The organism is Bradyrhizobium paxllaeri (assembly GCF_001693515.2).
GTDB classification, from domain to species: domain Bacteria; phylum Pseudomonadota; class Alphaproteobacteria; order Rhizobiales; family Xanthobacteraceae; genus Bradyrhizobium; species Bradyrhizobium paxllaeri.
The window spans coordinates 1,647,079-1,757,267 of record NZ_CP042968.1 but is presented as its reverse complement, the minus strand read 5'-3'; the positions used below and the strand labels follow the sequence as shown (position 1 = coordinate 1,757,267).

Below are 110,189 nucleotides of genomic sequence, written 5' to 3'. Positions count from 1 at the left end.
CCGCGGGCGCCCTTGACCAGCGCGATGAAGATGGCGTGGATCTCGCGCTGGAGCGCCTTCAGACGCGCCACATCATCGGGGTCTTCGGGCAGGAACGGATCCAGCATCGCCTTGTGCTCGCCAGCCGTGTACAGCCGCCGCTCGACACCAATTCGCTTGATCAGATCCTGAAAGCCGAAACTGCCGCCGACCACTCCGATCGAGCCGAGGATCGAGGACGGATCGCAAAAAATCTCGTCGCCCGCACAGGCGATCATGTAGCCGCCGGACGCCGCGACATCCTCGACGAACACCAGCACCGGCAGCTTCTTTTCCGCGGAAAGCTGCCTGATCCGCAAATAGATCTGGCGCGATTGCACCGGCGAGCCGCCGGGTGAATTGATCACCAGCGCCACCGCCTTGGCGTGGCGGGTGGCGAAGGCGCGCTCCAGCGTCTTGGCGATGCCGGCCAACGTCAGCCCCGGCCTGAGCGGCGTCACCGCACCGATGACACCCGACAGGCGCACGACGGGGACGACCGCGGCGTCGCGCCGGAATCTTGCCGGAATGAATTGTTTCATCCGGTCAATGAGGTTCGGCAATCCTGTGCGATCACTTATTTGTTCACTCATGCCGTTACCTCGAATTAACCATTTTTTATCGCACCAGTGTCATTGCAAAGACGAAACGCCGTTTTCGGCCGGAACGCCTTTTGCCCTGCAGATGTTAGGGCTGCAATGGCGCAGCGGAGACTGACATGAAAATCTACCTGCTGATAATGCTCATCGGCAGCCTTCTGGCCGCGATCCACTTTACATCGTCGCCCAAACAACAGTCAGAGACGCTTCCGCAATAGCGTCCTGCACGGCGAATTTGGGAGACGCGGACCGCCTACGGGCTCGCGAGCGGCAAGGTTCCCTTTCCAGCCAAAATCTCCTGCGCCATGGGGTTGGGCACACCTGCCGCGTCATTGAGCATCAGGGCCGGATGGATTTGCGTCGGCGCCCGCCCGCCCTTCATGGCCCTGACGAGAATCCGGTTGGCCGGCCCCCGCGCGTCGCCGTGAACCGGCAGAAGCTGCAAACTCCCGAAACCGTGATCGAGCGCCGAGAGCACCTCAGCCAGTCCATCGGCGCGCCAGATCAGCGTCAGCATTCCCCTGGACTTGAGAATGCGCCGCGCCGCGTGCACCCATTTTGGAAGCGTCGTTGCGGTCGCCATGTGCGCGATGCCGCGCGCGGTGTCCGGCGAGACGCGATGCCGCGCCGGATCGTTGAAGGGCGGATTCATCAGCACGGCATCAACACTGTCGGGGCCTATCCCGGCCGCGGCAAAGGCCGTGGCATCGGCTTCGACATCGAGCACGATCACGTCGGCTTGAATCGCATTCGCTTCCGCATTGGCGCGCGCTAGGTCCGCCAACGCCGGATCGATCTCGACCAGGACCAGATCGATGCCCGCGACGCGGCTCGCCACCGCCAGCCCCGCGGCCCCGATGCCGGCGCCTAAATCGGCGATGCGGTCGCCCGAACGGGCTGCGGTCGCCGCCGCCAGCAGCACCGCATCGTGGCCGGCGCGATGTCCCGATTTCAGTTGCATCAAACGCAATTGCCCGCCGAGAAACGCGTCCTCGGTGAGTTCGAGGACAGGATCACTCATCGGGGCGCAATTCGTGGGCCAGGCCCGCTTCCGACAGCAACTGGCGGGCCGCGCGGTTATCGTCCTCGTGAACCAGGATACGGCGCGGCAGGATGCCGAGCGATCCCTCGATCACGCTCATGTTCTGGTCCAGCACCAGATGATGGATATTGGCGCCGTCGAGCAGCGCGCCTACAGCGGAAACCAGCACGATATCGTTGGTCCTGACCAATTCCCGCAACGGATGTGCTCCTTTTTTGCCCCGGTGCGGCGGTGGCACCGGGCCTGTCAACCGCTTCGTGCCCTTGCCGCCATCACCGGCACTTTCTATTGTAGAACAAGGATAGTGCGAATTGGCCAAAATTGGAGACCCGCGTGGCGGTTATTGTACCCTTCGAGAGCCCGAACGCTTCGATAGACGCGCTGGTCGGGCTCGTCGCCGCCGACATGGAGCGGGTCAATGCTACGATCCTGTCGCGGACGGGGTCGGAAGTCACCATGATCCCGGAGGTCGCCAATCACCTGATCTCCTCCGGCGGCAAGCGCCTCCGCCCGATGCTGACGCTGGCGATGGCCCAGCTCTCCAACTATTCCGGCGATGGCCACATCAAGCTCGCTGCCGCGGTCGAATTCATGCACACCGCGACGCTGCTGCATGACGACGTCGTCGACGAAAGCGAGCTGCGCCGCGGCAAGCTGTCGGCGCGGATGCTGTGGGGCAATGAGGCGAGCGTGCTGGTCGGCGACTTCCTGCTCGGTCAGGCCTTCCGCATGATGGTCGAGGTCGGCTCGCTGCGCGCGCTGGACATTCTCTCTTCCGCCGCCGCCACCATCGCCGAAGGCGAAGTGATGCAGCTTGCGGCAGCCAAGAACACCGCGACCACCGAGGACGAATACCTCGCCGTGATCAGGGGCAAAACGGCCGAACTGTTCGCCGCCGCCTGCGAGGTCGGTCCCGTCATCGCCAACCGGCCGAAGGCCGAACAGACCGCGTGCCGCTCGGTCGGCATGAATCTCGGTATCGCCTTCCAGCTCGTCGACGACGTGCTGGATTATGGCGGCAAGGCCGCAAAACTCGGCAAGAACATCGGCGACGATTTCCGCGAAGGCAAGATCACGCTGCCGGTGGTGCTGGCGTTCCGCCGCGGCAGTGACAGCGAGCGCAAGTTCTGGATCAAGGCATTGGAGCGCGGCGAGATCAGCGACAGCGACCTCGATCACGCCATCGGGTTGATGACCAAGCACCGCGCGCTGGAAGACACGATCAGCCGCGCCCAGCACTACGGCGCGATGGCGGTGGATGCCCTGGCGCTTTTCCCGGCCTCACCGATGAAGACCGCGCTGGAGCAGGTGGTGGCGTTCTGTCTGGCGCGGTCGCATTGATTACCGACCTCGTCATACCCCGCGAAAGCGGGGTATCCAGTACGCTGCGGCTTCTCGGTGATGCCTCTGGAATACTGGATCACCCGCCTTCGCGGGTGATGACAACAATCCCATCGGGGACAATCGATAGGTTTCGCTTCGCTCTACCCATATCCTACAAGAGTGACCACATTTGAACGGCACCAATTTCACCTTGTTCCTGCTGGCGGCCCTCGTCATTGCCGCCGTCCCCGGCCCCGGAATCTTTTACGTCGCGGCACGCACGCTATCGGGCGGCAAGCGAGCCGGCATCGCCTCGACCTTCGGCACGGCGCTCGGCGGGCTGGTGCATGTGATCGCGGGCGGGCTTGGCGTCTCGGCGATCATCCTTGCCAGCGCTGAACTCTTCACCGCGCTGAAATTCGCCGGCGCCGTCTATCTCGTGTGGCTCGGCATCAGGACATTTCGCGAAGCCGGGAAATGGTTGCCGGAGCAGATCAGTGCCGTCGGCACACAACGAGTGTTTCGGGAAGGCGTGCTGGTCGAAGCCTTGAATCCGAAGACCGCCGCGTTCTTCCTCGCCTTCATTCCGCAATTTCTCGACCCGGCCGGCAGCTATCCGGCGCTGCAGTTCATGGCGCTGGGACTGATCTCGGTCGCGCTGAATACGCTGGTCGATGTCGTCGTCGTGATGATGGCCACGACCGCGCGCGATAGTCTCACGCGCAGGCCGAACTTGCTTCAACGATTGCGGCAGGGATCGGGGCTGTTCATCGCCGGCCTCGGGATTTCGCTGGCGCTGGCGCGGCGGCCCGCGAGTTAACTCAGCGTCCCCGCGTGCACCCACCATCCCGGGTGATCGCGGCGGATCTTTTCCGCCGCGCGGCCGGCTTCGGCGGTGTTCTCGTAGATCGCAAAGCAGGTGGCGCCGGATCCGGACATCCGCGCCAGCCAGGCGCCGTTGGTGGCGTTGAGTGCTGCGATGACTTCGCCGATCACGGGCTGCACGCGCATGGCGGGCGTCTCCAGATCGTTGGAGTTGGCGGCGAGCGCTTCGACCCATTCCTCCAGCGACGCCTTGTCGTCGGGCCAGCGATCCCGCAGCAGCACGTCGGTGACGCCAACCAGCAGTTCGCCGTTGCGCAGGCCCAGCGCGTTGAACACGTCGCGGGTTGCGACGGGAACGCCGGGATTGACCATCACGCAGGGCATTTTCGGCAGGCTGAGCGGCTGCAGCGCTTCGCCGACGCCGGTCATGACGCAGCCACGCGAGTTGACGCAGACCGGCACGTCGGCGCCGGTCAGTTGCGCGACCTCGATGATGCGGGGATCGTCGAGCGAAAGCCCGTTCAACTGCGCAAGCAGCCGCAGCGCCGCTGCGGCATCGGCCGAACCGCCGCCGATGCCGGCCGCCACCGGCAGGACCTTGTCGAGCGTAAAGCTGCCCGCCTTCATGCCAGGCACGCGTTCCGCCAACAAACGCGCGGCCTTGATCACCAGATTGTCCGAGGTATCGCCGCAGGCCTGCGCCAGCGGTCCGGACATCTTCAAATCCAGATCGGAGCCCGGCGACAGCGTCAGCCGATCGGCGCAGTCTGCGAACGCCACCACGCTTTCGAGATCGTGATAGCCGTCGGCGCGGCGGCCGTTCACCCGCAAGGTCAGGTTGACCTTGGCGCGTCCTTCATCACTCAATAGCGGCATTGCCGAACAGCCCCCAAACTCTTCCGTCAGCCGCCCTTGCCGTCTTCCTTCTTCTTGTCGGCAGAAGCCGCAGAGGAAGTGTCTTCGGGCAGGCCATTGGCAATCTTGGCTTCGATCTTCGGCAGTTCTTCCGCCTCGGGCTTGAGGTCGCGGGCATGGGCCCACTGGAATTTCGCTTCCAGCGTCCGACCGACACGCCAATAGGCATCGCCGAGATGGTCGTTGATGGTCGGATCCTCGGGCTTGAGATCGATCGCACGCTCGAGATGCTTCACCGCGTCTTCGAAATTGCCGATCCGGTAAAACGCCCAGCCCAGCGAATCCACGATGTAGCCGTCATCCGGGCGCTGATCGACGGCGCGGCGGATCATCTTCATGCCTTCGTCGAGGTTGATGCCCTGGTCGATCCAGGAATAGCCGAGATAGTTCAGGACATGCGGCTGCTCGGGCTGCAGCTCGAGCGCCTTGCGCATGTCGGCTTCGGCCTTGCTCCACTGCTTGGAACGCTCCTCGCAGATGCCGCGGTAATAGTAGGTGACCCAGGTGTTCTTGTCGGTCACGCCGGGCTGTGCGTCGATCGCCAGCGTATAGGTGTTGGCGCAATCGTTGAACTTCTTGCGGCCGCGCTCGATGTTGCCGAGCGCCATGATCGCCTCGATGTCCTTCGGAGCCTCTGCGGTGACACCCTTCAGGATCTTGATCGCCTCGTCGCTGCGGTCGGCGGCGTCGAGATTGGTGGCGAGCTGGATCTGCGCGTTGCGCTTGAGCGGCGAAGTGGCCGGCATGCGCTCGTAGACCTTGATCGCCATCTTCGGCTTCTTGACCGATTCATAGAGATCGGCGAGCGACAGCAGCGCCAGCGGATGATTGGGCTGCAGGTAGAGCGCGAGCTGCAGATAGACCAGCGCCAGATCCTCGCCGCCGCGGCGGGTCAGCGTGGCGCCGATGCCGTAAAGCGCCTCGGCCGCGCCGGCTTGCGCCGAATCCACCAGCGGCGACATCTTCTTGCCGGCCCGGGTCTCGCGCAGGCCTTCCTGCACCAGCGGGTGCCGCGGCAATTTCTTGTCGAAGGCTTCGTAGATGCCGGCCGCCGCCGCGCCATCCTTGTTGCGCGACAGCCAGCGCGCATAGGCGTCGGAAACGCGCAGCATCGAATCGTCGAGCTTGTAGGCGCGCTCGAACCGCGTGCCGGCATCCTTGTCCTTGCCCGAGATCTCCATGATCATGCCGGTGTGGAGATCCTTGAAGATTGGATACCATTCGGGGCCGGTCAGCTTGTCGATATTGGCAACCGCGGCCTTGGCGTCGCCGGCGCCGTAGCTCGCCCATCCCGACAGCAGCGTCGCCACGAGATCCGTGATCGGTCCGCGGATCGACTGGTTGATGTTGAGCTGCGCGGCCGGATATTTCTTCTGCTTGAGATCGCGGACGCCGACCACGAGCCGCGCAACGCGGTTGGCCTTGTCCATCGTCAGGATGCGATCGGCCAGCTTGACCGCTTCGTCGATGTCGCCATCGGCGAGCGAGGAGATGAAGGCGCGATCCAGGAGCTCGTTGTTCTTCGGATCGGTGCGCAGCGCGGAGCGATAGAATGCCGCAGCCGAGGCCGCGTCACGCTCGACGCTGGCATGCCGCGCGGCGAGATAGCTGCCCGCCGTGGTCAGCGATTTCAGATCGGCCTTGGTGGGGAATTGCGCAGCGCTATCGGCCGGATGTTCGGGCGTCTGCGCCGAGACCGCAGCCGGTGCGGCCAGTGCGGCGAAAGTAATTGCGGCGATGGTCCAACGATTCATACGGGTGGAAAGCATCACGGTTCGCCTAGCTCCAGGATGTATGGCGGGATCGTTACGATCGGTCTCTAATGCAAACCCAAGCGGCGGCATCTCGGGCAGCGACAATGCCGCGTTTGGCCCTCAACCGCAAGGATACGGGCTGGCGAATCGGTTGGCAGATGAGGCCCTTAGGGCTCCGATTTGCCCAGCCCAACCCGGAAACGCTCTTACTGTGGCGGTATCGTGGCTGGAGGCGGTATCACCCTCCTCCATCTCACGCAATCGTGGTTGATACGGCCGCTCTACATGCCCTGGTAATTGGGCCCGCCGCCGCCTTCCGGCGGAACCCAGGTGATATTGCCGTTCGGGTCCTTCACGTCGCAGGTTTTGCAGTGGACGCAGTTCTGGGCGTTGATCTGGAAGCGCGGACCAGCGCCCTCCTCGACCCATTCATAGACGCCGGCCGGGCAATAGCGGTTCGACGGACCAGCGAAGACGTCGTGCTCGGACGTCTTCTGCAGGTTCATGTCGGCGACCTTGAGGTGAACCGGCTGGTCCTCTTCATGATTGGTGTTGGAGAGAAACACCGAGGACAGTTTGTCGAAGGTCAGCTTGCCGTCCGGCTTCGGATAGGCGATCGGGGTGTGCGCCCTCGCCGCATCCAGCGTCTTGCGGTCCGGCTTGGCGTGCGACTGCGTTCCGAACAGCGAGAAGCCCAGCGTGTTGCACCACATGTCGAAGCCGCCGAGCGCCACGCCGATGATGGTGCCGAACTTCGACCATAGCGGCTTGACGTTGCGGACCTTGTGCAGGTCTCGGCCGACGGCAGAATCGCGCCAGGCGTTTTCGTAACTGACCAGTTCGTCATTGGCGCGGCCCGCGCCGAGCGCTTGCGCGACATGTTCGGCCGCGAGCATGCCGCTGCCCATCGCATTGTGCACGCCCTTGATGCGCGGCACGTTGACGAAGCCTGCCGCGCAGCCGATCAGCGCGCCGCCCGGGAAACTCAGGCGCGGCACCGACTGATAGCCGCCCTCGGTAATGGCGCGCGCGCCATAGGAGATGCGCTTGCCGCCTTCGAACACGGTACGGATGGCGGGATGCGTCTTGAAGCGCTGGAATTCGTCGAACGGCGACAGATACGGATCGTCGTAATTGAGATGCACGACGAAACCGACCGCGACCTTGTTGTCGTCGTAATGGTAGAGGAACGAGCCGCCGCCGGTCTTGTTGTTCAGCGGCCAGCCGAACGAATGCTGGATCAGCCCCTTCTGGTGCTTGGCGGGATCGATCTCCCAGACTTCCTTGAGCCCGATGCCGAATTTCGACGGCTCGCTCTTGGCGTCGAGCGAGTATTTCGCGATCAACTGCTTGCTCAGGCTACCGCGCGCGCCTTCGGCGAACAGCGTGTATTTGCCGAGCAGCTCCATGCCACGCGTGAAGGAGTCCTTCGGCTTGCCATCCCTGCCGATGCCCATGTCGCCGGTCGCGATGCCGCGCACCGCGCCGTTGTCGTCATAAAGCACCTCGGCGGCCGCAAAGCCCGGATAGATTTCGACGCCGAGCGCCTCCGCCTTCGGCCCCAGCCAGCGGCAGACATCGCCGAGCGAACCGATATAGCAGTGATGGTTGTCCATCAGCGGCGGCATCGCGAAGTTCGGCAGCCGGATCGCGCTTGACGCCGTCGTCCAGTAGAAGCGATCGTCCTTGACCTGCGTCTTCAGCGGACACTCCGCATCCTCACGCCAATCGGGGATCAGTTTGTCGAGGGAAACCGGATCGATCACCGCGCCCGACAGGATATGCGCACCGACCTCGGAACCCTTTTCAACCACCACGATGCTGAGGTCCGCATTGAGCTGCTTCAGCCGGATCGCCGCGGCGAGGCCGGACGGCCCGGCGCCGACGATCACGACGTCGAATTCCATGGATTCGCGGGGAGGAAGTTCTTCTGCACTCATGATCTGGTCTCAGCCCAATTGAGAACGGCTCTAAAGCGTCCTTGTTTACGATTTTTGGTAGGAGGACAACCATGGAAATGCAATGTGAGGCGGTTTCGCATCCGTCCAATTGATCCTAGATTGGCATAATGGATTTCATCCCCGAACCCGCGCCTAATCTCAGGCAATTGCTGGCCTTTTATCTGGAGGCCGGGGTCGATTGCACGCTGGCGGAGGAGCCGGTCGACCGCCTTGCCGAACCGGACGCGCCCGCCCCCGCGCTCGTGGCGCGCGAGAGTGCGCCACCTCCTCCGGTCCGGGAAATGCCGGTGGCGGTATCAGCAGTTCCGCGCAGCGAAATCGCGCCCGCGCCGGAAGTTGCGATCGCGTCCGCCCGCGAAGCGGCGCGAAGCGCACCGACACTGGAAGAACTGCGTGCGCTCCTGGAAAAATTCGAGGGCTGCGCGCTGCGGAACACCGCGACACGGCTGGTGTTCGCCGACGGCAATCCCAAGGCGCGCATCATGTTCGTCGGCGAAGCGCCCGGACGCGACGAGGACATCGAGGGCCTGCCTTTCGTCGGTCGTTCCGGCAAGTTGCTCGACCGGATGATCGCGGCAATCGGCCTCGACCGCAGCAAGGCCTACATCGCCAACGTGATCCCCTGGCGGCCGCCCGGCAACCGGACGCCGACGCCGCAGGAAACGCAGATCTGCCTGCCCTTCATCCAGCGGCAGATCGAGCTGGTGAACCCCGACGTGCTGGTGACGCTCGGCAACCCGTCGACGCAGACGCTGCTGTCGACCCGTGAAGGCATCATGAGAACCCGCGGGAAATGGTTCGACTACGACACCGGCAGCCGCACCATCCGCGCCATGGCGACATTCCACCCGGCCTATCTGCTGCGTTCGCCGTCCTACAAGCGGATGTCGTGGCAGGATTTGCGCGCGATCGCGAAAGCGCTGGCGGCTTCGTAGGGTTTTACTGCGCCTTCGGCCGCACGATCGCCCAGCCGACCCGCAACAACGGCTGGCGGCCGTTCACCATCCATTCGAAGACGCGCGGCACTTCCGGCACCAGGCCGGGAAAGCGTTGCGCGATATCGGGCGGCGGCGTGCCTGAGGTATCGGAAGCGCGCCAGACCACAACGCCGCCGGTCTCGCTGAATTTCGCGACCGACATCCACGGGGTTCGTTCCGGCGTGGAATCGAGCAACAGATGCGGACGTCCGCGGTTCATGGCGATGATTCCAGCCAGCTGCGGATCGCCGGCCACCGCGCGCAGGCGCTGGTTGGTTCGGCGCTCGAAGTTGTCGCCGAAGAAACTCGCGATTGCTTTGGCCGGCAGCGCGGTCGGCACTTCATTGTCCCCGGTCCAGGGCAGGAACAGGCTCGTCGCAACGACCGCCACGGCAGGCGCAACAACGGCCGCCGCCCACACCGTTCGGAGCAGGCGCTGGCGCCGCAGATGAAGCAGGTCGCCGGTCGCCACGATCACGGCCAGCCCCGACATCAGCAGGGCCACGCCGGCCCCGCCCACTACGTGATCGAGGTTGAAGATCCCCGCAATCAGGCTTCCGAGCAGCGCGGGCGCCAATGCGAAGAAATAGACGAAGTCGCGCGCCAGCGGATCGACCGGCGGCCGAAAGATGATCGGCGCTTCCTCGGCGTGACGGGCGAACCAGCCGGAGTTGAGGATCACGAGCAGCACGATGGCGGACATCGCGAGCACCAGGCCGACGAGCAGCCAGCCCCATTGCATCGCGCGCGCGCCAAGGTCGGAGAATGCCGGCCATGGCGGCATCGCGAGCGCATCGGCACGGAGCAGCCAGATCAGATACGGCAAGACCAGCACGGCGATCACGAGCAGCGCATAGAGCGGATCGAGCGACATCAGCACGCGCCGCCTTCGCTCCGTGGCCACTGCAAATCCGGCGAGCAGCAGCAACAATCCGAGCGCGGCCGGCGTCGTCAGCAGCAATAGCCCGGCCTCGATCGACCAGGCGAACCAGGCGTTGCGGCGGTTCTGGCCGATCAATTGCCAGGAATGCAGCAGCAGCAGCGCCCATAGCGGACGCGCCAGCACCATGGGTCCGAATTCGACGCCGGGCGAACTGAAGGCCACCACCGTCATCGACAAGAGAACCGCGAGCACCGCCTGCTGCCCACCGACAATCGCGCGCGCCAGTTGATAGTAGATCCAGAACGTGGCGACAGCGCAGGCCTGCGCCAGGAGATAGACGCCGAACATGCTGTTGCCGGCGGCGCGGAAGGCGATATCAGCGAGCCAGAACGCCAGCGGCGGGCCGAGCGAGGTTCCGACCTGATATTCCCGGCCGAAGGCCAGCACGGTCGCGAGGTCGCCGGGCGGGCTGCGATAGAGCAGCATCGGCAGGAACAGCCAAAGTCCGGCCTGGACCAGCACCACGAGCAAGACCACCAGCCGCGGGCGGGCGCGGATCAGTTCGACAACGAGCGAGGTGAAGCGCATGAAACGTCCGAATGCCCGGGCCTGGCGGCCCTGTCCCCAAGCTTGTCCCCTAAGCACGTTTGATAGAGCGCACGAGCCGTCGAGGCAACCGATCTCAGATCGTGACGGAGATATCGGAAGCGATCTCCCCATCCGCCGTGAAAAGATCGGGCTCGACTTCGACCGTCTCCGGAAAATGCTTCTGCCGCGCGGCAATCACGGGCGCAAAAAACCGGCGGTGGTGGATGCTCGGGCCGAGCCGGTCCAGCGCCTCGCGATGTTCCGGCACGGCGTAGCCCTTGTGGGTCTCGAAACCGTAGCCCGGGCAATCCAGCGCCAGGGCGCTCATCAGGCGGTCGCGCGTGACCTTGGCGATGATCGAGGCGGCCGCAATCGACATGACGATGCCGTCGCCGCCGATCACGGCGTCACAGTCGCAGGGCGCATCAATCTTGTCACGGCCGTCGACGAACACATGCTTCGGCAGTTCCGGCAGCGCGCGCACGGAGCGCGCCAGCGCCCAGAGCGAGGCGCGCAATATATTGTCGCGATCGATCCGCGCCGGCGATGCAAAGGCAACTGCAAAGGACGAGGTCGCGCAGATCTCCTCGAACAGTTCCTCGCGACGCTCGGCCGTCAGCCGCTTGGAATCGTCGATGCCTTTGGGAATCCGCTTGGGATCGAGGATGACGGCGGCTGCCACCACCGGACCCGCCAGCGGACCGCGCCCGGCCTCGTCGCAGCCGGCAACCGGCCAGACGCCGCGCTTGATCAGCGCCCGCTCGCGGCGAAAGCTCGGCGGCGCGACGGCGATGACGCCCTTGGGCAGTCCGGCCTGTTCCATGCCGGCTTTCTTACCTGATTTCCTGTCGGTTTTCTTGGCGGACTTGTTTCGAATCATGGCCGGGATCGTGCGCATGCGCGCGACCGCGCGCAACCGGGAACCCGGCACTATTCCCGTTATTCAGCGTGACGCTGCCGCCACTCCCCGGCCTCAATCACATAAACGTCCCGGCTCCCGCGCTTGGGGCGCGGCGTCGTCAAAATGACGTGCGGCTGCTCTTCCGATGCTGGCATGGTCTTCCGGTCCATCAAGCCGCAATAGAGCAACTCGCTGACAGAGAGAAGTGGCACCGCCATAACACCACGGGTTCTAATCCGGCAGGCGAACCCGCCGGTCGTCGCCGACCTCGATGCCGGGCGCGACCACCACTTCCCACGCGTGGTTATCGGGATCGCCGAAATAGCAGGAGTAACCGCCGTAATCGGTCTTGCGCGCGGGCTTGAGCAGCGACGCGCCGCAGGAGATGGCGAAATCGAGCACCGTGTCGACCTCCTCGACCGAGCTGCAATTCCAGGCGAGCGTCACGCCGCGAAAGGTTTTCGGCCGCGGTTGGTCTGGCAGCGTGGCGTCGCTCGCGAGTTGATCCCACGGGTAGAGCGCGATCATGGTGCCGCCGGTGTCGAAGAAAGCGACGGCGTCGCCGGTTGCCTTCATTTTGCGGGCAAAGCCAAGCGCTTCGTAAAAGGCGATGCTGGCGCTGATATCGCTGACGCCGAGCGTGATGACGGTGAACCTGGGGATTGGCTTGCCAGTACGCATGTTATTTCCTTCCGTCATTGCGATGAGCCTAAGCTACGGCGGATAAGTCGCTCGCTCTCAATGACGACAACGCCTCAGAACAAACTCAGTTGCTGCCCGCTGCGCTTCGGCTTGACGAAATGATCGGTCGTCAGCTTCGAACGCCGCTTGTTGAGACCGAGCTTCTCGCAGGCGATTTCGAAGCGGCGGCCGATCATCCAGGCCATCGGGCCGGTGCCCTTCATCCGCGTTCCCCATTGCGAGTCGTAATCGCGTCCGCCGCGCATGTCGCGGATCAGGGTGAAGACGTGGCGGTAGCGATCGGGATAGTTCGCCATCAGCCATTCGCGAAAGAGGTCGCGCACCTCCAGCGGCAGCCGCAGCAGCACGTAGCTCGCTTCCTTGACGCCGGCATGGGCCGCGGCATCGAGGATGCGCTCGATCTCGGAATCGTTCAGCGCGGGGATGACGGGCGCGACCATCACGGTTGAGGGGATCCCGGCCTCCGATAATTGCCGCAGCGCCTCCAGCCGTTTCGGCGGCGTCGAGGCGCGCGGCTCCATGGTGCGCGCGAGCTTGGGATCGAGCGTGGTCACTGATATCGCGACCTTCGCGAGATTGCGCTTCGCCATCCGCTGCAGAATGTCGATATCGCGCGTCACCAGCGCCGATTTGGTGACGATGCCGACGGGATGGCCGGCTCGGTCAAGCACTTCGAGAATGCCGCGCATGATTTTGTGTTCGCGCTCGATCGGCTGATACGGATCGGTGTTGGTGCCGATCGCGATCATGCGCGGCTCGTAGCCCGATGCGGCGAGCTCCTTCTCGAGCAGTTCCGGCGCGTCGGGCTTGGCGAGCAGCTTGGATTCGAAATCGAGTCCGGGCGACAGGCCGAGAAAGGCATGGGTCGGCCGCGCGAAGCAGTAGACGCAGCCATGCTCACAGCCGCGATAGGGATTGATCGAGCGGTCGAAGCCGATGTCGGGCGAGTCGTTGCGGGTGATGACCTTGCGCGAGGTGTCCAGCGACACCGTCGTCTTGAACGGCGGCAGATCGTCAAGGCTCTGCCAGCCATCGTCGAAGGCGACCCGCGCCTCGGCCTCGAACCGGCCGCTCTGGTTGGACTGCGCGCCGCGCCCACGCCGTCGCTGCTTTTCGATGTTGACCGCAAGCTCGGGAAAAGGTGTCGCACCCGCCGGTTCGGAGGGCGCCGTGACCGGCGGGTGCTTGAGGGCATGAGAGGATGCTCGGCTCATGGGGAGAACATAGCACGAGGAAAGAACAAATCAAGAACATGATCGCCAACAATTCACGGCGATGCCCAATTTGCCGGAGAGGACACCGGCGCGGCATGCCTTAAAAAACCGCACGCAAACGGCTGTTTTGCTTGTGACAAGGTGATAACAGTGCAGCGTTTTTCACCGCTTGAGCCAGCGAAGCCTCATCATGTTGAGCGTGATCGTTCCGACCGAAGGAATAGAACAGCCGGCCGTCGCAACGCTGGCCGCGCTGGTGCCGGGCGCCGCGGCCGGTGTGATTGCCGAGGTGCTGCTGGTCGACAGGGGCGCCAATGGCGTGATCGAGCGGGTGGCCGACGTTGCCGGCTGCGGCTTTCTGAAGTTCGAGGGAACACGCGCCGCGGCACTGGCCGCCGGCGCACGGGCAGCGCGCTCGCCCTGGCTGATGTTCCTGCATGCCGGCGCGGTGCTCGACAGCGGCTGGATCGACGAGACCACGCAGTTCATCCAGGCCGTATCGAGCAGCGGCCGGCCGCGCGCCGGGGTGTTTCGCTATGCCCGCTCGCCCTATTCCGACACGCGGCTGCGCGACGGCTTCAAATTCGTCGCCCGCATGATCGCCGGGCCATCGGCGGAACAGGGGCTCCTGATCGCCCGCGATCATTACGAGCGGCTTGGCGGCTACCGGCCCGATTCCCGCCGCTCCGAGACGCGGCTGTTGCGCCAGCTCGGCCGCTCGGCGCGTACCCAGTTGCGCAGCCGGATCATGGTCGTCGCCTGAAGCGGTACACCGCAGGGCACAGACGCAAAATATCAAAAACAACCCCATGCAAAGTAGGGGCGGCACGAGCCGGCGTGCCCCACGAGAATATACTTGCCAAAGGCAACTATATATTTGACAATGGCAAGTATCGAGGTGTTGCCATGTCCGAACTGGATTCCGAACAAGAAGTCGCGGCGGTTCGCGCCTTCAATCGCTTCTACACCCGCAAGCTCGGCGTGCTGGACCAACAGCTCCTGAAGAGCCCCTATTCGCTGAGCGAGGCGCGGGTGCTGTACGAACTCGCCCACCGCGAAGACACCTCTGCCAAGGAGATCGGAAGCGAGCTGGGCCTCGATGCCGGCTATCTCAGCCGCATCGTGCAGAAATTCGATGAAGCCGGACTGATTACCAGCAAGCCGCTGCCGTCCGATCGCCGGCAATACCGCCTCACTTTGACGGCCAAGGGGCGTCAGACATTCGCAAAACTCGAGCGCAGCATGCGGGACGAAGTTGGGGCGATGCTGGCCACGTTGCCGCACGACGGCAAGGCGCGCTTGATCGGTGCGATGGCCGAGATCGAACGGCTGCTCGGTGATTCCCGCGGGTCTTCTTCGCCCGCAGTGTTGCGCGAACCGCGTCCCGGCGACATGGGATGGGTGGTGCAGAGCCACGGCGCGTTCTACGCCCGCGAATACGGCTTCGACTCCTCTTTCGAGGGACTGGTCGCGGAGATCGCGGCAAAATTCCTCGCTTCGTTCGACGCATCGCGCGAACGCTGCTGGATCGCCGATATCGACGGGACGCAAGTCGGCTCGATCTTTCTGGTGCGTCACACCGACGACGTCGCCAAGCTGCGACTGCTGCTGGTCGAGCCGGCCGGGCGTGGCCAGAGGCTGGGCCATCGGCTGGTCGGCGAATGCATCGCATTCGCCAGGGCCTGCGGCTATCGCAAGATCACGCTGTGGACGCAGAGCAACCTGGTCGCCGCCCGCAAGATCTATCAGGAAGCCGGATTCAAGCTGGTCGCCACCGAGCCGCATCGCAGTTTCGGGCAAAGCCTGATAGGCGAAACCTGGGAAATGGAACTGTGAGGCCGGGGCGTCGCGATACTGCGCGGCGCGTGACGCCTGATATCCTCGACTTTCATATCAAGCGTGCGCATCACTTGCGCATTGAGGCCTGGCGCAACATGTGGCGCGGGCTGTGGACGCTGCTGGTCAGGCTGAAGCGCCTTGTGCTTTAGGTCGCCGCAGGTGCTCGTCCAGCCGCGGCATGATCTCGACAAAATTACAGGGGCGCGTGCGGTAATCAAGCTGGGCGGCGAGGATGCCGTCCCACGCGTCGCGGCAGGCGCCCGGCGATCCCGGCAGACAGAAGATGAAGGTGGCACCCGCTACGCCCGCGGTGGCGCGGCTCTGCACCGTCGAGGTGCCGATCTTGGCGTGGCTCAGCATGTGGAAGGCGATGGAAAAACCATCCATCCGCTTTTCGAACAGCGGCTCGATCGCCTCCGGCGTCACGTCGCGGCCGGTGAAGCCGGTGCCGCCGGTGGTGATGATCGCATCGACGCCTTCGTCGGCGATCCACCGCTTGACGATGACGCGGATCGCATCGACGTCGTCGACGATGATTTCGCGCGCGGCGAGGTGATGGCCCGCCGCCGTCAGCCGGTCCGCCAGCGTGGCGCCGGATTTGTCGTCGGCCAGCGAGCGCGTGTCAGAGACCGTCAGCACCGCGATGTTGAGCGGCACGAATTGTTTTGTTTCGTCGATCGACATGACTGCTTCTTCCCCTCATGCCCGGGCAAAAGCGCGAAGCGCGTCTTCGCGCAGACGTCCCGGGCATCCACGTCTTTCAACTATCCGGAAGCAAGACGTGGATGGCCGGGACAAGCCCGGCCATGACGAATTACTTCCGCTCGAGCTACAACGCGCCCTGAGCAAACGTGTTGCAGGCCTGCACCGTGCCCTGCTGGTAGCCGGTCATGAACCATTGCTTGCGCTGCGCCGCGGAGCCGTGGGTAAAGCTGTCGGGCACCACCCTGCCCGTCGACTGCCGCTGCAGCGTGTCGTCGCCGATCGCGGTTGCCGTCCTCAACGCCGCGTCGATATCGCCGGGCTCGATGAAGCCGGGACGCTTCTTCTCCTCGCGGTTGACCCAGACGCCCGACAGGCAATCCGCCTGCAACTCGACCTTGACCTGCAGCGCGTTGGCTTCCGCCTTGCTGCCGGCTTGCTGCTGCAGTCGCTGCACGCGCGGCAGGATGCCGAGCAGGTTCTGAATGTGATGTCCCGCCTCATGCGCGATGATGTAGGCGGTCGTGAATTTGCAGGCACTGCCTGAGCAACCGCGGAAGCGCGTCTCGACTTCGCGGAAGAAAGAGGTGTCGAGGAAAATCTGCTTGTCCGGCGGGCAATAGAACGGTCCCATCGCCGACTGCGCCATGCCGCAGCGCCCGCCATTGGTGACGTTGCGAAACAGCACGATGCGCGGTCCCGTATAATTCTGTCCGCTGGTCTGGAAGATCTCGCTCCAGCGATCGTCGATCTCGCCGAGGATGCCGGCGATCATGCTGCCGACTTCATCCTTCGGCGCGCCGGTCTTGGCCGGGCCCGACCTGCGATCGGTCTGGTAGGTCGGCGCCTGCTGGCCGCCGGTGAGAATTTCAGCGCCGCCGATCAGAAGGCGCGGATCGATGCCGAAGGCATAGCCGACGAGGCCGAGAATGATGATGGTGCCGATGCCGAGCCCACCACCGCCCATCGGCAGGCCAAAGCCGCCACCACCACCACCCATTCCGCCGCCGCCCTCGTCACGACGGTCGTCGATACTATCGCTGCGGCGGAAGTCATCGTAACGCATGGCGCTGTTTCCTCATCCCCGGGGCTGCTCAAATACCAACGCGGCAGTCACGTAAAATTTCCATTTCATTAATCAATAACCTGCCCGGCAAAAATTGCCTAGTGCGCGAGCGACGCAATCTCTGCTGGCATTCTTGCCGATGATATCTCTGCGCATTCTCCGATCACCGCATCCGCAATTAAGTCGATTTTTACTTTGCCGGGTCAATGTATCGCCAGTCGGTTGTTTAGTCCCGCGTCGCCGACAGCGTCGCCTGAGTCAGAGTAATTGAGTCATGGTAGTGTCGCGTCGCGGGGCGTCTGCAAGGGCGCCCCGCACTAAATTTGAGTCTGAGTCCAGCGCTCGTATCGTCGTCGGCGATTGCGTCGCCGAGATGTCGAAGCTGCCGGCCGGTTCGGTCGATCTGGTATTCGCAGACCCTCCATATAATCTGCAGCTCAAGGGCGATCTCAAGCGCCCCGACGAATCCCATGTCGATGCCGTCAACAACGACTGGGACAAGTTTTCATCCTTTGGCGCCTATGACGATTTCACCCGCGCCTGGCTGCTCGCCTGCCGCCGGGTCATGAAACCGTCGGCGACATTGTGGGTGATCGGATCCTATCACAACATTTTCCGTGTCGGCGCGATCATGCAGGACCTCGGCTTCTGGGTTCTCAATGATATTGTGTGGCGCAAGACCAATCCGATGCCGAATTTCCGCGGCCGCCGCTTCACCAATGCGCATGAAACCATGATCTGGGCGGCGCGCGACGAGAAGGCCAAAGGTTACACATTCAATTATGAAGCCCTGAAGGCCGCCAACGAGGACGTGCAGGCGCGTTCAGACTGGCTGATTCCGCTCTGCACCGGCGAAGAGCGCCTCAAGGGCGCCGACGGCAAGAAGGTTCACCCGACCCAGAAGCCGGAAGGGCTGCTGGCGCGCGTGCTGCTGTCGTCGTCAAAGCCCGGCGATCTCGTGATCGACCCCTTCAACGGCACCGGAACCACCGGCGCCGTGGCAAAACGCCTCGGCCGCCGCTACATCGGCTTCGAGCGCGACAGGACCTATGCGGCTGCGGCGGAAGCGCGCATCGCAGCGGTCGAGCCGCTGCCCGAGGCAACGCTGGCGCCGTTCATGACCGCCCGCGACGCGCCGCGCGTGGCGTTCTCCGAACTGATCGAGCGCGGCATGATTCCGCCCGGCACCAAGCTGGTCGACTCCAAGAAGCGTCATGGCGCCCTCGTCCGCGCCGACGGCGCCATCATGCTCGGCGACAAGGTCGGCTCGATCCACCGCATCGGTGCTGTGGCGCAGGGCTCCGGCGCCTGCAACGGCTGGACCTTCTGGCACGTCGAGACCAAGAACGGCCTCAGGCTGATCGACGAGCTGCGCGCCGAAATTCGCTCGGAAATGGCGGCGGGTTAAGAGGCGGCTTGCCTCATCACGGGACGTCCGGCTTTGCGGGCTTCTGGCCGCCGCAACGCACTCTAGCGTGCGTATGCGGCATGGCAGCCGTGCCGGGCGCGCGGGTTGTCGTGCGGCCTTTCGCCCATAATTCAGGGAATACTTGCAACATTCATTATCCCGTATGAGACTAGTGCCATGCGCACCCGAGGCTCCGAGTCCTTCATTGTGCTGCCGCTGCTGCCGATTTTCCTGATCGGCGTATTTCCGATGCTATTGCTGAGTTTGCTGGGGCCGGCCGGGCTGATCATCCTCGGCATCCTGGTCGCCTGCGCAGGGCTTACCGACATTCTCGACGCCAGCGGCACCTTCAGCGAGCAGATCATCGTCCATGGCTATGCGAAAGGATCGGAGCGGGCGGGACAGCGCACGGCGCTGCGCACGGAAATGCGCTTCGCGTCGATTATGATCGCTGCCGGTGCGGGCCTGGCGGTCGCCGGCATCGGCGGTCTGGCGCTGTCGTAAGCGCTGGCGGCGCGCGCCGGTCACGAACTCGTCGCTTGCGCATTCAATAAAAATTTGAGCATGGACGTGGGCCCGGCGGCAATGCCGCCGCGTGCCGCGACAAGATTCCTTGCAAGAAGCAATGGGGAGAAATTCCAAAATGCTCAAATTCTACTTCAACGGATCGCCCAACCCGACCAAGGTCGCCCTCTTCCTCGAGGAAGCCGGCCTCGCCTACCAGCCGGTTGCGGTCGACACCCGCAAGGGCGAGCAGTTCAAGCCGGAATATCTCGCCATCAATCCGAACGCCAAGGTGCCCGCGATCGACGACGACGGCGTTATCGTGTTCGACAGCAACGCCATCCTGCTCTACCTCGCCGAAAAGACCGGCAAGTTTCTTCCCGCGAACACGCCGCAAAATCGTGCCGAATTGCTGTCCTGGCTGATGTTCGCCGCCACCGGCGTCGGCCCGTATTCCGGCCAGGCCGTCCACTTCAAGCACTTCGCGCCGGAGAAGATCGACTACGCCCATAACCGCTACCAGTTCGAGGCGCAGCGGCATTTCGGCATTCTCAACGACCATCTGGCCAAACGCCGCTACATGGTCGGCGACACCTACACCATCGTCGACATGGACGTGTGGGGCTGGGCGCGCATGATCCCCCTGGTTCTCGGCGAAGAGGCGGTCGCGAAGTATCCGAACGTCAAGCGGCTGGTCGACGAGATTTCGGCGCGTCCGGCGGCGGCCAAGGCGATCGTCCTGAAGGATAATTTTAAGTTCAAGGCCGAGATGGACGACGAGGCCCGCGGCAACATGTTCAAGCATCTCAAGATCAGGGCCGCCTGATCGGACCTAACTAAGCAAAACGGCGCCCTCGCGGGCGCCGTTTTAGTTTATGCGTAGGGTGGGCAAAGCGGAGCGTGCCCACCATCACGAGTGCCCATGAAAAATGGTGGGCACGTCGCTAACGCTCCTTTGCCCACCCTACGAACCTCACCGCGCCAACACTGCTCAACGCCTCAACCCGCCGCCGCCAGCTTCAATTCAGCAGGGAACGGCCCGAGCACGCGCTCGACCAGCGCGGAGTCGCAATATTCCTTGATCTCCTTGATCTTGCCGTTCTCGATGCGCCAGACCATGCAGTATTGGTTGTCGTAGCGCTCTCCGCTCTTGGCCAAATTGTCGCCGCGCGCTTCGACGACGACATAGTCGCCCTCCGCGATGAAGTTGAACGCCAGCGAGCGCGGGCGGCCGGAGGCGAGGAGCGAGCGCAAATGGCCCATCAGGCCATTGTTGATCGCCTCGCGCCCCTTGAATTCACCAGACCATGAATACTGGCCGGTGACGATCCAGGTGACGTCCTCTGCTATGTTGTCGAGAAAGGTCGTTCCGCTCCGGTTGGCGGAATCGGCATAGACCTGCTGTACCAGTTTCTTGTTCGCTGGTGCGCTCATGGCGGCTTGTCCTTCTGCTAAGCACTCTGTTGATCAAACTTTGGGAAACGGTCGGCCCACTGCGGGTTCGAGCGGCAACCGCAGCGCGTTCGCGACATAGCCGACCGTTCGGTAGTAGCCGGCCATCACCAGCAGCTCGAGAATGGCCTCATCGTCGAACACGGGACGCAGCGCGCTCCATAAGTCGTCGCCGATGTCGCAACGTTCATGCAATTCATCGGCAAGCCGGATCAGAAGGGCGTCGGTCGCATCCCAGCACGCGCTCGCGGCGTTGCCATGCACGGTGGCGCTGACCTGCGCCTCGGTCAGCCGCGCCTCCTCGGCAAAGTAGTGCAGGCGCATGCCCCATTCATATTCGCAGCCGCACCGCGCCGTGACCCGCAGCAGGAAGACCTCGCGCTGCCTTAGGCTGACATGCGAATCCCTGAGATAGGCAGGCGCACCGTTGATGAAACGTTCGAGCAGCGCCGGATGGCGCGCCAGCGTCGTGAACAGCCGGAACGGCGGCATCCAGGATCGCGGCAGACGGTCGAAGATTGCCTGCACGCGCGCGTCATAGGGTTCGGTGGCAGGCTTCAGGCGATCGGTCATGCAAGTCCGGCTTCGTTGTTTGCTGGACGTAATCTCGCGCAAATGCCGTCATTCTTCCAATCGATAGAGAATATGATATATATTCACGATATGAATTTGCATTCGCTTGACCTCAATTTGCTGGTCGCGCTCGACGCGCTGCTGAAGGAAACCAGCGTCAGCCGCGCCGCGATGCGGATCGGGCTGTCGCAGCCGGCAGCGAGCCACGCGCTGCAGAGGCTGCGCGACCTGATCGGCGATCCCCTGCTGGTGCGTACCGGCGCGCGCATGGAATTGACGCCGCGGGCACAAGCCCTGCGCGCGCCGCTGGCGCAGGCGCTCGATCAGGTGCGCTCGCTGTTCGTCGCCGATGAATTCGACGCCGCGAGAAGCGAACGTCAGTTTCGCCTGATGATGCCGGACCTGGCGGTCGAACTGCTGATGCCGCCGCTGATGGAGAAGATTACGAAAGCCGCGCCGAACGTCCGGATCGACGTGGTGCCGTGGCGGGGGCCGGCGATCTTCACCGCGGAGTTTGCCCGCACCATCGATCTCGTGATCTCGATCGGCAACGCCTTCACCGGCTTTCACCGGCAGCCGCTTTACACCGACAGTGATGCGCTGGCTGTCCGCCGCAGCCACCCCGCCGGCACGCGGCTGAAGCGGATCGAAACCTTTCTCGACGCCCGCCATGTCGCGGTGGTGATCCGCGGCCAGAGCGAGGACCTGATCGACATGTGGCTGCGCCCGAAGGGCATCGAGCGCCGGATCGCGCTGGTCGTGCCGGGCTATCTTGAGGCGCTGCATGTTGCCGCGCGCACCGATCTCGTCGCCTTCGTGCCACGGCGCCTGATCGGCGCGCTGTCGAAGCAATTGTCGCTCGCAACCGTCGCACCGCCGCTCGATCCCGGGATCGACGAGCAGTACATGTTCTACCCGACCCGGGCGCAGATGGATCCCGGCTCGATCTGGCTGCGCAACATCATGCTCGGCATCGGCCGCGAGATGGAACGCGGGAAAAAGGCGGCGTAGGGTGGGCAAAGGAGCGCAGCGACGTGCCCACCATCTATCCGCCAACTCGTCGTGAATGGTGGGCACGCTATCGCTTTGCCCACCCTACAAATTCAGGCCTTCTCCTCCGCCAGCACCGTGGCTACCGCCGGCCGCTCCTCCATCCGCTTGCGATGCGCGACGACCTTCGGCAGCCTGGATAGATCAACGCCGTCGCCCTCCAGCCAGCCGGCGATGGTGTAGAGATAGGGATCGCAGATCGTGTACTGCTCGCCCATCACCCACGGCCCTTTGAGCATATCGCGCTCGATCAGCGTAAAGCATGCCGTCATCGTCTCCGGCACCTTGCGCTTGAAGTCGGCGAACGACGTCTCCTCGGTCGCCCAGCGCGCCCCGCGCATCTTGTGGGCGTGTGCGACATGCACGGTGGAACAGAGATAGTTGTTGATCGACTGCACCTGCGCGAAGGCAAAGGGATCCTGCGGCACGAGCTTCGCGTTCGGAAAGCTGTGCGCAATGAACGCAAGGATCGCCGGCGTCTCGGTCAGTACCCCACTATCCGTCACCAGCGCGGGGACGCGGCCTTTGGGGTTGATCTTGAGATAATCCGGGCTGTTCTGCTGGTTGTTCTTGAAGTTCAGCCGTTCGGCGCTGTAGGGCGCGCCGACCTCCTCAAGCGCGATGTGCGAAGCCAGCGCGCAGGTGCCGGGGGCGTAGTAGAGCTTGAACATGGCGGTCCTCATGGGGAAAGCCGGACGTTACCGGCATACCCCTGAGCCGTCCACCCCCGGCGGGTGGAGTAGTCTTTGGCGGTTCAACTCGCCCGCGGCTGAAGCTTCCCCTCGATGTAGACGCTGACGATCGTATCGTCGGCGGGATAATGCTCGGGCGCCACCGCCGTGAGCTGGGCCTGGATGCATTTCCACGCGCCGTTCTCGAACAGATAGGTGTCGGTATAGGTGGTCATGCCGGTCACCTCGCTGCCATCGCGGCGGCGGGTGTACTTGTTGGTGGAACGCACCAGCGCGACATCGCCGACCACGGTGATCAGTTCGTCACGGACGTCCCAGTAGACGATGACCTCTGGATCAAAGGCGGTGGCCCAGTATTTCAGGTAGGTCGCGCGATCCCAGCGCTGGCCGGTGGGCCAGATATTGATGAAGCTGGGATGCAGAATGGCGTCGTGCGCGGGCACGTCGCTGGTCACGAAATTGTGGATGAAGCGGGCATTTAACGCCCGCAGCTCATTCATTGTCTCGGCCGATTGATGATCACGTAAGGCAGGCTGCATCTTCATCTCCCAGGGCTTGGTGAAAGCGCCAACTGGCGCGCCTTTTCGGCGGTCGCGTCATCAGCCGGAAAGAAGCACTCGATCTTGATCTGCTGCAGCGCCGCATCCGTCGGCATCGCCAGCGTCGTAAAGGTGGAAAAGAACGCCAGGCGGTAGTCGCCCTTCGCAAGCTGCATCGTCATGACCGGCGACGTGGCCTGCGAATGGCGCGGCTGCCGCCATTCGGCCGACAGCCCGGGATAGACCATGATCTCATCGAGCAGTTGCGCCGCGGCGCGGCTGCCTTGCGCGACGTCGCGATGCAGGATCTGGATCAACTGCCGGGCGAACTCGTCCCAGTTCAGCATGAACTGCCGCAGTCCCCTTGGATGAAAGACGACGTGCATGGCATTGTCGGCAAGCCCGTTTTCCATCTCGTATGAATCGCGAAACGGCTTGAGCAGGCGTGCCGAACCCTGGTTGCGCATCCGAACGTCCCAGTGTCCGTCGATCACGATCCCCGGATAGGGCTCCTGCTGCCGCAGGATGAAATCCAGCGCCTGCCGCACCGGCTGCAAATTCTCGGCCGCCAGCCCCTTGTCGCCATAGGGCGGCACAAAACCCGCCGCGACATGCAGGGCATTGCGCTCCTCGAGCGGCAGGTCGAGCGCGCTGCCGAGCAACTGCACCATCTCGCGGCTCGGCTGCGAGCGGCCGGTCTCCAGAAAGCACAGATGCCGGGCCGACACGTTGGCATCCGCCGCCAGTTCGATCTGGGTCAGCCGGCGAACGCTGCGCCAATGTTTCAACAGGCGGCTGAAATGTCCGGCCGGGATCTCGTGCGCGTTCGTCTCTGGGGCAGCCATGCCGGCAATCTAGACCATCGCATCAGAACGGCAATTACCTCGGATGTAAGTGACGAGCCCCGCAATTGCCTGCAGAGTGAGCCCCTTGGAGACCGAAGTTCGAGGGGAGCATTGATGGACAAGAACGCAATCGCGACAACCGTCACGCAATACATGGCGGCGTGGAACGAGCCTGATGATACGGCCCGGCGTGCCCTGCTCGCGCAATGCTGGAGCGAGGCCGGCGTCTATCTCGATCCGAACGTCTCGCTGGCCGGGCGCGACGCATTGGCGACGAAGATCGGCGAGGTGATGGCCAGCCGGCCCGGCGCGCGGCTCGAGTTCATGAGCGGTGTCGATATTCATCACAACGTGGTCCGCTTCCTCTGGCGGCTGGTGCGCGCGGACGGAACCTGCGGCGACACGTCGATCGACTTCGGCGAGATCGGTCCCGACGGCCGGCTGGTCAGGATCGTCGGATTCTTCGGCGCGGCCCCGCCGCTTCCGTAAAGCACCGGGCCGTGCGGGGGCCTTCGCAGTTGCCCCCTGCCCTCCCTCATGCCATGACGCCCGGGAAGCAACAGGGGCGTACCATGACGGTTCTCATCGCGGGTGGCGGCATCGGCGGGCTGACGCTGGCGCTCAGCCTGCACCAGATCGGTGTACCGGCAAAAGTATTCGAGAGCGTGCCCGAATTGCGGCCGCTCGGCGTCGGCATCAACGTGCTGCCGCATGCGGTGCGTGAATTGATCGAGCTCGGCCTGCACGACAAGCTCGATGCGGCTGCCGTGCGTACCAAGGAGCTCGCCTATTTCTCCAAGCACGGCAAGCCGATCTGGAGCGAGCCGCGCGGCATCGAGGCCGGTTACAAATGGCCGCAATTCTCGATCCATCGCGGCACGCTGCAGCAGGTTTTGCTCGACGCAGCGATCGAGCGGCTGGGAAGAGAGAACATCCTGACCAGCCATCACCTCTCCGGCTGGACCGAAACGGAGAACGGCGTCCGCGCCGAGTTCATCGACAAGGCGACCGGCAAATCGAAAGGCAGCCACGACGGCGTGCTGCTGATCGCAGCCGACGGCATTCATTCGGCGGTTCGCGAAAGACTTTATCCCAACGAAGGTCCGCCGATCTGGAACGGGCGCATCCTGTGGCGCGGCATCACCGACAGCGATGCCTTCCTGTCCGGTCGCACCATGATCATGGCCGGCCACGAGATCCTGAAATTCGTCTGCTATCCGATTTCGAAGCAGGCGGATGGCGCCGGCAAGTTCAGGATCAACTGGGTCGCTGAACGGCACATGCCGCCGACCTATCAATGGCGGCGCGAGGACTATAACCGGACGGCAAAACTCGAAGAGTTTTTGCCCTGGTTCAAGGACTGGAAGTTCGATTGGCTCGATGTGCCCGGCCTGATCGAGAACTGCCCGCACGCCTACGAATATCCGCTGGTCGATCGCGATCCGGTCTCGCAATGGACGTTCGGCCGCGTCACGCTGATGGGCGATGCCGCACATCCGATGTACCCGATCGGCTCCAACGGTGCGTCGCAGGCCATTCTGGACGCCCGCGTCATCACCCGCGAGATCCTGGCGCACGGTCCGACCAATGCCGCGCTGGTCGCCTATGAAGCCGAGCGCCGCCCGGCGACATCAGACCTCGTGATGCTCAACCGCCGCAACGGTCCCGAGCAGGTGATGCAGATGGTCGAGGAGCGCGCGCCCAACGGCTACAATGTCGTCACCGACGTGCTGTCGTTGCAGGAGCTGGAAGACATCGCCGCCAACTACAAGCGGGTCGCCGGTTTCCAGGTCGAGGGCCTCAACGCCAAGCCGCCGATCGTGCAGCTCACGCAGGAAGCGCCGCGGGCTGCAGGCTAGTCGACGCAATCGCCTTCGCCGTTTCGACCAGTCGCGCGCTGGTCGTGGCGGTGGCGAGCAGCGTGCCATCCTCGGCCATCAGCCGCCCTTCCACAAAGGCCACGGTCTTGCCGAGCTGGGTGACATTGGCCTCGCCAGTGATCGGCCCCGGCCTCGCCGGCGCCAGAAAGTTCACCGTCATGGTGATGGTCGCCGTGTAGAGTTTTCCCTCGGTCATGACGAACACCGCCGGCCCCATGGTGTCGTCGAGCATCGCCGAGAGAATGCCGCCCTGCACGAAGCCGGCCGGGTTGCAGAAATCCCGCTTGCCGTCGAAGCCGATGCGGATCCAGCCGTCCTTCGGCCGCGCGTCCAGCAGGCGCCAGCCGAGCAGCTTTGAGGACGGCGGGGGTTTTAGATTATCGAGAGCAGTCGCAACCATGGGAACCTCCGTGAGGCTCCCTGTTAGCGCAGGCCTGCTGCCAGCATGGTGTCAGCAGCACTCTAGCTATCCAGCCCGTGCGCGATCGCCTTGCGCATCACGTTGGGTAGTGCCTCGTCGGCCAGGGTTGCGATCGGCACCCAGCGCATGCCGGCAGGCGCCCGCGTGCGCGCGGCGACATCCGCGGTGTAGATCACAAGCTCGAGCGGGAAATGCGTGAACACGTGGGTGACGACGCCAACCTTGCGGTGCCAGCGCGTCACGCCTTTCAGCTCGGGTGCCTGTTTGAGCGCCGCCTTGTCGTCCTGCCCGGCCAGCCAGTCCGAGCCCGGCACTTCGGTCATGCCGCCGAGCAAGCCTTTTTCTGCCCGCGTGCGCACGAGGAGTTCGTCGCCGCGCGTGACGATGAAGGCGGCCCCGCGGCGCAGCGTCCCCGCCTTCTTCGGCGCCTTGCGCGGAAAACTCTCCTGATCGCCGCGCAAGCGGGCGGCGCAGTCCCCGTTCAGCGGACACAGCGCACAGGCCGGCTTCTTCGGCGTGCAGATCGACGAGCCGAGGTCCATCAGCGCCTGCGCGCTGTCGCCGGCGCGGGAAGAGCCGAGCAGCGTTGCCGCCAATTCCTGGATGCGGGGCTTGGCCTGCGGCAGCGGCTCCTCCACCGCATAAAGCCGCGACACCACGCGCTCGATATTGCCGTCGACCGGCATGGTCCGGATGTCGAAGGCGATCGCCGCGATCGCCCTTGCCGTGTAAGGCCCGATCCCCGGCAATGTGCGCAGGCCTTCCTCGCTACCCGGAAACACCCCGCCATGGTCGCGCAACACCGCGACAGCACAGGCATGCAGGTTGCGGGCGCGTGAATAATAGCCGAGCCCGGCCCACATCCGCAGCACGTCGTCCTGCGAGGCACGGCCGAGCGCGGCGACATCCGGCCAGCGCGCCAGAAATTTCTCGAAATACGGGCCGACCGTCTTCACGCCGGTCTGCTGCAGCATGATCTCCGACAGCCACACCCGGTACGGATCAGCCCGCTCGCCGGCCGCCGCCCGCCACGGCAGCCGGCGGCGATGACGATCATACCAGTCGAGCAGCAGCGCGGGGCGGGAGGCGCTGCTTTCTGTGGCGTTCTGTTTCTTGCTGGCGGCGAGTGAGGGCACGCCTCACCTTAAAATCGGATTCGAGCCATGACCAGAGTTTACAAACTATAACGCGACGCGTTATAGTCGCGCATGATTCAAAACTTCGCCGATCCGGAAGCAGAGTTGATCTGGTCCGGCCGGCGAAGCCGAAAACTTCCGGCCGATATTCAGAACGTCGCACTGAGGAAGCTTCGTCTATTGAATCAGGCCCGGGTACTCGCCGATCTCCGTGTTCCGCCTGGCAATCGACTTGAATCCTTGAGGGCAGACCGGCAGGGCCAGCACTCGATCCGGATCAACGACCAGTGGCGGATATGCTTTGTCTGGCATGAGGGAGGACCGACGCATGTCGAAATCGTCGACTACCACGACTAGGAGCGGGTTGCTCCAAAACCCGCATCCCGGCGAGATCCTGCTGGAAGAATTCCTCAAGCCGATGGGACTCAGCCAGAACGGACTGGCGCGTGCGGTTCACGTGGCGCCGCGCCGGATCAACGAGATCGTATTGGGCAAGCGGGATATTACTGCCGACACCGACCTGCGCCTCGCGCGTTATTTCGGTTTGTCGGAGGGATTTTTCCTCGGCTTGCAGATGGATTACGACCTGATGCAGCGGCGGCGTGAGATTGACCGCGATCTGAAGGCGATTCGTCCGCGTGCGGCGTGACCGCGGCAGTTGGCTCGGATAGAGTCGCCTCCATGTCCAGACCCGGCCCGTTCTCGGCAAAACCCCTCTCCGTCCTGCTCAGCGACGTCTTTTCCGACGCCTACGCAAAACAGGGGTTTGCCGCGCGCGAGCTGGTGACGCGCTGGGCCGACATTGCGGGAGCCGAAATCGCCGCCCATTCCGAACCCTTGAAGATGCAATGGCCGCGGCCGGTGGAGGGGCAGCCGCAGGAACCGGCGACGCTGGTATTGCGGGTGGAGGGGCCGATGGCGCTGGAGATCCAGCATTCGTCCGACGTGATCCTGCAGCGGGTCAACCGCTTCTTCGGCTGGAGCGCGGTCGGCCGGCTGGCATTGCGGCAGGCGCCGCTGTCGCGCCGAAGCCGCTCCGCCCCGCGGCGCGCGCCGGACCCGAAATCGGTGGCGAAAGTCGCCGAAACGCTGTCGGCGGTCGAGGACGAGGAACTGCGCGCCGCGCTGGCGCGGCTTGGCGCCGCGATCAAGCGAAATTGAGCCTTTTGCACGGCACGGCCGGCGCAAGGCGCCATTGCCACAACCGGCGTTTCAAGCTAGCGAAGGCTTCTTTTTCGGAACTTCTTTCGGGCGTGAACGCGCCATTCGGGAGCAGACTTTGATGATCACGCGCCGCGCCTTCACCGCCGCTCTCTCGCTGACCGGGCTTGGCCTGATCGCCGGCTTCTCGCCGCTGCAGCTGATCACGGACGCGATGGCGCAAAGCCCCGCCGACGTGGCGAAACCGGTGTCGCTGCCCGACATGGCGCTCGGCCCGGCGAACGCCACGGTCACCATCACCGAGTTTGCCTCGATGACCTGCCCGCATTGCGCGGCCTTCACCGAAAAGGTGTTTCCGAAGATCAAGTCGGAATTCATCGACTCAGGCAAGATCCGGTTCGTGTTCCGCGAATTCCCGCTCGACATCAAGGCGGCTGCCGGATCGATGCTGGCGCGTTGCATCGCCAAGGACGACGCGGCAAAATATTTTGCCGTCATCGACCTCCTGTTCAAGCAGCAGAACGATTGGGTGGTGAAGAACACCACGGAGACGCTGACCCGGATCGGCAAGCAGGCCGGCCTCACCCAGGCGCAGGTCGAGGATTGCCTGAAGGATCAGGCGCTGCTCGACAAGATCGCGGCCGACCAGAAATATGCCGCCGAGGTATTGAAGGTGCAGTCGACGCCGACCTTCTTCATCAATGGCGAGATGCTCAAGGGCGAGCAGAGCTTCGAAGAGTTCGCAAAGCGCATCAACGCGATGCTGAAGAGCTGATTCGCGCCAGGCCTGATTCGTCCGGGCCGATAAGTCCAGTAAAAGGCGCCACACAACCGCCTCAAATCCCTTGGGAAAAGCCCCGCCGGGGCGTTGCCCTGCAGCCCCGGCCTCGCCATTGTCGCAGGCCATAAGGGCCGCCACAGGCTGTTCGTCCACACACCGACATTGCCTTCATGGTATTGTCACGGCAGGGAGATTCGCGCCCGGCCAACAGAGATTTGTGTTCATGAAACTCACGCGCCTCCGCCTCCACGGTTTCAAGTCGTTCGTCGAACCCACTGATTTCATGATCGAACCCGGCCTCACCGGGGTGGTCGGGCCGAACGGCTGCGGCAAATCCAATCTGGTCGAGGCGCTGCGCTGGGCGATGGGCGAGACCTCGCACAAGTCGTTGCGCGCCGCCGACATGGATGCGGTGATCTTCGCCGGTTCCGGCAACCGTCCGGCGCGGAACCACGCCGAAGTCACCATGACGATCGACAATGCCGATCGCACCGCGCCGGCCGCGGTCAATGACAGCCAGGTTCTCGAAATCTCCCGCCGCATCGAGCGCGAGGCGGGCTCAGTCTATCGCATCAACGGCCGTGACGTGCGCGCGCGCGACGTGCAGATCCTCTTTGCTGATGCCGCCACCGGCGCGCGTTCGCCGGCGCTGGTCCACCAGGGCAAGATCGGCGAAATCATTCAGGCGAAACCCGAGCAGCGCCGCCGCGTGCTGGAAGATGCCGCCGGCGTCGCCGGCCTGCACGCCCGCCGACATGAAGCCGAACTGCGGCTGAAGGCGGCCGAAACCAATCTCACCCGCGTCGAGGACGTGATCGGTCAGCTCACCGGCCAGATGGACGGACTGAAGAAGCAGGCGCGTCAGGCGATCCGGTTCCGCGAAGTCGCCGCCAAGGTGCGCAAGGCGGAAGCGACGCTGTTCCACCTGCGCTGGCTGGAAGCCAATGCCGACGTCGCCGAAGCCGCGCATACCCACGACATCAACGTGCGCGAGATGGCCGAGCGCACCCGCGAGCAGGCCGAGGCCGCGCGCATCCAGGCGATCCGCGCTTCCGAACTGCCGGCGCTGCGCGAGGGCGAAGCCCGCGCCGCGGCGGGGCTGCAGCGCCTCACCAATGCGCGCGAACTGCTCGACCGCGAGGAAGAGCGCGCCAAGGAACGCGTCTCCGAACTCGACCGGCGGCTGAACCAGTTCATTGCCGACATCGCGCGCGAGCAGCAGCAGACCTCGGACGCCGAGATCGCCTTGCAGCGCCTCGACACCGAGGACGCGGAGATCAAGGAAGAGATCAAGTCGCGCGTCGAAAAGCGCTCCGGCGTTGATGAACGTGTTTCTGAAGCGGAAGCGACACTGGCCGCCGCCGAGAGCATGTTCGGCGAACTGACCACTGCGCTCGCCGACCTCACCGCCAAGCGCAACCAGCTCGAGGCCGGCGTGCGCACCCACCGCGACCGGCTGGCGCGGCTCGATCAGGAGATCGCCACCGTCCAGGCCGACGAGGAAAAACTCGCGCAGGAAACCGGCAATCTCGGCGACATCGACGCGCTCGCCGCCGCGATGGAAACCGCGCAGGAAACGCTGGCCGCCTCTGAAGCCGCAGCTCAAGCCAGCGAGGCCGGCCATGTCGCCGCGCGGCAGAAGCTCGAAGCTTCGCGCGCCCCGCTCACCGACGCGGAAAAGCGCGTGCAGCGGCTGGAAACCGAAGCGCGCACGATTTCCAAGCTCGTCAATGTCGAGACCAAGAATCTGTGGCCGCCGATCATCGACGGCGTCACGGTCGCCAAAGGTTACGAGAAGGCGCTTGGCGCCGTGCTCGGCGACGACCTCGACGCGCCCGTCGATCCCTCCGCGCCGATGCGTTGGACCAATGCCGGCGCGAGCTTTGACGATCCCGCGCTGCCCGCTGGCGTCGAAGCCCTCGCCTCGCATGTCGAGGCGCCGGCCGAACTGGCGCGCCGTCTGGCGCAGATCGGCGTCGTGGCGAAGGAGCGCGGCGCGGAGTTCGTCTCGCAATTGAAGACCGGCCAGCGACTGGTGTCGCTGGAAGGCGACGTCTGGCGCTGGGACGGTTTTGTCGCCGCCGCGCATGCGCCGACCGGCGCCGCACGGCGTCTCGCCGAACGCGCCCGCCTGGTCGATATCGAACACGAGTTGGAACAGGCCCGTATTGACGCCACCGCCAAGCGGCAGGCGCTGGAAGACGCCGAGGCCGAACTGAAGGCGGCATCATCAGCCGAGTCCGCTGGACGCGAAGCCTGGCGCGCCGCGCAGCGCGAGGCCGACGCCGCGCGCGAACGCCATGCTGCGACCGAGCGCGAGATCAACCGCCACGCCGCGCGCAAATCCGCGCTGACCGAAGCCCATACTCGCCTTGCCGCCGACCGCAGCGAAGCGGAGGCCGCGCATGAGAGTGCGACCGCCGCGCTGACCGACCTGCCGCCGACGGATGAGGCGGAAGAAAAACTCAGCACCGTTCGCACCGACATCGAGGGGCATCGCCGCTTCGCCGCGCAGGTGCGTGCCGAGGCGCAGGCGCTCGCACGCGAAGCCGAGCTCGCCGACCGCCGCGTGCAGGCCATCGTCGCCGAACGCACCGAATGGCAGAACCGCAAGCAGAGTTCGGCCTCGCAGGTCGCAACCGTCGAGGCGCGCATCACCGAAGTGACCGCCGAGCGCGCCGAGCTTGACAACGCGCCTGCTGTGTTCGCCGAGAAGCGCCGTTCGCTGATCAACGAGATCGAGTCCGCCGAAAGCGCCCGCCGCGTCGCCGCCGACGCTCTTGCCGCCGCCGAAAGCGTGATGGCGCAAACCGACCGCGAAGCCAAGGCTTCGCTCGAAGCGCTCTCGAGCGCCCGCGAAGCTTGCGGCCGCGCCGAGGAGCGCATGGAAGGCACCAAGCGCCGGCTTGCCGACATCGAGCGCGAAATCCACGACATGCTCGAAGTCGAACCGCACGCGGTTGCGGGGCTCGCCGAGATCGAGCCGGGTGCGGAACTGCCGCCGCTCGGCGAGATCGAGGAAAACCTCGAAAAGTTGCGCCGCGACCGCGAGCGTCTTGGCGCCGTCAATTTGCGCGCCGAGGAAGAACTGAAAGAGGTCGAGACCCAGCATACGGCGCTCACCACCGAGCGTGACGATCTGGTCGAAGCCATCAAGCGGCTGCGCCAGGGCATCCAGAGCCTCAACAAGGAAGCCCGCGAGCGGCTGCTCGTCTCGTTCGAGACCGTCAACGCGCACTTCAAGCGGCTGTTCGTCGAATTGTTCGGTGGCGGCGAAGCGGCGCTTCATCTGATCGAAAGCGACGATCCGCTGGAGGCCGGCCTCGAAATCATTGCCAAACCGCCCGGCAAGAAGCCGCAGACGCTGTCACTGCTCTCCGGCGGCGAGCAGGCGCTGACGGCGCTGGCGCTGATCTTCGCGGTGTTCCTCACCAACCCGTCGCCGATCTGCGTGCTGGACGAAGTCGACGCGCCGCTCGACGACCACAACGTCGAGCGGTTCTGCAACCTGCTGCACGAGATGACCTCGTCGACGGAAACCCGCTTCATCATCATCACGCACAACCCGATCACGATGGCGCGGATGAACCGGCTGTTCGGCGTCACCATGGCCGAACGCGGCGTCTCACAACTGGTCTCGGTCGGCCTCGACGACGCCGTGAAGATTCTCGATCAGCACGTGGCGTGATACTTGGTCATTCCGGGGCTATGCGAAGCATAGAACTATGGGGCGCCTCTTGCGCCCCTGAGAATCTCGAGATTCCGGGTTCGGTCCTGCGGACCGCCCCGGAATGACGGCAGGCCATGACCTCACCCGACCTCCCCGCTGAACTGAAAGCCGCGCTCGACGGCAAGCTGCGCGGTTTTTCGCGCAGTGACGCCGCGGGCCGTGCGGCCGCGATCTCGAAAACCTACCGCGACGGTGGCGGCTCCGGCACCATCCGCTCGGAAACGGACGCGCTCGCCTACGCGCTGGCGCGGATGCCTGCGACCTATGCCGCGGTGACGGCGAGCCTCAACGCGCTCGTCGAGATCAGGCCGGACTTCGCCCCCAACAGCTTGCTCGATATCGGCGCGGGGCCGGGTACGGCGACCTGGGCGGCGGCCGAAGCATTCCCGTCTTTGCAACGTTTTACTCTGCTCGACTCCAACGACGCGTTACGCACGCTGGCGCTCGACCTCGTCGCCGACGGCTTTCGCCTGCGTGACGCAAGCTACCAGCGCGGCGAAGCCCGCGCTGCGCTGGCGAATGCGGATACGGCCGACCTCGTCGTGGCGAGTTACATGATCGGCGAGATCGGTGACGCCGAGCAGCGCGCGCTCGCTGAGCTGATGTGGGCCAAGACCCGCGACACGCTGCTCGTGATCGAACCCGGCACGCCCGCCGGCTATGCCCGGATCATCGCGCTGCGCGCGCAGCTGATCGCGCTGGGCGCCCATGCCGCCGCTCCTTGCCCGCATGACGGGCCATGCCCGCTGCAGCCACCCGACTGGTGCCATTTCACCCAGCGCCTGCAGCGCTCGCGCGCGCACAAGCAGGTCAAGGGCGCGGAGCTGCCGTTCGAGGACGAGAAGTTCAGCTATGTCGCGCTGACGCGCGCGCCCGTTGCTCGGCGCCCGTCCCGGGTGTTGGCGCAACCGGTCGTCAGCAAGGTCGAAGTGACTGCCAAACTCTGCACCCCCGCAGGTCTCTCCCTGACAAAGGTGCCCCGCCGCGCCAAGGCGGATTACGCCAGTGCGCGCCGCTGGCGCTGGGGCGACGTGGTGAAGTGAGTTCGTCATTCCGGGATGGTCCGTAAGGACCAGACCTCAGATGCGCAATTGCGCATCGGGGAATCTCGAGATTCCGGGTCGATGCTTCGCATCGCCCGGAATGACGGCGGAGTGCCCTTGAACTTATCTCGCCCCACTTCCGACTAAAGCCAAGCCCCAAGTCTCCTTCCACCTCGCGGGCGGGCTGCCGCACGCCCCGGTTTTCGTCTAGATTCGCTGTCTTTCGTCCCACAGGAGTTGTCCCTCATGTCGACCGGCTGGATCGTTCTCGGCGTCATCGTCATCATCGTGCTGTTTGCGTTCGGCGCGTATAACCGCCTGGTCGCGCTCAGCCAGCGCGTCAGCCAGGCCTTTGCCGACATCGACGTGCAGCTCAAGCAGCGCCACGACCTGATCCCCAACCTGGTCGAAACCGTAAAGGGCTACGCCCAGCATGAGCGCGGCACGCTCGACGACGTCATCAAGGCGCGCAATTCGGCGATGTCGGCGCAGGGGCCAGCGCAGGTGTCGGCTGCGGAAAACCAGCTCAGCGGCGCGCTCGGCCGCCTGATCGCGCTGTCGGAGGCCTATCCGGACCTCAAGGCCAACGCCAATTTCCAGCAGCTCGCCGGCGAACTGTCAGACCTCGAAAACAAGATCGCGGCGAGCCGCCGCTTCTTCAACAACGCGGTCCAGGAATACAACACCGGCATCCAGCAGCTTCCCGCCGCGCTGTTCGCCGGCATGTTCGGCTTCACCCGCAAGGAATTCTTCGACCTCGGCGCCAGCCGCGCCGAAGTCGAGACGGTGCCGAGCGTGAAGTTCTGAACAGATGAGAGCTCACTACCGCCGTCATTCCGGGGCACGCCAAAGGCGTGAACTATGGTGCGCGATTGCGCACCTGAGAATCTCGAGATTCCGGGTTCGCCGCTTCGCGCCGCCCCGGAATGACTGCGTCTAGCGAAAGCCCCATCATGGCCGCGTATGGTCTCTACACGCATATCGCATCGAACAAGTTTCGTTCGATGCTGCTGCTCGCCGGCCTGTTCCTGCTGATCTATGTGCTGGTGTTTGCCGGCGCGCTGGTTGCGGAGGTGGTGCTCAACAGCGGCGCGTCGCTGAACTATTATCTGACACGCGCCTCGCGCGACCTGATCGCGGCCTTTCCCTACGCCACGATCCTCGCTGCCGTGTGGATCGTGATCGCCTATTTCTTCCACCAGAACATGATCGACGCCGTGACCGGCGGCGAGAGCGTGACGCGGCAGCAACAGCCGCGGCTCTATAATCTGCTGGAAAATCTCTGCATCTCGCGCGGCATCCCGATGCCGAAGCTGAAGGTGATGGAGAGCCCGGCGCTGAACGCCTTCGCCAGCGGCCTCAACCGGCGGCAATATTCCATCACGGTGACGTCGGGGCTCCTCAAGGCGCTCAACGACCAGGAGATCGAGGCCGTGCTCGGCCACGAGCTCACCCACATTCGCAACGGCGACGTGCAGTTGATGGTGGTCGCGGTGATCATCGCCGGCGTGGTGGGCTTTTTCGGCGAATTGTTCTTTCGCATGTTCACCAACCTGTCGTGGAACTCGAGCGGCAGCGGCTGGTCGTCGTCACGTTCATCGTCCTCCTCGTCCGACCGCGACAGCAAGGGCGGCGGCGGCGCTATCATGGCGATCATTATCGCTGTCGTGCTGATCCTGCTGGCGTGGCTGTTGTCGCAGGTCGTCAAGCTCGCGCTGTCGCGCTCGCGCGAACTCCTGGCCGATGCCGGCTCGGTCGAGCTGACCAAGAATCCGGACGCCATGATCACGGCGCTGCGCAAGATCGAGAACCGCGGCGAGCTCGAAGGCGCGACCTCCGCCGTCATGGAGCTATGCGTCGACAATCCGCGCGAAGGTTTTGCCGACCTGTTCGCGACCCATCCCTCGGTCGATGCCCGCGTCAAGGCGCTGGTGCAGTTTGCCGGCGGCCGTGATCCCGGCCCGCTGGCCCTGCCGTCCGGAACGGCGGACGAAGCCGATGAGATCAAAGAATCAGCCAGCGAGCAGCCCCCGCCGCCGGTTCCCCGTGGCCCCTGGAGCGACGCTGGCGAGCCTGCCGGCGTTCCGGGCGCCCGTTCCGGCCCTTCGGAGGGCCCCTGGGGCCCGCACCGGTAGGCGGTCGCCCCCCTCGCCACCGCCGGATTAACGAATTCGGTATGAATAATGGCGATGGCCGTCCAAGAGATTGAATTATCCCTTGTTTCTGCCATGTTCGCGCCCAAAGCAGGGATTGGGGCCTCCCGGTCGCTCCCGCGGTCGGAACTGCTGTTCAAGGGAATTTCATGGGAAAGCCAGTCGTGATTGTGGTGGGCGCGGACAAGGGCGGGGTCGGCAAGACGACCGTGTCGCGGACGCTCCTGGATTACTTCAGCGCCAATAACGTGCCGACCCGGGCATTCGACACCGAATCACCGCGAGGCACCCTGAAGCGCTTCCACCCCGATATCACCGAGATCGTCGACATGACGACGACCGCGGATCAGATGAAGATCTTCGATACGCTGAGTGCCGGGCCTTCCGTCACCGTGATCGACGTCCGCGCCGGACTGCTGTCCCCGGCGCTGGCCTCGCTGCGGGACATCGGCTTCCTCGATGCGGCGAAGGCGGGTCAGATCACCTTTGCCGTGTTCCATATACTGGGACCCTCGATCGCCTCGCTGGACGAAATCGCCGAGACCGCCAACTTCATGCAGGGCGCCAAATATTTCCTGGTGAAGAATTTCATCAACGACACCCAGTTCTTCCAATGGGATCAGTCGACCTACAACTCCTATTTCCACCGCATCAAGGACGCCACCGACCTCACGATTCCGAAGCTCAATGAAATGGCCTATGAGCAGGTCGAGGTTTCCTCGGTGCCGTTCCTCAAATTCGTCGCCAACAAGGGCAAGGACGATGAGGCCGCGAACTATTCGTTCGTGCTGCGCGGCTATGTCCGGCACTGGCTCGCCAACGTCTGGAGCGAGTTCGACCGCATCAAGCTGACCGATCTCGTCGGCGCCAAGTCGAGCACGCGCGGCGGCGAAAAATAGTGGCGCAGCCGCCGCGGCGGGGCTGGATTAGCCGAGAAATTCCTTTGATATAGCAGGTGATGAGCGCCACACCTGTCTACATCATCTGCTCGCCCCGGCCACTCGTCGGCAAGACGCTGCTCGCGCGTCTGCTGAGCGAGTTCCTGCTTTTGAAGAACGGTTCGGTGTGCTCCTTCGACATCAACCTGAAGGAACCATCGCTCCTCGAATATCTGCCGCGCCTCACCGAGACGGCCGATATCATGGACACCTATGGCAAGATGCAGCTGATGGACCGCCTGATCGTCAACGACGATATCGCCAAGGTCGTCGACCTCGGCTTTCATGCGTTCGACGAGTTCTTCAAGATGATCCACGAGATCGGTTTCCTGAAGGAGGCCGCGCGGCGGGGCGTGGCGCCGACCATCCTGTTCATGGCCGATACCGACCGCGTTTCCGCGCGCAGCTATCCGATGTTGCGGGACCAGATCCCGCTGAAAGCGCTGATTACGATCGACAACGAGTATGTGGTCCGCGGCGAACTGCCCGAGGCGATGGGCTTCGGGCGGGTGCTGCGAATATCGGCGCTGCCCTCGTTCCTGAAGACCTATGTCGACCGGGTGACCTTTTCCTTCACCGACTACCTGCGCAACGAGCGGGACACCTCAACCGAGCTGCATCAGTGGATCCGCCGGAACTACACCAGTTTTCGCGAGCTGGAGTTCAGCCTGCTCACGCAATGGCCGTGACGCCGCTTCGCATAATTTTACCCGGATAATATTGACGACGGGGACCCGGTCTGTTAGAGGCACTTCAGACCCTGACCATTCCCGCGAGGTCCCGTGACATCAGCCAGAAAGGCCGCCATCGCCGCCTACAAGGAGCGGAAGACCTTCGCCGGGATATTCCTGATCCGCTGCAAGGCGACCGCCGAGACATGGGTCGGCCAGACGCCCAATCTCGAAAAAATCCAGAACCGGATCTGGTTTTCGCTGCGCCAGGGCAGCCACCCCTGCCGCGGCCTGCAGACGGCATGGACCGCGCATGGGGCGGACAGCTTCACGTTCGAGGAGTGCGAGCGGCTGGAAGAGGATGAGACGCCCTATGTCCGCGACGGGCTTTTGAAGGAGCGCGCGCTGCATTGGCGCACCCAATTCGGCGCAGAGGCGGTTTGATCGTGCAGGATGGGTAGAGCGCAGCGTTGACCGACACGAAGGGGGCAATTGACTGCGGCCGGTTACGATCAGCAAAAGTGGCGCCAATCGAGCGGCCACATTCACCGACACACCAACACCGGCGTCTTTGTGTACGTCAGCACCTTGTTCGTCACACTGCCGAGCACCATTGCGGATAGTCCGCCGCGTCCATGCGATGCCATGACGATGAGATCGCAGCCTCGGTCCGTGGCCGTTGCAATGATGGCTTCATAGGCCACGCCGTGCACCTGGATCGTATCACAGGGCACGCCGGCCTGCTTGGCCGCATTGGCCACGCGATCCAGCACGCTCGCGCCATGTTTCTTGATTTCCTCGGCATATCTGGCGAAGGCTACTGCTGCCCCGGTTTCCGCTGACAACCAGCTGGGGACCCGTTGTTCGACGATAACGACCGTTACCTTGGCCCCTGCGAATTTCGCCAGCGCCAATCCGTGCGTCACTGCTCGCTCGGCCAACTCCGACCCGTCTGTTGGAATAAGAATGTGCTGGTACATGCTCCACCTCTTGTGCAGGTGCTTGAAGCAGAAACCCTTACGCGGCCCTGTCGAGAGCTGGTGACCGCGCAGGATGCTCGACGCTCCCAGCCAGCGTGGCCCGCGTCTGCCGCCTGTTATTGACTTAGGTCAATAGCGATCATCAAATGCCAAGCACCGCCAAGAAAATGTGTGTGCTTTGGATAGCGACGAAGCTCATCAAGCGTGGAGCGCTGTTGCGGAGCTATGCTGCAGAACCCGCATGCAGCACAGCAAGCGATAATCAGCGGGAGGAAGAACCGAACAGCATTACTGCACAAGCCGGGCGCGCAGTCGTGCAAACTCGGCATCGCTGATCGACCCTGCCTGTTTCAGCCGACCGAGCTTTTCGATTTCATCTGCGATGCTGAAACCAACTACGCTCCTGAGTTCGTCGCGCGCCTGCTGAGCTCGTTGCAGGTTACGCTCCGCCATGCCTCTTCCGTGCAAGATCAAGTATGCGAGCATGAAAATGAATGGAAATATGATCCATCCTATCACCCATATTGCCTTGACCCAGCCGGAGACGTCATGGCGTCGGAACAAATCGGAAGCAACAGTAATGATCAGCCAGAACCATACGACGAAGAAGAATATCGTGAGGACGTCCAGCAGGAAATTTCGATAAGTGAAGCCCTCCTGAAAGAAGAACATCACGCCCCTCCTTTTGCCACTGAGCGCTATAGTTCCCTGAACTAGAACACGATCCCGCCTACACGTTTTGATTTAGATCAACGCATGTCGGCTGAGGATCAAAAGCGGCAAGGTTCCGAGCGAGCGAACGTTTCCGGGACGCGCCGCAGAGCAGACGCGCTGTGACCAGACCGATCGCACGGACGCCACGCATTCCGGGCCTGCGCCAAGAGGCGCATCCCGGAATGACGAAGTAAAAAACTCAATGCCCCTCGAACGCCATCAGCGTGCGTACCGGCACTTCCATCGCGCGCAGCTTGGCGGCGCCGCCCAAATCCGGCAGGTCGATGATGAAGCAGGCGGCGACCACGTTGGCACCGATCTGGCGCAGCAGTTTCACCGCGCCTTCCGCGGTGCCGCCGGTGGCGATGAGATCATCGACCAGGATGACGCGCTCGCCGGGCTGGATCGCGTCGACATGCATTTCCATCTCGTCGATGCCGTATTCCAGCGAATAGGCGATCCGCACGGTCGTATGCGGCAGCTTGCCTTTTTTGCGGATCGGCACGAAGCCGGCGGAGACCTGATGCGCGACCGCGCCGCCGAGGATGAATCCCCTCGCCTCGATGCCGGCGACCTTGTCGATCTTCAATCCCGCCCAGGGCTGCACCAGTTCGTCGACCGCGCGGCGGAACGCGCGCGCATCCGCCAGCAGCGTGGTGATGTCACGAAACAGGATGCCCTTCTTCGGGTAATCCGGAATGGTGCGGACGGTGGCCTTGATGTCGTGATCGAATGTCATCGGTATCTCTTTCATATGTCATTCCGGGGCGATGCGAAGCATCGAACCCGGAATCTCGAGATTCCGGGTCTGGTGCTAACGCACCATCCCGGAATGACGTGCATAAAGTATTCCATTCAATTCGCCCCCACATTCAGCCGGAACGCATTTTCCACGATGCGCAGCCCCACCTCGCCGCCGAGCGACATCAGCGATTCCGGATGAAACTGCACGCCGCCGACCGGAAGGGTCTTGTGTTCGATTGCCATCGCAACCCCATCCTCGGTGGTCGCGGTGACTTCGAGCATATCAGGCACGCTGTCGCGCTCGACATACAGCGAATGATAGCGGCCGATCACGATCTCGTTCGGCAGGTTCTGCATCAAGCGCCCGCCGCGCACCTGGATCCGCGAGGGCCGACCGTGTGCGGGCTGGGTGAGCTGGCCGAGCTGGCCGCCAAAGTATTCGCCGATTGCCTGCACGCCGAGGCAGACGCCGAAGATCGGCAGTTTGCGGTCGAGCGCCGTGCCGATGGTTTTCGAGATTCCGAAGTCTTCCGGCCGGCCCGGGCCCGGAGAGAGCACCAGCAGATCCCAGTTCTTCTTCAGCATCTCCTGGGCGTGCACATGGCGGACCACGGTGACGTTGGCGCCGACCTGCCGGAAATAATCCGCCAGCATATGCACAAAGCTGTCGTCGTGATCGATCAGGAGCACCTTGCGGCCTGAACCTGTTGCGTCGGGCGCAAACGTCGAGAGCGGCTTTGGCGCATCGCCGCGCAGCGCCTGGAACAGCGCGGCGGCCTTGACCTGGCATTCGCGATCTTCCGCGGCGGGATCCGAATCGAAAAGACAGGTGGCGCCGACGCGTACTTCGGCAAGTCCATCCTTCATGCGGATGGTGCGGATGGTGAGCCCGGTATTGATGCTGCCGTCGAAGTTCACCGCGCCGATCGCGCCGGCATACCAGCGTCGCGACGAACGTTCATTGTCCTCGACGAACTGCATCGCCCACAATTTCGGCGCGCCGGTTACCGTGACGGCCCAGGCGTGGGTGAGGAAGGCGTCGAGCGCGTCGAAGCCCGGCCGCAGCATGCCCTCGACGTGATCGACGGTATGGAACAGTTTCGAATAGGTCTCGATCTGCCGCCGCGCCAGCACCTTGATGGTGCCGGGCACGCAGACCCGCGCCTTGTCGTTACGGTCGACGTCGGTGCACATATTGAGCTCGAACTCGTCCTTTTCCGAGTTCAGCAATTGCCGGATCTGCTCGGCATCGCCGATCGCATCGACGCCGCGCGCGATCGTGCCCGAGATCGGGCAAGTCTCGACCCGGCGACCGTCGGAGCGCACGAACATTTCCGGCGAGGCCGACACCAGAAATTCGCCGTCGCCGAGATTCATCAGCGCGCCATAGGGCGACGGGTTGATGCGGCAGAGCCGCTGGAATACTTCCGCCGGCGAACGCTCGCAGGGCTCGGCGAAGAGCTGCCCCGGCACCGCCTCGAACAGATCACCGCGCGCGAATGCCGCCCGCGCGACCTCCACCGTCGCCTGATATTCGCCGGGCGCGTGATCGGCAAAGCCCTGCCGCGGTGTCTTGGTGTAGACGCTCTCGGCGGTGTCGCGCGGCAGGCCTTGCGTGGATTTTCCTTTCCAGGAGAAATCATAGCTCAGCACCACGCCGCGGCCGGTGGCGCGGTCGTAGGCGAGCAGGCGATCCGGCACGTAGAGCACGATATCGCGCTGGTCGGCTTCGCGGGCGCGCTTCTGTACGAGGTCCTCGATCTGGAACACGAGATCGTAGGCGAAGGCGCCGTACAGGCCGAGCAGCGGGTCATCATTGGCCGACAGGGCGGCGATGAGATCGCGGACCAGCGACATCACGCTGGCGCGGCGGGTGCGCTGGTCTTCCTCGACCGGCGCGGCGCCGCGGATGATGTGACCGGCCAACCGCGTCGGGCTTTTTTCCGAGATCACCACGCAGGGCTCGCGCAGCACGTCGCCGAGGAAAGCGATCAGCACCTCGCCGCGCGCATTCAGCGCGGACAGCGAAAAATTCGCGCCGACGGTTTCCAGCACCAGCGGCGGATCGGCGAAGCCGAGGTCGAAGCTCTCGTAGCGGCCCGGCACCGTGGTGCCCGAGGACAGCACGACGCCGCGGCGGCGGTCGAGCAGTTCGATCAGATCGTCGAGGCGCTTGGCATTGCCGGTGAACTGCTCGACGACGCGCGAAATCGCCAGGCCGCCGCTGGTCCGGTATTCGCTGTGCTCGGGCAGGGAGAAGGCCGTCCTGTTCATGTGATCCTCTTACGAAACTTCGCCAGGGAGCGCCACACAGGACAAACGAAGGGCAAATAGACAAACCATCGGTCGCACTGCGATGGCGACCTTCGACGATTGAAAAAATGAAATCGCACCGGCCACCTCTTTAGGAGGTGCGCCACCAGAGACGGGAGGGGGTAACGACGGTGCTCATGGGAACCTAATCACCATCCGGCGGGGGCGATGTCAAGGGAGGAACGGGTCGGGCTACCCGCCCCCGGGGTCCATCTTTGGGTGTCGGATGGCGTCGAACTTGCGTAGGATTTGAGCAAAGCAGCGGCGCATTCGATGCGCAAAGATTGCAGATGACGGAGGCAAGCGATGGCATTGCTGGGTCTGGGATATGCCGGCTTCGGATCAGCGGACCTCGAGGACTGGCGGCAGTTCGGGACCGGCCTCGTCGGCCTGCAGGCGGTCGAACGCGGCAATTCGTTGCTCGCGTTCCGGATGGACGACCGCAAGCAGCGCATCGTCATCGACCGCGCGATGGGCGAAGGCACGCGCTTTTTCGGCTGGGAGGTCGCAGACGCTGCGGCGCTGGACGCGCTGGCGGCGCGGCTGGAAAAGGCCGGCGTGCATGTTGTGGCCGAACCGCAGACGCTGGCCGATGCGCGCCGCGTCCGCCGCCTGATTTCGTTCCACGATCCCGCCGGCAACCGGCTGGAGGCATTTTACGGCGCCGAAATCGACGACACGCCGTTCGTGCCGGGCCGTTCGATTTCGGGCTTCCGCACCGGTCCGCTCGGCCTCGGGCACGCCGTGCTGACGGTCGAGAATATCGAGCCCGTCATGGCGTTCTATGTCGGCGTGCTCGGCTTCGGCCTCTCCGACTACATCTCAAAGCCGTTCCGGGCCTACTTCTTCCACGTCAATGCGCGGCACCACAGCCTCGCGCTGATCGAGACCGGCAGGAACGGCATGCATCATCTGATGGTGGAGCTGTTCTCGCTCGACGATGTCGGCCAGTGCTACGACATCGCGCAGACGCAGGAAGGCCGCGTCGACGTCACGCTCGGCCGCCACACCAACGACTTCATGACCTCGTTCTACGCCAAAACACCGTCGTCCTTCATGATCGAATGCGGCTGGGGCGGCCGCGAGATCGATCCGGCGACGTGGCAGCCGGTCGAGATGCATGACGGCCCGAGCCTGTGGGGCCATGAGCGCGTCTGGCTGCCGCCCGAAGACCGCGCCGTCGCCCGCGAGATGCGCCTGCGCGCGGCAGCTTCGGGCCTGCGCGCGCCGGTGCAGGTGATGGAGGGGAATTACAAGCTGATGTCGGGGACGTGCGTGTGGTGGGACGGGGTGAAAGGCTAGCTGGCACCTCATCACAACCGTCGTCCCGGCGAAAGCCGGGACCCATAGCCACAGGGCGCAGTTATTTGGCGATGATGTCTGCCATCTCTCTTCGCAACGATCGCCGCGGAGTATGGGTCCCGGCGTTCGCCGGGACGACGGCGGCGCAAGCATTTGGGACCAACCGATCCTCTCGCTTACTCCCGATAACACCCGTGCTCGATCTCCTCGATCAGGCCGCGCGCCTTCGGCTGCCAGCCGAGTTCATCCCGCGCACGCTTGGCCCGCACGCGGCTGTTCGACGCCATCGTGTCCTCTGTCGTCCCCTCGCCCCATTCGGCCGCGGCTTCCTGCATCGACATCGCCGTTGGCGGTCCCGCGAAACCCAGCATGCGGTTGATGGCCACGCACGCCTCGCGCATCGAGTTCTCGCCATTCTCGGCGAAATAGAAGCTGCCTGCCGGCGTCTTCTCGATCGCAAGTGCATAGAGCGTCACGAGATCGTCGATATGCACGTTCGACCAGATGTTCTCGCCGGGCCCGGCATGCGCCGCGTTGCCGCGCTTTTTGGCGAGCTTGATCAACAGCGGCACCTGGACGCTGTCGCGCCCTGCCCCGTGGCCGATGCCGTAGATCAGGCTCGGGCAGATGATGACCGGGCGGCAGCCCTTGTCGCGGTGGGAGAGAATGAATTCGTTGAGCGCAACGCGCGCCGCGCGCGCGGGCGATGGTGTAATCGGCGTGTCTTCGTCGAACACTGCGTCGGCGCGTTCGCCGCGGGCGCGGGTGCCGACGATGCTCGATCCCGACGTGTGAATCAGCGGCTTGCCGCTTCCGGCAAGCGCGTCCAACAGCGAGGTGACGGCCCCCCGGTGATCGGCACTCGCGGCATTAACGACGACGTCGGCGGCTTGCGCGGCGCGTGCGAGAACTTGCGCGTCATCCAGCGTACCCATCACCGGCTCGATACCGAGCGCGCGAACGGCGTCGGCCTTTTCGGGCGAACGGACCAATCCGGTCACGTGATGTCCGGCGGCGAGGAGATGCGCCGCAACCGACCCGCCAATATATCCCGATGCGCCCGTGCAGAAGATTTTCATCGCCGACCGTTCCCTGCCGTCATTGCGAGCGAAGCGAAGCAATCCATCGCGCCACAAAGGGAGACATGGATTGCTTCGTCGCTATCGCTCCCTTGCGCAAACGCTTCGCGTTTGTCGCAGGCAATGACGGGAAAAGCTCTTCAGCCTAACCCAAATGCTTCGCGAAAAACGCGGTCGCCCTGCCCCAGGCCAGTTCGGCCGCCTGACGGTCATGCACCGACTGGCGCTGCTCGTTGACGAAGGCGTGCTCGGCGTCATAGCGGAAAATCTCGAGCGACTTGCCGGCGGCCTTCATGCCCTGCTCGAAGGCGTTGACCACCTCCGGCGTACACCAGTCGTCCTTGTCGGCGAAATGCGCCTGCAGCGGAATCTTCACGTCCGCGGGCTTTGCCGCCTGCTCCGGTGGAATGCCGTAGAATACGACGCCGGCCGCGAGCTCCGGAATCTTGGTGGCGCCGATGATCGTTACCGCGCCGCCGAGACAGAAGCCGGTCAGCCCGACCTTGGCGCCGTTGCGCGACAGATATTGCGCCGCGCCCCGCACCGTCTGCGTGGTGGCGTCCATGAAATCCAGCGAGTTCATCTCCCGGCCGGCCGCATCCGTGTCGTGATACGGCACCACCGTGCCCTTGTAGAGATCCGGCGCCAGCGCATCGAAGCCCGCCGCGGCAAAGCGGTCGCACAGGCCCTTGATCTGGTCCTGCAGGCCCCACCATTCCTGGATCACGACCACGCCCGGCGCATTGCCGCGCGCCGCATTGGCGAGATAGCCGCTGGCATCCTTGCCGTCCGGGCGCTTGAAGGTGATGCTGGTACCCATGAGTTCCTCCGCAATGATGTTGGGCCGATTTGGCGGCCATCTTGTCCGCAGTGGACTTAGGACGCAATCGGATTGCGTCGTCATTTCCGGGATGGTGCGTCAGCACCAGACCCGGAATCTCGAGATTCTCAGGGGCGCAAGGGCGCCCCATAGTTCGATGCTTCGCATCGCCCCGGAATGACGTTTGCACAACAAAAAAGCCCCCGCAGGGGCTTTTCCGAAATCGCGTGCACCATGAGATCAGTCGGTGGAGATCAGTGGGCGTTGGCCCAGACCTTCTTCTTGGTGAAGTACAGGAGCACGGTGAGCAGGATCAGGAACACGAACACCTGCATGCCGAGTGCCTTGCGCGCCTCCATGTGCGGCTCCGCAGCCCACATCAGGAACGTGGTGACGTCCTTGGCGTACTGCGCGACCGTCGCCGGCGAGCCGTCGTCATAGGTGACCTGGCCGTCGCTCAGCGGCTTCGGCATCTTGATGGCGTGGCCGGGGAAGTAATTGTTGTAGAAGGAACCCTCCGGCAGATTGAAGCCAGCCGGCGGCTTGTCCTCATAGCCCTGCAGCAGCGCGACGATGTAATCCGGGCCTTGCTCCTGATACTGGGTGAAGAAGTCGATCAGGAACTGCGGGAAGCCGCGGCCATAGCTGCGCGCCTTGGTGATCAGCGAGAGATCCGGCGGAAAGGCGCCGCCATTGGCCGCGCGAGCCGCCTGCTCGTTCGGGAACGGCGACGGGAAATAATCGGCGGGCCGGCCCGGCCGCTCGAACATCTCGCCCTGGTCGTTCGGGCCGTCCTTGACCTTGTAGTCCGAGGCGAACGCCTGGGCCTGCGCCACCGAGTAGCCGGGGCCGCCGGCCTCGGCGAGGTTGCGGAAGGCGACAAAGGACAGGCCGTGGCAGGCCGCGCAGACCTCCTTGTAGACCTTGAGGCCGCGCTGCATTGCGCCGCGGTCGAACGTGCCGAACGGGCCTGAAAACGACCACTTCTGCGCCGGCGGCTTGGTGCCGCCTTCGGCAGCGCGGGCGCTGTCGGCACCGCCGAACAGCAGGCCTGCGGCCACCATCAGCGCGATCACGCTCGACACCATCGGCGCGGCCTTGCCACCCGACTTCGCCAGCACATCGTCGGCAATCGAGTTCGGCACCGGACGCGGCTTCTCGATCCGCGACAGCAACGGCAGCAGGATCAGGAAGTAGGCGAAGTAGAGCACAGTCAGGATACGGCCGACGATGACGTAGATGCCTTCCGGCGGCTGGGCGCCGAGATAGCCGAGACCGATACAAACGGCGACAAAGACCCAGAAGAACTGCTTGGCCAGCGGGCGATATTTCGACGAACGCGTCTTGGCGTTATCGAGCCAGGGCAGGAACGCCAGCACGACGATCGCACCGAACATCGCCACCACGCCGGCAAGCTTGTTCGGGATCGAGCGCAGGATCGCGTAGAACGGCAGGTAATACCATTCCGGCACGATGTGCGCGGGCGTCACGGCGGGATTGGCCGGGATGTAGTTCTCGGGATCGCCGAGATAGTTCGGCATGTAGAAGATGAACCAGGCGTAGAACAGCAGGAAGCAGGAGACGCCGAACATGTCCTTGATGGTCGCGTAGGGCGTGAACGGCACCGTGTCCTTTTCCGTCTTCGCCTCGACGCCGGCCGGATTGTTCTGACCGGCGACATGCAGCGCCCAGACGTGCAGCACGACCACGCCGGCGATCACGAACGGCAGCAGGTAGTGCAGCGAGAAGAAGCGGTTCAGTGTCGGATTGCCGACGGCATAACCGCCCCACAGCAGCGTCACGATGCTCTCGCCGAAATAGGGCACGGCAGAGAACAGGTTGGTGATGACGGTGGCGCCCCAGAAGCTCATCTGGCCCCACGGCAGCACGTAGCCCATGAAGCCGGTCGCCATCATCAGGAGATAGATGATGACGCCGAGGATCCACAGCACCTCGCGCGGCTCCTTGTACGACCCGTAATAAAGGCCGCGGAACATGTGGATGTAGACGGCGAAGAAGAACATCGACGCGCCGGCGGCATGGACGTTGCGCAGCAGCCAGCCGTAATTGACGTCGCGGACGATGAGCTCGACGGACTTGAACGCCATATCGGCATGCGGCGTGTAGTGCATCGCCAGGATCACGCCGGTCAGGATCTGCACGCCCAGCATCAGTGAGAGGATGGCGCCGAAGGTCCACCAGTAGTTCAGGTTACGCGGCGTCGGATACGCCACGAACGAGGAATGCATAAGTCCCATGATCGGGAGGCGCCGTTCGATCCACTTCAAGGCGGGATTGGTCGGCTGGAAATCGGATGGTCCGCTCATTGATGCGATCCTGAGGAAGTAAGACGACGCGACGGATTAAGGGGTCTCGGGCTGGCGCCCGAGCCCTTAGCCGATCTGGATTTTGGTGTCGGAAACGAATGTGTAGGGCGGAACCGGCAGGTTGCTCGGCGCGGGTCCCTGACGGATGCGGCCCGAGGTGTCGTAAACCGAACCGTGGCACGGGCAGAAGAAGCCGTCATAGGCGCCCTCATGGGCGATCGGGATACAGCCGAGATGGGTGCAGATACCAACCACGACCAGCCACTGGTCATGCCCCGCCTTGACCCGGGACTCATCGCTCTGCGGATCGGGCAGGCTCGCTACCGGCACCTTGCGGGCCTCTTCGATCTGCTTCTTGGTCCGGTGGCTGATGTAAATCGGCTTGCCGCGCCAGAACACCTTGATGTCCTGTCCTTCGGCGATCGGGGTCAGGTCGACCTCAATCGGCGCACCGGCCGCGATCGTCGAGGCATCCGGATTCATCTGGGAAACCAGCGGCCACACCGTGGCAGCCGCGCCGACGGCGGCGACGGCTCCCGTTGCAACATAAAGGAAATCACGGCGTGTCGGATGGTCCGCCGAAGACGCTGTCGTCACGATTCCAAGCCCTTTCTTGTCTGCAGCCGGCGGAACCGCCCCGGACACGCGAAAGCACGCCCTGAAGGAGGCTGCCGGCGCCCGCGGCCCCCGCGGCGGCAGAAAAACCGCTTTTCCTCCCCCAATCCGGCGGAACAAGCAGTCCAGAATCGTTCTATTGGCACCCTTGCCGTGAGAGCGCAAGCCCGCTATCGGCTCGCAAGCGTGCAATGCACTAAATCCGCGCCCGGCCGTGATTTATTCGAGACATTTCATTCGCGCCAGCAAAGCCTCGACCCTATGCAGATTGCGCTTTTCCAGCCTGACATTCCCCAGAACACCGGAACGATTCTGCGCCTGTGTGCCTGCCTGGGCGTGGCCGCCCACATTATCGAGCCGGCGGGATTTCCGATCTCGGACCGGCATTTCCGCCGGGCGGGAATGGACTATCTTGATCATGTCGCCCTCACCCGCCACGACTCATGGTCAAAATTCGCGCAATGGCGTAACGAGGCGGGTTGCCGGCTGGTGCTGTTTACGACCAAGGCGGCTGGTTCCTACCTGGATTTCCGCTACGAGAGGGACGACGTCCTGCTGTTCGGGCGGGAATCGGCTGGGGTTACCGACGAGGTCGTCGCCGCCGTCGATGCGCGGCTTCTGATCCCGATCCGGCCGAGTTTGCGCTCGCTCAATGTGGCCATGGCGGCCGCCATGGCATTGGGCGAGGCGATGCGGCAGACCGGTTCCGCGATCCAGGCCGATGCGGTTCTCAAGGAGAGATGGTGAGTTACGCGGTCAAAGAGATATTCCTGACCCTGCAGGGCGAAGGCGCGCATGCCGGCCGCGCGGCGGTGTTCTGCCGCTTTGCCGGCTGCAACCTCTGGACCGGCCGCGAACAGGACCGTGCGACCGCTACCTGCCAGTTCTGCGATACGGACTTCGTCGGCACCGACGGCACACTGGGCGGCCGCTACGCCACGGCGGACGAACTCGCCGACACCATCGCCGGGCAATGGACCGGAGACAACACCAACCGCTATGTGGTGCTGACCGGCGGGGAGCCTCTTTTGCAGGTCGACACCCCCTTCATCGATGCGCTGCATGCGCGCGGCTTTTCGATCGGCATCGAGACCAACGGCACGATCGAGCCGCCCGCGGGGATGGACTGGGTCTGCGTCAGCCCGAAAGCCGGCGCCGGCCTCGTGGTGCGCCGCGGCCACGAGTTGAAGCTGGTCTATCCGCAGTCAGGCGCTGAACCGGAAGATTTCGCCGGCCTCGATTTCGAACGCTTCTCGCTGCAGCCGATGGACGGCCCCGACGTGATCGGCAACACCGCGCGCGCGATCGACTACTGCCTGCGCCATCCGCAATGGCGGCTCAGCCTGCAAACGCACAAGACGCTCGGTATCAGATAGTTGGCATCAAATAGGACCTAGACTTTCAAGATGTGGGAACTGACGAAATCATTTCGCTTCGAGGCCGCGCATTCGCTGAAGGGAACGACCTTCGGCGCGGCCAGCGAGGAAATTCACGGCCACTCGTTTCGCGCCGAGGTGAGCGTGCGCGGCACGCCCGATCCGGAAACCGGCATGGTGCTCGATCTCGGCCTGCTCGAACGCAGCATGGAGGAGGTCCGCAAAGCGCTCGACCACAAGCTCCTCAACAAGGTCGATGCGCTGGGAACGCCGACGCTGGAAAACATCTCGCGCTACATCTTCGAGCGGGTCCAGCACGCCGGCAAGATCACCCACGTCAGCGTACACCGCGACAGTTGCAACGAGAGCTGCACTTACTTTGGGCCGCAGGGCTGAACGCCAATGGACGTATCCGTTATCGACGATCGCAAGAGGCGCGCAAGAACCTGGTTCGAGACGTTGCGCAACAACATCTGCGCGGCGTTCGAGCGGCTGGAGGACGAGGCGCCCCCTGCCCTCTATCCCGGCGACGCCGGCCGTTTCGTGCGGACGCCGTGGGATCGCACCGACCACACCGGCAAGCCCGGCGGCGGCGGCGTGATGTCGATCATGCGCGGGCGGCTGTTCGAGAAGGTCGGCGTGCATTGCTCGACCGTGCATGGCGAATTCGCCCCCGAGTTCCGCGCGCAGATTCCGGGTGCGGCCGACGATCCCCGGTTCTGGGCCTCGGGCATTTCGCTGATCGCGCACATGCACAACCCGCATGTGCCGGCGGTGCACATGAACACCCGCTTCGTCGTCACCACCAAGGCCTGGTTCGGCGGCGGCGCCGACCTGACGCCGGTGCTCGACCGCCGGCGCACCCAGGAAGACCCCGATACGCAGGCCTTCCATCAGGCGATGAAGGAAGCCTGCGGGGGATCGAACAGCGTCGCCGACTACGACAAGTACAAAAAATGGTGCGACGAATATTTCTACCTGCCGCATCGCAAGGAGGCGCGGGGCATCGGCGGGATCTTCTACGATTGGCATGACTCGGGCGACTGGGATGCCGACCTCGCCTTCACTCAGGAAGTCGGCCGCGCCTTCCTGAAAATCTATCCCGAACTCGTCCGGCGCAATTTTGCGCAGGCGTGGAACGCCGCTGATCGCGAGGAACAGTTGATCCGACGCGGACGCTACGTCGAGTTCAACCTGCTCTACGACCGCGGCACGATCTTTGGGCTGAAAACCGGCGGCAATGTGGATTCCATCCTCTCGTCGATGCCGCCGGAGGTAAAGTGGCCATGATCGCATGATCAGCTTGTCATGACGGATCGCTAGGGTGCGATTCGTCATGCAATCCAAGGAGCAGATCATGGACTTGAAACCGGGCGACGTCGTCATTCTTAAGTCGGGCGGCCATCCACTCACCGTGGTGGAGGTCAAGGACGGCAACGTCGTGTGCGTATGGATGGGCAATGAAGGCGATCTGTTTCGCGAGACGCTGCCGCTTGCCGTCCTGGAGCTCGCCGAGACCGATATGTCTGACGATGACGAAGAGGACGAAGACGAGGACGACGAGGAAGAGGAAGACGACGAAGAGGACGAGGAAGAAGGCGACCGCCGCAACAAGGTTGCGTAAGTAATTGACGCCGCCGGCATTAAATGGACCCGGCGGCGTCGTTTTCTCGGGATTGGACCCGGTGCGGCTGATCTGATATTCGCGGCAGATCGGCCAACGCTTCCGGCGGCCGATGGCTCCTGAAGCGAGAACACCGCGAAAACGATGACCGAACTCCCCCGCGCGATGCTGATCGACATGGACGACACCATCCTGTCGGCCTATGGCCGCCCGGAAATCGCCTGGCATCACGTCGCGTCCGAATTTGCCGCCGAGTTCGGGCCGCTGACCTCGCAGCAGGTCGCCACTGCCGTTCTGGATTCCGCGCGCAAATTCTGGGCGGTTGCCGAGGCCGAATGGCGGCTGAAGCTGGACGAGGCGCGGCGCATCACCGTCAGGAACGGATTTGCCGCATTGACCGCCGGTGGCCACGCATTGCCGGAGGAACTGGCGATACGGCTCGCCGACCGCTTCACCGCCTATCGTGAAGAGGAAATGTTCGTCTTCCCCGGCGCGCATGACGCCATCGACGCGTTGAAGGCGCGCGGCGTGAAGCTGGCGCTGGTGACGAACGGCGCCGCCGGCACCCAGCGCGCCAAGGTCGAACGCTTCGCGCTGTCGCACCGCTTCGATCACATCCAGATCGAGGGCGAGCACGGTTTCGGCAAGCCGGACGAGCGCGCCTATCGGCACGCCATGCAGACGCTCGGCGTCAGCGCGTCCGACACCTGGATGATCGGCGACAATCTGGAATGGGAAGTCGTGGCGCCGCAGCGGCTCGGCATCTACGCCATCTGGATCGACGTGCATGGCGACGGCCTGCCGCCGGACTCCACCGTGAAGCCCGACCGCATCATCCGCTCGCTCACGGAACTGCTGCCCGGCAAGCGCTGACGGTGCTGCCGAAGTCTCAACTGTCCGGCCGAGCCGTCACGCATTGACCCGATCAGTGCCGCAGCGTGGCGGTGATCATCACGACGCCGCCGACCATCACGGCGGCATCGAGGATCGCGGTATGGATATGCACCGGCATGCGCTCGACGAAAGCCTTGGCGAAGAATGCGCCGGGGATCGCAATGGCGCCGATCAGGAGGGCAAGGGCCAGCACCTGCGCCGTGACGACACCGGCCATGCCGAACACGGAAATCTTGATGAGACCGGTCACGACCGAGATCACCGCGTCGGTGGCGATCACTGCGGCCCCTTCGAGACCGGACGCCATCAAGAGCGACAGCAGGATCACGCCGGAACCTGACGTGCCGCCGACCAGCACGCCATAACCGAGGGCGCTGACACCGAGGCCGGTATCGCCGATCCTGACCTCGCGGCGTTTGGCCAATCGGCGCAGCGGCACGCTCAGGATCAGCATGCTGCCGATCACGAGCGCCGCGCCGGCGCTCGTCAGCCGCGTGTAGCCATAGGCGCCGAGCGCGGTGGTCAGCATGGCGGCGCCGATCACGATCAGCGCACGGCGTCGATCGGCGTAGCGAAAATACGCCACGAAGCGGCTGATATTGGTGAAGATCGCAGAGATCGCGATGATCGGCACCACGGGCTCGGCACCGACCATCGGCACCAGCACCAGCGGCATCAACGCACCGGTGCCGTAGCCGGCCAGACCGCCGATGACGGAGGCCAGCAATGCCATGCTTCCAACCAGCAGGAACTGGCCGAGCGAAATGTCAGCGAAGCCGGCCAGAATGTTCACAGCCGATGATCTCTGGTGAAACGGGCGGCGGCCTGATCGGCGATCGCGGCCAGCGCAGATGGCTCGAGCGGAAAATCCGCGGCCAGCCAGGCGTCTTCCGCCAGCGTCAGCACGTGGCCGAGCGCAGGACCTTCGGCAATGCCGCGGGAGATGAAATCGGCCGCCTTCAGCGGAAATTTCGGCGCGCTCCAGCGCTGCGGCAAGGTGGCGAGGTCGTGCCAGGGCGTCGCCCCATTGCCGATGCCGCCGGCCCGCGCCCACGCCAGCATCAGCCGGTCGCGATAAGAATCCTCGCCGAGCCGGTAGAGAAGCTGCCGGGCCCGCGCCTCATCCTTGCTGGCGAACCGCCACCAGCGATGGCCCATCGAGTCCAGCGCCTTGGTTTCAGCGTTGGACAGGCGAAGCCGTGCCGAGAGACGCCTGGCGTCTTCCGTGACCGCGACCGTGAGCGCGGCAAGCCGGCGCACGGCGTTCGGCGGCAACCCGAGCGCCCGTTCGGCCGCGATCATCGCCGCGAATGTTCTCGTGTAGGCGACACCGCCGAAGATCGCGAGCAACAGGCCGGCATCCGCCATCGCCTGCACCGCGACCGCAGCCCCCTCCGCGATCACCAGCTTCAGCATCTCCATGCGCACCCGCTCGGCGGAAAGGTTCGAAAGCCCGGCGCGCCCGTCGATGCAGGCGAGATAGCCGGTACGATCCGGCTCGCCCGCGCCATAGGCGGCATGGATGCGAAAGAAGCGCAGGATGCGCAGATAATCCTCGGCGATGCGTTGACTGGCATCGCCGATGAACCGCACGCGCCTGGCTTCGATATCGGCAAGCCCGCCGACATGGTCGTGCACCACACCGCCGGCATCGACGGACAGCCCGTTGATGGTGAAGTCGCGCCGTTCGGCGTCGCGGACCCAGTCGCGCCCGAACGCAACCTTGGCCTTGCGGCCGAAGGTCTCGGTATCCTCGCGCAGGGTCGTGACCTCAAACGGTTGGGATTCGACGACCAGCGTGACCGTGCCGTGCTCGATTCCGGTCGGCACGCTCTTGATGCCGGCCGCCTTGGCGCGGCGGACGACCTCGTCGGGCAGCGCCGTGGTCGCAATGTCGATATCGCCGAGGGGAATTTTCAGAAGCGCATTGCGCACTGCGCCGCCGATCACGCGGGCTTCCTCGCCGTCGCCATTGAGCAACGCGAGCACGCGCGCGGCCGGGCCCGACCTGAGCCAGGGCGCATCCGACAGCACGCGTGCCTCGCTCATTTCTCGACCCCGTGAACCAGTTTGCCGTCTTCGATATGCGCAGGAACGTAGGTCGAACCCGGCGGCGCGCCGGAGAATTGCGCCAGCAGGACGAAGCTGACCACGACGAGGACCAGCGATCCCAGCACCAGTTTGGCGACGAGACGCGCCGGCCAGGAGGAGGACACGAACACGCCGGAACGGGTGGCAATCAGGAACAGCGCATAGGCCACGAACGGGATCAGGAAAATTCCGATTTCGGTCAGAATCGGACGGATCATGCGAGATATATCCGCTCATACAGCACGCGCAGAATTCCTGCGGTCGCGCCCCAGATGTAACGCTCGGCGAACGGCATGGCGTAATAGGAGCGCTCCATGCCGCGGAATTCCTTGGAATGGACCTGATGGTTCTCGGGATTCATCAGGAACGCCAGCGGCACCTCGAAGGCATCGACCACCTCGCCTTCGTTGATCGTGAGCTTAAAGCCGGGCTTCACGCGCGCCACCGTCGGCAGGATGCGAAAGCCGAAGGCGGTCCCGTAGAGATCGAGATAGCCGATCGGCTCGATGAACTCGCGCTTGAGGCCGACCTCCTCCTCCGCCTCGCGCAAGGCGGCGTCAAGCGGCGATTCATCGGTCGCGTCGATCTTGCCTCCCGGAAAGGAAATCTGGCCGGCATGGCTGCTCAGATGCGGCGAGCGCTGCGTCAGCAACACGGTCGGCTCGCGGTGATCGACCACCGGGATCAAGACCGCCGCCGGGCGCACCGGCTGCTCTTGCGCCACGATTTCAAGCATGCGGTCGTTGCCCGCATCGCCGGTCCTCGGAACGATATTGGGATCGACCAGGCCAGGCGGCACGTCGAAGTTCAGCCGGGTCTTGCTCCGTGCGAAGAACTCCGCCGAATTGATCGGCACAGCCTCCATCTTTTTCAGCATCGGCTCGTTCAAACCGCGTCCCTCACCTGCTTCGCATCCGCCATCGCAAAGAACTCGCCGCCCGACTCGATGCCGAACATCGGCTGGCCATCGACCATCCGCTCTTCGCCCATGTCAACCAGATCGTAATAGAGCGCGCGCGTCACCTTCGCCCACAGATCGGCGCGGACGTGCAGGTAAGGCGTGAGCCCGCCATCGGCGGCCATCTCGAACCGCAGGCGATGGTCGGAATCGCATGGCACCCAGTCGTCGACATTGGTGCGAAAGCGCAGCAGCCGGCCATGATCGCCGGCCTCCTCTTGCATCTCCACCGCCAGGAACGGTGCATCATCGACGCGGATTCCGACCTTCTCGACGGGGGTCACGAGAAAGTGCTTGCCGTCCTCGCGCTTGAGGATGGTCGAGAACAGCCGCACCAGCGCCGGTCGCCCGATTGGCGTCCCCAAATAGAACCACGTACCATCGCCGGCGATTCGCATGTCGAGATCGCCGCAGAACGGCGGATTCCACAGATGGACCGGAGGTAGCCCCTTCCCAGCCGGGGCGGCGTTGGCGGCTTCCCTCGCCGCGACAGTTAGTCCTTCGAGGCCCTGAGCGCCGGTTTGCCCTTGCTTCGCCATTGTTTGCCCTGAGTCTAGCGCTCGATCTGGCACGATTGGTGCACGCATACCGAGATATGTGTTCCCGACGATTTGCGTCCGTACTAATGCGGATTAAGTCGCCATATCGTGATGCCGTTCATACCCCAAAGTACCGATAATGTGGGGATAGTTTAATTCAACGAATGCACGGCCTTTGCACAGGTTTAGCATGGGTTCGTGGGATGACGACGCAACCAGCGGTGTCATGAGCGGTTGAGAGGGTTGAAGGAGAAAGACATGGCGAGTGCAGACGGTGTCGAGAAACTCGAAGACGCGATCGTCCGGTCGGCGGAACAGGTCGCCGGCCAGATTCGCACCGCGAAAGAGGCTATCTCCACCGTCATTTTCGGCCAGGACCGGGTGATCGAAAACACCCTGGTGACGATCCTGTCCGGCGGGCACGCCCTTCTGATCGGTGTTCCCGGCCTCGCCAAGACGAAGCTGGTCGAAACCCTGGGCATCACGCTCGGGCTGGACGCCAAGCGCATCCAGTTTACGCCGGACCTGATGCCGTCGGACATTCTGGGCGCCGAGGTGCTGGATGAGAGCCAATCCGGCAAGCGGTCGTTCCGCTTCATCTCCGGGCCGGTGTTTGCACAACTCCTGATGGCCGACGAGATCAACCGCGCCAGCCCTCGTACACAATCGGCGCTGCTGCAAGCCATGCAGGAACAGCACATCACCGTTGCAGGCGCGCGGCATGATCTGCCCAAGCCATTTCACGTGCTCGCCACGCAGAACCCGCTGGAGCAGGAAGGCACCTATCCGCTGCCCGAGGCGCAGCTCGACCGCTTCCTGATGGAAATCGATGTCGATTATCCCGACCGTGACGCCGAGCGCCGCATCCTGTTCGAAACCACCGGCGCTGAAGAGACGCTCGCCAAGGCCGCGATGGACGCGGAAATCCTGATCGCGGCGCAGCGGCTGGTACGACGCCTGCCGGTCGGCGACAGCGTGGTCGAGGCGATCCTGTCGCTGGTGCGCGCCGCGCGTCCCAATCCGGAAGAAGGCAGCGACAAGCTGATCGCCTGGGGACCGGGCCCGCGCGCCAGCCAGTCGCTGATGCTGGCGGTTCGCGCCCGCGCGCTGCTCGACGGCCGCCTCGCGCCCTCGATCGACGACGTGCTCGATCTCGCCGAGCCCATTCTCAAGCACCGCATGGCGCTGACCTTCTCGGCGCGCGCGGAAGGCCGCACCATTCCCGACGTAATCAGACAATTGAAGACGCGGATCGGTTGATGGCCGCAGAGACCAGTCACGAGACCAGGGAGCTTCTAGCAATCCGACGTGCCGATGGCGAAAGCCGAACGCTCGCCGCTTCGCTCCCCCGTCTCGTGCTCGAAGCCCGCCGCATCGCCGCCAACGTCATCCATGGCCTGCACGGCAGGCGCCGCGCCGGCGCCGGCGAGAGCTTCTGGCAGTATCGCCGCTTCGTCTCCGGCGAGCCGTCGCAGAACGTCGACTGGCGGCGCTCGGCGCGCGACGATCATCTTTATGTCCGCGAGCAGGAATGGGAGGCCGCCCATACCGTGTGGCTGTGGCCCGACCGCTCGCCGTCGATGGTCTTTGCTTCCAAGGGCGCGCGCGACAGCAAGCTGGAGCGCGGCCTGATCGTGACATTTGCGCTCGCCGAACTCCTGGTTTCAGGCGGGGAGCGCGTCGGCATTCCCGGCCTGATGAACCCGACTGCGAGCCGCAACGTGATCGACAAGATGGCGCAAGCGATGCTGCACGACGATACGGCGCGCGCCAGCCTGCCGCCGTCCTTTGTGCCGTCGGCGCTGGCCGAAATTGTCGTACTGTCCGACTTCTGGTCGCCGATGAGCGAAATCAGGACGATGCTCGCAGGGCTGTCCGCCTCCGGCGCGCATGGCACGCTGATCCAGGTCGTCGACCCCGCCGAGGAAACCTTTCCCTATGCCGGCCGGGTCGAATTCGTCGAGCCGGAAGGTTTTGGCGTCATCACCGCCGGCCGCGCCGAGAGCTGGGCCAGCGACTATGTCGCGCGCGTCGCCCTGCATCGCGACGAGATCCGCAGCGAGACCAACCGGCTCGACTGGCTGTTCTCGACCCACACCACCAGCCGCTCCGCCGCCGAACTCCTGCTGTTCCTGCATTCGGGCATGATGGCAGCCAAGGGCAATGTGCGCGGCTCAACCGTCAAGGCGGGGCGTAGCGCATGATCGCAGGGCTCCCCCTAACCTTTGCGCAACCGCTGCTGCTGCTGGGCCTGTTGAGCCTGCCGGTATTGTGGTGGCTGCTGCGCGTGATGCCGCCGCGGCCACGGCGGATCGAATTTCCGCCGACGCGGCTGTTGTTCGACATCAAGCCGAGGGAAGAAACCCCGTCGCGAACGCCATGGTGGCTGACCTTGCTGCGCCTCGCCGCCGCCGCGCTGGTCATTCTCGCCGCCGCAGGCCCGATCTGGAATCCGCAGACCGGGGTCGGCGGCAGCAACGCGCCATTGGTGATCCTGCTCGACGACGGCTGGAGCGCGGCGGCAAGCTGGGAGACGCGGGTCAAGGCCGCTGACGAACTGATCGCCAACGCCGACAACGATCGCCGCGGCGTGGCGCTGGTTCCGCTCTCCGAGCCCGCACGCGACATCACGCTGATGCCGGCCGGTACCGCGCGCGTTGCGCTGCGCCAGATTTCGCCAAAGCCCTATTCGGTCGATCGCGTCGACACGCTCGCCTCGCTCGACCGCTTCCTGAAGGCCACCGGCGATGCCGAGATCGCGTGGCTGTCCGACGGCGTCGATACCGGGCGCGGCAGCGAGTTCGTCGAAAATCTCGCCAAGACGCTCGGCGACCGCAAGCTGACGGTGTTCGAGGGCGGCGCGGCCCCGGCGCAGGCGCTGGTCGCCGCCGAAAACGCCGCGGCGAAGATGACGGTCAAGGTGCTGCGCACCACCGGCGGCGTCGCGGCCGGCGTGGTTCGGGCGATCGACGCCAAGGGCTCGCCGATCGGTGAGGCGCGCTACGCCTTCGGCATGCAGGATCGCGAGAGCGAAGCCGCGTTCGATCTGCCCGTCGAGCTGCGCAACGACATTTCGCGGCTGGAAATATCGGGCGAGCGATCGGCCGGCGCCGTGCAACTGCTCGACAAGCGTTGGCGGCGGCGCGCCGTCGGCGTCGTCACCGGCGCGACCAGCGATACCGCCCAGCCGCTGCTGGCATCGACCTTCTATCTGACGCGCGCGTTGTCGCCGTTCGCCGACGTGCGACTCGGCGACCGTGGCGCGGCGCAGCAGGTGATCGCGCAATTCCTCGATCAGCGTTTGCCGATGATCGTGCTCGCCGATGTCGGCACGCTGTCGCCGGAGATCCGCGAGCGGCTGAATGCATGGATCGATCAGGGCGGCGTGCTGGTGCGTTTCGCGGGCCCCCGCCTGGCGCAGGCCGATGACGATCTGGTGCCGGTGAAATTGCGTCGCGGCGGCCGCATCCTCGGCGGCAGCCTGACCTGGGAAAAGCCGCAGCATCTGGCCTCCTTCGCCGCCGACGGCCCGTTCGCGGGCCTCACAGTGCCGAAGGACATCACCGTCAACCGGCAGGTTCTGGCCGAGCCGGATGCGGTGCTCGCCACCAAGACCTGGGCGTCGCTGGAAGACGGCACGCCGCTGGTGACCGGCGAGCATCGCGGCAGAGGCATCGTCAGCCTGTTCCATGTCGGCGCCGACTCGCGCTGGTCGGACCTGCCGATGTCCGGCAGCTTCGTCGAAATGCTGCGGCGGCTGGTCGACATGTCCGGCTATACATCGAAGCCCGGTGCCGGCGTTGCGAGCGAGGCGACCAATGTCGAGACGGTTGCGCCGCTGCGCACCCTCGACGGTTTCGGCGCCTTCGGACCGCCGCCCTCGACCGCAAAGCCGATGCCGGCGGATTATCGCGACCGCGCCACGGCCGAACATCCGCCGGGCTTCTACGGCCCGGCCGACGGCCCGATTGCGGTCAACACGCTGGCCGCGGCCGATCGCATCGCGCCGCTCGATACAGCTTCCTTGCGTGCGCAGCGCGCCAGCTACACCAATGCCGAACCGCGCGATCTGCGCGGCATCCTGCTGTCGTCGTCGCTGGTGCTGTTCCTGATCGACGCGGTCGTGGTGGCGATGCTGGGCGCCGGTCTTGCCGCGCTGTGGCGGCGGCGCACGGCGGCTGCCACGGTTCTGCTGGCCGCGATCCTGGCCGCAGCCCCGATCACGCCTTCGCCGACGCGCGCCCAGGGCAACGATGACTTCGCCATCAAGTCGGTGTCGCAGACGCGCCTCGCCTATGTCGTCACCGGAAATGCCGATGTCGATTCCATCGTCAAGGCCGGCATGGCCGGGCTGACCCTGTTCCTGGCGCAGCGCACGGCGCTGGAGGCCGGCGATCCCGTCGGCGTCGATCCCGCGCGCGATGAACTGGCGTTCTTTCCGCTGATCTACTGGCCGGTGGTGCCGGGCGCGCCGAAGCCGCCGCAGGATGCCATCAACCGCATCGACGCCTACATGAAACAGGGCGGCACCGTGCTGTTCGACACTCGCGATGCAATCGAGGCGCCGCCCGGCGAGAACGGCGCGTCGCAGACGCCGGGCATGCGCACCTTGCGCGAAATTCTCTCCTCCCTCGACGTCCCCGAACTGGAGCCGGTGCCGCGCGAGCACGTGCTGACCAAGACGTTTTACCTGCTGCGTGACTTCCCCGGCCGCTTCACCTCGGGCCAGACCTGGGTCGAGACCCTGCCGCGCGAGGATGACGACGACGCGGCCTCGCGCCCGGCGCGCGGCGGCGACGGCGTATCGCCCATCATCATCACCTCGAACGATCTCGCCGGCGCCTGGGCGCATCGCCCCGACGGGCAGGCCATGCTGCCGCTGACGCCGAACGAGCCGCGGCAGCGCGAATTCGCCTTCCGCTCCGGCGTCAACATCGTGATGTATACGCTGACCGGCAACTACAAGGCTGATCAAGTCCATGCACCCGCTCTGATCGAACGGCTGGGGCAATAGAGCATGAACTACGGTATCGCGTTCACCCCCCTCGTTCCGACCATCGTGCTCTGGGTCGCGCTGGCCGCGATCGTCGCGATCGCGGCGCTGTTGCTGCTCGGCCGCGCACGCGGCGCTGCGGTTCGCGTGGCGGCACTGGCGCTGATCCTGCTCGCGCTCGCCAATCCCTCCTTCACGCGCGAGGAACGCGAGCCGCTGTCATCGGTGGCCGCCGTCGTGGTCGACAAGAGCCCGAGCCAGAATTTCGGCACCCGCAACCAGGAGACGGCGAAGGCACAGGAAGCCCTCGTCGACACGCTGAAGAAGATCAAGGGCCTGGAAGTGCGCGTCGTCGACGCCGGACAGGCCGACGGCGAGACCGACGGCACCAAATTGTTCGGCGCGCTGTCCTCGGCGCTGTCGGACGTTCCGGTCGACCGCGTCGCCGGCGCGTTCCTGATCACCGACGGCCGGGTGCATGACATTCCCGCCAACGCCGCCGCGCTCGGCTTCCAGGCGCCGGTGCACGCGCTCGTCACCGGGCGCAAGGACGAGCGCGATCGCCGCATCGCGATCTCGGCCGCGCCGCGCTTCGGCATCGTCGGACAGCCCCAGACCATCACCTACCGGCTCGACGACCAGGGCGTCACCGGCCAGCGCGCGAAGATCGTGGTGCGCCGCGACGGCGAGGTGATCAATGAGCGCAATCTCGTCAGCGGCCAGACCGCCAATGTCGAAGTCGACATCAAGCATGCCGGCGCGAACATCGTCGAGATCGAGGCTTCGCCGCTCGAGAACGAACTGACGCTGGTCAACAACCGCGCCGTGGTCGCGATCGAAGGCGTGCGCGACAAGCTCCGCGTGCTACTCGTATCCGGCGAGCCGCATTCCGGCGAACGTACCTGGCGCAATCTCCTGAAGTCGGACGCCAGCATCGATCTCGTGCATTTCACGATCCTGCGTCCGCCGGAGAAACAGGACGGCACGCCGATCAACGAATTGTCGCTGATCGCGTTTCCGACCCGCGAACTGTTCCAGCAGAAGATCAACGAATTCCAGTTGATCATCTTCGACCGCTACGCCCGCCAGGGCGTGCTGCCGATCGCCTATTTCGACAACATCGCGCGCTATGTCCGCGCCGGCGGAGCGGTGCTGGTATCGGCAGGGCCGGACTACGCCTCCACCACCAGCATCTGGCGTACGCCGCTGGACACGGTGCTGCCGGCCGAGCCGGTCGGCGTCAGCGAAAAACCGTTCTACGCGCACCTGAGCGACGCCGGTAAGCGTCATCCGGTGACGCGCGGCCTCGAAGGCTCCGCCAGCGAGCCGCCGCGCTGGAGCCGCTTCTTCCGCACCGTAGAAACACGCAACGCGATCGGCGCGCCTGTCATGACCGGCGCCGACGGCAAGCCGCTGCTGCTGCTGTCGCGCTTCGGCGAAGGCCGCGTTGCGCTACTGCTGACGGACCACATCTGGCTGTGGGCACGCGGCTACGAAGGCGGTGGACCGCATCTGGATCTGTTGCGCCGGACCTCGCACTGGCTGATGAAGCAGCCGGATCTGGACGAGGAAGCGTTGCGCCTGCAGATCCAGGGCAAGGACCTCGTGGTGCTGCGCCAGACCATGGCCGACAACGTGCCGCCGGTGACGGTGACCTCGCCGAGCGGCGCCACCAAGGAACTCACGCTGACCGCAAGCGAGCCCGGCACCTGGCGCTCCACCCTTCCCGCCAACGAACTCGGCCTGTGGCAGGCAACCGACGGCGCGCTGAAAGCGCTGATTAATGTGGGGCCGACCAATCCGAAGGAATTTTCGGAAGTCACGTCGACCATCGAGATGCTCAAGCCGCTGACGCAGGCGACCGGCGGCGATGCGCGCCGCGTGGCCGACGGCGGAAGCGTCGACCTCCCCCGCGTCGTGCCGGTCCGCGCTTCCGGCATCTTCCACGGCGACGGCTGGATGGGCGTCAAGATGCGCGACGCCAGCGTCGTCAAGGGCGTCGGCGTGCTGCCGATGTTCGCTGGCCTCGTCGGGCTGTTGCTATTGCTCGGTGCGTTCGCGGCGACCTGGTTGCGCGAGGGGCGGTGAGCGCGGCGCCGAGCACATAGATCGCTCTATGCAGCCTCGTCCGCGCGCCGCCATTTCGGGAATGGATCGACGAGCCCGGACCATTCCGCAATTCGCATTCCCGGTTTTCCCGAAACAAGGCACGCATCAAGTCGCGCCGTTATCGCGTCCTGATCCATGTTCGTGCCGATGAAGACGATCTCCTGCCGGCGATCGCCATAAACCTCGCTCCAGTTCTGCTTCAGTGATTGTCGCCAGAACGGATCGTTCGGCCAGCGATCTGCCGGCACGTTCGCCCACCAGAATCCCAGCCCCTCGGTTCTGACGATCGCGCCGGCCTGGCTCAGCTCACCAAGCCATTGCGGGCGAGTTGCAATCCAGAAATGTCCCTTGGCGCGGATGACGCCCGGCCAGCTTTCATTCAGGAATTGATGAAATTTCGCGGGGTCGAACGGCCGGCGCGCGCGATAGACGAAATGCTTGACGCCATATTCTTCGGACTCGGGCTTATGGTCTGCAAACCCATAGAGCTCCTTGAACCACAACGGGTGTTGCTGTGCGCGTTCAAAGTCGAAGCGACCGGTATCGAGAATGCGCTCCAGCGGCGCATTGGAGAAATTGGTCTCGATGATATCGGCCTCGGAATTCAGAGATCGGACAATCATTCGGGCGGCGTCGCGTTCTCCCTGCGAAGCAGCATCGATCTTGTTGAGCACGATCACATCGGCAAATTCGATCTGCTCGACCAGCAGATCGACCAGTGTGCGCCTGTCGCCTTCGAGCCACTCGCCGCGATCCTTCAAGAAAACGGTAGACGAATAGTTTTTCAGCAGGTTGACGGCATCGACGACCGTGACCATCGTATCGAGCCTAGACACGTCGGACAGGCTTTCACCCTCCTCCGAGCGAAAGTCGAAGGTCGCAGCCACCGGCAGCGGCTCGGAAATGCCGGTCGACTCGATCAGCAGGTAATCGAACCGCTCACTCTCTGCCAACGCGCGCACTTCCTTGAGCAGGTCGTCGCGCAGCGTGCAGCAGATGCAGCCGTTGGTCATCTCGACCAGCTTTTCGTCCGTCCTAGAGAGGTTCGCACCGCCATCTCGAACCAGGTCGGCATCGATGTTGACCTCGCTCATGTCGTTCACAATCACCGCCACCTTCAGGCCCTGGCGATTGTTGAGCACGTGATTGAGCAAAGTTGTCTTTCCAGCCCCGAGGAAGCCGGACAAGACGGTGACGGGGAGTTTGCGCATGGAGATCAAAAAGCCTCTTCAGCTTGCGGGGCCCTAACCGGGAGAGACGACGCATTGGGTCCATCGATGTTATGTTATAACATAACATCCACCTTCGAGACTCTTGTCAACCGATGCCCGGAAATCTTCGCGAGCAGGAACGTCGCTGTTGCACAAATCCCACACCCGATTGAATTGTCGGGCGACCGGGCGGACGAGCAAGGATGACGATTGACACTCCACCGCCTTTCCCGATGTTATAATGTAACATCGGTTGGCCGGGATGCTTTGGGCTACCGGGGGACAAGGCGTAGGCGTCGTGAACTGGTTCCGGAAACACCTCAAGCACGGCTCGCGGCTGGCGCTGTTTGCGCTCGCGGTCCAGTTTGCGTTGTCGTTCGGGCATTTTCACGGGACCGAAGCCGCGCAGGCGGCGCCGGCCGTTCAGAGCGGGCTGGTCGACGCCGATCTCGCGATTGCCGCGACCCTCGCCGCGCAGGATGCACATTCCGAATCCACGCAGCCGCAACAGCCCGCTGGCCACGATGACGACCAGCACACGGCCAAGCTCTGCGCGGTCTGCGCCGTCCTTTCGTTGGCCAATAATTTCCTGTTCGCCTCGCCGCCGCTGCTGAATCTGCCGGAGGCGGTCGAACTACTGCACCTGACCACCGGCGCCGAATTCGCGCATCTCGGCTCGCTTCATCCCGCGTTCCAGTCGCGCGCGCCTCCCGTCTCCTGACTTCGATTGATTGACGCACTTTCCGAGGGGATAGCCGCGCCGCGCGGCCGATCCGCCGAGGGAAAATCGGAATCGATCCGTCGCATATCGACGGGATCAGGATCGGGACAATGACTTCAAAGAAGAAACGAGCGCTCTACCTCGGTGGAGCAAGCTGGCTATTGCTGTGCGCAACGGCCGACGGGGCGCTGGCCCAGGCCACGCCACCGGCATCGACGCCACTGCCTGAAATCACCGTGACGGCGCCGAGCCCGATCGCGCGGCGCAAGCCGGTAGTGCCCTCGCGAACGCCGGCACGCGTTGCCCGTGCAGCGCCGGGCCAAAACCGCCAACCGGCGCCAGAACCGCAGGCCGCCCCGGCCGCCGCTGCGCCACAGCAAGGCGTGTTGCCTGTCGTGACCGACCAGTTCGCAACCGTCACCGTCGTGCCCAACGAGGAAATCCGCCGCAACGGCGGTGGCACGCTCGGCGATCTCCTGTTCTCGAAGCCCGGCATCACCGGCTCGAGCTTTGCACCCGGCGCCTCCAGCCGGCCGATCATTCGGGGCCTCGACGTCAACCGCGTCGGCATCGTCGAGAACGGAATCGGCAGCAACGGCGCGTCCGATCTCGGCGAGGATCACTTCGTTCCGATCGACCCGCTGTCGACCAACCAGGTCGAGGTCATCCGCGGACCGGCTACGCTGCGCTACGGCTCCACCGCGATCGGCGGCGTGGTCAGCGGAACCAACAATCGCATTCCGGATGCCTTGCCGTCCTGCGCGGCGCCGTTTCCGACCTACGGACTCCCAACCAAGGCGCCACTGGCAAATGTCGGATCGCCGGGCTGCGTCACTGCCGAAACGCGGACCGCGGTGAGTTCGGTCGATCGCGGCGCCGATGGTGCCGTGCTGCTCGATGCGGGCGGAGGAAACTTCGCGGTGCATGCCGACGCCTTCGGCCGCAAGGCCGGCGACTACTCCATCCCGAGCTATCCGTATCTGACCGACCCGACGTTGCCATTCAACGGACGCCAGCCGAATTCCGCATCGCAGGCCTACGGCGGATCGGTCGGCGGCTCCTACATTTTCAATGGCGGCTTCATTGGCGCGGCGATTACGCAGCACAACGCGCTCTACCACATCCCCGGCATCGACGGCGCCGAACACCTGACCCGGATCGACGGAGAACAGACAAAGTTCACCACCAAGGGCGAATACCGGCCGGACACTGCGGCTATCGACGCGATCCGGTTCTGGGCCGGGGCGACCGACTACAAGCACAACGAAATCGGGCTCGCCGACCCTGCCGACCTGACGACGCTCGGCGTGCGGCAGACTTTTACCAACAAGGAACAGGAAGGCCGCGTCGAGGTGCAGTTTGCGCCATTCAACGTCCGCTTTGCCGCGCTGACCACCGCTGTCGGCGTTCAGGCATCGCACCAGAAGCTGACCGCGCCGAGCCCCGACGATCCCGGCAGCCCGGTCAACGGGTTGTTCGATCCGAACAAGAACACGAAGGTCGCCGGCTACATCTTCAACGAGTTCAGGTTCAGCGACGTCACCAAGGCGCAAGTCGCCGGACGAATCGAGAACGCCAGCCTGAGCGGAACGGCGCCAGCCTTTGTCCCCGACGCGTTCGACCTCAACGTCGATCCCAACGCCATCGGCCCCGCGACGGCATTCAACCGCAACTTCACCCCGAAGAGCGGCAGCATCGGCCTGATCCAGAACCTGCCATGGAATCTGGTCGCCAGCATCACCGGGCAGTATGTCGAGCGCGCGCCAAAGCCGGCGGAACTGTTTTCGCGCGGCGGCCACGATGCCACCGCGACTTTCGACATCGGCAATCCCAATCTCGGAATCGAAACCGCAAAGTCGATCGAGGCGGGATTGCGGAGGGCGACGGGACCATTCCGGTTCGAGCTCACCGGCTATTACACAAAGTTCAACGGCTTTATTTTCCGCCGCCTGACCGGCAATACTTGCGAGGACGGTGTGTGCCAGCTTGGTCCAGGTCTCGAACTGAACCAGGCGATCTACTCCCAGCGCGACGCGACGTTTCGCGGCGCCGAGTTCCAGTTCCAGTACGACGTGATGCCGGTCTGGAACGGCCTTTGGGGAATCGAAGGTCAATATGACATCGTTCGCGCGACGTTCGACGACGGCACCAATGTACCCCGCATTCCGCCGCAGCGGCTGGGCGGCGGCGTCTACTACCGCGACACAAACTGGTTCGCGCGCGTCAACCTGTTGCACGCCTTCGCACAGAACGATGTGGCTGTGATCGCCGAGACCCCGACGGCCGGTTATAATCTCCTGAGGGCCGAAATAAGCTACAACACGAAGCTCGATCCAACTTGGTTCGGCGCGCGGGAAATGACGGTCGGTCTCGTCGGCAACAATTTGCTGAACGAGGACATCCGCAATTCGGTGTCTTACACCAAGGATCAGGTTCTGATGCCGGGCCTTGGTGTGCGTGCGTTTGCCAATCTGAAGTTTTAGGACGCGGATACAGTGTGCTCCATGGGGTAGCGTTGGCTGGGGGTACCAGCTAACGTTCGACCGCGAGGACGGCGGATACCAGATCCGCCGTCAGACCTCCTCTCCCCTCTGGAAGCGGATGCACATCGACTAGATGACTTCGTCCATCAATGTTCACGTCTATAGCGACGCGCTCGTTCTGCTCGGCACCGCGGGCGTCGTCATTCCATTGGTACGGCGGTTCGGCTTCAACCCTGTTCTCGGCTACCTCGGAGCCGGCGCGATCCTGGGGCCTCTCGGGCTGGGATCGTTCATCGACAGGTTTCCGTTTCTCTACTGGTTTACCGTCGTCGACCCCGCAAACGTCTCTGGCATTGCCAACCTCGGCGTTGTGTTCCTGCTCTTCCTCATCGGCATGGAGTTGTCCTACGACCGATTGAAAGCGATGCACCGCCTGATTTTCGGATTGGGTACCCTGCAGATCGTGCTCTCGACGGTGGTGATCGGCCTCGTCGCCGCGCTGGCGGGCAGCAAGGCTCCGGTAGCGCTCATCCTCGGTGTGTGTCTCGCCTTGTCCTCGACCGCCATCGTCGTCGAGATTTTTTCCAGGCAGAAGCGGCTCAATACAAGCGCGGGGCGCGCCAGTTTCGCGGTCCTGCTGGCGCAGGATCTGGCGGTAGCCCCTCTCCTGCTCTTCATCTCCATTTTTGGCGCGGAAGACTCCGGTTCGGTCATCGCGACACTGCTGCTCGCGCTCACCAATGCCGCCATCGCGCTTGGCGTGATCGTCGTCGTTGGCCGTGTGGTGATGCGTCCCCTGTTCCGTCTTGTGGCATCGGTCGGCATGAGCGATCTGTTCGTCGCCACGACGCTGTTCGTGATCGTCGCGACCGGGGTAGTCGCCGCCCTGGTCGGCTTCTCCATGGCGCTTGGCGCCTTTGTCGCAGGCCTGTTGCTGGCCGAGACGGAATTCCGCAAGGCGATCGAGACTGCGATCGATCCGTTCAAGGGCCTCTTGCTCGGCCTGTTCTTCTTCACGGTCGGCATGAACATCGATTTTGGGCAGATTGCGCGCGATCCGGTCTGGCTGATTGCAGGTGCGGCCGGGCTGCTCGTCGTAAAGTCCACCATCGCCATCTTCCTGGCCCGGATGTTTCGCCTCTCCTGGCCGGCTTCGATCGAGGTCGGGTTGCTGCTTGGTCCTGGCGGCGAATTTGCTTTTGTCGGCATCGGGCTGGCGACGACGCTTGGCCTGATGGACGCCAACGTATCCAGCTTCGCTGTCGCGCTGACCACGCTGACCATGATGCTCACCCCCGCGCTTTCTCATGTCGCACGGCGGCTGGCGCCGATGGTGCGCGAGGACAAACCGCTTGATCCTGAACTCACCGTCGCACCGAGCGGCGGGAGCGGCCATGCCATTGTCGTTGGGCACGGCCGGGTTGGACAGGTCGTCTGCGCCATGCTCGATCGCCATCAGTTCAAATACACCGCCGTCGACAACGATGCCGCGGCCGTTCCGGAGCAGCGCAGGCGGGGCCGTACCGTCTTCTACGGTGATGCGACAAACCCGGAGTTTCTGAAGAGCTGCGGCCTCATGGAGGCTGCCGCCGTCATCGTCACGATCAACGAAGCCAAGGGCATCGACGAAATCGTCGCGCAGGTTCGCGCACTGCGGAAAGACATCCTGATCGTTTCTCGCGCGCGCGACGCCGACCACGCGCGACATCTCTATGGCATTGGCGTTACCGACGCCGTGCCGGAAACCATCGAGGCAAGCCTGCTGTTATCGGAAGCAGCCCTGATCGGCTTGGGAGTGGCAATGGGGCTGGTCGTTGCCTCCATCCACGAGAAGCGCGAGGAGTTTCGGCACGAACTGCAGCAGGCAGCCGGAAGCGCCGGGTCCGCGTCGAAGCCGGTGGCCGGCACCAAAAGGCGGCGACTTTTCCGATAGCGACGAGGCCGCGGAACGACGCCTTCGCCGTCGTCGGCGCTATCGCGCCTTGCTCCAGTCGGGGCGGATTTCGCCGGAGACCCCCTCGAAGGCGCCCTCGACGAGCTCAGCCACCAAGAGGCGGTTGTAATCGACGGGACCCGGCATGGTCGCCCGTCCCTTCGGTATGACCTTGAAGCCGACGCGGCTGTAATAGGGCTCGTCGCCGACCAGAATGACCAGCCGATGGCCCTTGGCCTTGGCATCCTGCAGCGAGCGGTCGAGCAGCATGCGGCCGACGCCGCGCTTCCGGAACGGCGGCTCGACCGTCAACGGCCCGAGCATCAGGCCCGGCGTATCGCCGATGCAGATCGGCAACTGACGCACCGAGCCGACCAGCAATGTGCCGATCCGCGCCGTGAATGAGAGATCAAGCAAGTGATCGACATGCTCGCGCAGGCGGTAGGCGCTCAGCACGAAACGGCCGGGGCCGAAGGTGCGCTCGTGCAGGCGTTCGATCGCCTGCGCGTCCTTTGGTGTTTCAGCCAGGATGGTGACGTCAAGTTCGCTCATGATGGGGCGCGGGATAGCATCTGGCGGCGGCGCGGTCCATCGCTGGAAGCGGCAATCGCCGTATTGCCTCAATCTCAATTCTTGCCGATGGCGGGCTGGGACAAATAGGCCAAAAGCTTCATTTCGCGGCGGCCGCGCGTCACCGTATCCAGCACCAGCCCCGACGACACCGACAGCACCGCCACGATCATCAGCCCCATCGACAGCACGGCGGTCGGCAGCCGGGGCACGACGCCCTCTTCGAGAAAGGTGATGATGATCGGAATCGCGAGGCCGACCGAGACCAGCATCAGGAACACGCCTATGAGTGTGAAGAACCGCAGCGGCTTTTCCGACCTGTAGAGCTTCAGGATGGTGCCGAGAATCCGGAAACCGTCGCCCCAGGTGTTGAGCTTGCTGAACGAGCCCTCGGGACGGGCATAGTACGGAGTCTCGACCTCCATCACCGGCAACGCCAATTCGAGCGCGTGGACGCTGAGTTCGGTTTCGATCTCGAAACCGTCCGATAGCACCGGAAAGGATTTGACGAAGCGGCGCGAGAACACGCGGTAGCCGGACAGGATATCCTTGAACGCCTGGCCGAACACTACGGACAGGAAGCTCGTCAGCATCCAGTTGCCGGTGCGGTGGCCGGGCCGGTAGGCGGCAACGGATTGATCGACGCGAAAGCCCACCACCATGTCGAGGCGTTCGTTGATCAGCTTATCGATCATACGCGGCGCGCTCGGCGCGTCATAGGTGGCGTCGCCATCGACCAGCACATAGACGTCGGCATCGATGTCGGCGAACATGCGCCGCACCACATGTCCCTTGCCCTGGCGGCGCTCGCTGCGCACGATCGCGCCCGCTGTGCGCGCCACCTCGATGGTGCGATCCCTGGAATTGTTGTCGTAGACGAAAATCTGAGCCGTCGGCAGCGCGTCGCGGAAATCCGAGACCACGGTCGCAACCGCGGCCTCCTCATTGTAGCACGGCACCAGAACCGCAATCCGCAAGCCCGGTCCCGTCATTGCACGCTCGCCGAATTAAGTCCGTCCATGGCGCGTCATACCGCAATCAGGCGTTGGCCGGTTGAGGGAAGGCCGCACTGTCGGCGGCCCGTTCGCCGCGCAGGTCGAGCGTTGCGAACAGCAAGGTCCAGAGGGAAATCATCTCGATGGGAATAATATAATATGGCGTAAAAATCGGATGGGTCATGAAGAAAATCAGGTTTACCGCAAGGTTTACGGCGACCAGGAGCGCAATCTGACGGCCGCGGCCTTGATCGAGGCGCCAGAGCCAGACGGTCCAGGCGGCCGATATCGCCAGCAAGGTGAATTGAACGTCAACGAGATAGCTTAACAGGACGCTTGCGTTCAGCTCGGGCGGCGCGACATCGACGCCGCCATAGGTGGTCGAGAACGGACTCCCCGCATTGATCGCATTCGCGATCAATGTCGGGGCCATTCCGATCAGGAAAGCTACGCCGAAGGCGGCCCCCTGCAGGAAAGTCTCCCTGCTGCGCGCCAGCAGGAACGCGCCGGCAAGATAGAGGCAATAGCCCACGGCGAGAAAAAGGTTCGGCAGGCGGAAATTGACGGAGAGGCCGACAAGCAGCCCTACCAGCGCGAGCAGTTGAAGGCGGCGCCGCGGTCCCTCAACGAAATATCTCGCCGTCAGGCATCCCGCGGCTGCGCACACCATCATGGTCGGCGGCACCGAATAGCTCGCCTTGCTCGGGTTGACCATCAAGTAAAGCGCGGCAAAGCCGAATATCGCGGCCAGCGCCAGCAAGGCCGGATCGCGTGCGCGAAACAATGCAAGCAGCGCGAAGGCAAGGACCGTCACGTTCGCCACCATGTAGAGCGGGATTACCTGGAATCCCTCGCGAAACAGCGCCAGCGCGAACCCGGTACCCGGCGGGTATTGCATCACGTATTTGTCGGCGGCCGGAATGAAGGTGTGGCAGGGTATCCGTGCCACGACGTTCCATTCCGCATAGCCGATCGCCTTCAGCTTGTTCTTGAGATAATCGTCGTCGTCGAAGATGATGTTGGTATCGATGCCGCCGAGGCCATGCTTCTGGAACAGATGCGCCTGTCGCAGATAGCAGACGTCGTCATAGACCCCGCGGCTTTCGCTCCAGCGCGACATCGTCCAGACATTGCTCGCCAGCACCGCGAGCAGGCCAATGCCGCAGAGAAGCCTGAAAATTTTCATCCTGCCCACGCCCAACCCCGCTTGTCAGCTTCTAGGCGCTGCAAGCGCATGAAGCAACAACCGGGCCCAGCGTCAGCGCCAGGTCGCAATCCGGGTCGCGCCGTCGAGCACTTCGGCGATCCGGAGTCGCGTACCCCTGGTCGTCTCCGCCGGCAGCGCACCTGCCGCATAGAACCCGCACTCGACGATCTCATGGTTGGGCTCAGGCAAGCGGTCCTGCCGGAACTGCCTGACGACATAAACCGCGACATGGTCGCGGCGGGATACGTGGGCGTTGAAAAACAGGCCGTGCAGCACCGGCTCCCCGGTCAGCTCGATCCGCCCCTCTTCCACGAGCTCCCTTCGCAAGGCTTCAAGGAAGGTCTCGCCGACCTCGACCCCGCCGCCCGGCAGGTGCCAGCCGGCGACATAGCTGTGCCTGACCAGGAACACCTTGTCGTCGCCGTCGAGCACGACGCCGCGGACCCCGAGCGTCATGCCGCGGGCCATCCGCCAATACAGATGAAATACGCGCCGCAGTTGCGGCCCCAGACTTTTCCGCAGGTGCTGTAGCGCCGTCACGCAAACCTCGGATGGACAGCTATCACGTTTGATCCTTATATCGCCGACATGATCGTGCGACGGCTCTATATCACAGGGAACGCGGCGGAGCGCGAATGACTGATACCTTCACGCTGGCGCATCTGTCCGATCCGCATCTGCCGCCGCTGCCCGCGGCGCGGCTTCGCGATCTCGCCGGCAAGCGTGCGCTCGGTTACCTCAACTGGACCCGCAACCGCCACAAATATCATCGCCGCGAAGTGCTGGACGCGCTGGTTGCCGACATGCAGGCGCAGCGGCCGGACCACATCGCGGTGACCGGCGATCTCGTCAACCTGGCGCTGGAAGCGGAATTCACCCCGGCCCAGGCCTGGCTGGAAAGCGTCGGCACGCCGCAACAGGTCACCGTCGTTCCCGGCAATCACGACGCCTATGTGCGGGCGACGCGGCATCATTTCGCCGGCACGTTCGAGCAGTATCTGCGCGGCGATGCCGCCGCGGACGGCGCGTCGTTTCCGTTTCTGCGCCGGCGCGGCCCGCTGGCGCTGATCGGCGTCTCCTCGGCGGTGCCGACGCTGCCCCTGATGGCGACCGGCCGGCTCGGCCGCGCGCAGCTCGATGCGCTCGACCGCGAGCTTGCGCAGTTGCCGCCGGACGAGGCATTCCGGGTGCTGCTGGTCCATCACCCCCTTTACTCGACGTCGCGGATGAAGCGGCTGACCGACTCGAAGGCGCTGCGCGCCGTGCTGAAGCGGCATGGCGCCGAACTGGTCCTGCACGGCCATGACCACATCCATTCGACGATGTGGATCGAGGGCGCCGGCCACAGGATCCCCGCGGTCGGCGTGCCGTCGGCGTCGGCGCTGCCGCACCGGCATTATCCGGCCGCGGCCTACAACCTGTTTTCGATCGCGCGCGAGGGCGGAAAATGGCGCTGCGTGCAGACCGTGCGGGCCGTCGACGCCGACTTCCGCGTCAAGCAGATCAAGCAGGCGACGCTGCTTTAGGTTCTTCAGGCCTGCAATTGGAGCGAATTCTCCCCCGCCGCGGCAATACGCAGCGCCACTACATTCTTGCGCAATTCTTCCGGCTAGAGATTCTTCAGGCTCGCATACAGCGCCAGTCCGAACAGCGCCACCGCACCGAGCAGGAAGCCGAGCACGAACATACCGAAGCCGCGCCCGCGTGGCTTCTTCTCCACGACCGGCTCGGCGGCGGCAGGCGTTGCCACCATCGCATGCTCGCGCTCGATCATGCGGCGCGCGACATAGCCGGTGACGGCATCGACGATGACGGGCACGTCATGCGACTCGGCGATCACGATGCGGCCGAAGCGCGTGTCCTGCACGAAGCGATAGATGCGCTTGTCGCGTCCCATCACGATATGCGCGACCACGTCGATCCACAGCCTGGGCGTCTCGCCCTGGCTGACGCCGCGATCGAACAGGTCGACCTGCTCCGGCACCTCGGCAAACAGCGGATCGAGCGCCTCGTTCAGGATCTCGAGCCGGGCCACCTCGGCATCGCGCAGTTCGACCACGACACCGGTGCGGTCGGCGGCTTCGATGCGGGCCTGGCGCAGCGCATCGCGCAGCCGGGTCGGTCGCATGTCTCGGGCTTCGTTGCCGGTATTTTGCGCGTTTGACATCGGGAGCCGCCTTTATCCTGAAGGGAGTAGCCTGGGCTTAACCTAGCAGTAACCATGCCTTGCGCAATGGTTGTTTGTTTTCAATGGGTTATCCCTCTGGCGTTATCCCCTGCGGCGGCAGCCCCCACCCCGCCAGCGGGAGAGGGAGAAGGACGCGGGCCTCGAAAAGCGCAAACGGCCCCACCCGGTTTTCCGGATGGGGCCGCCTGTCCTTGGGGCGTTTCTTCTAGCTTTATTGGCAGCAGCGGCTCAGGCCGAGATGCGCGAGGGCTCTTCCACGATGGAGAAGCGTACGCCGGCCTTGTGGCGGTTCTCTTCCGACACGACGCGCCAGGCGTCCTCGGCTTCCTTGCGGGTCTTGAACGGACCCTGAACCTGGGCCGAGCCTTCCACGAGCTTGTGGAAGTTCATCGAACCGAACTCGCCGCCAATCACCCAGAAATTGCTGCCTTTGGTCATGGTAGTCTCCTGTTGTCCAAGTAGCTGTCCAAGTAGCGTGATTGATTCCGGCGTTAGCCGAACTGGTTCATCGTGTTGTGAGCGCCGCCCGCCTTGAGCGCGGCTTCACCGGCGAAATATTCCTTGTGCTCGTCGCCGATATCGGAGCCGGCCATGTTCTGATGCTTGGCGCAGGCGATACCCTGACGGATCTCGGCGCGCTGAACGTTCTTCACATAGCCCAGCATGCCCTGCTCGCCGAAATACTCCTTCGCGAGATTGTCCGTCGACAGAGCTGCCGTGTGATAGGTCGGCAACGTGATCAGGTGATGGAAGATGCCGGCACGCTTGGCTGAATCGGCCTGGAAGGTGCGGATGCGCTCGTCGGCTTCGATGCCAAGCGGCGTATCGTCGTATTCCGGCTTCATCAGCTCGGCGCGGTTGTACATGCTGACATCCTTGCCGGCTTCCTTCATCGCGTCGTACACCTGCCAACGGAAGTTGATCGTCCAGTTGAACGACGGCGAGTTGTTGTAGGCCAGCTTCGCGTTCGGAACGACCTTGCGGATGCGGTCGACCATCTTGGCGATCTGCTCGATATGCGGCTTCTCGGTCTCGATCCACAGCAGGTCGGCGCCGTTCTGCAGCGAGGTGATGCTGTCGAGCACGCAACGATCTTCGCCGGTGCCGGCACGGAACTGGTAGAGGTTGCTGGCAAGCCGCTTCGGACGCATCATCTTGCCGTCGCGGTTGATGATGACATCACCGTTCCGGGCATTGGCCGGCGTCATTTCCTCGCAATCCAGGAAGCTGTTGTACTGGTCGCCGATGTCGCCGGGCTTGTGGCTGACGGCGATCTGCTGCGTGAGGCCGGCGCCGAGCGAGTCGGTGCGGGTCACGACGACGCCGTCTTCGATGCCCAATTCAAGGAAGGCATGGCGGCAGGCGCGGATCTTCGCCAGGAACACCTCGTGCGGCACCGTCACCTTGCCGTCCTGGTGACCGCACTGCTTTTCGTCGGAAACCTGGTTCTCGATCTGCAGGGCGCAGGCGCCCGCTTCGATCATCTTCTTGGCGAGCAGGTAGGTCGCCTCCGCGTTGCCGAAGCCGGCGTCGATGTCGGCGATGACGGGCACGACATGGGTCTGGAAGTTGTCGACCTTTTCGATCAGCGCCTTTTCCTTCGCCTTGTCGCCTTCCTTGCGGGCGACGTCGATGGCGCGGAAGATATCGTTGAGCTCACGGGAGTCCGCCTGACGCAGGAAGGTGTAGAGCTCTTCGATCAGCGCCGGCACCGAGGTCTTCTCGTGCATCGACTGGTCAGGCAGCGGTCCGAACTCGGAGCGCAGCGCCGCGATCATCCAGCCGGACAGATACAGATAGCGGCGATCGGTCCTGCCGCCGAAGTGCTTCTTGACCGAGATCAGCTTCTGCTGCGCGATGAAGCCGTGCCAGCAGCCAAGCGACTGGGTGTACTTGGTGGGGTCGGCGTCATAGGCCGCCATATCGGCGCGCATCAGCGCCGCGGTGTAGCGGGCGATGTCCAGGCCGGTCTTGAAGCGGTTCTGCAGACGCATGCGCGCCACGGCCTCGGCGGTGACGCCGTTCCAGGTCGGCTTGGTCTTGAGGAGCGCTTGAGCAGCTTCAATCTCGCTGAGATAGGAAGCCGGTCCCTGGGTGCTGATGCCACGTGGCTGGTAGTTCATGTGCTGTTCCTTCAATCGACATTCTTGACAGTGCATTGCGAAACGTACCGAGAGCTAAACGCCAAAAACCTTTTTCCGTATAGACTTCTTGATTTTGAATGGTGATGTCATGTAACATCTGAACTTGTAATAGATGTAATTTTGTAAATTTTGTCACAATCAAGGTCAGGGAACCTGCCATGGCCACCGACTCCGGAAAGAAGCTCTTTGTCGGCCCCCGTTTCCGGCGGATTCGCCAGCAACTCGGCCTGTCGCAGACCCAGATCGCCGAAGGCCTGGGCATTTCGCCGAGCTACATCAACCTGATCGAGCGGAACCAGCGCCCGGTGACGGCGCAGATTCTGCTCCGGCTGGCCGAAACCTATGATCTCGATCTGCGCGATCTCGCCACCGCCGACGAGGACCGGTTCTTTGCCGAGCTGAACGAGATCTTCTCCGATCCGCTGTTCCGCCAGATCGACCTGCCGAAACAGGAGCTGCGTGACCTCGCGGAACTCTGCCCCGGCGTCACCCACTCCCTGCAGCGCCTCTATGCGGCCTATACCGAGGCCCGCCGCGGCGAGACGCTGGTCGCGGCGCAGATGGCCGACCGCGACGAGGGCGCGCGGTTCGAGGCCAATCCGATCGAGCGCGTGCGCGACCTGATCGAGGCCAACCGCAATTATTTTCCCGAGCTCGAACAGGTCGCGGAAAATCTGCGCGACGAACTGAATGTCTCCGCCGAGGAGCTGTTCGCCGCGCTGGCGGCGCGCTTGCGCGAAAAGCATTCGATCGTCACCCGCATCATGCCGGTCGACGTGATGCGCGAGACGCTGCGGCGGTTCGACCGCCACCGCCGGCAGCTTCTGATCTCCGAACTTGTCGATGGCTCTGGCCGCGCCTTCCAGCTCGCGCTGCAGATCGGGCTGGCCGAATGCAGCGCTGCCATCGACGCCATCGTCAACCGCGCCGGCCCGCTCGACGACACGCCGCGGCGGCTCTACCGCATTACGCTGGCGAATTACTTCGCCGCCGCCGTGATGATGCCCTACCAGCCGTTCCACAGTGCGGCGGAAACGCTGAACTACGACGTGCATGTGCTGGCGCAGCGCTTCAATGCCGGCTTCGAGCAGGTCTGCCACCGCCTGACCACGCTGCAGCGGCCGAACGCGCGCGGCGTGCCGTTCTTCCTGCTCCGCGTCGATAATGCCGGCAACGTCTCCAAGCGGTTTTCCTCCGGCACGTTTCCGTTCTCGAAATTCGGCGGCACATGCCCATTGTGGAACGTGCATTCGACCTTCGACACGCCGGACCGCCTGCTCAAGCAGGTGATCGAGCTGCCCGACGGCACGCGCTACTTCTCGATCGCGCAGATGGTGCGCCGCCCGATCGCGCCGCACCCGCAGCCGCAGCCGCGCTTTGCGATCGGTCTGGGGTGCGAAATCCGTCATGCGTCGAAGCTCGTCTATGCCGCGGGGATGGATCTGGAGAAGGCCGAGGGCACGCCGATCGGCGTCAACTGCCGGCTGTGCGAACGCGAAAACTGCAGCCAGCGCGCCGAGCCGCCGATCACGCGGACGCTGATTTTGGACGAGAACACGCGGCGCGTGTCGTCGTTCGCGTTTTCCAATGCCCGGGAGTTGTGAGGGCCGCGCTCTCTCATCCCGTCGTCCCCGCGAACGCGGGGACCCATAGCCACCGGCGGATGTTGTGAGGGCGCTGTAGCCACGGCGTCGCAGAACATGAACATTTGTGGTTATGGGTCCCCGCGTTCGCGGGGACGACGGATAGATATGCGCTCACATTCCCGCGGCGCGATGCGCCCGAGCTTTGCTCTTGTTTCAGCCCCCATGAAATCAGAGGGTGCAGGGAAGGCCGGGTGCTGGCTGGCACCCGCGGTCTCGTGTGCAACATGCGTAAAAGAAAACGCACACGAGCATACAGGTATCAGCCGAAACAACCGGCCTTCCCTGCGCAATGGCTTTACGGCTTATGCCGCGCTCTTGTGTCCGCAAAATCTGCCAGAATGTGCGAACGGGCGGTTCTGACCAACCGCCCGTCGCTGGATCTGATCCCGTTCGTGCTCAAAGGCCGAGAGCCTGTCGGGGAGCGAGGGACAGATCCGGTGGTCTTCCTCAACCCGAACAGTTGCACGGGCTTCGAGCCCGAACCGAGCAAGGAAGGGAGTGGATGATGGCACAAGATGAGGTCGTTGTCGTCGGTATTGATGTGGCCAAGGACAAGGTGGATGCGTGCATTCGCTCGCTGTCTCAATGGCAGACGTTCCCAAGTACCGCGGAGGGGCAGCGCGCCCTGATCCGCTGGCTTCGCAAACACAGGGGCGGCAAGGCAGCCATGGAGGCTTCCGGCGGTTATGAGCAGGACTGGGCCAAGGCGCTGCGCGAGGCCCGCATCGAAGTCCGGATCGTCGACCCGAAGCGGGTGCGCAGCTTCGCCCGCTCGGCCGGACGCCTCGCCAAGAACGATCCGATCGATGCGGAGATGATCGCCTGGTTCGCCGAGACCTTCACCGAAGCACCGGGCCAAGCCTACGACGCGGCACGCGAGAGGTTGGTCAAGATCGTCAATGCACGCCAAGGACTGCTCGATCTACAGACTAGCTTGAAAAACAGTGGCGAGCATTCCGTGCCGGACGTCGTGCAGAAAATGCAGGCGCGGCTCTTGAAGAAGATTGCCGTCGAAGTCGCCAAGCTCGATACTGCGATCGCAGCCCAGGTCAAAGCGACACCGCATTTTGCCGAGCTCGCCGAGATCATCGAGAGCGTGCCGGGACTTGGCAAGATCACTTCCGCCGGACTGATCGCGACGATGCCGGAACTGGGCCAGGTGAACGACAATATCGTCGCGGCCTTGTTGGGGGTAGCACCTTACGATGACGATAGTGGCCAACGGCGGGGCAACCGCCACATCAAGGGCGGACGCCGAAAGGCCCGCAACCTCTTCTACATGCCTTGCATGGGAGCTGCGACCCAGCACAACCCCGTGCTCAAGGCGTTCTATGACCGCCTGATCGCCAAGGGAAAGGAGCCGAAGGTTGCGCTCACCGCCTGTATGCGCAAGCTCATCGTCATCCTCAACACCATGATCGCGCGACGCCAAAAATGGGACGCCAACCGCTACAAAGTGAGCGACCCCGCTCGGCTTCCGCCGAGCGCATGCCCAGCCTAAAGACCGGTGAGCGGATGGGGTCAAGGCCGTCAGCCGCCGGAGGCGGTGGCGCGTAGCGCCAGCCTTGAGGCCAGCCGATCACAGGGCTACATCAACACAGTTGCTCCCCGGAGCCGAATTCCTCTGGCCTCCGTCGCCGGCGAATTGGCGATGCGGGCGATCCGGTCGGATCGAACGCATCTCCGCCGGCTTGACACCAGCCACGGGTGCCAGGACCACACGGTTTTGCCGTACGCCACACCGCCTTCGTCTGACGCGCCGGCATCGCTCACGGGAAAACCCGCCCTGCGATTCCTGATCGCGCGTCGGGCGCTGTCGCGTCCATCGCAGCCCGGCCCAACGTTCGTGACGATCGCGATACGCCCCTCTTGCGGGCCGGGATGTCGGGAGTTCTAGGACTGATTTGGGTCTCGCGCGAAGGAGTTTCTTTTTTCGCGTACGACTGGACAGGGCAAATCAGCTTGAAAGGATTGAGAAACTTTTCGTTTTGGCGCAACGGCCGTAGGGCGGGTTGGCGCAGCGTAACCCGCCGCTCAACTGCGTCGCTGGCGGATTACGCTGCGCTAATCCGCCCCAAGACACTCCGCCGCGTGACTACCCACGCCGTCGCGAGATCGCGGAAGATGAAGGACTGTTCATCTGCATTAAGCCTCGCGATACGATCGGGAAAAAGCGGAACACCGCCGCGGGCAGAACGTTTGCTTGGTCACCTGCAACAGGAGGGACCAATGCTGAAGACATTGATTACCGTTTCGACCGTGCTGCTCGCCACCGCGGCGTTTGCGCAGACGGGCACGAAGTCCCCGGGCTCTTCCGACTACGCCCCGGGACAGAAGATGCAGAAGGCCAAGACATCGACCGCGCCGGGTGCTTCGGAATACGCGCCGGGACACCAGAAGAAATCGGCGAAGGCCAAGGGCCATTCGGGAAGTGCACCGGGTCAACAGACCACGACCGGCATGGCAACGAAAAAGAAGTACTAGTTCTTGGGCAGCGCGGCCCGGCAGCGATGCCGGGCCGTTTCGCGTGCGCATGTCCGCAGGTTCGGTCTTTCGACAGGCCGCTCGTTGGCGGAGTGCAATGCATCAATATACCGCTTCCCCTCACCGGGAGGCCGCTTCTGTGTCCCGCTGGTGACGATCACATTTAAAACGTGGGTATTCCGCAATTTTGCGATGGAACGGCCAAGCCGATTCGCTAGTTTGAAAGGTGCGAATCTAAGACTCGCGAGAATGGATGCAGGACCGATGTTGCGACGCGTCAAGCTGATGAACCCGTTCGAAATCGTCCAGGACCGTATCGCGCCGGACCGGCCGCAGCCGCAACCGGTCGAGCCGAAGGTCATCAATCGCACGGCCCGCGCCACGCCGGTCTGCGCCGCCTGCGGTTCCGACGACATCATCTGCCACGCCACCGCGCAATGGAGCAACGAAGCGCAGGAATGGCAACTCGCCAACACCTTCAATCAGCCGGCGCGCTGCAACACCTGCCACAGCGACTGCAACCTGGTGTGGCTGACGCTGAATTAGGGCGCACGGCGGTTCTGGCTACGCTCGTCATGGCCGGGCTTGTCCCGGCCATCCACGTCTTTATCCCACGAAGAAAGTAAGACGTGGATGCCCGGGACAAGCCCGGGCATGACGGCGAGGACAACGCGCTAAATCTCCGCATACACCTCCAGCAGGTTTCCGTCCGGGTCGCGGAAAAACAGCGTGCGGTGACCGAAGCTCTGATCCTTCGGTGGCTCGAGCAGATCGACGCCGTGCCGCACCAGTTCATCGGCACAGCGATCGACGTCCTCAGCGGCAACCTTGAACGCAAGCTGCAGCGAAGCGCTCCCCTTGGGCGTGGGCGCATCCTTCGCGGTCCGGCTCGGCCGCGCCAGCGCGAGCGTGTTGCCGCCGATCTGATACTCGAACCATCCCGCCGACAATTCGCGCGTCAGCGGAAAGCGAAGGATGTCTTCATAGAACCGGCGCATCGCCGCCATGTCGCGCACGAAGATGACGGTGTAGTCGATGGCGTGGATGGATTGGAAGGGTGAAGTGGCGGGTGGGTTCTGATCGGTCACGATGGTCTTCACGTTCGGCGGGCAGCTCGCATGAGCGCAGGCGACATGTAGGAAGCTGTGCAATAAAGGTTCCGGATATCGCGGAGTTTATCATCGAGCGCGCGTTCGCGCGACCCGTTGGCTCATCCGGGCTACGAATACTCAAGCTCGACCATTCGCCCCGCCCCAGATCCTCTCCTCCGTCCACCCGAGCTCCGCAAACTCAACCGCCCGCAACGGCGCTTCACCGACCGAAAAAAACTCGTCGAGTTGCGGCGGGCTGACCGACGTTCCGCTCAGCATACTGTGAGCCTGGCCGCGATGGTGCACCTGATGCTGGAACAGATGCAGCAGCAGGCGGTCCATCCGCTCGCGCTGGATCGAGGTTTCCCGATGCACGGAGACGATGCGCTGCAGTCCGGCGCCATCGAGCGCTTCGACGACCTTGAGCAAGCGCCGATCGACTGCGGCCTGCGCGTCCTTCAGCGCGGCAACCGTCGCACACGGCTCGTCGTTCGCAAAGGCTGCGGGGCCGAGCGTGCCGCCTTCCATCGCATCGACGTAGAAGTGATCGATAATCAGGATGTGGTTGAGCGTGGCGCGCAGGCTCGGAAAGAAGCCGGTTCGCTTCGCGGTGAATTCATCCGGCGACAGCCCGAGACAGGCCGTGAGCAGCCGGTGGTTTGCCCAGGCATTGTTGTAGGCCATGGTGCGGAAGGGAAGGACATCGTTCATTGGCGTCGGCTCCGTTCCCAGCCCGGTAGCCCGCATGAGCATGGTCTCCACCGTCATTGCGAGGAGCGAAGCGACGAAGCAATCCATATCTCCACTTGCGGCAACATGGATTGCTTCGCTGCGCTCGCAATGACAGCTCGGCGATAGCGTTGCGTGCTCTCTACTCCGCCGCCTGTTGCGTCGGAGCCTCCAACACCTCCAGCACCTTCGGCGGCGACATCGGCAGGGCGTAGAAGCGTTTTCCCAGCGCGTTGTAGATCGCGTTCGCCACCGCGGCCATCACGGGCACCAGCGGCACTTCGCCGACGCCTTTCACACCTTGCGGATGCTTCGGGTTCGGGATTTCGACCATGATGCAGTCGAGCATCGGCAGATCCGAGCAGACCGGCATGCGGTAGTCGAGGAAACCGGGATTATCGACCTTGCCTTCCTTCGTATAGATGTATTCCTCGTTCAAGGCCCAGCCGATGCCTTGCGCGACGCCGCCCTGAAGCTGGCCCTCGACATAGCCGGGGTGGATGGCGCGGCCGACATCCTGCACGGCGGTGTAGCGGATCACGCGCGCAATCCCGAGATCTACGTCGATCTCGACGTCGCAGACATGCGTGCCGAAGCCGCCGTCCGCGCCCTGCGTGTTGAGCTGCACGCCGGCGCCGATCGGACCGCCCATCGCCGGGGCCTTCTCGGCGAGCTGTTGCAGCGTCAGCGGCTCGAACTGGCCGGCGTTCGGACTCACGGGGTGCGCCGCGCCGTCCTCCCACTTCACCGCTTCGGGGTCGATCTCCCAGATCTTTGCGGCGCGTTCGCGCAGCGTCTGGATGATCTTTTCGGTCGACTGCGTCACCACCATGGACGACGCGAACAGCACACGGCTGCCGCCGGTGAGGTTGGAGAAGCCGACGGTTTGCGTATCGCCGATGATGACGGAGACGCGGCGGTAGTCGATGCCGAGCAACTCAGCACAGATGTTGGCGATGCCGGCGCGCGAGCCGCCGATGTCGGGGTGCCCCGTGGTGACGACGACGTTGCCGTCCTCGGTGATGTTGACTTGCGCGGAGGATTCACCGCCGGCGTTGAACCAGAAGCCGGAGGCGACACCTCTGCCCCTGAGCTTGCCCTGTCCGTCGCCGAGCGGTGCGGCATAGTGCGGCGAAGCTTTCGCCGCTTCCACGGTCTCGACATAACCGATGCGCGGGAAGACCGGGCCGTGCGCGGCTTTAGTTCCTTCCCTGGCCGCGTTCTTCAGGCGGAAGTCGAGCGGGTCCATCTTCAGGCGTTCTGCGACTTCGTCCAATACGCATTCGACGGCGTAAGCGCCGATCGGCGCGCCCGGCGCGCGATAGGCCGCGACCTTGGAGCGGTTGGAGCAGACGTCAAAGCCTTCCGAGAGCAGGTTCGGAATGTCGTAGGGCGTGAAGCTGCAGCCGGCGGCGCCGCGGATCGGCGAGCCCGGAAAGGCGCCGGCCTGCAGATAGAAGGTGCCGTGCGCGGCTGTTATCTTGCCGTCCTTGGTGGCGCCGATCTTCACCGTGCTCTTCGAGCCGGAGGTGGGCCCCGTCGCGCGCATCACTTCCTCGCGCGTCATCACCATCTTCACGGGGCGGCCGGATTTTTTTGCGAGCAGCGTCGCGAGCGGTTCGAGATAGACGATGGTCTTGCCGCCAAAGCCGCCGCCGATCTCGGCGGGGATGGCGCGGATGTCGCTCTGCGGGATGCCCGTCAGCATCGACGTCATCGCGCGCACCATGAACTGGCCCTGGCTGGAGCTCCAGATCGTGGTCTTGCCGTCGGGCGCGACCGAGATCAGGCAGGCATGCGGCTCGATATAGCCCTGGTGCACCGGGCGCGTGGTGAAGGTGCGCTCGATGATGACATCGGCCTTCTTGAAGCCTTCTGCGATGTCGCCCTTCTTGTGCTCGAGGCGGCCGGCGATATTCGAAGGCTTGCCGTCGAACTTGTTGAACTCGTGCAGGATCGCTGCATCCGGTTTGAGCGCGTCGTCGATCTCGATCGACCACGGCAGCACCTCGTAATCGACCTCGATCAGCTTGCAGGCTTCGGCGGCGATCGCTTCCGTAGTCGCGGCCACGGCTGCCACGGGATGGCCGGGAAACAGCGCCTTGTCGCGCGCCATCACGTTGCGGCACATCCAGCGCATGTCCTGGATGCCGAGCATCACCGCGCCCTTCTCGATCGGGAAATCGACGATGTCCTTCGAGGTGACGACGGCTTTGACGCCGGGCAGCGCCTCCGCTTTGGCCGTGTTGATCGATCTGATGCGCGCATGCGGATGCGGGCTGCGCAAGACCTTGCCCCAGATCATGCCTGGCATGGTGGTGTCGGCGGCGAACTGCGCGCGGCCGGTGACCTTGTCCATGCCATCAGGACGAATGGTGCGCTGGCCGATCCACTTGTTGTTGGTGACGAGATTCATTGGCTGGCTCCAGCTTTATTGGGCGCGCATTTCGGCGGCGGTTTCCATCACCGCGCGGACGATCTTGTCATAGCCGGTGCACCGGCAGAGGTTGCCGGCAAGCCAGAAGCGGACTTCCTCCTCGCTCGGGTCCGGGTTCTTTTTCAACAGCGCATCGGAGGCGACCAGCATGCCCGAGGTGCAGATGCCGCATTGAAGCGCGGCCATTTCGAGAAACTTCTGCTGGAGCGGATGGAGCTTGTCGCCCTGCGCCATGCCCTCGATGGTGCGGATCTCGTGCCCCTCGGATTCGACCGCGAGCATCAGGCAGGAACAGACGAGACGATCGTCGAGCGTGATCGAGCAGGCGCCGCAATCGCCGGAGGCGCAGCCTTCCTTGGAGCCGGTGAGGTTCAGGGTGCCGCGCAGCGCGTCGAGCATGGTGTCTGATGGCTCGCAGAGGAATTCCATCGGCTCGCCGTTGATCGTGGTGGTAACGTGAACTTTGGCCATTGAGTTATTTTCCTTGAGCGCGTTGGGCGGCGATCCCTGCGGTGCGCTTGAGCAGCACGCCGGCCACCTTGGTGCGATAGGCGATGGTGCCGCGCTTGTCGTCGATCGGACGGCAGGCGGCGGAGCATGCAGCGGCGGCCTTGGCGAGCGCGGCGTCATCGAGTTTTGAGCCGATCAGCGCCTTGGCAGCGTCTTCGACCAAGAGCACCGTCGGTGCCACCGCGCCGAGGCCGACGCGGGCTGATGTAACCGTACCGTCCTTGATCGTGAGACTGACGCCGACGCCGACGACGGCGATGTCCATTTCGGTGCGCGGGATCATGCGCAGATAAGCATCACTCGATCCGGGTGGCCGCGGCGGCAGCGCAAAACTGACCAGGATCTCGCCGGGCTTCAGATTGGTGCGGCCGGGACCGGCCGGCACATCTTCGACCTTCATTTCGCGGCGACCGTTCGGGCCCTGCACGGTGACGACCGCGCCGGCGGCGACCATCGCGGGCACGCTGTCGCCGGCGGGCGAGCCGTTGCAGAGATTGCCGCCCGCAGACGCCCTGCCCTGCACCTGCTTGGAACCGATCAGGTTGACGGCCTCCAGCACGCCGGGCCAGATCTTGCCGAATTTTCCGTGCTCGGCGAGCGCCATGCCCGAGACGGCGGCGCCGATGCGAAAGCCGCCATCGGCGGTCTGCTCGATCGCGGTCATTTCAGGAATTTTCTTGATGTCGACGATCACGCCGGGCTTGAGCACGCCGGATCGCATCTGCACCAGAAGATCGGTGCCGCCGGCCAGGATGCGCGCGGCGCTGCCGGCTTTGGCAAATGCGCCGATCGCTTCATCAAGCGTATCAGGCGCCAGGTATCGGAGTTCCGTCATGGTCTTCCGCCATCTCCCTCGTTCCGCCCGCCCCGGTGATTGTCGGCTCACCTTCAAAGTCGGGCAGACGGCAAGCCTACACGGGGAAACGCGGTTGGAACAGCCTGCGAGATCAGGTTGTTACGGCAGGCTCCTATGCGCAAGGCGGCCTTGCGCGGCCGATTGCTCCGAGGCGGCGATCGATCCTCCGACATTGTGAAATTTGCAGGGAGCCGTAGCTCGCATGAGCGTTAGCGATATGCGGGACCACCGACCCCGCATATCGCTACGCTCATGTGGGCTACAAGGTCGGCCTGTTGGCTAATCCTGCCCGCCGGTCTAAGACTTGCTTCGGATTCACGACGGTCCCGGGGGTGACATTGATGCCGCATGTCAGATTTCTCGTTGCAGCCGCGGCGTCCCTGCTCCTTCCCTCCCTCGCCATCGCCCAACCGGCTCCCGGCCCGCGCCCCGCGCCGAGGCCTGTGGCCGCACCCGGTCAACAACCACCCGCCGCCGCTCCGCGCACACCCCGCGCGGCTTCCTGCCACAACGGCCTGTCGTTCGACCGCTTCCTCGCCGACCTGAAGCAGCAGGCCGCCGCGGAGGGCGTGTCGCAGCGCGCGTTGGCCGAAGCCGCGCCCTACCTCGTCTACGACCAGGGCATCGTCAATCGCGACCGCGGCCAGCGCGTGTTCGGCCAGGTATTCAACGAATTCTCACGAAACCGGGCGTCCGATGGCGCGGCGAAAAATGCGCAGGCGCGAATCCGGATGCATGCGGCGGCGTTCAACCGTGCCGAGAAGGAGTATGGCGTGCCGCCGGCGGTGATCGCCGCGTTCTGGGGGCTGGAGAGCAGTTTTGGCGCCGAGCTCGGCAATCTGTCGACGCTGCGCTCGCTGGTGTCGCTGGCCTATGACTGCCGCCGCTCGGAGATGTTCCAGAAGGAGACCATCGCGGCGCTCAAGATCGTCGACCGCGGCGACCTCGCTGCGAGCGAGATGATCGGCGCATGGGCCGGCGAGCTCGGGCAGACGCAATTTCTGCCGACGCATTATTTCACCTATGCGGTGGACTATGACGGCGACGGCCATCGCAACCTCCTGCGCAGCGCGCCCGACGTGATCGGCTCGACCGCAAACTACATCGCCACCGGATTGAAATGGCGGCGCGGCGAGCCGTGGCTGCAGGAAGTCCGCGCGCCGCAAAATTTTCCGTGGGAGCAGGCCGACCTCACCACCAAACTGCCGCGCGCCAAATTCGCGCAGCTCGGCGTCACCTATCCCGACGGCAGGCCGCTGCCGAACGACGATCTGCCCGCCTCGCTGCTGATACCGATGGGCCGCACCGGACCGGCGTTTCTGGCGTATGCGAATTTCGCCGCCTACACCGAGTGGAACAACTCGCTGATCTATTCGACCACCGCGGCCTATCTCGCCAGCCGCATCGCCGGCGCGCCGCCGATGCGGCAGCCCGCCGTACCGGTGGCGCAATTGCCGCTCAACGAGCTGAAGGAGATGCAACAGCTCCTGGTGCGCGCCGGCTTCAATGTCGGCAAGGTCGACGGCATCATGGGACAGTTGAGCCGCACGGCGGTGAAGGCAATGCAGATCAAGTACGGCCTGCCGGCGGATTCCTGGCCGACCGCGGAATTGCTGGCACGGATGCGCGGGCCAAGTGCACAGGCGCAGCCGGCCGGCTTGGCGATGCCCGCGGCGCGATAGGTCTCTGTCATTCCCCGCGAAGGCGGGGAATCCAGTACACCGCGGCCTCTCGGCTCAATCGCAACGGCCCTGGAATACTGGGTCGCCCGGTCAAGCCGGGCGATGGCAGGGAGAGAATAATTGATCGCGTTCGATGCTCTGCAAGCGTTGAATTTTCCCGCGAGCCTCCCATCTCGCAAAACACCTCATCCTCTTGAGGCGTTATTCCATTTCACGAAAAGAGCATCGCATGTCTTTCCACGACTTAACCGTGCCCGCCTTCCTGCAAATCCTCGGCGGCCTTTCCGGACTGCTTCAGAAGGCGGAAGCGCATTGCAAGGCGAAGGACATCCAGCCCGAAGTGCTGCTCAATGCGCGGCTTTATCCGGACATGTATCCGCTGACGCGGCAGGTGCAGACGGCCTGCGACTTCGCCGTGAAGACCTGCGCGCGTCTTACCGGCAGCGAAGTGCCGACGACGCCGGACACTGAAAAGAGCTTTGAGGAATTGCAGCAGCGGATTGCGAAAGCGACCGACTACATCAAATCGTTCAAGCCGGCGCAGTTCGACGGCGGCGACACGCGCGAGGTGACCTTCCCCGTCGGCCCGAACAACACGCGGACGCTGAAGGGCCAGCAATATCTCGTCAACTTCGCCTTCCCGAATTTCTACTTTCACGCCGCCACCGCGCACGGCATCCTGCGCCACAACGGCGTCGAAATCGGCAAGCGGGATTTTCTCGGCGTGAAGTAATCGTCAGCGCAACGACGCCAGTTCGCGCGCGAGGTTTTTGCGGGCCTGGCCGTCATATCGCGCGGCAAAGGCTGCGTCGGGAAAGATCACCGGCCGCGCGGCGAACTGGCTGAGCACGCGGGCGCGGCCGGCACGGTAATCAGGCTCCGGTACATGGATGAATTCCGGCCGGATCGCGGCGGCGTAAGCGTCGTAGCGCGCGGGCTCCGCCCCCAGAATGCTGAGATCGATCGAGATCAGGATCGCGCCGAGGCGATCGCCCGGCTGGACGTCGTGCGTCTTGGTCAGGCGGATCAGGCGGCCGACTTCCTGGCTGATGTCGGCGCGGACGTGCTGCTCGGCGAGTTGCGCGCTGAGCTCTTCATTGTCCGATCGCGTCGCGTCGTAAACGACATCGTGCCACCAGATCGCCTCGGACAGGATTTCGCGGTCGCGCGTGGAAAGATTATCGACGCGGGCGAGTGCAGCGAGGCAGTCTTCGATATGTGCGAGGTTGTGGTAGTGGCGGCCGGGTGCGGTGTAGGCGGCGATCAATTCTTCGCGGTTCATTGGTTCGCTCCCGAAGCGACAGCATCGTAGGGTGGGCAAAGCGAAGCGTGCCCACCATCTTGTTCAGCGTGCGGACTGGTGGGCACGGCGCTTCGCGCCTTTGCCCACCCTACGAATCCTACCGCATCGTGATCGCGAGGCCGGAAAGATCGGCATTCGCCATCAACCCGACCTGATGCCCGGTCAATTCAAGCACCGCGCCCTTCTGGTTGGTGAGCACGATCGCGCGTGCGCCGCGGCCGACTGCGATGCCCGCGCCGGCGGCGCCGTAGACGCCGGCGACGTCGGAGGCGCGCCAGATGTTGCTGACGCGACCGCGCAGGATCGTCTTCGAGCCGCCGAACACAAAACCGTAGTCGAGGCCGCCGGTCGAAAGTCCGTATCGCCGCCCGCGGAAATCCAGCACGCCGCTGCCGCCGGAACCGCCGATCACCCAGCCCGCCTTGTAGATCGTGAGCTGCACGAAACCTTCATCGGCTCGCGCGGCGGCGGACAACGTAACGCCCGCGAAGGCCGCAAGCGCGAGCACGGCGGCACGGAGGGCGGATGGCATCTTCATGGATATTTTCTCCAGGGAATTGGCGGCCTGCGGCGCCGATTGAGTCGTGACCGGCCGATTGTACTCGATCGAGGTAATCCGGAAAGCGCATTGATGGCCCGCACAGGGACGCAGGCGCGACACAATTTCATCAAAATCTGCCGGTCCCGTGCGAAAGATTTCGGTGCTGGCGCATGATAATCGTAGCGCCTGTGAACTGCATTACCTTTGCCGCGATCATCTTGCGCTAGTAATCCACCCGGCAATTTCTTCCTGCGATCGTATCGCATCGTACCTTTCCAGAGCTATCGGCGGGTCGAATGGCGCAGCGCCGCTGCCTTTCCAGCGAGGCAGCGGCGCGTTAGGCTGAAAGGCACCGAACCGCTCACAAAGGTGTCTCATGGCTCCGATCCAGCATTTTGCGCCGCCGGCCGGCATCAAGTCTCCGCCGCTCTCCTTCGCCACGCGGGTTGGCGACCTGCTGTTCGTCTCGGGCATTCCGGGCTTTGACGACAAGGGCGCGCTGGCCGATGGTTTCGAGGCGCAGTTCGGCTTCGTCGTCGCCAACATCAAGCGTATCCTGGATGAAGCGGGCGCGACGTTTCGCGATCTCGTCAAGGTCAACGTGCTGCTGACGCGCGCCTCCGACGTCGCCGCCATGAACGTGCTGTATGCATCCGCCTTCGGACCCGCGCCCTACCCGGCCCGCACCACCTGCGTGGTGCAGGCGCTGCCCGATCCGAAGATGCTGATCGAGATCGAATGCGTCGCACAGATTTCCGGACGGTAATCGATGCTGACCCTCTACTCCTACCCCGAGCTGTTCGGCGTCGCCGACAATAACGGCTACGGGTTGAAGGTTTACGCCTTCCTCAAACTCGCAGGCGTCCCCTTCGTCCATGAACACATCTTCGACGCCTCGCCCGCGCCGCGCGGGCAATTGCCCTACATCGTCGACGACGGCGAGACTATCGGCGACAGCGAGACCATCATCGCCCATCTCGTCGGCAAGTATGGCCTGACCATCGATGCCGATCTCACGCCCGCCCAACGCATCGCCGACCATCTCGTCACGCGGATGCTGGACGATCTCTACTGGGTGATGTCGTATTCGCGCTGGAAGGACGACCGCTATTTTCCCGCGTTTCGCGACAGCTTCATGGCGCAACATTCGCAGATCGACGAAGCCGGCATGAACAAGGCCAGAGAATACAACGCCCAGCGCTATTATTTCCAGGGCATCGGCCGTTATGCGCCCGATCAGGCCTACGCGCGCGGGCTGGCTGATCTGCAGGTGTTGGCCGATCTCGTCCCTGCAGACGGCTATGCGCATGGCGCGAAGCCGACCAGCATCGATGCCGGCATCTACGGCTTCATCGCCAACATTCACTTCTTCCCGATCCCGACGCCGCTGAAAGCTTTCGTCACGGCCCATTCCAATCTCGTGCGCCATTGCGAAGCCATCCACGCGGCGATCAGCCGCTGAAGGTTTCGTCGGATCGTGCAGGGCGGATTGGCGACAGCGTAATCCGCCGTCCTTCCACGCGGAGAGACCGTGGCGGGTTACGCCTTCGGCTAACCAACCCTACGATCGTTTACGGCTTCGGCATGGTTTCTTTCAGCGCATCGCTGACGAAATCGGCGGCGTGGCGATAGGCGGCATCGTTGTCGCCGCGGAACGTCACGGTTCGTCGCATCAGCAGTTTCTCGGCTTCGAGATCGAGCAGCTGGATTTCGCCCCATTGCACCAGCGTGCTCATCTTGCGGATGCCGCCATAGACCACGAGCCGCGCGCCGGCCTTGCGCGCGGCGGCGATGAACACGTCCTGCGACATGCTGGTGGCGGTGCAGGGATGATCGCGGCATTCGATCGTCACCACGCGATAATCGCCCTGCGCCGCCAGATTGTCGCGCAGCATTTTTGCAAACGACGCGACGCGGGCGCGATGCTCCGCGCTCTGGTCCACGACCTCTCCGGACGTGTCGAAGTAATCGAAATCCGCCACCGCCACCGCGATCGGCGCGGCGGCGGACGATCCGCCTGCAAACGACAAGGCAGCCAGCGCGCACAGCATCGTCAGCACATGGCCGGCGCGGTAACGCCGGAGAAAGAAACGCCGCGGGATGATCGTCTGCATCATGCTTCGTATCCTCACCATCAGAACGCTGCCCCGCCGCCCCGCGGTTCGACCATAACAGGGGTTAAGGATTTCGCTAACCCACCGCGCATCGAGCTTTGAACCTTCTCGCGCGGCCCGCAACTCACTCGGGTAGCCGGGCCAATGCCCCGTGACTCAAACAGGAGATTGAAGATGCGTCGTATTTTTGGCCTTTGCGCCGTTGCCGCGATTGGTTTCACCGCACTTGCCGCGTCGAGCCCGGCCGAGGCCTCGTACCATCTGATCCGCTGGCAGGACACCGGCTTCTGCCAGATCTGGGACCAGAGCATCCCGACCGCGCCCTATCCCGGCAATTACACCGTGATCGTCGGCTCTGACGTGCCGACCTTCAGCCACGCGCTGGCGTTCAAGGATGGTTTGCTGCGCAACGGCACCTGCGCGTTCTGATCTGCTTTCGTAGCCCGGATGAGCGAACGCGATATCCGGGATTCACGAATTCGAGCTTTCCCGCATGTCGCTTTCACTCATGGGGCTACGGGAAAAGGCCGGCGAGAGGATTAATCGCCGGCCTTTTTCGCAAGCCGCATTGAACCAATCACGTATCATTTACAACAAAGGGATGCCCGGTCATCCCCGGCTGGGAGCCGCTTCCTCACATTCGTTGCGGGAAGCGCGGCGACGCATTTTCCAAGACAGGAGTATTTTTCCCATGCTTCGATTGACCGCCCTTGCTGCCACCGCCGGCCTTGCCTTCACTGCGCTCGTCGCGACCAGCCCCGCCGAAGCCGCCTTTCATCTGATCCGCTGGGAAGGCACCGGCGTCTGCCAGGTCTGGGACCAGAGCATTCCGACCAAGCCGACCCCGTCGAACTACAAGACCGTCAGCAAGCCGGTCCCGACATTTGTCGCCGCGCTTGCGGTGAAGGACGGCATGCTCAAGAAGGGCACCTGCAAGCTGTAAGTGCGAGTTGCGTAGGGTGGGCAAAGGCGCGTGAGCGCCGTGCCCACCTTTCTTTTTGCGATGGTGGGCACGCTGCGCTTTGCCCACCCTACGAAACCCGCCTTCCCTCCCATCTTGTGCACGCGGGCGCACTTGCTATCCTCTGGCAAAATCAAGCAAGAGGAAACGCCCCATGCCCCTTCTCCAAAATCACATCGCAGTCGTCACCGGCGCAGGCTCCGGCATCGGGCGCGCCATCGCGATCGGCTATGCGCGTGAAGGAGCGCGCGTCGTGCTGCTCGACCGGGACGAGAAGGCGGCAGCGGAAGCCGCCAAGGAAATCGGCGACAAGGCGATAAGCTTTGCGCTCGATGTCGCCAGGCGCGACGACTGCGTCGCGATGGCAAAGCAGATCGCCGACAAGGTCGGCGAGGTCTCGGTCCTCGTCAACAATGCCGGCATCGTGCGCCGCAACGGCATGCTGGGCGCGGCAGAGGCCGTGATCAGCGACTGGGAAGACATCATCGCCATCAACCTCACCGGCGTCTTCAACGTGACGCACGCCTTCCTCCCCGCCTTGCGCGCCAGCAAGGGACGCATCGTCAATATCGGCTCGATCCAGTCTTTCGTGCATGTGCGCACGCCGAGCTCGCCGGCCTACACCGCCTCCAAGCACGGCGTGCTGGGCTTCACCAAGGCGCTCGCCGCCGAACTCGGCAAGGAAGGGGTGCGCGTCAACGCGATCGGTCCCGGCTTCATCGCGACGCCGCTGAACGCCAATGCCCGCGCCAACAATCCGGAGCTGGTGAAGACATTCATGGACCACACCCCGCTCGGCCGCGCCGGCACCGCGGAGGACATCGTCGGCCCGGCGATCTTCCTCGCCTCCGATCTTTCGGCTTACGTCTCCGGCTCGATCGTGATGGTCGACGGCGGCTATCGGGCGGTGTGAGCTAAGGCATGATAGTGTAGGTGGATCCGTCGCCCTGGGGTGTGCGCACTGCGCGCCTCGAAGGGCGACGGCCACCGGCGCGCCCGGCGTCCCATATCCTAAGGTTTCGGAGGCTGTATCGGTTCAACCGCACGGCATTTGACAGCCGCGTTTCCCTTGGTCACCCTGCTCAAAAAGCCACCAGACGGAAACGCACCATCCATGTCCAACGCCCCGCATTTTGATATCGACGTTCCCGCCTTCTGGGCCGATCCCTATCCGGCCCTTGCAAAGATGCGCAAAGAGGTGCCGATCGCCTTCGTGCCGCAGCTCGGCTCGACGGTATTCACCCGGCGCGACGACATCTTCACCCAGGAGAAGCGCATCGACGTGTTCTCCTCGCATCAGCCGAACGGGCTGATGAACGTGCTGATGGGCCACAACATGATGCGCAAGGACGGCGATGCGCACATGAGCGAGCGGCAGGCGATGTTTCCCGCGGTGTCGCCGCGCACGGTGCGCGATACCTGGGTCCGCCAGTTTCAGGCCCATGCCGACCGCATCCTCGACGAACTGGTGCCGCAAGGCGCCGCCGATCTCTGCAAGACGCTGGCGCTGCCGCTGTCGGCCGAATGCCTGAAGGACGTCACCGGGCTGACCAACATGCGCTACCAGGACATGGACGCGTGGTCGCAGGCGATGATCGACGGCATCGCCAACTACACCGGCAACAAGGAGGTCGAGGCGCGCTGCCATGCGGCGACCGCAGGCATCGATGCCGCCATCGACGACATGATCCCGGTGGTGAAGAAACACCCCAACACCTCGATCCTCAGCGTGCTGCTGGTGTCCGGCCAGAACATGGACAGCATCCGCGCCAACATCAAGCTGGCGATCTCGGGCGGCCAGAACGAGCCGCGCGATGCGATCGCAGGGGCGACCTGGGCGCTGCTGACGCATCCCGAGCAGCTCGCGCTGGTGCGCGAGGGCAAGGCAAAGTGGATCGACGTGTTCGAGGAATACGCGCGCTGGATCGCGCCGATCCAGATGTCGCCGCGTCGCGTCGCCAAACCCTGGACGTATGGCGGCATCGACTTCGAGCCGGAAGACCGCGTGTTCTTCATGTTCGGCTCCGCCAACCGCGACGAGGCCTGCTTTGCCGAGCCGGATCGTTTCGACATCACCCGCGATACGCAAAAGAGCATCGCCTTCGGCGCCGGGCCACATTATTGCGCCGGCGCGTTCGCCTCGCGCGCGATGGTGGCCGACGTCGCGCTGCCGTGCCTGTTCGCGCGGCTGAAGGGCCTGCGGCTCGACAACAACGAACCGGTGCGGATCGGCGGCTGGGCGTTTCGCGGGTTGCTGAATCTGCCGGTGAAGTGGGACGCCGGCTGATCGATCGGCGAAAGCGTTACCGCGTCTCGCGGCCGGCGCCGTTATCGCCATTTCGCGGCAGCAGGTGCATGTGACGAAACACCCGGCGCATCGCGAGATACCAGAGGTAGCCTCCGAGGGTCCCGCAAACGGCAAGAAGGATGATGTAGGCGGGATGATACTCGCCGCTCCACCACAGCATGCCGCCGATCCAGAAGACGGCGAAGAAGATGGCGGCGAGCTTCAACCGCTTTTCCTGATCCATGACATCCCTCCGATGACTGAAGAAGGATGTCAGCATGATCGCCGCGACCTCGCCGCACCGCGAGGTGCATCACGCCACGCAGGAACCAGCTAGCCCAACCGCCGGCGCGAGCGCTCCTTCGCCTTCTCGGCTTCGATCTCGCGATCGCGCGGCGGCGCGTTGGTCTCAAGCGAAGCGAGCAGGCGCCGCGCGCTGTCGGAGACTTCGGACACCGCGCGGTTGAAAGCCTCGGCATTGGCCTGCGACGGCGAGTTGAAGCCGGAGAGCTTGCGCACGAATTGCAGCGCGGACGCATGGATCTCCGCATGCGTGGCCGGGGGCTCAAAGTTGAACAGCGTCTTGATGTTGCGGCACATGGTTCTCTCTTCTGCAGGGGTCGTCGATCAAGGACGAACGGCCGGTGCAAAATCCGACGGCGTGCCCTATTCTGTCATAAATCCAGTGGCACGTTCACCCCTGTCGGTACCTGCAAACAGCGAGTTCCCGATGACCCACGTGACCTACAAGATCGTCGAGCATGACGGCGGCTGGGCCTACACCGTCAACGGCGTGTTTTCGGAGCCGTTTCCAAACCGCGCTACGGCGCTGGCCGCCGCCCGGCGCGCCGCGACCGAGCAGCGGGTACCGGGCCGCACGGAGGTGATCGAATACGAAACCGCTGACGGACGATGGCTCTCGGAAACCGCCGCCGGCAACGACCGCCCAGAGACCGACGTGGAGGGCTAGGCGGCGCCGCGCGTCGATACATGGTTTCGTGATGTGGTGACGGTGAAACAGCCGGTGTGCTAAGTTCCCTGCAAGCGGTCCGCAAAGACGGCCGCAGCCTCGGGGAGATCATCATGAATCTGTCGCACGTCGCGCTGTCGGCCGCCGCACTGGCGCTCAGCACCATCACCGCTTTCGCCGCCGACTATCCCGCGCCGAAACAGGGCGAGTGGATCGCCAGGGACTTCAAATTCCACACCGGCGAGACGATGCCGGCGCTGCGGCTGGCCTACACTACCATCGGCGAGCCGACCGGGCAGCCGGTGCTGGTGCTGCACGGCTCGGGCGGCTCGGCGGCGAGCATGCTGACGGCGACCTTCGGCGGTGAATTGTTCGGTCCCGGCCAGCCGCTCGATGCCGCGAAATACTACATCATCATTCCCGACGGCGTCGGCCACGGCAAATCGTCAAAACCCTCCGACGGCATGAAGACCACGTTTCCGAAATACAATTACGAGGACATGGTCGACGCGCAGTATCGCCTGGTGACGGAAGGTCTCGGCGTCAAGCACCTGCGGCTCGTGATCGGCAATTCGATGGGCGGCATGCACACCTGGATCTGGGGCGGCAAGTATCCGCAATTCATGGACGCGCTGGTGCCGATGGCCTCGCAGCCGACCGAGATGGCGGCGCGCAACTGGATGCTCCGGCGGATGATGCTGGAGACCATCAAGAACGATCCCGATTACAATGGCGGCAATTACACCAGCCCACCGCGCATGATGAAATACGCCATCAACGCCTATGGCATCGCGACCGGGGGCGGCACGCTGGCCTATCAGGCACTGGCGCCGACGGCCGCGAAGGCCGACAAGATGGTCGACGACCGGCTGGCCACTGCTGTTACCGCCGACGCCAACGACTTCATCTACCAGTGGGAAGCCTCGCACGATTACAATCCTGCGCCGTCGCTGGAGAAGATCGCGGCCACGCTGCTCCTGATCAATGCCGCGGATGACGAGCGCAATCCGCCGGAAACCGGCGTCACGGATGCAGCGATGAAGCGCGTCAAGAACGGCCGGCTGTTCCTGATTCCGGCCTCGAACGAGACGCGCGGCCATCTCACGACGGGGAACGCAAAGTTCTACAAGAAGGAGCTGCAGGAGTTGCTGCAGACCGCGCCGCAGCGGGCGATGTAGGGGCCGAAGAGACCGCGATGTCTGCAAGCCGATTTCGCCGGATTGCGCTCGCGCTGCCTGATGCGGTCGAGAGCGCGCATCAGGGCAAGGCAGATTTCCGCGCGGGCAAACGCATCTTCGCGACGCTGGGCTATCCCGATAAAGACTGGGGCACGTTGAAGCTGACAGCCGAACAGCAAACGATGCTGGTCGAGGCGGAGCCCGATATCTTCCGTCCCGTGCCGGGCGGATGGGGCAGACAGGGTTACACCAATGTGCGCCTCGCCAAGGCCGATGCGACGACGTTGAAAAGCGCGCTGACGATGGCGTGGAAGAATGTCGCGCCGAAGGCTTCCGCGAAGCGGCGCGTGGCAAAGCAGCCTTGATTTCGCGCGCATCGACCTGCGGTCCCGCTCAATCCATCATCCATTGCGATAGGATCATTGAAACTTGGGGCAACTACCCCATGGGACGTTGCGCGCACGCTCCTTGTCGGGAGTGCCTTTCAGCCCAGTGTGGTGAACGGTCACTGCCTGCAGCCCGTATCGGTCGGTGGCGAGGTCATGAGAAAAGATCACGTCGATGGTCGTGTGCCACCATATCAGGCAAAGAACACACGCAGGCGCGAAACGCACTTGCGGCAGGTAGTATGTGAAATGGACGCTCGAAGCGCCGCGATCCCGACCCACATCAGGCACTTCTTGAGTCCGGACGTATTCTGCGCCCATGCTGCGCATGACGGCATGGCCCGCAGCCAGTTGGCGATCGACGGACGCGTCGGATCCTGCAATCTCTCGGACATGTGACAGGAGCTGATCATTGATATTACCGTTGAAGGATGCTGTCGGGCTTCGGAAGCCATTGTCCGAGGGCCAAAACACCCCATTCGACAGGCCGGGCCATACCGTCCAGCGTTGCGCGCCGGCCCGAGACAGAATGCGCTCGTATTCGACGTCGCTGATGGAGCCAATGCGGCATTTCTCCTGCCCGAAGAGTTCGGTGAAGCTGAAAGCCCAAAGCGCGATGGGGAGCGCAAACAGTAGCCCCACGGGTGAAAGCAGGCCTATCGCAATCTTCGGGTTTGCGCCCAACGCGTTTCCAATCGTGCGGCTCGTTCCACCAACCGCGGGCGACTGACTCGCATGTTAGGCGGCTTGCTGCGCCTGCACATCTCACCACGAACCACACGCAAGATCGATAGCACGTCGTCCGTGCTGCCCTTCCGCCTTCGCTAAAGCTGCGGCGGACAAATCGTTTCGCTCGCAATGCTGGAAGCCTTCCAACCTGGGGATGACGCAAAACCGGCGGGATGATAGCCTTGGCGCGAAATCGAAAGGAGCCGCCCTTGTCCGATCTTGCCCCTTCTGACCTCGCCACGATCTATCCCGCTCCCTCGCCCCGCGTGATCGCCAAGGCGCGGCCGGAGATCGACGCGCATGCGAAGAAGTTCATCGGCATGTCGCCATTCTGCGTGCTGGCGACCTCCGGCTCGGACGGCAGCGTCGATGCCTCGCCGCGCGGCGGCAATCCCGGCTTCATCCACGTCGCGGGGCCGAACGAGCTTCTGATGCCGGACCGTTCGGGCAACAACCGCATCGACAGTTTCCGCAACATCGTCGAGGGCTCGGGCTTCGTGCAGCTGATCTTCTTCGTGCCAGGGATCGACGAGACGCTGCGTGTCGGCGGCAAGGGCAAGGTCTCGGTGGACCCGGAGCTGATGGCGTCGATGATCGAATTCGGCAAGCCACCGCGCGCGGTGCTGCGCATCGAAGTCAGGGAATCATACTTCCATTGCGGCAAGGCGCTGATGCGCTCGAAATTGTGGGGGGCGACGCAGGTCGAGCGCTCGGTGATGCCGAGCATCGGCGAAGTCATCCACGACCAGACGGGCCTCGGCGCGCGCGAGAGCCAGGCGGAAATCTACGAGCGCTACAAGGAGCAGTTGTAGCAGGTCGTCATACCCCGCGAATGCGGGGTATCCAGTACGCCGCGGCTTTTCGGTTTAGCCACTGCCGTCTCTGGAATACTGGATCACCCGCCTTCGCGGGTGACGACAGTGGTGGGCATTGAGAGATCACCCTCCAGGGGAGGGTGGAAATCTCAGTCCCCGCTCTCCAATCCACCCACGTGCTTCTGGGTGTAGAGTTCGAGGCCGATGCGCTGGATCAGATCGAGCTGGGTCTCGAGGAAATCGATGTGGTGTTCCTCGTCCTTCATCAGGCTCTCGAACAGGTCGCGCGAGACGTAGTCCTTGACGCTGTGGCAGTAGGTTGCAGCCTCCTGGTAGAGCGTGCGCGCGGCGATCTCGGAAGCGAGATCGCATTCGATGATTTCCTTGACGTTCTGGCCGATACGCAGGGGATCGAGCACCTGCATATTGGGGAAGCCGTCGAGGAACAGGATCCGGTCGGTGAACTTGTCGGCGTGCTCCATCTCCTCGATGGATTCCTTACGCCAGACCTTGGCCATGTCGAGCAGGCCCCAATTGTTCAGGAGCCGGTAGTGCAGCCAGTATTGGTTAATCGCGGTGAGTTCGCTGCGCAGGCCCTTGTTGAGATAGTCGATGACTTTGGGATCGCCCTGCATGGTCCACTCCGATTTTTTCAGGCCAAACGCGGCCTGACACTGAATTTAGAATGTTTCTAAATCAGTTTGGAGCCAAGAGCAACCGTCCCGCAAAAAAAGCGGTGGGAACGGCGCAAATTTGGGGATTCGGCGGGGGCTTTTCAGCAGGCCGCGAGGGCGAACGCCGGGGCGGATTCCTGCGCCGGCTCGTCGTTGGCGGCGTGGCGGCTATGTGGGCAGCCGGAGCAGCATTCCTTGGCGCAGGCACCAAGCGCTTCGTCGATGATGGTCTTGATCGTGCGCGCACAGCGGCCGCACTCGGCGCTGCAGCCGAGGCACCCGTAAATCTGCTTGGGATTTCGCGGCAGGTCCGAAGCTGCACTCACGGCATTCCGGACATCGTGGTCGCTCAGGACGTTGCAGGAACAGACAATCATGAAACCGTTAAGACCTTCAGTGATGCGGCTTCATCGATATGGAAGAGCGCGGCGAGATGCAAAAGGAAAAGCCGCATTTTCAAGCAATTCCAAACTGATGCCGGGCAAACACTGGAATGAATCTAAATTGGCAGCGTTGCGGCAAATCAATTCGGCGCTGATCTGCCGGCGTTTCCGCCATCAATCGCCGCCACCGCCTCCGCCGTCGCCACCGCCTCCTCCGCCGCTATCACTGGATGAAGCGGAATCATGGGATGAGGAACTGTCGCTGCCGCCCCAGGAAAACAGGCTCCAGCCGTCGCCGCCGGAACCGTCGCTGGCAGTCGTGCCATAGCTGTCGCCGCCCGCGCTCTCGCGCCGCGGCTTGCGATTTTGCGCCCGGTTCATCAGCAGATAGCAGATCAGCGACGTTCCGCCGATCGCCACCATCAATGCCGCCATTCCACTCATCGTTGTCATGTCCTGCGTTCAATGACCAATAAGAACAATTCGGTATCTTCGCACCGCGAGTTGCCTCACCTCCCGATTTCGTCATCGCCAGAGGTCCCGGCGTTCATTGATTATTCAAGTGAACCGTGGAACTTTTGGCGCGACAAAACCGTGATATACTTCACGCTGAGAAAAGGTGAGCCCATGAAGAAGACATTGATGGCGCTCGGCGCTGCCGCCGCGTTGACCATTTCGGCCGTGGCTGTTCCCGCTCCGGCCCATGCACAGCGCGGCGTGGCCGCGGGCGTCGCGGCCGGCCTGATCGGCGGCGCCATTGTCGGCGGGGCGATTGCCTCCCAGAACGGCTATTACTACGGCGGTCCGGGCTACTATGCGCCTGGCTATTACGGCGGCCCGGCCTATGTCGCCGATCCCGGTTACGGCGAATCCTGCATCTGGCAGCGGCAGCGGTTCTGGGACGGTTATGGCTGGCGGGTCCGCAACGTCAGGGTTTGCGACTAAAACAGCCGTTCATCTTCATTAAATTTACGTCCCAACACTCCGGAAAGGCGCCGTCTTTCCGGGGTGCTTGCCTTCATCGGCCCAAAAATACCGTTTTTTTCGGCCACCGTTTGCGAACGTTTACTTTCGATTGACCCATGTGCGCTTTTTTAGCGAAGCGGCAGTTCGAAACAGCGTGTGAGTCATCCCTAAAACCCGGCGCCTGAAGGCGTCACTCCAGGAGAGCCCAGGACATGAAGAAGACATTTGCTGCCTTCGTCGCGGTCGCAACGATTGCCGGTTCGCTTGCCTCGACGCCCGCCAGCGCCCAGCGCGGCGTAGCCGCAGGCGTGGCGGCCGGCCTGCTCGGCGGCGCGATCATCGGTGGCGCGATTGCCTCCAGCCGCCCGGCCTACGGCGGTCCGGTGTATGTGGAAGAAGCGCCCTATCCGGCGTGCCGCATGGTTCGCGAGCGCTTCTGGGACGGCTACGACTGGCGCTATCGCCGCGTCGAGGTCTGCAACTGATCTGATCTAGCGCGTTTAATCAGAGCCCGGCCGCATCCTCGGCCGGGCTTTTTGTTTGTCGCGATTGTAGCCCGCATGAGCGCCAGCGACATGCGGGACTATTGCATCCGCGGATAGGCTTATCCCGGATTTCGCTGCGCTCATCCGGGCCGCCGGAGAACGACGTCAGCGTCCCCCACTCATCGAGCGCAGCACCGCTTCGCTCGGCCAGCAATCGACCTTGAGGCCGGCGGACTTCTGGTACGCCCCCAGCGCCGCGCGCGTGAGCATGCCGGCCTTGCCGTCGAGCTTGTCCTTGTAGAGACCGATGCGCGTCAGATGACGCTGCATGGCTTCGACATCGGCCGAACGCAACTGCGTCGACGCCGACCACGGCGTAGCGAAGGGCTGCGGACTTGTCATGCGGTCGGCGAGATGGCCGACGAACAGCACATAGAGATCGGAGAAATTGTATTCCTTGATGACGAAGTAGTTCTTGGTCGTCAGGAACGCCGGGCCGTAGATGCCCTCGACCTGCAACAGCGACGCCGGCTGCGCCTGCTCGGCCGCGCTCAATCGCTGCCCGCGTGCGGGCACGAAGCCGGCGCGCAGCCATTCGGCGATCGGCTTGGTCACCTCGGGCACGCCCATGGTGCAGTCGACATTGGCGGGCGCCTTCACTTCATAGGCCCAGCGCACGCCCGCCTGCCAGCCCTTGTTGACGAGCTGCTGTGCGGCAGAGGCCAGCGCATCCGGCACCGAGTGCCAGATGTCGACGCGGCCGTCGCCATCGAGATCGATGCCGTGCTTGTAATATTCCGATGGCAGGAACTGGGTGAGGCCGGTCGCGCCGGCCCAGGACGAGCGGAAATCCTTGCGCGCCACCACACCCTCGCCGAGAAGTTTGAGCGCCTGAATGAACTCGGTGCGATACTGATCCTTGCGCCGGCCGACATAGGCCTGCGTCGCGACCACGCGCAGCGTATCGTAAGGCAAGCGGTGGCGACCGAAATCGGTCTCGCGGCCCCAGATTGCGAGCACGATCGTGCCGGGTATGCCGAAGCGTTTCTCGATCTCGCCGAGCGCCGCGCGATGCTTCTGCATCAGCCTCTGTCCTTCGCCCGCCAGCCGCGCGATCGAGGATTCCTTCACATAGTCGGCCGGCACCTGCACGAACTCGGCCTGCGCCGGCGCGCCGGTGGCGGGCCGGCCGGGCAGCAAGAGATCGGGTAGTTTGTAGTCAGGCTCCAGTCCCTGCGTCTCGCGATCGAACGTCGCGCGCGACACGCCGGCCGCCTGCGCCTCCGGCCACAGCGAGGCGATGAACTGGATGAAGGCGGCGTCGGCGGAGAACGCCGGAGACGCCGTTCCGAACGTCACCGCAGTCGCTATCAAAATTGCGGCGATCGCTCCCGTTCGCAAAAGCAAAACTCCAACTGATTTACACGCCGCCCATCAATGCGAGATGGCCTGCTTGGCGTTTTCGGTGGAAACGTTCGACAACTTGTCGACATAGGCAATGCCAATCGCCGACAGAATGAAAACCGTGTGGATGATGGTCTGCCACATCACGCCGGTTTCAGTGTAGGCGCTCTTTCCCGAGGCCAATCCTCCGGCCTCGATGAAGGTGCGCAACAGATGGATCGACGAGATGCCGATGATCGCCATCGCGAGCTTGATCTTGAGCACGCTGGCATTGACGTGGCTGAGCCACTCCGGCTGATCGGGATGCCCTTCCAGATTGAGACGGGAGACGAACGTTTCGTAGCCGCCGACGATCACCATCACCAGCAGGTTGGAGATCATCACCACGTCGATCAGGCCCAGCACCGCCAGCATGATCTGCTGCTCGCTGAAATCGAAGGCGTGGGCGAACAGGTGCCACAACTCCTTCAGAAACAGCACCACGTAGACGCCCTGCGCGACGATCAGCCCGATATAAAGCGGCAATTGCAGCCAGCGTGAGCTGAAGATCAGCAGCGGGATCGGACGCAATCCCTTCCGCTGAGACACGGGCGGCAAGGGTGTTTCGGGGGTAAGGGACATCAGGGAAGGCTCGGCTTGCAGGGATTCGAATTGCGGAAGGCGGCTTATATCTACGCAATCTGACCGCACTGTGAAGCGACAACTGGCCGCAGCGCGGTCGCTGCGGCCACCACGCAAACGCCCTATTAGTTCACCGCGTCAGCTTCTTGTACTTCACGCGATGCGGGATGATGCTGTCCTGGCCGAGCCGGCGCATCTTGTCCTTTTCGTAATCCTGGAAGTTGCCTTCGAACCATTCGACATGGCTGTCGCCTTCGAAGGCCAGGATGTGGGTGGCGATGCGGTCGAGGAACCAGCGATCGTGGCTGATGATGACGGCGCAGCCGGCAAAGTCCTCCAGCGCCTCCTCCAGCGCGCGCAGCGTGTCGACGTCGAGATCGTTGGTCGGTTCGTCGAGCAGCAGCACGTTGGCGCCGGATTTCAGCATCTTGGCCAGATGCACGCGGTTGCGCTCACCGCCTGACAGCGCGCCGACCTTCTTCTGCTGGTCGGCGCCCTTGAAATTGAACGACGAGCAATAGCCGCGCGAATTGACTTCCTTCTTGCCGAGCAGGATCAGTTCGTTATTGCCTGAGATCTCCTCCCACACCGTCTTCTTGCCGTCGAGCGCGTCGCGCGACTGGTCGACGTAACCGAGATGCACGGTCTCGCCGACCGTGATGGTGCCCTTATCAGGCTTTTCCTGACCCGTGATCATGCGGAACAGCGTGGTCTTGCCGGCGCCGTTGGCGCCGATCACGCCGACGATGCCGCCCGGCGGCAGCTTGAAGGTGAGATCGTCGATCAGCTCGCGATCGCCATAGCCTTTGCTCAGTCCCTCGAAGTCGACGACGTTGGCGCCGAGCCGCTCCGCGACCGGGATGATGATCTGCGCGGTCTGGGTCTGCTTCTCGCTCGCCTGCTTCAACAGCTCTTCATAGCGCTGGTAGCGGGCCTTGGACTTGGCCTGACGCGCCTTCGGGGAGGATGCGATCCACTCCTGCTCGCGGGCCAGCGTCTTCTGATGGGCGGCCTCCTCGCGGCCTTCCTGCTCGAGACGCTTCTGCTTCTGCACCAGCCAGGACGAGTAATTGCCCTCGTAGGGAATGCCGCGGCCGCGGTCGAGCTCGAGGATCCAGCCGGTGACGTTGTCGAGGAAGTAGCGGTCGTGGGTCACGATCAGGATCGCGCCGGGATAGTTGCGCAAATGGCCTTCGAGCCACGACACCGACTCGGCGTCGAGATGGTTGGTCGGTTCGTCCAGCAGCAAGAGTTCCGGCTGGTCCAGCAGAAGACGGCACAGCGCGACGCGGCGGCGTTCACCGCCCGAAAGCTTGGTGACGTCGGCGTCGTCGGGCGGGCAGCGCAGCGCGTCCATCGCCTGATCGACCTTGCTGTCGAGATCCCAGAGGCCCTGAGCCTCGATCTCGTCCTGCAATTTGGTCATCTCGTCGGCGGTTTCGTCCGAATAGTTCATCGCCAGTTCGTTGTAGCGATCGAGGATCGCCTTCTGCTTGGCGACGCCCTGCATGACATTTTCGCGGACGTTGAGCGCGGGGTCGAGGTGCGGTTCCTGCTCGAGGTAGCCGACGCGGGCGCCCTCGGCGACCCAGGCCTCGCCGGTATATTCCTTGTCGAGGCCGGCCATGATCTTGAGCAGGGTCGATTTGCCCGAGCCGTTGACGCCGAGCACGCCGATCTTGGCGTCCGGGTAGAAGCTTAGATGGATGTTATCGAGCACCTTGCGGGTCGGGTAGCTCTTGGTCAGACCCTGCATGAAATAGACGAACTGGCGAGCCATCGCGCTTCCTTGAAACCGGAGGATTTATGGAAATTTTGCTGCCGCTGATGTAGCGGCGTGGCTCCCAAAGGGCAACCGCAGGAACCCGTTTTCCATCCGTTCACCACGGGTGAATACGGGTTGGTCACCATCCGGGCCGAGATCCCGACAATTGTAACCATCTTTTAATAAATCGGGCGAAAACTCGTTTTCAGCGCCGAAAAAGGCGTCTCAAAACAAGGGCCCGCGTCATGGCTACGATCGGTTCGGCATCTCTTTCCGTTCCGGCTCACATACACGCCGGACTGGTAAAACCGCTGGCAGAACTCCGCGCCTTCTGGCGGAAGTTTATCGCCATGGCGTTCAACCCATACCGCCCGGAACAACACTATATGCGCGGCCCGGGACCGGCCTGGCGCGCCAAGCAGGCTCGTCGCGACTAAGCGGGTTCGAGTAAATCTGAGAAACTGCCGGGACGCTCGCCGACCCCTCTGGTATCATGCATGGCGCCGATCCGGTGGTCAGGCGGCCTGCGAGCAAATTCAATGAACGGCATCCTGTATGTCTTGATCGGCGGATGTGTAGCGGGTGCGGCTGCGCTCGCTTTCTTCGAGGAGCAAGATATCGGAAGAATCAGCTCCGCGGATGTCGTCGTTTCCGTCGTGTTCTTGTCGGCGTTGGCGGCAACGGCTTGCATGCTGATTTATACGCGCCGAGGCAGAAAGTTGAAGTCGCGGCTTGAACAGAAGGCGATTGACGAGGACGATCGAGTCCGCACCAACGCCCGCACCAAAGGTGAAGTGCGACCGCCGCTTAATTCGTAGCCCCGGGACATCGGCTTCTTGCGCTGAGCCACGATACGCGCGACCATGGCGCTCCCCCGACGGCCATTCACCGTCATCCTCGCCATCAACGGATCTTCCCCATGACGCGGCTGCGCTGTGCAATCCTCGACGACTATCTCAATGTGGCGCTTTCGGTCGCCGACTGGTCCAAGGTCGGGGATCGGGTCGATATCACCGTGTTCAACCAGCCGTTTGCGACCGCGGAAGCCGCGGCCAGCGCGCTGAAGGATTTTGAGATCATCTGCGCGATGCGCGAGCGCACCCCGTTTCCGCGCACCATGTTTGCCGCGCTGCCCAATCTGAAGCTGCTGATCACCTCGGGCCTGCGCAATGCCGCCATCGATATGGAGGCCGCCAAGGACCACAAGGTCACTCTGTGCGGCACGCAATGGGGCCGCGACCCGACCGCGCCGCTGACCATGGGCCTGATCCTGGAACTGACCCGCAATATCGGCCGCGAGAACGCCCGCATGCATGCCGGGGAGCCCCTGCAGGCCCATGTCGGCATGGAGATCGAGGGCCGCACGCTCGGCGTCATCGGTCTCGGCAAGCTCGGCACCAAAGTGTCGAAACTGGCGCAGGCTTTCGGCATGCACGTGATCGCCTGGAGCCCGAACCTGACGCCGGAGAAGTGCAAGGAAGTCGGCGTCACCTATGTGAGCAAGGACGAGCTGTTCTCGACCGCCGACATCGTCACCATCCATGTGGTGCTGAGCCAGCGCTCGCGCGGGCTGGTCGGGGCCGCCGAGCTGGCGCGGATGAAGCCGACCGCCTACCTCGTCAACACCGCACGCGGGCCGATCGTCGACGAAGGCGCGCTGTTGGAAGCGCTGACGCACAAGAAGATCGCCGGCGCCGGCGTCGACGTGTTCGCAGTCGAGCCGCTGCCGGTCGACCATCCCTACCGCAAGCTCGACAACATGGTGCTGACGCCGCATCTCGGCTACGTCACCGAGGACAGCTTCCGCAACCACTACCAGCAGATGGTCGAGGGCATCGACGCCTGGTTCAAGGGCGAGCCGAAGCAGCGGCTGGCCTAGCTGAACTCAGTCAGGCTGCGTGCTGCGCGGTTGCGCCGCTGGCGACCTCCGCAAATCCCTGACGCCACGATGGATGCGCCGGCTGCCAGTCCAGCTCGCGCCTGGCCTTGGCGTTGGAGCCTGCCCGCACCTCGGTCATCATCGAAACCAGGTGCTCGCCGGCGAACAGCCGGCCTAGCCAGGCCGGCACGCGTATCGGCGGCCTGGCACCGAGCAAGGTGGCAAGTGCGGGCAGCCATTCGCTGACCGGCGCCGGGTCATCGTCGACGATGTTGTAGATTTCGCCTGGCTTGCCGTGCTCGACGGCGGCAACGGTCGCGGCAGCCGCATCCTCGACATGGATGAACGACCACCGTCCGCCACCGCCGCCGATCAGCGGCACGCGGCGGTGGCGCACTTGATCGATCATCGCGCACGAGAGCATGCCGGTGTCCGGGCCGTAGAACGATCCATATCGCAAGACGATCCCTTCCAGGTTTGCCGAGCCGGCAACGGCGCCCTCCAGATACTGAATCGCTTCCAGCGTGCGGCGCAGTTCCTCCGGCGGATCGGGGTCCAGCGCATCGGCCTCCGTCTTGATCGCTTCGCCGCCGCGGCCGTAGGTCCAGCCGCAGAAGCTCTGCGCGATGAAGCGCCTCGCGCCGGCTTCCCGTGCGGCCGCCAGGAGGAAGTCGGTGCCTTGCGTGCGCAACTTGTTGGTGGTGGCGAAGGCGCGATCGAAATGCCTGAGATCCGTGACCCCGGCGAGATCGGTCATCTGATCGATGATGATTTCGGGCTTCGCCGCGATCACGGCAGCGCGAATAGCCGGCGCGTCGAGCCCATCGGCGATCGCAGGTTCCGCACCCATCCGCCTGATGAGTTCGACCTTCGCTGCCATTCGCGTCGTACCGACAACGGAATGACCGGCTGCTATCAGCTGCGGAACAAGCTGGATGCCGACGGCGCCGGTGGCGCCCGCAACAAGAATTCGCATGGCGTGATCCTCACATTCGTTGCGACTGGCGGCAGGTAGTCGGAGCGAACGTGAAATCAAGCGGGCGAATGTCGCGATGGCGGAAATCTGTGCGAGCCGCGGAACTCAGATCGGGTCGGGACCCAGTTGCCACGCAAAGGCGACCCAACAAAAAAGGCGCGCCGTCGGCGCGCCTCAAATGCTGGTCCGGCAAGAGACCGTTCAGCGAATCGTAACCGGTGCGGGCAGCGGCGGAACGACCGTCTGCTGTGTGCCGGGAACCGGTGCCAGCTGGGCCTGCGCCGGTCCGGGGGCGGCAGCAGCGGGGCCGGCGGCAGCCGGGCCCGCGGCGGGCGGCGGCGCAGCGGATGCAGTGTTGGCGGGCGGCGGGCTGCCGGGCATCACCACCACGCGGGTGCCGACCTTGGCGCGTTCGAACAGGTCGGAGACGTCCTCGTTCAGCATGCCGATGCAGCCCGAGGAGACGAACTTGCCGATCGTCGACGGCTGGTTGGTGCCGTGGATGCGGTACACGGTCGAACCGAGATACATCGCGCGGGCGCCGAGCGGATTGCCGGGGCCGCCGGCCATGAAGCGCGGCAGATAGGGCTGGCGCTCGATCATCTCGGTCGGCGGATGCCAGTCCGGCCACTCGGCCTTGCGGCTGATCTTCTGCACGCCGTTCCAGGTGAACCCGTCGCGGCCGACACGGACGCCGTAGCGGATCGCGCGGCCGCCACCGAGCACGTAGTAGAGATGGGTATTGGCGGTATCGACGACGATGGTGCCCGCAGGCTCCTTGGTCGCGAAGGACACTTCCTGGCGGCGCAGATGCGGCGGAAGTTGCGCCGGACCGACTTCCGGCTGCTCTTCCGGCGGCAGCGCGGCGACTTGCACCGGCTTGCCGTCGGCGCCGATGGCGGGTTGCTGCGGGAGCGCACCGGTAGCTGCGGGCGCCTGGGCCGGTGCGGCGCCGATAGCCCCCGGCGGGCGCAGGCCCGCGCGGTCGTCGTTCGGATAGACGATGCCGGCGCCGGGAATACGGCTGTCACCGCGATCCGAATAGACCTGCTGCTGCGAAGCGGGCGGGCGGTCGGCATAGATCACCGGCGGCGGACCGGC

The 110,189-nt window shown here is 63.9% G+C and carries 118 protein-coding genes (2 of these 118 only partly in view); 58 read left to right on the top strand and 60 right to left on the bottom strand.

The annotated features are described in order from the left end of the window. From LMTR21_RS08325 to LMTR21_RS08315, 3 genes are all read right to left on the bottom strand, one after another. A protein-coding gene (locus LMTR21_RS08325) for a S49 family peptidase (RefSeq protein WP_065751508.1) crosses the window boundary here: on the bottom strand, positions 1-611 show its 5' portion. 301 nt of this gene lie to the left of the window's left edge; 611 of the gene's 912 nt are visible here — the first part of the coding sequence; it begins with the start codon at positions 609-611; its stop codon lies beyond the left edge, outside the window. 259 nt (positions 612-870) lie between these two features. Continuing rightward, positions 871-1,638 carry a tRNA1(Val) (adenine(37)-N6)-methyltransferase gene (locus LMTR21_RS08320; protein ID WP_065751507.1) on the bottom strand — a complete coding sequence of 256 codons (768 nt, stop codon included), beginning with the start codon at positions 1,636-1,638 and terminating at the stop codon, positions 871-873. After that, entirely contained in the window at positions 1,631-1,858 is a 228-nt protein-coding gene (locus LMTR21_RS08315; protein ID WP_057836757.1) for a putative signal transducing protein, read from the bottom strand. Before LMTR21_RS08315 ends, LMTR21_RS08320 begins: the two co-directional genes overlap by 8 nt. Positions 1,859-1,992: 134 nt before the next feature. Between LMTR21_RS08315 and LMTR21_RS08310 the strand changes: the two genes are divergently transcribed. Beyond that, complete coding sequence (locus tag LMTR21_RS08310) at positions 1,993-3,000, top strand: polyprenyl synthetase family protein (protein ID WP_065751506.1); 1,008 nt, start codon at positions 1,993-1,995, stop codon at positions 2,998-3,000. Between the two features lie 172 nt (positions 3,001-3,172). Further along, entirely contained in the window at positions 3,173-3,802 is a 630-nt protein-coding gene (locus LMTR21_RS08305; RefSeq protein ID WP_065751505.1) for a LysE family translocator, read from the top strand. Here the strand turns inward: LMTR21_RS08305 and LMTR21_RS08300 are convergent. The 3 genes from LMTR21_RS08300 to LMTR21_RS08290 form a co-directional block, all read right to left on the bottom strand. Then, positions 3,799-4,683 (bottom strand): 4-(cytidine 5'-diphospho)-2-C-methyl-D-erythritol kinase, encoded by an 885-nt coding sequence (locus tag LMTR21_RS08300; RefSeq protein ID WP_065751504.1) that lies wholly within the window; start codon positions 4,681-4,683, stop codon positions 3,799-3,801. The two genes, LMTR21_RS08305 and LMTR21_RS08300, sit on opposite strands and share 4 nt — an antisense overlap. Before the next feature lie 26 nt (positions 4,684-4,709). Next, the gene (locus tag LMTR21_RS08295; protein ID WP_065751503.1) at positions 4,710-6,491 is read right to left on the bottom strand and encodes a tetratricopeptide repeat protein; all 1,782 of its coding nucleotides are present in this window, start codon (positions 6,489-6,491) and stop codon (positions 4,710-4,712) included. 266 nt (positions 6,492-6,757) lie between these two features. Then, positions 6,758-8,416: an electron transfer flavoprotein-ubiquinone oxidoreductase gene (locus tag LMTR21_RS08290; RefSeq protein ID WP_065751502.1), complete on the bottom strand. Its 1,659-nt coding sequence runs from the start codon at positions 8,414-8,416 to the stop codon at positions 6,758-6,760. 128 nt (positions 8,417-8,544) lie between these two features. Between LMTR21_RS08290 and LMTR21_RS08285 the strand changes: the two genes are divergently transcribed. Continuing rightward, positions 8,545-9,372 carry a uracil-DNA glycosylase gene (locus tag LMTR21_RS08285; RefSeq protein ID WP_065751501.1) on the top strand — a complete coding sequence of 276 codons (828 nt, stop codon included), beginning with the start codon at positions 8,545-8,547 and terminating at the stop codon, positions 9,370-9,372. Positions 9,373-9,376: 4 nt separating this feature from the next. Here LMTR21_RS08285 and LMTR21_RS08280 read toward each other — a convergent pair whose 3' ends face one another. The 4 genes from LMTR21_RS08280 to LMTR21_RS08265 form a co-directional block, all read right to left on the bottom strand. Beyond that, the gene (locus tag LMTR21_RS08280) at positions 9,377-10,885 is read right to left on the bottom strand and encodes a glycosyltransferase family 39 protein (RefSeq protein WP_065751500.1); all 1,509 of its coding nucleotides are present in this window, start codon (positions 10,883-10,885) and stop codon (positions 9,377-9,379) included. A gap of 94 nt (positions 10,886-10,979) precedes the next feature. Beyond that, entirely contained in the window at positions 10,980-11,765 is a 786-nt protein-coding gene (gene rnhB, locus LMTR21_RS08275; RefSeq protein ID WP_065751576.1) for a ribonuclease HII, read from the bottom strand. Between the two features lie 252 nt (positions 11,766-12,017). Further along, entirely contained in the window at positions 12,018-12,467 is a 450-nt protein-coding gene (locus LMTR21_RS08270) for a VOC family protein (protein WP_065751498.1), read from the bottom strand. Positions 12,468-12,541: 74 nt separating this feature from the next. Continuing rightward, positions 12,542-13,702 carry a PA0069 family radical SAM protein gene (locus LMTR21_RS08265; protein ID WP_065751497.1) on the bottom strand — a complete coding sequence of 387 codons (1,161 nt, stop codon included), beginning with the start codon at positions 13,700-13,702 and terminating at the stop codon, positions 12,542-12,544. 190 nt (positions 13,703-13,892) lie between these two features. Here LMTR21_RS08265 and LMTR21_RS08260 point away from each other — a divergent pair, with 190 nt between their 5' ends. Then, entirely contained in the window at positions 13,893-14,465 is a 573-nt protein-coding gene (locus LMTR21_RS08260; RefSeq protein ID WP_065751496.1) for a glycosyltransferase family protein, read from the top strand. A gap of 143 nt (positions 14,466-14,608) precedes the next feature. Further along, complete coding sequence (locus LMTR21_RS08255) at positions 14,609-15,538, top strand: bifunctional helix-turn-helix transcriptional regulator/GNAT family N-acetyltransferase (protein WP_065751495.1); 930 nt, start codon at positions 14,609-14,611, stop codon at positions 15,536-15,538. A 126-nt stretch (positions 15,539-15,664) separates the two neighbouring features. Here the strand turns inward: LMTR21_RS08255 and moaB are convergent, their stop codons facing one another. Together moaB and ypfJ are read right to left on the bottom strand one after the other, a co-directional pair. Next, positions 15,665-16,225, bottom strand: coding sequence for a molybdenum cofactor biosynthesis protein B (gene moaB / locus LMTR21_RS08250; protein ID WP_065751494.1), 561 nt, complete (start codon positions 16,223-16,225; stop codon positions 15,665-15,667). 145 nt (positions 16,226-16,370) lie between these two features. Next, positions 16,371-17,309 carry a KPN_02809 family neutral zinc metallopeptidase gene (gene ypfJ, locus LMTR21_RS08245; protein ID WP_065751493.1) on the bottom strand — a complete coding sequence of 313 codons (939 nt, stop codon included), beginning with the start codon at positions 17,307-17,309 and terminating at the stop codon, positions 16,371-16,373. Between the two features lie 274 nt (positions 17,310-17,583). Here ypfJ and LMTR21_RS08240 point away from each other — a divergent pair, with 274 nt between their 5' ends. From LMTR21_RS08240 to LMTR21_RS08230, 3 genes are all read left to right on the top strand, one after another. After that, positions 17,584-18,717: a site-specific DNA-methyltransferase gene (locus tag LMTR21_RS08240; protein ID WP_057856810.1), complete on the top strand. Its 1,134-nt coding sequence runs from the start codon at positions 17,584-17,586 to the stop codon at positions 18,715-18,717. Positions 18,718-18,924: 207 nt separating this feature from the next. Next, on the top strand, positions 18,925-19,221 hold the full coding sequence (locus LMTR21_RS08235) for a hypothetical protein (RefSeq protein WP_246175399.1): 297 nt from the start codon (positions 18,925-18,927) through the stop codon (positions 19,219-19,221). Between the two features lie 139 nt (positions 19,222-19,360). After that, positions 19,361-20,047, top strand: coding sequence for a glutathione S-transferase family protein (locus LMTR21_RS08230; protein WP_065751491.1), 687 nt, complete (start codon positions 19,361-19,363; stop codon positions 20,045-20,047). 173 nt (positions 20,048-20,220) lie between these two features. Here LMTR21_RS08230 and LMTR21_RS08225 read toward each other — a convergent pair whose 3' ends face one another. Next, the gene (locus LMTR21_RS08225) at positions 20,221-20,655 is read right to left on the bottom strand and encodes a nuclear transport factor 2 family protein (RefSeq protein ID WP_065751490.1); all 435 of its coding nucleotides are present in this window, start codon (positions 20,653-20,655) and stop codon (positions 20,221-20,223) included. 33 nt (positions 20,656-20,688) lie between these two features. Next, positions 20,689-21,246, bottom strand: coding sequence for a carboxymuconolactone decarboxylase family protein (locus LMTR21_RS08220; RefSeq protein WP_065751489.1), 558 nt, complete (start codon positions 21,244-21,246; stop codon positions 20,689-20,691). Between the two features lie 90 nt (positions 21,247-21,336). Here LMTR21_RS08220 and LMTR21_RS08215 point away from each other — a divergent pair, with 90 nt between their 5' ends. After that, the gene (locus LMTR21_RS08215) at positions 21,337-22,257 is read left to right on the top strand and encodes a LysR family transcriptional regulator (protein WP_065751575.1); all 921 of its coding nucleotides are present in this window, start codon (positions 21,337-21,339) and stop codon (positions 22,255-22,257) included. A 92-nt stretch (positions 22,258-22,349) separates the two neighbouring features. Here LMTR21_RS08215 and LMTR21_RS08210 read toward each other — a convergent pair whose 3' ends face one another. From LMTR21_RS08210 to LMTR21_RS08200, 3 genes are all read right to left on the bottom strand, one after another. Continuing rightward, the gene (locus tag LMTR21_RS08210) at positions 22,350-22,967 is read right to left on the bottom strand and encodes a glutathione S-transferase family protein (protein ID WP_065751574.1); all 618 of its coding nucleotides are present in this window, start codon (positions 22,965-22,967) and stop codon (positions 22,350-22,352) included. Positions 22,968-23,050: 83 nt separating this feature from the next. Continuing rightward, positions 23,051-23,527, bottom strand: coding sequence for a nuclear transport factor 2 family protein (locus LMTR21_RS08205; RefSeq protein WP_187399324.1), 477 nt, complete (start codon positions 23,525-23,527; stop codon positions 23,051-23,053). Between the two features lie 2 nt (positions 23,528-23,529). After that, positions 23,530-24,372: a helix-turn-helix domain-containing protein gene (locus LMTR21_RS08200; RefSeq protein ID WP_065751487.1), complete on the bottom strand. Its 843-nt coding sequence runs from the start codon at positions 24,370-24,372 to the stop codon at positions 23,530-23,532. A gap of 114 nt (positions 24,373-24,486) precedes the next feature. Between LMTR21_RS08200 and LMTR21_RS08195 the strand changes: the two genes are divergently transcribed. Continuing rightward, complete coding sequence (locus LMTR21_RS08195) at positions 24,487-24,861, top strand: hypothetical protein (RefSeq protein ID WP_065751486.1); 375 nt, start codon at positions 24,487-24,489, stop codon at positions 24,859-24,861. Between the two features lie 83 nt (positions 24,862-24,944). After that, positions 24,945-26,231: a flavin-dependent oxidoreductase gene (locus LMTR21_RS08190; protein WP_065751485.1), complete on the top strand. Its 1,287-nt coding sequence runs from the start codon at positions 24,945-24,947 to the stop codon at positions 26,229-26,231. On the opposite strand, the gene LMTR21_RS08185 is transcribed toward LMTR21_RS08190, so the two are convergent. Both LMTR21_RS08185 and mutY read right to left on the bottom strand, forming a co-directional pair. Continuing rightward, the gene (locus LMTR21_RS08185; RefSeq protein WP_065751484.1) at positions 26,200-26,652 is read right to left on the bottom strand and encodes a PaaI family thioesterase; all 453 of its coding nucleotides are present in this window, start codon (positions 26,650-26,652) and stop codon (positions 26,200-26,202) included. The genes LMTR21_RS08190 and LMTR21_RS08185 overlap by 32 nt on opposite strands. Positions 26,653-26,714: 62 nt before the next feature. Beyond that, positions 26,715-27,809 carry an A/G-specific adenine glycosylase gene (mutY, locus tag LMTR21_RS08180; RefSeq protein WP_065751483.1) on the bottom strand — a complete coding sequence of 365 codons (1,095 nt, stop codon included), beginning with the start codon at positions 27,807-27,809 and terminating at the stop codon, positions 26,715-26,717. A gap of 72 nt (positions 27,810-27,881) precedes the next feature. Between mutY and LMTR21_RS08175 the strand changes: the two genes are divergently transcribed. The 11 genes from LMTR21_RS08175 (at position 27,882) to LMTR21_RS08125 (ending at position 38,730) form a co-directional block, all read left to right on the top strand. Continuing rightward, complete coding sequence (locus LMTR21_RS08175) at positions 27,882-28,166, top strand: type II toxin-antitoxin system RelE/ParE family toxin (RefSeq protein WP_065751482.1); 285 nt, start codon at positions 27,882-27,884, stop codon at positions 28,164-28,166. After that, on the top strand, positions 28,138-28,458 hold the full coding sequence (locus LMTR21_RS08170; RefSeq protein ID WP_065751481.1) for a HigA family addiction module antitoxin: 321 nt from the start codon (positions 28,138-28,140) through the stop codon (positions 28,456-28,458). Before LMTR21_RS08175 ends, LMTR21_RS08170 begins: the two co-directional genes overlap by 29 nt. A gap of 32 nt (positions 28,459-28,490) precedes the next feature. Further along, a complete protein-coding gene (locus LMTR21_RS08165; protein WP_065751480.1) occupies positions 28,491-28,970 on the top strand; it encodes a DUF721 domain-containing protein in 480 nt (159 codons plus the stop codon). 118 nt (positions 28,971-29,088) lie between these two features. After that, positions 29,089-29,745: a DsbA family protein gene (locus tag LMTR21_RS08160; protein WP_065751479.1), complete on the top strand. Its 657-nt coding sequence runs from the start codon at positions 29,089-29,091 to the stop codon at positions 29,743-29,745. Positions 29,746-29,974: 229 nt separating this feature from the next. Next, positions 29,975-33,439: a chromosome segregation protein SMC gene (gene smc, locus LMTR21_RS08155; RefSeq protein ID WP_065751478.1), complete on the top strand. Its 3,465-nt coding sequence runs from the start codon at positions 29,975-29,977 to the stop codon at positions 33,437-33,439. 116 nt (positions 33,440-33,555) lie between these two features. Further along, positions 33,556-34,524 (top strand): small ribosomal subunit Rsm22 family protein, encoded by a 969-nt coding sequence (locus LMTR21_RS08150; RefSeq protein WP_065751477.1) that lies wholly within the window; start codon positions 33,556-33,558, stop codon positions 34,522-34,524. Between the two features lie 246 nt (positions 34,525-34,770). Beyond that, a complete protein-coding gene (locus tag LMTR21_RS08145) occupies positions 34,771-35,331 on the top strand; it encodes a LemA family protein (protein ID WP_057838306.1) in 561 nt (186 codons plus the stop codon). 146 nt (positions 35,332-35,477) lie between these two features. Continuing rightward, complete coding sequence (locus LMTR21_RS08140; protein ID WP_065751476.1) at positions 35,478-36,659, top strand: M48 family metallopeptidase; 1,182 nt, start codon at positions 35,478-35,480, stop codon at positions 36,657-36,659. A 167-nt stretch (positions 36,660-36,826) separates the two neighbouring features. Next, positions 36,827-37,576 (top strand): P-loop NTPase family protein, encoded by a 750-nt coding sequence (locus tag LMTR21_RS08135; protein WP_065751475.1) that lies wholly within the window; start codon positions 36,827-36,829, stop codon positions 37,574-37,576. 59 nt (positions 37,577-37,635) lie between these two features. Further along, positions 37,636-38,304 carry a P-loop NTPase family protein gene (locus LMTR21_RS08130; RefSeq protein ID WP_065751474.1) on the top strand — a complete coding sequence of 223 codons (669 nt, stop codon included), beginning with the start codon at positions 37,636-37,638 and terminating at the stop codon, positions 38,302-38,304. A gap of 93 nt (positions 38,305-38,397) precedes the next feature. After that, positions 38,398-38,730: a GIY-YIG nuclease family protein gene (locus LMTR21_RS08125; RefSeq protein ID WP_065751473.1), complete on the top strand. Its 333-nt coding sequence runs from the start codon at positions 38,398-38,400 to the stop codon at positions 38,728-38,730. Positions 38,731-38,831: 101 nt separating this feature from the next. Here LMTR21_RS08125 and LMTR21_RS08120 read toward each other — a convergent pair whose 3' ends face one another. The 4 genes from LMTR21_RS08120 to LMTR21_RS08105 all read right to left on the bottom strand — a co-directional run bounded on the left by LMTR21_RS08120 (position 38,832) and on the right by LMTR21_RS08105 (position 42,998). Then, positions 38,832-39,266, bottom strand: a complete 435-nt coding sequence (locus LMTR21_RS08120; RefSeq protein ID WP_065751472.1) for a universal stress protein — start codon at positions 39,264-39,266, stop codon at positions 38,832-38,834. A 288-nt stretch (positions 39,267-39,554) separates the two neighbouring features. After that, positions 39,555-39,938 (bottom strand): SHOCT domain-containing protein, encoded by a 384-nt coding sequence (locus LMTR21_RS08115; protein WP_065751471.1) that lies wholly within the window; start codon positions 39,936-39,938, stop codon positions 39,555-39,557. A 241-nt stretch (positions 39,939-40,179) separates the two neighbouring features. Further along, positions 40,180-40,719: an adenine phosphoribosyltransferase gene (locus tag LMTR21_RS08110; RefSeq protein WP_065751573.1), complete on the bottom strand. Its 540-nt coding sequence runs from the start codon at positions 40,717-40,719 to the stop codon at positions 40,180-40,182. 116 nt (positions 40,720-40,835) lie between these two features. Next, complete coding sequence (locus LMTR21_RS08105; RefSeq protein WP_065751470.1) at positions 40,836-42,998, bottom strand: anthranilate synthase component I; 2,163 nt, start codon at positions 42,996-42,998, stop codon at positions 40,836-40,838. A gap of 345 nt (positions 42,999-43,343) precedes the next feature. On the opposite strand from LMTR21_RS08105, the gene LMTR21_RS08100 reads away from it, so the two are divergent. Continuing rightward, on the top strand, positions 43,344-44,339 hold the full coding sequence (locus LMTR21_RS08100) for a VOC family protein (RefSeq protein WP_065751469.1): 996 nt from the start codon (positions 43,344-43,346) through the stop codon (positions 44,337-44,339). A 176-nt stretch (positions 44,340-44,515) separates the two neighbouring features. On the opposite strand, the gene LMTR21_RS08095 is transcribed toward LMTR21_RS08100, so the two are convergent. The 4 genes from LMTR21_RS08095 to petA all read right to left on the bottom strand — a co-directional run bounded on the left by LMTR21_RS08095 (position 44,516) and on the right by petA (position 49,162). Beyond that, the gene (locus tag LMTR21_RS08095) at positions 44,516-45,418 is read right to left on the bottom strand and encodes an NAD-dependent epimerase/dehydratase family protein (RefSeq protein ID WP_065751468.1); all 903 of its coding nucleotides are present in this window, start codon (positions 45,416-45,418) and stop codon (positions 44,516-44,518) included. A 145-nt stretch (positions 45,419-45,563) separates the two neighbouring features. Next, positions 45,564-46,238, bottom strand: coding sequence for a dienelactone hydrolase family protein (locus LMTR21_RS08090; protein WP_065751467.1), 675 nt, complete (start codon positions 46,236-46,238; stop codon positions 45,564-45,566). Between the two features lie 254 nt (positions 46,239-46,492). Continuing rightward, the gene (locus tag LMTR21_RS08085) at positions 46,493-48,565 is read right to left on the bottom strand and encodes a cytochrome c1 (RefSeq protein WP_065751466.1); all 2,073 of its coding nucleotides are present in this window, start codon (positions 48,563-48,565) and stop codon (positions 46,493-46,495) included. A 66-nt stretch (positions 48,566-48,631) separates the two neighbouring features. Next, on the bottom strand, positions 48,632-49,162 hold the full coding sequence (gene petA, locus LMTR21_RS08080; RefSeq protein ID WP_057838347.1) for a ubiquinol-cytochrome c reductase iron-sulfur subunit: 531 nt from the start codon (positions 49,160-49,162) through the stop codon (positions 48,632-48,634). A gap of 279 nt (positions 49,163-49,441) precedes the next feature. Here petA and LMTR21_RS08075 point away from each other — a divergent pair, with 279 nt between their 5' ends. The 6 genes from LMTR21_RS08075 (at position 49,442) to LMTR21_RS08050 (ending at position 53,053) form a co-directional block, all read left to right on the top strand. Then, positions 49,442-49,927 carry a tRNA (cytidine(34)-2'-O)-methyltransferase gene (locus tag LMTR21_RS08075; RefSeq protein ID WP_065751465.1) on the top strand — a complete coding sequence of 162 codons (486 nt, stop codon included), beginning with the start codon at positions 49,442-49,444 and terminating at the stop codon, positions 49,925-49,927. After that, entirely contained in the window at positions 49,924-50,556 is a 633-nt protein-coding gene (gene queE, locus LMTR21_RS08070; RefSeq protein ID WP_065751572.1) for a 7-carboxy-7-deazaguanine synthase, read from the top strand. The genes LMTR21_RS08075 and queE overlap by 4 nt, the downstream gene beginning before the upstream one ends. Before the next feature lie 30 nt (positions 50,557-50,586). After that, positions 50,587-50,952, top strand: a complete 366-nt coding sequence (locus LMTR21_RS08065; protein WP_065751464.1) for a 6-carboxytetrahydropterin synthase — start codon at positions 50,587-50,589, stop codon at positions 50,950-50,952. Between the two features lie 6 nt (positions 50,953-50,958). Continuing rightward, positions 50,959-51,846 (top strand): oxygen-dependent coproporphyrinogen oxidase, encoded by an 888-nt coding sequence (hemF, locus tag LMTR21_RS08060; RefSeq protein WP_065751463.1) that lies wholly within the window; start codon positions 50,959-50,961, stop codon positions 51,844-51,846. Positions 51,847-51,913: 67 nt separating this feature from the next. After that, the gene (locus LMTR21_RS08055; RefSeq protein WP_065751571.1) at positions 51,914-52,180 is read left to right on the top strand and encodes a YodC family protein; all 267 of its coding nucleotides are present in this window, start codon (positions 51,914-51,916) and stop codon (positions 52,178-52,180) included. A 144-nt stretch (positions 52,181-52,324) separates the two neighbouring features. Beyond that, positions 52,325-53,053: an HAD family hydrolase gene (locus LMTR21_RS08050; RefSeq protein WP_065751462.1), complete on the top strand. Its 729-nt coding sequence runs from the start codon at positions 52,325-52,327 to the stop codon at positions 53,051-53,053. Positions 53,054-53,105: 52 nt separating this feature from the next. Here LMTR21_RS08050 and LMTR21_RS08045 read toward each other — a convergent pair whose 3' ends face one another. Genes LMTR21_RS08045 through LMTR21_RS08025 form a run of 5 tightly spaced genes read right to left on the bottom strand, consistent with a single transcriptional unit; the run spans position 53,106 to position 56,662 of the window. Further along, a complete protein-coding gene (locus tag LMTR21_RS08045) occupies positions 53,106-53,867 on the bottom strand; it encodes a sulfite exporter TauE/SafE family protein (RefSeq protein WP_065751461.1) in 762 nt (253 codons plus the stop codon). Continuing rightward, on the bottom strand, positions 53,864-55,123 hold the full coding sequence (locus LMTR21_RS08040; RefSeq protein ID WP_065751460.1) for a CCA tRNA nucleotidyltransferase: 1,260 nt from the start codon (positions 55,121-55,123) through the stop codon (positions 53,864-53,866). Before LMTR21_RS08040 ends, LMTR21_RS08045 begins: the two co-directional genes overlap by 4 nt. Beyond that, on the bottom strand, positions 55,120-55,383 hold the full coding sequence (locus LMTR21_RS08035) for a DUF6111 family protein (protein WP_065751459.1): 264 nt from the start codon (positions 55,381-55,383) through the stop codon (positions 55,120-55,122). The genes LMTR21_RS08040 and LMTR21_RS08035 overlap by 4 nt, the downstream gene beginning before the upstream one ends. Next, positions 55,380-56,042: a CoA pyrophosphatase gene (locus tag LMTR21_RS08030; protein WP_430642279.1), complete on the bottom strand. Its 663-nt coding sequence runs from the start codon at positions 56,040-56,042 to the stop codon at positions 55,380-55,382. The genes LMTR21_RS08035 and LMTR21_RS08030 overlap by 4 nt, the downstream gene beginning before the upstream one ends. An 8-nt stretch (positions 56,043-56,050) precedes the next feature. Continuing rightward, the gene (locus LMTR21_RS08025) at positions 56,051-56,662 is read right to left on the bottom strand and encodes a DUF1285 domain-containing protein (RefSeq protein WP_065751458.1); all 612 of its coding nucleotides are present in this window, start codon (positions 56,660-56,662) and stop codon (positions 56,051-56,053) included. A gap of 258 nt (positions 56,663-56,920) precedes the next feature. Between LMTR21_RS08025 and LMTR21_RS08020 the strand changes: the two genes are divergently transcribed. The 4 genes from LMTR21_RS08020 to LMTR21_RS08005 are packed head-to-tail and all read left to right on the top strand — an operon-like array spanning position 56,921 to position 63,743. Continuing rightward, on the top strand, positions 56,921-57,922 hold the full coding sequence (locus LMTR21_RS08020; protein WP_065751457.1) for an AAA family ATPase: 1,002 nt from the start codon (positions 56,921-56,923) through the stop codon (positions 57,920-57,922). Then, positions 57,922-58,866, top strand: a complete 945-nt coding sequence (locus LMTR21_RS08015) for a DUF58 domain-containing protein (protein WP_065751456.1) — start codon at positions 57,922-57,924, stop codon at positions 58,864-58,866. Before LMTR21_RS08020 ends, LMTR21_RS08015 begins: the two co-directional genes overlap by 1 nt. Next, positions 58,866-61,676, top strand: a complete 2,811-nt coding sequence (locus LMTR21_RS08010; RefSeq protein ID WP_065751570.1) for a DUF4159 domain-containing protein — start codon at positions 58,866-58,868, stop codon at positions 61,674-61,676. Before LMTR21_RS08015 ends, LMTR21_RS08010 begins: the two co-directional genes overlap by 1 nt. Positions 61,677-61,679: 3 nt before the next feature. After that, complete coding sequence (locus LMTR21_RS08005; protein ID WP_065751455.1) at positions 61,680-63,743, top strand: hypothetical protein; 2,064 nt, start codon at positions 61,680-61,682, stop codon at positions 63,741-63,743. A 26-nt stretch (positions 63,744-63,769) separates the two neighbouring features. On the opposite strand, the gene zigA is transcribed toward LMTR21_RS08005, so the two are convergent. After that, the gene (zigA, locus tag LMTR21_RS08000) at positions 63,770-64,975 is read right to left on the bottom strand and encodes a zinc metallochaperone GTPase ZigA (protein WP_065751454.1); all 1,206 of its coding nucleotides are present in this window, start codon (positions 64,973-64,975) and stop codon (positions 63,770-63,772) included. 298 nt (positions 64,976-65,273) lie between these two features. On the opposite strand from zigA, the gene LMTR21_RS07995 reads away from it, so the two are divergent. The 3 genes from LMTR21_RS07995 to LMTR21_RS07985 all read left to right on the top strand — a co-directional run bounded on the left by LMTR21_RS07995 (position 65,274) and on the right by LMTR21_RS07985 (position 70,112). Next, positions 65,274-65,696: a DUF2946 family protein gene (locus LMTR21_RS07995; RefSeq protein ID WP_065751453.1), complete on the top strand. Its 423-nt coding sequence runs from the start codon at positions 65,274-65,276 to the stop codon at positions 65,694-65,696. Positions 65,697-65,806: 110 nt separating this feature from the next. Further along, positions 65,807-68,179: a TonB-dependent receptor gene (locus LMTR21_RS07990; RefSeq protein WP_065751452.1), complete on the top strand. Its 2,373-nt coding sequence runs from the start codon at positions 65,807-65,809 to the stop codon at positions 68,177-68,179. A 133-nt stretch (positions 68,180-68,312) separates the two neighbouring features. After that, entirely contained in the window at positions 68,313-70,112 is a 1,800-nt protein-coding gene (locus LMTR21_RS07985; protein WP_065751451.1) for a cation:proton antiporter domain-containing protein, read from the top strand. 39 nt (positions 70,113-70,151) lie between these two features. Here LMTR21_RS07985 and LMTR21_RS07980 read toward each other — a convergent pair whose 3' ends face one another. The 4 genes from LMTR21_RS07980 to LMTR21_RS07965 form a co-directional block, all read right to left on the bottom strand. Next, on the bottom strand, positions 70,152-70,664 hold the full coding sequence (locus LMTR21_RS07980; RefSeq protein WP_065751569.1) for a GNAT family N-acetyltransferase: 513 nt from the start codon (positions 70,662-70,664) through the stop codon (positions 70,152-70,154). 74 nt (positions 70,665-70,738) lie between these two features. Continuing rightward, positions 70,739-71,674 carry a glycosyltransferase family 2 protein gene (locus tag LMTR21_RS07975; protein WP_065751450.1) on the bottom strand — a complete coding sequence of 312 codons (936 nt, stop codon included), beginning with the start codon at positions 71,672-71,674 and terminating at the stop codon, positions 70,739-70,741. A 46-nt stretch (positions 71,675-71,720) separates the two neighbouring features. Next, positions 71,721-72,863: a hypothetical protein gene (locus LMTR21_RS07970; protein ID WP_065751449.1), complete on the bottom strand. Its 1,143-nt coding sequence runs from the start codon at positions 72,861-72,863 to the stop codon at positions 71,721-71,723. A gap of 72 nt (positions 72,864-72,935) precedes the next feature. Further along, positions 72,936-73,424, bottom strand: coding sequence for an NUDIX domain-containing protein (locus LMTR21_RS07965; RefSeq protein WP_065751448.1), 489 nt, complete (start codon positions 73,422-73,424; stop codon positions 72,936-72,938). A gap of 95 nt (positions 73,425-73,519) precedes the next feature. Here LMTR21_RS07965 and LMTR21_RS07960 point away from each other — a divergent pair, with 95 nt between their 5' ends. Then, positions 73,520-74,410: a metallophosphoesterase family protein gene (locus tag LMTR21_RS07960; RefSeq protein ID WP_065751447.1), complete on the top strand. Its 891-nt coding sequence runs from the start codon at positions 73,520-73,522 to the stop codon at positions 74,408-74,410. An 83-nt stretch (positions 74,411-74,493) separates the two neighbouring features. On the opposite strand, the gene LMTR21_RS07955 is transcribed toward LMTR21_RS07960, so the two are convergent. The 4 genes from LMTR21_RS07955 to LMTR21_RS07940 all read right to left on the bottom strand — a co-directional run bounded on the left by LMTR21_RS07955 (position 74,494) and on the right by LMTR21_RS07940 (position 77,376). Next, complete coding sequence (locus tag LMTR21_RS07955; protein WP_065751446.1) at positions 74,494-75,051, bottom strand: hypothetical protein; 558 nt, start codon at positions 75,049-75,051, stop codon at positions 74,494-74,496. Positions 75,052-75,300: 249 nt separating this feature from the next. After that, positions 75,301-75,510, bottom strand: a complete 210-nt coding sequence (locus LMTR21_RS07950; RefSeq protein WP_057838336.1) for a DUF4170 domain-containing protein — start codon at positions 75,508-75,510, stop codon at positions 75,301-75,303. Positions 75,511-75,563: 53 nt separating this feature from the next. Further along, positions 75,564-77,195: an isocitrate lyase gene (locus LMTR21_RS07945; protein ID WP_065751445.1), complete on the bottom strand. Its 1,632-nt coding sequence runs from the start codon at positions 77,193-77,195 to the stop codon at positions 75,564-75,566. Further along, on the bottom strand, positions 77,134-77,376 hold the full coding sequence (locus LMTR21_RS07940; protein WP_141688164.1) for a hypothetical protein: 243 nt from the start codon (positions 77,374-77,376) through the stop codon (positions 77,134-77,136). The genes LMTR21_RS07945 and LMTR21_RS07940 overlap by 62 nt, the downstream gene beginning before the upstream one ends. Here LMTR21_RS07940 and LMTR21_RS07935 point away from each other — a divergent pair. From LMTR21_RS07935 to LMTR21_RS07920, 4 genes are all read left to right on the top strand, one after another. After that, positions 77,375-78,820, top strand: coding sequence for a helix-turn-helix domain-containing protein (locus LMTR21_RS07935; RefSeq protein WP_065751444.1), 1,446 nt, complete (start codon positions 77,375-77,377; stop codon positions 78,818-78,820). The genes LMTR21_RS07940 and LMTR21_RS07935 overlap by 2 nt on opposite strands. A gap of 544 nt (positions 78,821-79,364) precedes the next feature. Next, positions 79,365-80,363, top strand: coding sequence for an IS110 family RNA-guided transposase (locus LMTR21_RS07930; protein WP_084030388.1), 999 nt, complete (start codon positions 79,365-79,367; stop codon positions 80,361-80,363). A gap of 728 nt (positions 80,364-81,091) precedes the next feature. Beyond that, positions 81,092-81,346, top strand: a complete 255-nt coding sequence (locus tag LMTR21_RS07925) for a hypothetical protein (protein WP_065750575.1) — start codon at positions 81,092-81,094, stop codon at positions 81,344-81,346. Between the two features lie 264 nt (positions 81,347-81,610). Beyond that, complete coding sequence (locus LMTR21_RS07920; protein WP_141688070.1) at positions 81,611-81,892, top strand: hypothetical protein; 282 nt, start codon at positions 81,611-81,613, stop codon at positions 81,890-81,892. A gap of 128 nt (positions 81,893-82,020) precedes the next feature. Here the strand turns inward: LMTR21_RS07920 and LMTR21_RS07915 are convergent, their stop codons facing one another. From LMTR21_RS07915 to LMTR21_RS07895, 5 genes are all read right to left on the bottom strand, one after another. Continuing rightward, positions 82,021-82,434 (bottom strand): VOC family protein, encoded by a 414-nt coding sequence (locus LMTR21_RS07915; RefSeq protein ID WP_065754924.1) that lies wholly within the window; start codon positions 82,432-82,434, stop codon positions 82,021-82,023. A 141-nt stretch (positions 82,435-82,575) separates the two neighbouring features. Continuing rightward, positions 82,576-83,148, bottom strand: coding sequence for a DinB family protein (locus LMTR21_RS07910; protein ID WP_065754923.1), 573 nt, complete (start codon positions 83,146-83,148; stop codon positions 82,576-82,578). 160 nt (positions 83,149-83,308) lie between these two features. Continuing rightward, a complete protein-coding gene (locus LMTR21_RS07905) occupies positions 83,309-85,582 on the bottom strand; it encodes a xanthine dehydrogenase family protein molybdopterin-binding subunit (RefSeq protein ID WP_065754917.1) in 2,274 nt (757 codons plus the stop codon). 15 nt (positions 85,583-85,597) lie between these two features. Further along, positions 85,598-86,074 carry a (2Fe-2S)-binding protein gene (locus LMTR21_RS07900; RefSeq protein ID WP_065754916.1) on the bottom strand — a complete coding sequence of 159 codons (477 nt, stop codon included), beginning with the start codon at positions 86,072-86,074 and terminating at the stop codon, positions 85,598-85,600. Positions 86,075-86,078: 4 nt separating this feature from the next. Next, positions 86,079-86,948, bottom strand: a complete 870-nt coding sequence (locus LMTR21_RS07895; RefSeq protein ID WP_065754915.1) for an FAD binding domain-containing protein — start codon at positions 86,946-86,948, stop codon at positions 86,079-86,081. Positions 86,949-87,310: 362 nt separating this feature from the next. Here LMTR21_RS07895 and LMTR21_RS07890 point away from each other — a divergent pair, with 362 nt between their 5' ends. Next, a complete protein-coding gene (locus LMTR21_RS07890; protein WP_065754914.1) occupies positions 87,311-88,651 on the top strand; it encodes a lytic murein transglycosylase in 1,341 nt (446 codons plus the stop codon). A 229-nt stretch (positions 88,652-88,880) separates the two neighbouring features. After that, on the top strand, positions 88,881-89,384 hold the full coding sequence (locus LMTR21_RS07885; RefSeq protein WP_065754913.1) for a DUF1993 domain-containing protein: 504 nt from the start codon (positions 88,881-88,883) through the stop codon (positions 89,382-89,384). A 3-nt stretch (positions 89,385-89,387) separates the two neighbouring features. On the opposite strand, the gene LMTR21_RS07880 is transcribed toward LMTR21_RS07885, so the two are convergent. Both LMTR21_RS07880 and LMTR21_RS07875 read right to left on the bottom strand, forming a co-directional pair. After that, the gene (locus LMTR21_RS07880) at positions 89,388-89,933 is read right to left on the bottom strand and encodes an HD domain-containing protein (RefSeq protein ID WP_065754912.1); all 546 of its coding nucleotides are present in this window, start codon (positions 89,931-89,933) and stop codon (positions 89,388-89,390) included. Between the two features lie 118 nt (positions 89,934-90,051). Next, the gene (locus LMTR21_RS07875; protein WP_148635941.1) at positions 90,052-90,492 is read right to left on the bottom strand and encodes a hypothetical protein; all 441 of its coding nucleotides are present in this window, start codon (positions 90,490-90,492) and stop codon (positions 90,052-90,054) included. 379 nt (positions 90,493-90,871) lie between these two features. Between LMTR21_RS07875 and LMTR21_RS07870 the strand changes: the two genes are divergently transcribed. Both LMTR21_RS07870 and LMTR21_RS07865 read left to right on the top strand, forming a co-directional pair. Next, positions 90,872-91,261, top strand: coding sequence for a RidA family protein (locus LMTR21_RS07870; RefSeq protein ID WP_065754911.1), 390 nt, complete (start codon positions 90,872-90,874; stop codon positions 91,259-91,261). 3 nt (positions 91,262-91,264) lie between these two features. Further along, complete coding sequence (locus LMTR21_RS07865) at positions 91,265-91,957, top strand: glutathione S-transferase family protein (protein WP_065754910.1); 693 nt, start codon at positions 91,265-91,267, stop codon at positions 91,955-91,957. Positions 91,958-92,066: 109 nt separating this feature from the next. Here LMTR21_RS07865 and LMTR21_RS07860 read toward each other — a convergent pair whose 3' ends face one another. Beyond that, positions 92,067-92,612, bottom strand: a complete 546-nt coding sequence (locus LMTR21_RS07860; RefSeq protein ID WP_065754909.1) for a DUF2380 domain-containing protein — start codon at positions 92,610-92,612, stop codon at positions 92,067-92,069. A 171-nt stretch (positions 92,613-92,783) separates the two neighbouring features. Here LMTR21_RS07860 and LMTR21_RS07855 point away from each other — a divergent pair, with 171 nt between their 5' ends. The 4 genes from LMTR21_RS07855 (at position 92,784) to LMTR21_RS07840 (ending at position 95,857) form a co-directional block, all read left to right on the top strand. Further along, entirely contained in the window at positions 92,784-93,038 is a 255-nt protein-coding gene (locus tag LMTR21_RS07855; RefSeq protein WP_065754908.1) for a hypothetical protein, read from the top strand. A 262-nt stretch (positions 93,039-93,300) separates the two neighbouring features. Beyond that, positions 93,301-93,552 carry a hypothetical protein gene (locus tag LMTR21_RS07850; RefSeq protein ID WP_065754907.1) on the top strand — a complete coding sequence of 84 codons (252 nt, stop codon included), beginning with the start codon at positions 93,301-93,303 and terminating at the stop codon, positions 93,550-93,552. Positions 93,553-93,724: 172 nt separating this feature from the next. After that, positions 93,725-94,483 (top strand): SDR family NAD(P)-dependent oxidoreductase, encoded by a 759-nt coding sequence (locus LMTR21_RS07845; protein ID WP_065754906.1) that lies wholly within the window; start codon positions 93,725-93,727, stop codon positions 94,481-94,483. A gap of 201 nt (positions 94,484-94,684) precedes the next feature. After that, the gene (locus tag LMTR21_RS07840) at positions 94,685-95,857 is read left to right on the top strand and encodes a cytochrome P450 (RefSeq protein WP_065754905.1); all 1,173 of its coding nucleotides are present in this window, start codon (positions 94,685-94,687) and stop codon (positions 95,855-95,857) included. Between the two features lie 16 nt (positions 95,858-95,873). Here the strand turns inward: LMTR21_RS07840 and LMTR21_RS07835 are convergent, their stop codons facing one another. After that, positions 95,874-96,101 (bottom strand): hypothetical protein, encoded by a 228-nt coding sequence (locus LMTR21_RS07835; protein WP_065754904.1) that lies wholly within the window; start codon positions 96,099-96,101, stop codon positions 95,874-95,876. 89 nt (positions 96,102-96,190) lie between these two features. Further along, positions 96,191-96,457 carry a DUF2277 domain-containing protein gene (locus LMTR21_RS07830; RefSeq protein WP_065754903.1) on the bottom strand — a complete coding sequence of 89 codons (267 nt, stop codon included), beginning with the start codon at positions 96,455-96,457 and terminating at the stop codon, positions 96,191-96,193. A 130-nt stretch (positions 96,458-96,587) separates the two neighbouring features. On the opposite strand from LMTR21_RS07830, the gene LMTR21_RS07825 reads away from it, so the two are divergent. From LMTR21_RS07825 to LMTR21_RS07815, 3 genes are all read left to right on the top strand, one after another. Further along, positions 96,588-96,827 carry a DUF2188 domain-containing protein gene (locus LMTR21_RS07825; RefSeq protein WP_065754902.1) on the top strand — a complete coding sequence of 80 codons (240 nt, stop codon included), beginning with the start codon at positions 96,588-96,590 and terminating at the stop codon, positions 96,825-96,827. 113 nt (positions 96,828-96,940) lie between these two features. Next, positions 96,941-98,005 (top strand): alpha/beta fold hydrolase, encoded by a 1,065-nt coding sequence (locus LMTR21_RS07820; RefSeq protein ID WP_065754901.1) that lies wholly within the window; start codon positions 96,941-96,943, stop codon positions 98,003-98,005. Between the two features lie 17 nt (positions 98,006-98,022). Further along, on the top strand, positions 98,023-98,370 hold the full coding sequence (locus LMTR21_RS07815) for an MmcQ/YjbR family DNA-binding protein (RefSeq protein ID WP_065754900.1): 348 nt from the start codon (positions 98,023-98,025) through the stop codon (positions 98,368-98,370). A gap of 54 nt (positions 98,371-98,424) precedes the next feature. On the opposite strand, the gene LMTR21_RS07810 is transcribed toward LMTR21_RS07815, so the two are convergent. Further along, positions 98,425-99,075 (bottom strand): hypothetical protein, encoded by a 651-nt coding sequence (locus LMTR21_RS07810; protein WP_065754899.1) that lies wholly within the window; start codon positions 99,073-99,075, stop codon positions 98,425-98,427. A 254-nt stretch (positions 99,076-99,329) separates the two neighbouring features. Between LMTR21_RS07810 and LMTR21_RS07805 the strand changes: the two genes are divergently transcribed. After that, positions 99,330-99,932, top strand: coding sequence for an MSMEG_1061 family FMN-dependent PPOX-type flavoprotein (locus tag LMTR21_RS07805; RefSeq protein ID WP_065754898.1), 603 nt, complete (start codon positions 99,330-99,332; stop codon positions 99,930-99,932). A 152-nt stretch (positions 99,933-100,084) separates the two neighbouring features. Here LMTR21_RS07805 and bfr read toward each other — a convergent pair whose 3' ends face one another. From bfr to LMTR21_RS07790, 3 genes are all read right to left on the bottom strand, one after another. Further along, positions 100,085-100,570 (bottom strand): bacterioferritin, encoded by a 486-nt coding sequence (bfr, locus tag LMTR21_RS07800; protein ID WP_065754897.1) that lies wholly within the window; start codon positions 100,568-100,570, stop codon positions 100,085-100,087. A gap of 140 nt (positions 100,571-100,710) precedes the next feature. Beyond that, a complete protein-coding gene (locus LMTR21_RS07795; protein WP_065754896.1) occupies positions 100,711-100,986 on the bottom strand; it encodes a (2Fe-2S)-binding protein in 276 nt (91 codons plus the stop codon). Between the two features lie 180 nt (positions 100,987-101,166). Beyond that, positions 101,167-101,445, bottom strand: a complete 279-nt coding sequence (locus tag LMTR21_RS07790; protein ID WP_187399323.1) for a hypothetical protein — start codon at positions 101,443-101,445, stop codon at positions 101,167-101,169. Positions 101,446-101,619: 174 nt separating this feature from the next. On the opposite strand from LMTR21_RS07790, the gene LMTR21_RS07785 reads away from it, so the two are divergent. Then, positions 101,620-101,937: a hypothetical protein gene (locus LMTR21_RS07785; protein ID WP_057839272.1), complete on the top strand. Its 318-nt coding sequence runs from the start codon at positions 101,620-101,622 to the stop codon at positions 101,935-101,937. A gap of 233 nt (positions 101,938-102,170) precedes the next feature. Then, positions 102,171-102,443 (top strand): hypothetical protein, encoded by a 273-nt coding sequence (locus LMTR21_RS07780; RefSeq protein WP_065744450.1) that lies wholly within the window; start codon positions 102,171-102,173, stop codon positions 102,441-102,443. Between the two features lie 165 nt (positions 102,444-102,608). On the opposite strand, the gene LMTR21_RS07775 is transcribed toward LMTR21_RS07780, so the two are convergent. From LMTR21_RS07775 to ettA, 3 genes are all read right to left on the bottom strand, one after another. Next, positions 102,609-103,829 carry a lytic murein transglycosylase gene (locus LMTR21_RS07775; RefSeq protein ID WP_430642578.1) on the bottom strand — a complete coding sequence of 407 codons (1,221 nt, stop codon included), beginning with the start codon at positions 103,827-103,829 and terminating at the stop codon, positions 102,609-102,611. 48 nt (positions 103,830-103,877) lie between these two features. Continuing rightward, positions 103,878-104,468 (bottom strand): TIGR00645 family protein, encoded by a 591-nt coding sequence (locus tag LMTR21_RS07770; RefSeq protein ID WP_065754894.1) that lies wholly within the window; start codon positions 104,466-104,468, stop codon positions 103,878-103,880. A 130-nt stretch (positions 104,469-104,598) separates the two neighbouring features. After that, positions 104,599-106,248, bottom strand: coding sequence for an energy-dependent translational throttle protein EttA (gene ettA, locus LMTR21_RS07765; protein ID WP_065754893.1), 1,650 nt, complete (start codon positions 106,246-106,248; stop codon positions 104,599-104,601). Between the two features lie 230 nt (positions 106,249-106,478). Between ettA and LMTR21_RS40755 the strand changes: the two genes are divergently transcribed. The 3 genes from LMTR21_RS40755 (at position 106,479) to LMTR21_RS07750 (ending at position 108,112) form a co-directional block, all read left to right on the top strand. Further along, positions 106,479-106,670, top strand: coding sequence for a hypothetical protein (locus LMTR21_RS40755; RefSeq protein ID WP_084030825.1), 192 nt, complete (start codon positions 106,479-106,481; stop codon positions 106,668-106,670). A 102-nt stretch (positions 106,671-106,772) separates the two neighbouring features. Further along, entirely contained in the window at positions 106,773-107,051 is a 279-nt protein-coding gene (locus LMTR21_RS07755) for a hypothetical protein (protein WP_065754892.1), read from the top strand. A 101-nt stretch (positions 107,052-107,152) separates the two neighbouring features. Then, positions 107,153-108,112, top strand: coding sequence for a D-2-hydroxyacid dehydrogenase family protein (locus LMTR21_RS07750; RefSeq protein WP_065754891.1), 960 nt, complete (start codon positions 107,153-107,155; stop codon positions 108,110-108,112). A gap of 10 nt (positions 108,113-108,122) precedes the next feature. Here LMTR21_RS07750 and LMTR21_RS07745 read toward each other — a convergent pair whose 3' ends face one another. After that, the gene (locus tag LMTR21_RS07745; RefSeq protein ID WP_065754890.1) at positions 108,123-109,088 is read right to left on the bottom strand and encodes an NAD-dependent epimerase/dehydratase family protein; all 966 of its coding nucleotides are present in this window, start codon (positions 109,086-109,088) and stop codon (positions 108,123-108,125) included. A 201-nt stretch (positions 109,089-109,289) separates the two neighbouring features. After that, positions 109,290-110,189, bottom strand: the 3' portion of a protein-coding gene (locus LMTR21_RS07740) for a L,D-transpeptidase family protein (RefSeq protein ID WP_141688476.1). 453 nt of this gene lie beyond the right edge of the window; only the last 900 of its 1,353 coding nucleotides appear in the window; its start codon lies beyond the right edge, outside the window; the stop codon is at positions 109,290-109,292.

Coding starts and splice junctions, on each gene's coding strand:
- LMTR21_RS07910 (WP_065754923.1), bottom strand. CDS start 83,148: ATGAACGATGTCCTTCCCTTCCGCACCATGGCCTACAACAATGCCTGG.
- smc (WP_065751478.1), top strand. CDS start 29,975: ATGAAACTCACGCGCCTCCGCCTCCACGGTTTCAAGTCGTTCGTCGAA.
- LMTR21_RS08055 (WP_065751571.1), top strand. CDS start 51,914: ATGGACTTGAAACCGGGCGACGTCGTCATTCTTAAGTCGGGCGGCCAT.
- LMTR21_RS07985 (WP_065751451.1), top strand. CDS start 68,313: ATGACTTCGTCCATCAATGTTCACGTCTATAGCGACGCGCTCGTTCTG.
- LMTR21_RS07860 (WP_065754909.1), bottom strand. CDS start 92,612: ATGATGCAGACGATCATCCCGCGGCGTTTCTTTCTCCGGCGTTACCGC.
- LMTR21_RS07820 (WP_065754901.1), top strand. CDS start 96,941: ATGAATCTGTCGCACGTCGCGCTGTCGGCCGCCGCACTGGCGCTCAGC.
- LMTR21_RS08105 (WP_065751470.1), bottom strand. CDS start 42,998: ATGAACAGGACGGCCTTCTCCCTGCCCGAGCACAGCGAATACCGGACC.
- LMTR21_RS07885 (WP_065754913.1), top strand. CDS start 88,881: ATGTCTTTCCACGACTTAACCGTGCCCGCCTTCCTGCAAATCCTCGGC.
- LMTR21_RS08120 (WP_065751472.1), bottom strand. CDS start 39,266: ATGTACCAGCACATTCTTATTCCAACAGACGGGTCGGAGTTGGCCGAG.
- bfr (WP_065754897.1), bottom strand. CDS start 100,570: ATGCAGGGCGATCCCAAAGTCATCGACTATCTCAACAAGGGCCTGCGC.
- LMTR21_RS07960 (WP_065751447.1), top strand. CDS start 73,520: ATGACTGATACCTTCACGCTGGCGCATCTGTCCGATCCGCATCTGCCG.
- LMTR21_RS07935 (WP_065751444.1), top strand. CDS start 77,375: ATGGCCACCGACTCCGGAAAGAAGCTCTTTGTCGGCCCCCGTTTCCGG.
- moaB (WP_065751494.1), bottom strand. CDS start 16,225: ATGTCGATCGACGAAACAAAACAATTCGTGCCGCTCAACATCGCGGTG.
- rnhB (WP_065751576.1), bottom strand. CDS start 11,765: ATGATTCGAAACAAGTCCGCCAAGAAAACCGACAGGAAATCAGGTAAG.
- LMTR21_RS08280 (WP_065751500.1), bottom strand. CDS start 10,885: ATGCGCTTCACCTCGCTCGTTGTCGAACTGATCCGCGCCCGCCCGCGG.
- LMTR21_RS08015 (WP_065751456.1), top strand. CDS start 57,922: ATGGCCGCAGAGACCAGTCACGAGACCAGGGAGCTTCTAGCAATCCGA.
- LMTR21_RS08195 (WP_065751486.1), top strand. CDS start 24,487: ATGGACAAGAACGCAATCGCGACAACCGTCACGCAATACATGGCGGCG.
- LMTR21_RS07750 (WP_065754891.1), top strand. CDS start 107,153: ATGACGCGGCTGCGCTGTGCAATCCTCGACGACTATCTCAATGTGGCG.
- LMTR21_RS07980 (WP_065751569.1), bottom strand. CDS start 70,664: ATGAGCGAACTTGACGTCACCATCCTGGCTGAAACACCAAAGGACGCG.
- LMTR21_RS07945 (WP_065751445.1), bottom strand. CDS start 77,195: ATGAACTACCAGCCACGTGGCATCAGCACCCAGGGACCGGCTTCCTAT.
- LMTR21_RS08065 (WP_065751464.1), top strand. CDS start 50,587: ATGTGGGAACTGACGAAATCATTTCGCTTCGAGGCCGCGCATTCGCTG.
- LMTR21_RS08285 (WP_065751501.1), top strand. CDS start 8,545: ATGGATTTCATCCCCGAACCCGCGCCTAATCTCAGGCAATTGCTGGCC.
- LMTR21_RS07825 (WP_065754902.1), top strand. CDS start 96,588: ATGACCCACGTGACCTACAAGATCGTCGAGCATGACGGCGGCTGGGCC.
- LMTR21_RS08205 (WP_187399324.1), bottom strand. CDS start 23,527: ATGCAGCCTGCCTTACGTGATCATCAATCGGCCGAGACAATGAATGAG.
- LMTR21_RS08170 (WP_065751481.1), top strand. CDS start 28,138: ATGTCGAAATCGTCGACTACCACGACTAGGAGCGGGTTGCTCCAAAAC.
- LMTR21_RS08145 (WP_057838306.1), top strand. CDS start 34,771: ATGTCGACCGGCTGGATCGTTCTCGGCGTCATCGTCATCATCGTGCTG.
- LMTR21_RS08115 (WP_065751471.1), bottom strand. CDS start 39,938: ATGTTCTTCTTTCAGGAGGGCTTCACTTATCGAAATTTCCTGCTGGAC.
- LMTR21_RS07955 (WP_065751446.1), bottom strand. CDS start 75,051: ATGTCAAACGCGCAAAATACCGGCAACGAAGCCCGAGACATGCGACCG.
- LMTR21_RS08110 (WP_065751573.1), bottom strand. CDS start 40,719: ATGACATTCGATCACGACATCAAGGCCACCGTCCGCACCATTCCGGAT.
- LMTR21_RS08230 (WP_065751491.1), top strand. CDS start 19,361: ATGCTCAAATTCTACTTCAACGGATCGCCCAACCCGACCAAGGTCGCC.
- LMTR21_RS08150 (WP_065751477.1), top strand. CDS start 33,556: ATGACCTCACCCGACCTCCCCGCTGAACTGAAAGCCGCGCTCGACGGC.
- LMTR21_RS08005 (WP_065751455.1), top strand. CDS start 61,680: ATGAACTACGGTATCGCGTTCACCCCCCTCGTTCCGACCATCGTGCTC.
- LMTR21_RS07900 (WP_065754916.1), bottom strand. CDS start 86,074: ATGGCCAAAGTTCACGTTACCACCACGATCAACGGCGAGCCGATGGAA.
- LMTR21_RS07950 (WP_057838336.1), bottom strand. CDS start 75,510: ATGACCAAAGGCAGCAATTTCTGGGTGATTGGCGGCGAGTTCGGTTCG.
- LMTR21_RS07745 (WP_065754890.1), bottom strand. CDS start 109,088: ATGCGAATTCTTGTTGCGGGCGCCACCGGCGCCGTCGGCATCCAGCTT.
- LMTR21_RS07870 (WP_065754911.1), top strand. CDS start 90,872: ATGGCTCCGATCCAGCATTTTGCGCCGCCGGCCGGCATCAAGTCTCCG.
- LMTR21_RS08265 (WP_065751497.1), bottom strand. CDS start 13,702: ATGAGCCGAGCATCCTCTCATGCCCTCAAGCACCCGCCGGTCACGGCG.
- LMTR21_RS08140 (WP_065751476.1), top strand. CDS start 35,478: ATGGCCGCGTATGGTCTCTACACGCATATCGCATCGAACAAGTTTCGT.
- LMTR21_RS08200 (WP_065751487.1), bottom strand. CDS start 24,372: ATGGCTGCCCCAGAGACGAACGCGCACGAGATCCCGGCCGGACATTTC.
- LMTR21_RS08100 (WP_065751469.1), top strand. CDS start 43,344: ATGGCATTGCTGGGTCTGGGATATGCCGGCTTCGGATCAGCGGACCTC.
- LMTR21_RS08075 (WP_065751465.1), top strand. CDS start 49,442: ATGCAGATTGCGCTTTTCCAGCCTGACATTCCCCAGAACACCGGAACG.
- LMTR21_RS07755 (WP_065754892.1), top strand. CDS start 106,773: ATGAACGGCATCCTGTATGTCTTGATCGGCGGATGTGTAGCGGGTGCG.
- LMTR21_RS08190 (WP_065751485.1), top strand. CDS start 24,945: ATGACGGTTCTCATCGCGGGTGGCGGCATCGGCGGGCTGACGCTGGCG.
- LMTR21_RS08130 (WP_065751474.1), top strand. CDS start 37,636: ATGAGCGCCACACCTGTCTACATCATCTGCTCGCCCCGGCCACTCGTC.
- LMTR21_RS08300 (WP_065751504.1), bottom strand. CDS start 4,683: ATGCCGCTATTGAGTGATGAAGGACGCGCCAAGGTCAACCTGACCTTG.
- LMTR21_RS08025 (WP_065751458.1), bottom strand. CDS start 56,662: ATGGCGAAGCAAGGGCAAACCGGCGCTCAGGGCCTCGAAGGACTAACT.
- LMTR21_RS07830 (WP_065754903.1), bottom strand. CDS start 96,457: ATGTGCCGCAACATCAAGACGCTGTTCAACTTTGAGCCCCCGGCCACG.
- LMTR21_RS08220 (WP_065751489.1), bottom strand. CDS start 21,246: ATGACCGATCGCCTGAAGCCTGCCACCGAACCCTATGACGCGCGCGTG.
- LMTR21_RS08095 (WP_065751468.1), bottom strand. CDS start 45,418: ATGAAAATCTTCTGCACGGGCGCATCGGGATATATTGGCGGGTCGGTT.
- LMTR21_RS07790 (WP_187399323.1), bottom strand. CDS start 101,445: ATGACAACGATGAGTGGAATGGCGGCATTGATGGTGGCGATCGGCGGA.
- LMTR21_RS07840 (WP_065754905.1), top strand. CDS start 94,685: ATGTCCAACGCCCCGCATTTTGATATCGACGTTCCCGCCTTCTGGGCC.
- LMTR21_RS08240 (WP_057856810.1), top strand. CDS start 17,584: ATGGTAGTGTCGCGTCGCGGGGCGTCTGCAAGGGCGCCCCGCACTAAA.
- LMTR21_RS08290 (WP_065751502.1), bottom strand. CDS start 8,416: ATGAGTGCAGAAGAACTTCCTCCCCGCGAATCCATGGAATTCGACGTC.
- LMTR21_RS07780 (WP_065744450.1), top strand. CDS start 102,171: ATGAAGAAGACATTTGCTGCCTTCGTCGCGGTCGCAACGATTGCCGGT.
- LMTR21_RS07970 (WP_065751449.1), bottom strand. CDS start 72,863: ATGAAAATTTTCAGGCTTCTCTGCGGCATTGGCCTGCTCGCGGTGCTG.
- LMTR21_RS07795 (WP_065754896.1), bottom strand. CDS start 100,986: ATGATTGTCTGTTCCTGCAACGTCCTGAGCGACCACGATGTCCGGAAT.
- LMTR21_RS08020 (WP_065751457.1), top strand. CDS start 56,921: ATGGCGAGTGCAGACGGTGTCGAGAAACTCGAAGACGCGATCGTCCGG.
- hemF (WP_065751463.1), top strand. CDS start 50,959: ATGGACGTATCCGTTATCGACGATCGCAAGAGGCGCGCAAGAACCTGG.
- LMTR21_RS07890 (WP_065754914.1), top strand. CDS start 87,311: ATGCCGCATGTCAGATTTCTCGTTGCAGCCGCGGCGTCCCTGCTCCTT.
- LMTR21_RS08260 (WP_065751496.1), top strand. CDS start 13,893: ATGTTGAGCGTGATCGTTCCGACCGAAGGAATAGAACAGCCGGCCGTC.
- LMTR21_RS08050 (WP_065751462.1), top strand. CDS start 52,325: ATGACCGAACTCCCCCGCGCGATGCTGATCGACATGGACGACACCATC.
- LMTR21_RS08090 (WP_065751467.1), bottom strand. CDS start 46,238: ATGGGTACCAGCATCACCTTCAAGCGCCCGGACGGCAAGGATGCCAGC.
- LMTR21_RS07975 (WP_065751450.1), bottom strand. CDS start 71,674: ATGACGGGACCGGGCTTGCGGATTGCGGTTCTGGTGCCGTGCTACAAT.
- LMTR21_RS08175 (WP_065751482.1), top strand. CDS start 27,882: ATGATTCAAAACTTCGCCGATCCGGAAGCAGAGTTGATCTGGTCCGGC.
- LMTR21_RS08035 (WP_065751459.1), bottom strand. CDS start 55,383: ATGATCCGTCCGATTCTGACCGAAATCGGAATTTTCCTGATCCCGTTC.
- LMTR21_RS08215 (WP_065751575.1), top strand. CDS start 21,337: ATGAATTTGCATTCGCTTGACCTCAATTTGCTGGTCGCGCTCGACGCG.
- LMTR21_RS08030 (WP_430642279.1), bottom strand. CDS start 56,042: ATGCTGAAAAAGATGGAGGCTGTGCCGATCAATTCGGCGGAGTTCTTC.
- LMTR21_RS07845 (WP_065754906.1), top strand. CDS start 93,725: ATGCCCCTTCTCCAAAATCACATCGCAGTCGTCACCGGCGCAGGCTCC.
- LMTR21_RS08165 (WP_065751480.1), top strand. CDS start 28,491: ATGTCCAGACCCGGCCCGTTCTCGGCAAAACCCCTCTCCGTCCTGCTC.
- LMTR21_RS07925 (WP_065750575.1), top strand. CDS start 81,092: ATGCTGAAGACATTGATTACCGTTTCGACCGTGCTGCTCGCCACCGCG.
- LMTR21_RS08040 (WP_065751460.1), bottom strand. CDS start 55,123: ATGAGCGAGGCACGCGTGCTGTCGGATGCGCCCTGGCTCAGGTCGGGC.
- LMTR21_RS07850 (WP_065754907.1), top strand. CDS start 93,301: ATGCTTCGATTGACCGCCCTTGCTGCCACCGCCGGCCTTGCCTTCACT.
- LMTR21_RS07770 (WP_065754894.1), bottom strand. CDS start 104,468: ATGTCCCTTACCCCCGAAACACCCTTGCCGCCCGTGTCTCAGCGGAAG.
- LMTR21_RS08270 (WP_065751498.1), bottom strand. CDS start 12,467: ATGCGTACTGGCAAGCCAATCCCCAGGTTCACCGTCATCACGCTCGGC.
- LMTR21_RS08185 (WP_065751484.1), bottom strand. CDS start 26,652: ATGGTTGCGACTGCTCTCGATAATCTAAAACCCCCGCCGTCCTCAAAG.
- LMTR21_RS08225 (WP_065751490.1), bottom strand. CDS start 20,655: ATGAGCGCACCAGCGAACAAGAAACTGGTACAGCAGGTCTATGCCGAT.
- LMTR21_RS07905 (WP_065754917.1), bottom strand. CDS start 85,582: ATGAATCTCGTCACCAACAACAAGTGGATCGGCCAGCGCACCATTCGT.
- LMTR21_RS07930 (WP_084030388.1), top strand. CDS start 79,365: ATGATGGCACAAGATGAGGTCGTTGTCGTCGGTATTGATGTGGCCAAG.
- LMTR21_RS08255 (WP_065751495.1), top strand. CDS start 14,609: ATGTCCGAACTGGATTCCGAACAAGAAGTCGCGGCGGTTCGCGCCTTC.
- ypfJ (WP_065751493.1), bottom strand. CDS start 17,309: ATGCGTTACGATGACTTCCGCCGCAGCGATAGTATCGACGACCGTCGT.
- LMTR21_RS07940 (WP_141688164.1), bottom strand. CDS start 77,376: ATGGCAGGTTCCCTGACCTTGATTGTGACAAAATTTACAAAATTACAT.
- LMTR21_RS40755 (WP_084030825.1), top strand. CDS start 106,479: ATGGCTACGATCGGTTCGGCATCTCTTTCCGTTCCGGCTCACATACAC.
- LMTR21_RS07855 (WP_065754908.1), top strand. CDS start 92,784: ATGCGTCGTATTTTTGGCCTTTGCGCCGTTGCCGCGATTGGTTTCACC.
- LMTR21_RS07785 (WP_057839272.1), top strand. CDS start 101,620: ATGAAGAAGACATTGATGGCGCTCGGCGCTGCCGCCGCGTTGACCATT.
- ettA (WP_065754893.1), bottom strand. CDS start 106,248: ATGGCTCGCCAGTTCGTCTATTTCATGCAGGGTCTGACCAAGAGCTAC.
- LMTR21_RS07920 (WP_141688070.1), top strand. CDS start 81,611: ATGTTGCGACGCGTCAAGCTGATGAACCCGTTCGAAATCGTCCAGGAC.
- LMTR21_RS07835 (WP_065754904.1), bottom strand. CDS start 96,101: ATGGATCAGGAAAAGCGGTTGAAGCTCGCCGCCATCTTCTTCGCCGTC.
- LMTR21_RS08135 (WP_065751475.1), top strand. CDS start 36,827: ATGGGAAAGCCAGTCGTGATTGTGGTGGGCGCGGACAAGGGCGGGGTC.
- LMTR21_RS07815 (WP_065754900.1), top strand. CDS start 98,023: ATGTCTGCAAGCCGATTTCGCCGGATTGCGCTCGCGCTGCCTGATGCG.
- LMTR21_RS07865 (WP_065754910.1), top strand. CDS start 91,265: ATGCTGACCCTCTACTCCTACCCCGAGCTGTTCGGCGTCGCCGACAAT.
- LMTR21_RS08295 (WP_065751503.1), bottom strand. CDS start 6,491: ATGCTTTCCACCCGTATGAATCGTTGGACCATCGCCGCAATTACTTTC.
- LMTR21_RS07875 (WP_148635941.1), bottom strand. CDS start 90,492: ATGAAGATGCCATCCGCCCTCCGTGCCGCCGTGCTCGCGCTTGCGGCC.
- LMTR21_RS08210 (WP_065751574.1), bottom strand. CDS start 22,967: ATGTTCAAGCTCTACTACGCCCCCGGCACCTGCGCGCTGGCTTCGCAC.
- zigA (WP_065751454.1), bottom strand. CDS start 64,975: ATGCGCAAACTCCCCGTCACCGTCTTGTCCGGCTTCCTCGGGGCTGGA.
- LMTR21_RS07880 (WP_065754912.1), bottom strand. CDS start 89,933: ATGAACCGCGAAGAATTGATCGCCGCCTACACCGCACCCGGCCGCCAC.
- LMTR21_RS08085 (WP_065751466.1), bottom strand. CDS start 48,565: ATGAGCGGACCATCCGATTTCCAGCCGACCAATCCCGCCTTGAAGTGG.
- LMTR21_RS07990 (WP_065751452.1), top strand. CDS start 65,807: ATGACTTCAAAGAAGAAACGAGCGCTCTACCTCGGTGGAGCAAGCTGG.
- LMTR21_RS07895 (WP_065754915.1), bottom strand. CDS start 86,948: ATGACGGAACTCCGATACCTGGCGCCTGATACGCTTGATGAAGCGATC.
- LMTR21_RS08320 (WP_065751507.1), bottom strand. CDS start 1,638: ATGAGTGATCCTGTCCTCGAACTCACCGAGGACGCGTTTCTCGGCGGG.